This window comes from Geovibrio thiophilus, assembly GCF_004087915.1.
GTDB lineage: Bacteria > Chrysiogenota > Deferribacteres > Deferribacterales > Geovibrionaceae > Geovibrio > Geovibrio thiophilus.
On the sequence record NZ_CP035108.1, the window covers coordinates 288,222 to 403,070 of the forward strand.

The window sequence follows — 114,849 nt, forward strand, 5'->3', positions numbered from 1 at the left end:
ATGGCGGAAAAGCTGATTAACGAGGCATACAGTGCAGATTCCTCCCTGAAAGACGGTTTTTACCTTATTGCCGTTGAGTTTATGCGGGAGAAAGACTATGCCGTTGCCCTCAGATGGTTTGAAAAGGACGATGCCGGCGGCAGAATGTCATCGGAACAAAGGCTGAAATATGCGGAGATTCTCGCCCGCACAGGCAGAATGCCCGATGCTGAGAGAAATGTTGAAGCGGCATATGAGTCTGATGCTTTACTGAAAGACGGATACTCACGGCTGCTCAGATTTTCCTCAGTATTTGATGCACCCCGTTTTGCTCATCTTCTGGCTGAGGAAAAAAGACGCGGACGCTCCACGGGCATTTATGCTGAGGCTGATGCCGAGAGGCTGTCAGAAAACTATGGTTTGCTTGCGGATATTGAACGAGCGGAAAAACGGTTCGGAATATCTGTGGGTTTGCAGTATGTAGCTCTGGAAAAAATGGTTCGGGAAAATGCCGGAGCGGGTTTCGCTGATGTCCTTGGTTTCAGGCTGAAAATTGTCAGTCCTTTTGATGTCCTTGTGCAGTTCAGGGAGATCTTCCTTGAAGAAAACTACTATTTTACCAGCGAGAAGGAAGCACCTTTCATAATAGACGGCGGTGCGAATGCGGGAATGGCACTTGCCTATTTCAAATGGCTTTATCCCTCATCTGCTATAGCCGCTTTTGAACCGAACCCTGAGCTTTATGAAATCTGTAAGGAAAATATAGAAACCAACGGATGGGAGAGTGTTACCCTGCATCCTTACGCATTGAGTGATTCCGAAGGGACGGCGCAGTTTACCGTTTACCCGTCCATGCCTATGGGCTCAGGGCTTGCGGGGAGGTTTTCCGCCCTTGAATCACGCAGGATAGATGTTAAAACCGTTCGTTTAAGCGGGTACATGAGCGAATATACAGATTTTCTTAAGCTGGATATAGAGGGCGCTGAGGAAGCTGTGCTTAGGGAAGCGGCGGACAGCCTGAGTGAAAACTGCGGGTCAGGCTTCATTGAGTATCATTATGATTCTGAAACTGCGGAGAACAGTTTGGGAAGTATTCTACATCTTCTCGAAGATAAAGGGTTTGCGTATGAAATACGCAGCATGCACATCCGGCGTAAGAATGCCGCTCCTGCTGACAAATGGTCTATGAATATCTTTTTTACATCACGGAGAAAATCGGATGACTGAGCCGAATGATATAAAGGTGGTGAATCCAGAATTCAGACATTATGCGGAACCGGACAGCAGGGTGCTTGATATTCTGATGCTGTCTGTTTCAGAATGGAAGGCTATGCCCTTTTATGCCAGAGTTCACGCCAACGAGTTTTACCTTCTTCTGTGTTCGCTTGATATTAAACCCCGCCATATTCTGGAATGGGGCAGCGGGTATTCCACCTATCTTTTCAGCTATTTTGCAGGCATATGGGGTACGGAGTATATTCTGAGCATAGACGATAACAAAAAATATCAGGATGATATTCTGGAGAAATTAAGACCCTCTCAGCCGTATCTGGAGGCTTGCAGCATTTCTCAGACAGGGCAGATATGGCCTTGGGATGCCGAGGAATACAATTATGCGACATTTCCCTTTTCAACAGGTAAAAAATTTGATCTTGTGTTTGTGGACGGAAGAAGGCGGAACGAATGTATGTTTGCGGCCAGCAGGTTCCTTGCCGAAAAGGGGCTCGTAATCCTGCATGATTCATGGCGGAAACGTTATGAACTCGGAATGAGCCTCTTCAGGAAAATCAAAATATTTGATGAGTATACGATAATGGTAAACAGAAATACAACATGAGCAGAACGCCATTAACCTTTTGTATTTTTCAGTCCCGGAGTTTATGTGAGAGAAAAATCTGCGATGCGTAAAGAACCAGTGAGTGCTAAGGGAGAGCTTCTGCCGTTATTCGATCTATATGAAAACTTCCCCGATCTTTCCTATGGCGTAACCCGAAGCGATATATCTCCATTATTTTTCAGTTTTGAAGAGTGAGGAATATTTATGAATAATATCGATATTGAAAGCATTATCTTCTCCTCAGCCAGCCCTTCGTTCAGCGATATTCAGGCATTCAGGGCGATTATTCGGAAGTCCGGCGGAAGTGTGATTCAGGATGCGGAATATATAATCAGAAAAAGGTATGACTCGGATCCCGGTTCTGCCGACTGTTTTTCAAGACTGGGATATTTCCTCATGAACTGCGGAATACATGAACGTGCGCTCGATTTCTTTCAAAGAGATGCGTCTGAAAAGAGACAGAAATGGTGGGGAGCCTTGAGACATGCGGAATGTATGGCTTTCTGTGGACGAGAAATTGACGCGCTGAACATGGTGGAGAGCATTTACGGAGACCATCCCGAAGCTGTTAACGGGTACGGGCATATAGCTTATAATCTCTTTAAGAGAAAAAGAGCTTCAGCTTTATCCGCAGCAGGGCTTGCTGACAGGGATCTCTGTTCCGGCAGAATGAGCAAGGGGTTTAAGGTCATCGCAGCGCAGATATATGCTTACACTGAGCCGGAAAAAGCAGCACAAATATCTTTGGAAGCTTTTGCTGGTGACAAAAGTCTCAGTGGTGGACTTTATAATGTCGCTGATGCCCTGCGGACTGCGGGTTCGGCAGATGAGGCTGACAAAATGCTCCGAACCGCCGGACTTGAAACCGCGAATTTTCTAAAGGATTCCACAGGCAAGACTGAAGTGCCTGTACAGGAAGACAAACCTGTTTTCAGACATCCTGAACCGAAGGAGTTCCCTTCGGAAGTCTCCTTTTCCAGAGACAGAGTGTTTGATGTGCTGGAGGATCTGAAAGAGTTTACCGGACTACAGGAAGTGGCTTTGCTGGAGTTATTATACCGCAGGGAGAATCTGTCTTTTATGGATGAGTGGTCATCCACTCCGAAAATTCTGCGTGAAGACCACTGGTTTTATCTTTCATCAAAGTTTTATCTCTTCGCCAACTCCATCCACAGGCATGCGCCGGGTTGCGGCGTTTTGGAGCCGTCAATTTTCAGAAGCATTGTTCCTGTTGGCGGAAGAGTTCTTGATTATGCGGGGGGGACGGGAAATGCGGCGCTCAGCATGGCAGCAATGGGGTATATAACCCATTACAGGGAGCTTTCAGCACTTCAATCTGCTTTCGTCCGTTTCAGGAGAGATAAATACGGTATCGGGCTGACAGTTCATGACTGGTGGGCGGAACTGCCTGAAAGTTATTTCGATTTTGTGAGCTTTGATTCAATAGGTCATGTGATAGATCAGGATAAAGAGCTTCGCAGGATAGCGAGAACACTCAAAAAGGGCGGGGCGCTCTTCCTTGAGCTGGTAGATTTCTCTGTTCCGGCTTTATTTCCGTCCGATGACCCGCGCAGGTGGGAGTATGCGGAGAATGAGCAGAATATGCACGTGCCCAATCAGCTTGGGGAGATAGGAAAGTATATGTCGCGCTCCGGTTTTGAATGGAACGGTATTGTATGGATAAAGACAGTATAGATCTATGAAAATATACTTTGCGGGGAATCAGGTCTGCATGAAGCGCGGGCTTGATACGGAACGCTTTAAGAGATACTTCGCCGCCAACGGATGGACAGAGGCGGAAACAGCGGAGAGTGCTGACGCGGTTATAGCCGTTACATGCGCCTTTGTCTCGTCATACACCGCAACTGCTGTGGGTATGCTTGAGGAACTCAAAAAACAGGGCAAAAGGCTGATAGTTTACGGCTGTCTGCCGGATATGGCACATGATGAGTTTGAGAAGGTTTTCAGAGGCGAATTTTTCAGCACAAAAAATCCGGAAAGGATAGAAGAGTTTTTCCCTGAATTTACCGTGAAACTCTGTGATGTTCCGGATTCGTTCGAGCCGGATATTAGTGTTATGAGGTCTTTTGATCCTTATGCGCTGAACCCGGTTGAAGTGCGGAACAATGTAAAATCGAGAAAGCCCGCGCCGATTCTCAGGATAAGCGAAGGGTGCAATAACTCTTGCAGCTACTGCTCCCACCCTATGGCTCTTGGGCGCCTGAAAAGCAAGCCCCTTGAGGAATGCGTGAGCGATTATCTGCGCATACTTGACTGCGGGCATAAACGGGTAACAATTCATGCAAATGATCCTGCCTCCTACGGAGAGGACATAGGGCTGAGCTATCCTGAACTGCTGAACGCACTGGATAAAGCTTCCGATGATGAAAGTGTAAAGTGGAGCCTCAATGACGTGCACCCTCGTTATCTGCTGAAATACGGTGCTGAAATCATCCGGTTTATTCAAAAAGGGCGGGTGGTTCAGATAGGTATTCCATTGCAGTCAGGCAGTCCGGAAGTGTTGAGGCGGATGAACAGAGTTTATGATATAGAGAAAGTGACGGAGATGCTTTGCAGATTGCGAACTGAAAAACCTGAGCTTGTGATTTCAACCCATCTTATCGCTGGTTTTCCCTGTGAAACTGAAGAGGATATTGAACTTACAGCGGATATTTTCAGGAAAGTAAAAATAGATTCTGCCTTCATTTTCAGATATTCTGCAAATAAAGGTACAAGGGCGGCTGGGCTGACAGGACAGCTCAGTCCGGCGGATATAGCTGAAAGACAAATGCTTCTGGCTGAAAAAATATCAGCACACGGATGCAGAACAGAGATCTTTTTATAAGGGAATTCATATGGACAACTGTGCAGGAATAAAAAAAGATGTTTACGGCAGAATAGTTCATTGTTCCATAGAATATACTATATACTCGTTTCTTAAGGCATACATGCCTGATTGCACCAAGTCAGCACAATTTTGAGCGGGAGAGAAAAATGTTTAAACGTAACGGTCTTTTATCAGTGCTTACCCATATAAAAAATAAGGGTGTAAATCCTCAGACGGTTATAGATGTGGGAGTGGCATACGGAACAAACGGACTGTACGGAGTCTTTGACTCTGTACGTTATCTTATGGTAGAGCCGCTGGAGGAGTACAAAGGGGTTCTGGATAAAATTGTATCTGAATATCCGGCAGTTTACACATTGTCTGCTGCCGGGAGCAGAGAAGGAAGCGTTACAATGAATGTGCATCCTGATATGAGTGGCTCATCTGTTTTGAAGGAGTCTGAGGGAGCTCATGTAGATGGGGTGGAAAGAACCGTTCCGGTGGTGACCTTGGACGGTGAAACTGAAAAATACGGTCTTAAGGGACCGTTTGTAATAAAGATCGATGTTCAGGGTTTTGAGCTTGAAGTGCTTAAAGGTGCAGAGAAAATTCTTAAAGAGACTGAAATCGTGATTATGGAGGTCTCTTTATTTCAGTTTTATAAAGAATCGCCAACATTTTTTGATGTGGTCGCATTTATGAATGAAAGAAATTTTTCTGTTTACGATATTTTCGGAGCCACATACAGGCCTCTGGATGATGCTCTGGGACAGGTTGATCTTGTTTTTGTCGCAAATGGAAGCGTATTGAGAGAAACACACCACTATGCATCCTTTGAACAACGCAAGACATTGACTGCCGAAAGAGTAAGAAAACTTAATCCAAATATATAAAAAGGTTTGATATATGGACAGAGCAACAGCATTGATCAGAGAAAAAATTAAGAAATGTGACGGCATAGATGAAAAGCTCTCCGTTCTCAAGGGAGCATACACCGGAAAAACGGCGTACATTCTGACCTGCGGGCCCTCTTTCGGGAACTACACTGCTGATTACCTTCGCAAGAGGCTAAAAGACGAACTCGTTGTCTCTGTGAAACAAACTTATGATACTGTTGGGAATATTGCTGATTTTCATTTGCTAAACTCATGGAATTATAAAAAATATGACTATGCAGAACCGCGCCCAATTTTGCTGGCGGAAAAGCATCCTGTAGACCCGGAGACCCCTTTTTTATTACCTGATCTTCTTTTCCCCCTGATTAATGCTGGTAGCGATTTGCCTCTTGAAGAAAAACTCCAGAAGAGACTGTGCGTTGCACAGAATTTTGAAGACTACCTGTTTGAAAAAACAATAAACCGCCCTCTTGGTCCCGGAATTGTCTATGAATTGGGTTTTTATCTGGCTGTCCATTTGGGAGTCAGTAAAATCATCATTGCCGGCTGGGACATAGGTATACCTGATTCGCAGATAATGCCCCATTTCTACAAAGAGGGTGAACACCTGATGCTCAATAAACTGCCATCAAATTTACTGAGAAAAGGTAAGCTCGTGACTTTGCAGCCCGGCGGAAAGAGCATTGTCAGAGATCTGGAAGATTCGGATCTTAAACTGATAAATACTCCCGGTTTTTATGATGATGAAGTGGAGAAAATTGCGGCCTCAACATCAGCGATGTATAAATGGCTTCTTTCAAAGGGTATTGAGCTTGAAATAGTTTCAGACCGCTCCCTTGCTTCTGATGAAATTCCGAGAAGTTTGCTTTAATTATTCGGAGAGTGTTTTCTGATGACTGACAGCCCCTTTATTTCCGTTCTTATCAACAACTACAACTACGGTCGCTTCATCACTCAGTGCGTGGAGAGCGTACTGAACCAGACTTACGGTAATTTTGAGCTTATAATTGTGGATGACGGTTCAAAAGATGATTCAGTAAGCGTGATAGATTCCTTCTCTGATCCGCGCATAATAAAGATATTCAAGAAAAACGGCGGACAGGCCTCTGCCTTTAACGCAGGCTTTGAGGCATCAAGGGGCGATATAATCGCCTTCTTAGACAGTGATGACTGGTGGATGCCCCACAAGCTTGAGACAATTGTTAAATGGGACAGGCTGTTGGATGGAAATTACGCTTTCCTTCAGCATATGGTGGATGTATGGGAAGATGGAAAAGTTTCTCCGCTGTACCCGACACTCTATTCGGGAAATATTCTTAATCATTATATAGAGAAAAGAGAACCTGTGCATTTTGTAGGTACATCAGGACTCTGTTTCAGAAGGGAGATTCTGAATAAGGTTATGCCTGTGCCTCCGCAGTTCAGAATCAGCGCAGACGGATTTCTCACCCGTGCCAGTATTTTTTTCGGAAATGTCGTCTCTATACCGGAATCTCTGGGCTATTACCGCAAGCATTCCAATGCCGTGTTCGGAAATACAGACCATAACAGAAATAATTTCAGAGAGAATATTCTTTTTCCGTTACTAAATGAATTCTATAAAAAAGAATGTATTGATTATCGATTCGGAGAACAGATGCTCCCGAAAAACACTGAGGCTGTATTTTACCCGGCTTTTCTGCGGCTTATGCTGAAGCTCAGACTGGATAAAATAACCGAAACTTATCCGAGAATTGCAATATTCGGTGCAGGGCGTCATACCGAGTGGCTCAGCGAATTCATTCCCGATTATAAAAAAGAGCATATAGCTGCGGTTTTGGACGATTATCCTGATGAAACGAAGATTTTCTGGGGGCTTACTCCGGTGAAGGCTTCTGAGTGGAACGCCGCACAGGCGGATGCCATAATCCTTTCGTCCGACTGCAAGCAGGATTTTTTTGCAAAAAGGTGTAAAGAACTGTATGGGGATTCTCTGCCGCTGCTAGATTTATACGATGGTCTGTCCCAAGGACCATACCCGAAATAAACTATGCCGGAGACTTTATGGCAGATAAATCGATTTTTAACATAAAAAAACTGAGACAACCCTTCAGCAGCAGTGATCTTCGTGCGCCTGCCGCTATAGTTTCCTTAATGGAGAAGCACTTCGGGAATAAAAAGGTCAGGATACTTGAGATAGGCGTTTTTAAGGCAGGCCTGACCAAGGTATTTGCTGAATCATCCCTTAATATTGAAGCTTACGATGGTGTTGACCCGTATCTTGGCTCTAAGGATGATCCTTATACCGGCTTGTACTGGGGAAATTCTTTAGAGGCCGGGTCGGTATATAAAAAAGCAAAAGAATACTACGATAACCAAGGATTCAGCCTTCATAGAATGACTTCTTCCGAGTATTTTGACAATTTTTTTGGCAAAAAGGAATATGATATTATTTATGTCGATGGGGATCATCGGTTTGAGTATGCGCTTCAGAATTTTGGAGAGTTTGTATATATGCTCTCGGAAGGCGGAATTCTCCTCATGGATGACTATGCAAATGTTGGAACGCCGGAAGTTACAAAAGCAGTAAATGAGTTCATCCACAGTTACAGAGATGTTATCGCAAGTATAGGCTATTATCTAAACGAGTTTCAGAATCCGGGCAAATATGTTCCGGTGTCACAAACGACAGTTTACTTAACTGTAAACAAAAATCTCCTTGAATCACAGAAACCCATAAGCTCCAAGCGCTATTATCTATCATCTTTTTTCAGGGATTTAACAGAGAATAAAGGCATCAGGCGATTGGCGATATTCGGTGCCGGAAGGCACACGGAATGGCTGGATAGACTCATGACATCATCACTGAGACCGGATATCGTCGCGGTTCTGGATGACAATCCTGACGAAACAAAAATGTTTTTCGGGAAAAAAACCATGAAGGCGGAGCTTTTCAACCCTTCAGACGCTGATGCGCTTCTGCTTTCAACAGATGTAAACCAAGCAGTATTCAGGGAAAGATGCATCAGTCTTTACGGTGATGCACTGCCGCTGTTAAATTTATACGACGATTTCCCTCTGCCTCAGAAGAAACCTAAGCACCATTGGGTGGAATACAGCGGTGAGAAAAATACTTCCCCCGCTTTGCCCGCCCTGACAGATTCATGCTCGGAAAGGATCATGTGGGCAGGTTTTTACAACAGATCATCAGATAAGAATATATTTATGGAATCTGTTATAAATCATTCTAAATCATCGCATTACTTATTACTCAACTTAGCATTAAATTTTCCGGATATAGCCTTACCCAATGCTTTTGTATTTAATGCGCCTGAAGCTGTGATAAAGTGTACTGAGCGAAGCTCAACTGTAAATCTTCCTGAAAACAGGAATATCAGGTATACTCTTGAAACCTATGCTGTACATCTTAAATATACACTCGAAGAGAACCACGACATCAGTTATGAACAGGCGCTTTCCGCTGTCGGACAAATGTACAGCTATGCGCTTAATATGCTGGAAAGCTATAAACCTGATATAGCAGTTATATGGAATGAGTTTCATCCTCTCTTCAAAGTAGCGAAACTAGCCTGTGATTTTACCGGTACAAAAACTGTCTATATGGAATTTGGCTGCCTGCCCGGAACTTTTCAATTTGATATTAAGGGGCAGATGGGGGAAAGCTGGATAGCCCTTAACACTGAGGCTTTCAACAGCCTGCATGTAGATGAGGCTGACTGCATAAAAGCAGTTAAGGCTATTGAATGTATAAAGAACACTGAAATGAACCGTGCGAAGCAGCCAAAAAGAGGTAGGCTCGGCAGGATGCTTGAAGGGATAGACAAAAAAATAGTTTTTGTCGCTGGTCATAATGATTACAGTTCCGGAATGTTCCCTTATGACATAGCTGCGTCCACGTTCCATTCCCCTTTTTACAGCAGTTCAGCCCATCTGTTTGAAGATATGGCGCAAAGAGCGGATTTGAACGGATGGTTCATGGTATTTAAGCCTCATCCTTATGCCAAAAGTTACCTGCCTGAGTTACTCAGGACTGAGCATTACATCATAGTTGATGATGTAAATGTGGAAGAATGTATTGATATTGCAGATGTCACGTTGACTGTTCTGTCGCAGATATCATATATGGCGTTGACCAGAGGGAAGCCTGTGGTTATGACAGGTTATAACCAGCTTAGGGATAAGGGCTGCTGTTACGAGGCATTCAGGACTGAAGATATTAACAGTGCCATTAACAGCGCCCTGATATACGGTTTTACAGATTTAATGAAGGAAAACTGGATAAAACATGCGGCGAGACTTCTGAAGTATTGCCTGTACTCTGATAATGAAGCATTATATGCTCTGCCCTCTGAAATATTTGCGAAGAGAATTCAGGCTCTTGCCCGACATAAAATGACCGATATTGAAATCATTAAACAAGAAATATAACATTACTTTGAGGCAATAAAAAAAGGAGCCGATATAATGAATAGCTTCACCTTTGAAAATTCGCCGTTCCTGAAGTTGAATGTATATGTTTGATAAATCAATTTTTAATATAGAAGAACTCTGTTCTCCGTCAAAGCCTTCCGAAGGGGCACGGGCTCCGGCAGGAATAGTCTCAGTGATGGAGAAATACTTCAGAGGAAATGAAGTGCGAATATTGGAAATAGGCGTTTTTAAGGCAGGGTTGACAAAGCTTTTTGCCAGTTCTTCCCTCAATATAATCAGCTATGACGGTGTTGATCCCTATCTTGGTTCAGATGCTGATCCGTACACCGGAGCATACTGGGATTCACCATCGGATGCTGATAAAATCTATTTATCTGCAAAGAAATACTATGACAGCAAAGGCTACAGTCTTCACCGGATGACATCTGCCGAATATTTTGATTTAGCATACAAAAGCAAAGAATACGACATCATATACGTGGACGGTGATCACCGGATGTATTACGCCATGCAGGATATGGAAGAATACATTCATCTGTTGGCAGAAAACGGGATTATGCTTGTGGATGATTATGGTAATGTGGATACTCCCGAAGTTACTCATGCGCTGAACAGGTTTATAGACAACCGCAGAGACGTAATAAAGGAAATAGGTTATTACATCAGCCTTTTTCAGAATGTTGGCAAATATATACCCGTTTCACAGACAACAGTGTACTTCACTGCTGATAAAGGCAGACTTAATAGCGGCTTTGTGTCCAAACGCTATAATGTTTCCGAAGCTTTGAAAAAGTTGGTGAATGAGGACAGGATAAAAAGGATAGCACTGTTCGGTGCCGGCAGACATACCGAATGGATGTGTGAAGTGTTCGGAAGACTGAAAAAACCGCATATAACGGCGGTTTTGGACGATTATCCTGATAAAACGAAGATCTTCTGGGGACATGCTCCGATGAAAGCTTCTGAGTGGGACACCACACAGGCGGATGCCATAATCCTTTCTTCCGACTGCAAGCAGGAAATGATGAGAGAAAGATGCAGGGAACTCTTCGGGGATGCTTTGCCGCTGATAGATTTATATGAAGGTCTGCCAGCAGGACCATTTCCTAAATAGAATGAAAGAGTTTGAGGTGTATAGATGACTGGTGATAAAGCTTGTAAGGAGGGCGGCTTCTGCCCCGTATGCGATTCGTGCGTAAGCGAGTGGTTGCCGCTGAACCGTCTTGTAGGCGATGGAGTTTACCGAAAAGAGCCGGAAGGAAGACTTTGTCCTGTGTGCGCCTCTTTTGAGCGAACACGCCACTTCTGGATGTATATAGAGAAGGCAGAGATACTCAAAGAAAATACACGTATGCTCCATGTCGCTCCTGAAAAGGGACTTGAGGCGAAGCTGCGCCCCATGCTGGGGAAAAACTATATAACAGCTGACCTGCTTAAGAAGAATGTGGATTATAACGTTGACTTGACGGATCTTCCCTTTGCGGACAATTCTTTCGATTTTATCTACTGCAGCAATGTCTTGGAGCATATTCACAATGATGCCAAGGCTATGAGTGAGCTTTACAGGGTTCTGGAGGAAGGCGGAATGGCGTATATTCATGTTCCTATAGATGGGGTGGTCACGCAGTACGACCCCTCTATCACATCGCCGGAGGAACGGATGAGGCTTTACGGTCAGGCTCAACATGTGCGCATGTACGGAAGGGATATTTCTGTTTCTCTCACAAGAGCCGGCTTCAAGGTGGAGGAGCTTATAATGCCCGATTTTCTGGACATAGATGCGGATTTGCAGAGATACTACAACTGCGCCAAGCGTGAAATGGTTCATTTCTGCTATAAATAACATGCCGAAAAGGAGCTGAAATGAACAGAAACTACGCAGAAAGCTATATAAAAAAACTGACCGCCCTTCTGGAAAATACTGATACGGAAGCGGTTAACAGAATAATTGAACTCCTTGAAGAGCTCGACCCCTTTGAAAACACCGTCTATTTCATGGGCAACGGCGGGAGCGCCGCCACAGCTTCTCATTTTGCAACGGATCTAGGCGTGGGGCTGAAGCTCAGGGGCATAAAAAATTTCAGCGTCATCTGCCTTTCCGATAATATTCCGGCGGTTACGGCTATTTCAAATGATGTGGGCTACGACAACATATTCTACGCCCAGCTAAAAAACCGCCTTAAAAAAGGAGATGTGCTGGTAGCCATCTCCGCCAGCGGCAATTCCCCGAACATAGTAAAGGCAGCCGAATACGCCAAAAAGACCGGGACAAGAATAATAGGCTGCACAGGGTTTGACGGCGGAAAGCTCAGAGAACTCTCCGACATAAATTTTCACGTACAGACTGAAAAAGGCGAATACGGGCTTGTGGAAGACATGCACATGATACTCGATCATATAATTTATTCCTACTTTGTGGCAACAAAGGAAGGGGCATCCACAAAGTATACTCTGGAGTAGTGATGATAAAAGCGGGCATGGCAGGATTCGGCAAAATGGGCAGAATAAGGGCGGCTGAGATAGCGAAAAGTCCGGTGATAAACCTCACCGCCGTTTATGATATAGATAAAAATATTCTCCCGGCGGACGTGCACATCTGTGATAATTTCGATCGCCTGCTGGAGCAGGATATAGACTCGGTTTTCATCTGCACCTACAATAACGTGACAGCGGAATACACCAAAAAGGCGCTGCTTGCCGGAAAGCATGTTTTCTGCGAAAAACCTCCGGCGACAACCTATTCTGAACTGAAAGAGGTGGAGGAGGTTGCGAAAAGCTCCGGTCTCGTGCTGAAATACGGATTTAACCACCGTTTTCACTATTCTGTCATAAAAGCGAAGGAGATCATAGATTCCGGCAGCTACGGGCGGATTCTCTGGATGCGCGGTGTTTACGGCAAGGCGGGCAGCATAGACTATGACAAAAACTGGCGCAACTACCGCAAATACAGCGGCGGCGGAATCCTCATAGATCAGGGCATACACATGCTTGACTTGATGCTTCACTTCGCCGGCGAGCCGTTCACGAGGATAAACAGCTTTGTCACCAGCCTTTACTGGAAGGTGGAGGCGGAGGACAACGCATTTGCCATAATGCAGACCGATAAAAACGTAACAGCCATGCTCCACTCCTCTGCCACTCAGTGGCGGCATAAGTTCCTGCTTGAGATATGTCTTGAGGACGGTTTTGTGAATCTGGACGGTATTCTCTCCGCAACACGCAGCTATGCGCCCGAAAAGCTTGTCACCGGACGCAGGGAGTTTGAGGATGTCACCTTCGCCATGGGCAAGCCCAAAGAGGAGACCACATGGTTTGAGTATGACGATTCGTGGAAGCTTGAACTTGAGGACTTTATAAGCGCAGTCACGGAGAGTGCTCCCCTTAAGCACGGCAGCATAGACGAGGCGCTGGGCGTTATGGAACTTGTGGACAGGATATACAGAAACTCAGGTGTATGTGATGCCCACTGAGATAGGCGTTACAACTGTAGCTTTCAGCAAAAATGATTTCCTCCGCAGAAAAGCGGAGGAGATGTCCGGCGGGGTTATATTCAACCCATTCGGACGCAGACTGACATTTGATGAACTGACAGAGATTTACAGAGACTGTACGGCGCTGATCGTCGGTCTGGATAAAATAAACGAAAAAACTCTTGCCGCCCTGCCGAAGCTTAAGGCAGTCGCCAAGTACGGCGTGGGGCTTGATAATATAGACCTTGCCGCATGCGCGGAACACGGCGTACGGGTTTTCGGAGCGGAGGGCGTAAACAGGCGTTCCGTGGCGGAGCTTGTGCTGGGGTTCATGCTGGGGCATATGCGCAATATTTTTGCCTCATCCTTGAGAATGCGCGGCGGAGATTGGGTAAAAAACGGCGGGTGTGAGCTCTCCGGCAAAACAGTGGGGATGATAGGCACGGGGAACATCGGGCGTGAAGTCGTGATGCTGCTTAAGCCTTTCGGGTGCAGGATTCTCTGCAATGACATACTCCCGATTGATGACTTCTGCGCGGCAAACGGCGCGCAGCCAGCCTCAAAGAAGGAGATTTTCCGCAATGCTGACATAATAACCCTCCATGTGCCGCTGACGGCGGAAACAGAGCATATGATAAACGAGCAGGCATTGCGGCTTATGAAGCCGTATGCCCTTTTGATAAACACTTCCCGCGGCGGCGTGGTTGACACGGATGCGGTGAAGACAGCGTTAAAGGAAAAACGCCTCGGCGGAGCCTGTTTTGATGTTTACGATACAGAGCCGTTTTATGATGAGGAGCTCTGCGGGATGGAAAACGTGGTCTGCACGCCGCACATAGGCGGCAACTCCGAAGAGGCTGTGAGGGCAATGGGCGAAGCGGCGCTGAGAGCTCTCCTGAACTGGTGCAGAGGTGTTTGACGAAAGGCGCGCCGGAAGCTTCATACGGAGCGCAGGCAGGGAAGCTCTGGCGGCGGGCAGCGAATGTCTGTCAGATTCGGGCAGGGATATAAAGCTTAAGGCGGATATGGAGCTACATGAAAAGCTGAGCCTGTTCCTTACGGACTTTACAGGGCTTTCTGTTCTCTCAGAAGAGGGGGAACAGCCGGATTATACATCGGTGCAGGGCTCATTCTGGATACTCGATCCGCTGGACGGATCATATAATTTTCACAGAGGGCTGCCCCATGCGGCTGTTTCCGTTTCCCTGTGGAAAGGCGGTGCGCCGCAGGTATCGTATGTGTATGACATTTTCAGGGACACACTGTATTATGCCGGAACAGGCGGCGGATGCTTCGCAGACGGCGGGAAGATACATTGCAGTGATGCTGATTCTGCCTGTCAAGCCGCTGTCGCTTCAGGATTCTCTGTGTATAGAGATTATTCCGATGAAGAAATGCTGAAAGACATAGCGTTCTTGAGGCGGTTTAAAAAGATAAGGTTCATAGGCAGTGCGGCGCTTTCTCTAGCTTATGTGGCGGAAGGTAGGCTGGACGCTTATTTTGAAACAGATATAGGCATATGGGACGTGGCGGCGGGGCTCGGTCTGGTGAAAGCTGCCGGAGGAACCTACAGGCTTGAGAAAGGCAGCGCCCCGAACAAAGTCACGGTTTTAGCCCACAACGGAAGGCTTGGTTTATGAAAGTAATCTGCATGATACCCGCCAGACTCGGGAGCCAGAGGCTGAGACAGAAAAACCTCCGCACAATAAACGGTGTGCCGCTGTTTGCCCTTGCGGTACGCAAGGCTCTTGCCGCAGGAGTATTTGATGAGGTGTGGGCAAATACGGAGAGTGATGAACTCGGCAGACTTGCCTTAAGCGAAGGAGCACTGTTCCACAAAAGACCGGAGAAGCTGGCGGACAACGCCGCCACCAGCGAGGACTTTGTTTACGAATTTCTCACTCACCATCAGTGTGATTACGTTGTGCAGCTTCATTCCATAGCGCCGCTTCTCTCCGCTGGGGAAATAAACGGATTCACACAGTTTCTCGCTGAAAGCGGCTGCGATACACTGCTGAGTGTTGAGGAAATAATTCTGGAATGCCTGTTTGACGGCAGTCCGGTTAATTTTACATTTGATAGAAAGGAAAACTCGCAGGATCTCAAGCCTGTTTCAAAGATAGCGTGGAGCATAACGGGCTGGAAACGTGAAACATATATAAAAGCATACGAAAGCGGAGGCTGCGGAACCTATTCCGGCGTCGTGAAAAGCTTTCCGCTGCAAAAATACTCCGCTCACGTGATAAAAACGGAAGAAGATTTAATGATTGCCGAAACACTGTACTCTCTTCACAGAGGGCAGACATGACCGAGTACGCAGTTTTCGGAACAGGAAGAGCCGCGGAAAACGCACTCCGCTGGGCAGATGAGGCGGGGTATCCCATCGCCTGCATAGTTGACGATTTTGCGGAAGGGGAGTTCAGGGGATTCAAAATCATAGGCTGGGCGGAGTTCCTTAAAACTCAGAACCGTTTCGCCGCACTGATCACCGGACGCGGGCAGAAGGGTAATATCCATAACCGCTCGGGAGTGTTTATTCCAGTGATCACCGCGTCACAGCTTATGCCCGAAGGCTTTGACCCCGCAAGGAATACTGCCGGACTCCTCTCGCTAAAAGATAAACACAAAGGGGAAAGATGCTTCATAATAGGTAACGGACCAAGCCTTACTGCTGAGGCTCTTGGTATGCTCAAAGATGAAGTATGCTTTGCTTCCAATAAAATATATCTCATATATGAGCAGACAAAGTGGCGCCCCGCTTACTACTTTGTTGAGGATTATCTCGTGGCGGAGAACTGCCGTGATGTGATAAACTCATTAAAATGCAGTAAGTTTTTTGAATACGGAGTGCTGGAAAAGCTCAGGACGGACGAGGATACCTTTGCTTACGGCTATGCGGACATGCTTTTTTCCTGTGATGTGGTTCACGGCGTTGCCGGCGGATACAGCGTTACGGCTTCCCAGCTTCAATTCGCCAAATACATGGGATTTAAGAAAGTTTACTTTATAGGCATGGATTTCTGCTTCACTGTGCCGGAGGGGAGCACAGGAGCAGTGATAGAGAGCGCGGGTGAACGCAACCACTTTCATCCGGACTACCGCAAAAAAGGGGAGAAATGGACTTTCCCCGAGCTGGAAAAGCAGAAAGCATTTTTTGACTATGTGAGAGAGAACATAACAGGCGGCGATTTCAGGGTTTACAACGCTTCGGAGAGGACAATGCTTGACTCCTTCCCGAAGGTTTCCCTCAGGGCGCTGCTGAAGGATATAAAATGAGCGGCAGACCGTTTATTTCGGTGATTCTGAATAATTATAATTACGGCAGGTATCTTGAGGATGCGGTGCGCTCCGTTCTTAGCCAATCGTTCAGCGATTTCGAGCTTATCATAGTAGATGACGGCTCTGCGGATGATTCACGCATAATTGCGGAAAAACTTGCTGCTGAGGATTCACGCATATCTCCGGTGTTCAAAGCGAACGGCGGACAGGCAAGCGCCTTCAACGCAGGAGTGAAAGCGTCCTCCGGCGAGGTGTTGTGCTTTCTGGACAGTGACGATATGTACGCCCCGACCAAGCTTGAGGAGACTGCAAAGGCGCACATGGAAGGCGCTGAATACATCTATACCGACCATCAGGCTGTGGATGGGAACGGCAGAGAGTGCGGGGACGGTCTCAAGCGCTATCCTTACTGCGGGTGGAATATATTCCCTGTCTATTATCTCTCAAAATACCCGGGCAACGTGACCTCAACACTTTCTGTCTCAAGAAAGCTTGCGGAGAAAATCTTCCCTGTGAATGAAGAGGACTGGCGCATTCAGGCTGACGACACCATAGTTTTTCAGGCGGCATTTCTCGCCAAGTCGCTGTACATTGATAAAAAACTTACGCTGTACCGTCTGCACGGCGGCAACGGCTACTACGGTAAAGAGCATTCCGAGGACTTCAAATACACGCTTCTGCGCAGGCGGAACAGCCTCAAGGACGAAGCACTGAAAAAAGCGGGGATAAGCGGAACATTCCTCAAGAACGGCTGGAACCTTTCGTCTGAATTCCGCACCCGTGAATACATGGATAAGGAGCTTCTGAAGCTCTACCGCCGGATACTCTGGTACTGCATGGATATGCCGCTTCTCGGGAAAATCAAAACCGACAGGGAGTTAAAACGCATATTCAGGGAGAGGAAAATTGACTGATAAAGCTATAGCCGCTGTTCAGGCTCACACGGATGAAAATCTCTCCATCGGCAGCGCTGAAATGCCGCTGGTCTCAGTCATTGTCACCAGCTTTAACTATGAAAAATATCTTCGTGAGTGTGTGGATTCCTGCCTTAATCAGGATTATCCGCTCATTCAGCTTATTATAACCGATGACTGCTCCTCCGACGGCAGCAGGCGGATCATAGAGGAATATTCGGACAGGGCGGAGATAGTTCTTCACCACGAAAACAAGGGTCAGCTTGCCGCTTTCTTCTCAGGGCTTGAGAGAGCAAAGGGTGAGTTTACCGTCTTCGTGGACGCTGATGATTTTCTGGATTTGGATGCGGTTTCGGCGCATATATACCTCCACCTGTTCCGCAGCCCTCCCGCGGGCTTCACCTGCCTTCGCAACAGGCAGGTTTCGGAAAGCTCCGCGATTCTCAGCAGCTTCCATCCGGACTTCATAGCGCCGGAGGAGATAACCTATCTTCCACCGAGAGTGATCCATACGCCCACATGGAGCTGGAGCACCACAAGCGCCATGATGTTCAGGACGGATCTGCTCAGGCTGATAAAAACGGAAAATACCGATGCCTTCCGTGTCTGCGCTGATTATTATATCGCCCATTTCGCAAACCTTTTAGGCGGCAGCTTGCTCTTTGACAGGGCAAAGGTTAACTACAGGCGCCACGGGAAAAACCTTTTCGCGAAAAACTTCATAATCGGCGGAAACAGACCCACAGGAAGCCTCCTGCACCACGGGCATCCGGCGCATGAGACTTTGCAGAAAGAGATAGTGACTAAGATGATAGAAAAGCGGGCGGAGTTTGAGCCTTATTTTTCTGATGAAATAAGATATGCGGCGGCGATTCTTTTTGCCGCCCCGTTTGAGCTCATAGAGAATTTTTTACCATTCCCGCCGGAGCTTGCGGAGCTGCTGAAAAGCGCCGAGCCCGAAGTTATGAGGATCAGGGACGAGCAGATACGCCTTAAGAAAGCGGCACGTGCAATGCTTGATGAAGAGATCAATGCCCGCTCTCTGGAAAAAATGAAGGACGGGCTGAAAAAACGCCTCGGTATATAGATGAATTACAGAATAGAAGATATATCGTACACTCTGACGGAATACTGCCCCGGTCCCTGCCGCTACTGCTCCATATGGCGGCTTGAGGACAAAAGGGACAGGGAACTCAACCGAAACGAGCTTGATTCGGTTTTTTCGTCAAAGTATCTTGATCTTAAGAAAGTGCACATCACCGGAGGCGAACCGCATCTCAGCGACACGTATTTCACTGCGGTTGATTCCCTTTACGCTCACCATAAGGATGTGGTAATTGATTCTCCCATAACCGGCTGGTTTCCTGACAGGCATGAGGAAGTCTCTGAATATGTGCTGAAACGTATCCCTATATACCGTCTGGATATTTCTCTGGACGGTGACGAGGAGACCAACAAAAAGATGCGTCTCCACAAGGACGCATTCGCCAAGTCAGTGGAGACAGTGCAGCGCCTCAGTAAAATCAAGGGTGTGGTGCTGAGGCTTCAGTTCACTATCTATAAAGAAAACTATCATCTCATTGAGTGGGTATACGGCTTCGCGAAAAAACTTGGTGTGGGGCTTTATATCGGTTACGGGCGCTACAATCCCGAACGCTACCGCAACGCCACGGATAACCTCACCAAGGAGGATCTCAGCCGTGAAAGCTTCATCTGGACTGATGAAGAGCTGGCTGAGATCGACCGCCAGCTTGTGGCAATAGGCTACGACACTGGGCGTTACGCCAGCAAATATTTCCTCCAGAAGGCATTTTTTGAGGGCAAAAAGGTGGAGTTCAACTGCTATATGGGTTCCAGAAATATCGACATAGATCCTTACGGAAACATTTACCCCTGTCTGCTCTGGCTGAAGAAACTTCATATGGGCAATCTCCGGGAGGCGGGCTCGATGGATGCGCTGCTTGAATCTTCAAAAGCTTTGGAGGTTCTGCATCTTATCAGAAACAAGGCCTGCCATTCAGACTGTTTATACACCTGCGCCAATAAAATGGAAGTGACCAAACCGCATATTCCCGCTGTGGGTATGATCAAATACTCGGGCAAATTCGGCTACATATTCAGCGAAAAGGATGTTCTCCCAATACGTCCGTGGTGGTACAGCGAATATGAGGAAAAGGGGATAATATGATCTGGTTTGACCTCATAACTCCGAAAAGCGTTCTCTTCTTCAAGCCTATCATCGACAGCATAAAGGCAAAGGGCAGGAATGTGCTGATTACCACCCGTCAGGGAGAGGGCTATTCCGAGATTGTGGATCTCCTTAAGCTTTATAAAATGGACTATGTTGACAGAGGCGTTTTCGGCGGCGAAAGGCTGGCGGACAAGCTTTCCGCATCCATAGAACGCCAAAAGGCGCTCATGGAGTATGTTTCCATCTACGGTGCGAGCAAACTTGTCTGTCTTTGCAGCGTGGATGCCAACAGGGTAGCATTCGGACTCGGCATACCGATCATAAATTTTTATGATATTCCCCTTTCCGATCATTCGGCGAACTTCAAAAAGGCGCTGCCGCAGGCAAGGCTCACACTTCCGCTCTCCGAGAAGGTGTTTAAGCCCTTCGTGGTGCCGGATGATATATTTGTGCGCTTCTCGCTGGAGCCGGAGCAGATATACGAATATAACTTCATTGACCCGCTTATCTGGCTGAAGGATTTTAAGGCAGACTTCGGTTATGTGCGCACGATCTTCTCCAAGTACGGCATAGACCCTGAAAAACCTTATATAGTAGTGCGTGAGGAAGAGTATAAGTCAAGCTACGTGAGCAGGAAATACCCCTTTCTCTACGAAGGTATTATGGAAGTTAAGAAGATCACGGGCGCAAACGTGATCTTTATCCCAAGATACGAGAGCGACCACCTTAAGAATGAATTTCCTGATGCGTACGTTATAGAAGAAAAAATAATAATCCAGCACCTTCTCGCATTTGCGGGGCTGTTCATCGGCGGTGGCGGCACGCTGAATACCGAAGCTTGCTACTTCGGCACACCGACAATATCCACCAGAAGCTTCATCAGTCATTATGATAAATATCAGATAGATCAGGGTTTAATGGTCTGGGCGAACAACAGGGAGGAGCTTATAAGGCTTTCCGGCGAGCTGTTCGGAAAAAGACAGGATGAGAAGGCGGCGGCGGTGTTCACGGAAATGAGTGTTAATCTTGATTATATGACGGATATTATCATCCACGGCAAGCACGCGCCGAACCATCCGATAAATATGTTTGAAAGCCCGGACTGATATATAGTTCAGGAACGGTATGTCTATCTTCCTGATAGTTCGCTGAAACCTGCATCCATGCAGTTCCCGCTCACACGCTCGCGGACGGGTAAACCGTCCTTCGCTTCGCACGGCGCGGTTCCGTCCATGGAACCGTACTGGTCACACTGATATATAGTTCAGGAACGGTATGTCTATCTTCCTGATAGTTCGCTGAAACCTGCATCCATGCAGTTCCCGCTCACACGCTCGCGGACGGGTAAACCGTCCTTCGCTTCGCGCGGCGCGGTTCCGTCCATGGAACCGTACTGGTCACACTGATATATAGTTCAGGAACGGTATGTCTATCTTCCTGATAGTTCGCTGAAACCTGCATCCATGCAGTTCCCGCTCACACGCTCGCGGACGGGTAAACCGTCCTTCGCTTCGCACGGCGCGGTTCCGTCCATGGAACCGTACTGGTCACACTGATATATAGTTCAGGAACGGTATGTCTATCTTCCTGATAGTTCGCTGAAACCTGCATCCATGCAGTTCCCGCTCACACGCTCGCGGACGGGTAAACCGTCCTTCGCTTCGCACGGCGCGGTTCCGTCCATGGAGTTGTATACCTTTCCGCTTTTGAAGTTTTTTGTCATTGCGAACGAAGTGAAGCAATCTCATTCGCCTGCAATGCCTTGTCCTGCAAAAAATCTAATCCCCGGTTACCGGTGATTCGTGGAGTATTATTTCCTTATTTTTTTCCATGAAATAGCGCATCGTCCAGCCGTTGGGGAAGAGGATGACAAGCCTGTCCTTATCGTCCTTGCCGTGTGCGCAGTCGTACGGCACAACCTTTTTCAACTCATCAACGGAAACGGCGGGATCAACCCAGCGCAGAACAGTCCATGGTTTTGAAACCAGTACTGCGTCCACGCCGTATTCATCCTTCATCCTGTACTGAAGAACCTCAAACTGAAGAGGACCGACAGCGCCAAGAAGCGGTGTAGCGCTTGTGGAGCCGGCGAGCTCGAAAGACTGCACAAGGTCTTCCGCCAGCAGGTGGTCTACACCCTTCCTGAAAGCCTTATAGTTGGATACAGTGTTGCTTTCCATATAGGCGAATACTTCGGGAGCGAAGCGGGGGATTTCATTGTAAACAATTTTAGGATCAGTGGTGAGGGTATCACCTATACGAAGGTCTGCGTTGGTGATGAAGCCGATGATGTCTCCCGCGTAGCCCTCCTCCCTGATCTCCCTCTCCTGCCCGAAGACACTTTGCGAGTTGGAGAGACGCACCTCACGTCCGGTGCGGGTGTTGTAGGCGGTCATGTCTCTCGTAAATTTACCGGAGCAGGCACGGATGAAAACTACCCGATCTCTGTGCTTAGGGTTCATGTTGGTCTGTATCTTGAAAACGAAGCCTGTGAAGCCCGGTTTATCCAGAGGAACAGGAGTTCCGTTCGCGTTTCTGGACACGGGTTCGCCGGAATACTCAAGGAAGCCTTTCAAAAGAAGCTCCACGCCGAAGTTATTGGCGGCGCTGCCGAAGAAAACGGGTGTGGTTTTTCCTGAGAGCACTTCATCTATATCAAGCCCATTGTGGGCAAATTCCAGCATCTCAAGTTCTTCCGCTATCTCTTCGTATGCCTTTTCGCTGAGTTTCTCCTTCACGCTGTCGTCAGAGAAATCGTGCACGGAGACCGGAGCCTTGTAAGCGCCGCCCGGAACCTTCTCAAACATGTGAACCTGCTTCTTAACACGATCGTAAACCCCTTTGAAAAACGGACCGCTTTCCAGAGGCCAGTTCACGGGGAAGGTCTGTATATTCAGCTCTTTTTCGACCTGATCAATCAGCTCAAGCGGTGATTTGGCGGGTCTGTCCAGCTTGTTCATGAAGGTGAATATAGGCACGCCCCGTTTCCTGCACACTTCAAAAAGCTTAAGTGTCTGGTTTTCGATACCCTTACCGGCGTCTATTACCATTATGGCAGCGTCAACCGCCAGAAGAACTCGGTAAGTGTCCTCGGAGAAATCCTTGTGACCGGGGGTGTCCAGCAGGTTGAACTGGTAGCCGCTGTACTCAAACTGAAGAACAGTTGAGGATATGGAGATTCCGCGTTTTTTCTCAAGCTCCATCCAGTCGGAGGAGGTTTCACGCTGCTTCTTCTTTGCAGTGACCGAACCAGCAAGCTCCAGAGCACCGCCGTAAAGGAGCAGTTTCTCTGTCAGAGTGGTTTTACCCGCATCAGGGTGGGAGATGATGGCGAATGTGCGTCTTTTCGATATTTCGTTATTTATGTTTGTACTCACAGCAGGCGTTCCCCGAAGTTATTTTAAGGCGGAAATAATAACCCGAATGCTTGTTTATGTAAATATATTCCGTTGCCGGAAACACTGCATCCGTATGTTCATGATGATTAAGACTAAGTTTAGCAGAGCTTAAATCTTAGTATTGAGTATTTATTTCATGCTAATATAAATTATTGTTAATAGGGTAATTGTTTATAGTTATGTTACCCGTTTAATACCCGCTTTTTTACAGGTTATTCACTGTTACTTCATTTCTCAAAAAGTCTATTCTGTTTAGAACATCGTTTACGGTGTTAATTTATTCAATTTCTGGAGGAAGTATGCGCTATCTGATTATGTGCATTTCCTTCTGTTTTTTATTGTCAGTTACGGCAATGAAGGCGGAAGCATTTGAGAACGGCGCTTCAAACACGCCGGACAGCCGGACGCAGCAGGTCTCTCCCGGACAGTTCAAGGAGAGCTACGAGGGTATAGGTCTTACAGAGGACACCAAGATCTACCTTACGCTGACGTCCCGCTACAGACTGCGTACGAACGACTACGCAGACGATCAGGATTTCTACCAGTATCTCCGTGTCCACACGGACGCAGTGAAGCTCGGTGACGGAACGGTGAGATTCGCCGCGTTCGCCAGATTCGCGGATGATATTGACGGAGACCACAAGAAGAGCTGCGGATGATATTGACGGAGACCACAAGAAGAGCTGGGGAGATAACTACTACTATTATCACCGTGACGCTCTTGACACCCAGCTCGGCTACGATGACTGGGCTCCGAGACTGTACAACGGCTACGCTCAGTTTGACGGCGTAATCAAGAACACAGTCCTGAATGTGGGACGCTTCTATCTTTCCCATCAGAACACCTTCCAGCTTGACGGAGCGGACGCTTCAGTGAAGCTCGGCGAGATGGTAGAGGTATACGCTTTCGGGGGCAAACCCGTGAGCTACTACTATGATGTTGATGACGACACGCTGTTCGGCGGCGGAATCAATGTTAAGGTGATGGAGCAGACCAAGGTAGGAGCAGAGTATGTCCGTCTCGATGTAACGGACATAGATGACGACTACACCAAGTTCAGGCTCGATCAGGCTATCCCTAACGGTAACCTTGTTCTCGCCTACACTCTTCTGAATGACGCGGCTACAGTTAACGCCGAAGGCACCTATGAGATAGTCTCCACGGGAACTATCCTCACGCTGAAATATGAAGGTCTTACTGATGAGGTCGACTATGAGAACTCATACGTGGTGAACCCCCTGACGAATACCCTTCTCGCGGAGAGCAAGTACAGCAAGTACGAAGCGGGCGTATATCAGGCATTCCTTAAGAACTTCGCCGCTGGACTCACCTATGAGACCAAGGCAGTGAGCGGCACGGAGAACTTCGACAACCGTGATTATTCCAGAATCAAGGGTAAATTCGACATTTACGGACTCCCCTCCGAGAACACATATGTATCGTTCAGCGTAGACTACTGGGATGTAAAGAACACCCCCGACTCAGACGACAACGAGCGTCTTCAGTACGGAGTTCAGGTCAGCCAGAAGGTCGGACGCACTATGGACGTATGGGCAGGCACGTCCTTCAGCCGTTATGAGTATGACTACATAAACGACAGAAGGAAGGACTCTGTAAGAAGCTACTACATAGGCGGTCAGTATCAGCCGACGAAGATCCTCAGCCTTATGGCGGATCTGAGCATGGAGGATACGGAGTTCTATGATGATGTTGATACGAGCCTTGACAAGAACTACACGGCAGAGCTGTGGGCTAACATCATTTTTTAGGGAGGAGATTTATGAAAGCGAAGATAACTGTACTCTCTATGGTAATGGCTATGCTGCTTGTTGCTGTGTATGCCTTTGCCGTGGAATCGAATAAACCCTCCAGTCACGATATTTCATGGATGGACAGACACGGCTCGGCAAGCAGAGTGAACAAGCAGGAATGCCTTGAGTGCCATACCGATCAGGTGAGCTGTATCCAGTGCCATCAGGAAGTATCGCCGAGAAGCCATACCCCTTCATGGACGAAGAGGGGTCACGGACTTGAGGCGAGATGGGACAGAAGCTCCTGTACGACCTGCCATAAGGAAGACAGCTGCATAGAGTGTCACAGCGTGACTCCCCCTTCCAGCCACAGACCGGGCTGGGGCGGCTCCGGAGCCAGCCTGAACAGACACTGCAACAACTGCCACTACCCTGTGCAGGACAATTCATGCTTTGTATGCCACAAAACGGCGCACGCGCCTAATGCGTACTAGATGTTAGGAGGATATTATGAGTCTTAAAGATAAACTTAATCAGGTAACCCGCCGAGACTTCCTTAAGGGAGTGAGCGCAGTGGGCGCCACCGCTGCTGTATACGGCTGCGGCGGTTCCGGTGACGGCGGCAAAACATACATGGAAGAGGACGAGGAAAACCGTCTCACGCCTCCTGCAATCACGGAAACCACAATTATGGGCGGAACTCCTCACAACTGCGGCGGACGCTGCGTGAGCAAATACTACGTCAAAGACGGTGTGGTAAAAAGAATCACCACTGACGAACGTGAGGACAAAAGCATTTCCGAGGGCGACAATCCGCAGTATCGTTCATGCGTTCGCTGCCACTCAAGAAAACAGTGGTTCTACCGCAACGACCGTATCCTTTACCCTCTGAAACAAACAGGTGAAAGAGGCGATGTCAACGGTTTCGTGAGAATCTCATGGGAACAGGCATTCACTGAAATCTCCGCAAAAATGCAGAATGTAATTGGCAGATACGGAGCAAAAGGCATACATTCGATCTATTCTTCCGGAGACCAGACTGGCTGGGCGAGAAACTCCCTGCACAGGCTTCTGAATATTCTCGGCGGTTATACTTACTACTATACCGATTACAGTTTCCCTGCCCTTGAACATGTGGCGCCTTTTGTGGAAGGTAAATCAAATTATCTGCCCAGCGGTAACTCTTATCAGGATGCCTTGAGATCGGACAGGGTTGTTATGTGGGGATTTAACCCCAGCGAAATGATACAGGCATGCAACGCAAGCTATTATCTTACCCAGATTAAGGAGCGCGGTGTACCCTTCACCTTCGTAGACACCCGTGTTTCCAAAACATCGGCTCTGCTTGCAGACGAATATATCAGTATAATGCCCTGCACGGATGCTGCGCTTATTATGGCAATGCTTTATCATCTGCTGAAGAATCACCTTACTTCTCTTGACGTGCCTTTCATCACAACTTACATGTACGGATTCTTCGACACAGGCAACACATTTGTGACCGGTCGTGCTGCAAACGCCGCTTACACTGTTCCTGACGGAGGCTCACTCTCCGCCTTTATCATGGGTGATGACACATATCTCGTGGATCAGGGTTTCAATTCAGGACTTTCGATTTATCCGGATTCCATCGGCTACAACGTAAATACTGATGATGATCTTTACGGCAAGGCTGTCCGCATTTGGGGACAGGATGCCAAAACTCCCGAATGGGCTGAGAAAATTACGGGTGTTCCCGCTGCGAAAATCCGTGAATTTGCAGAAATGTATCTGAATGAAAGAGTAAACACTTTCATCGGCGGCGGATACCAGAGGCATACGGAATCTGAACAGGCGATTTGGCTGCACAGAGTTCTTTCTGTTGTGACCAAAAATTTCGGTGCGGAAGGAAGAGGTTCAGGCTACCCCGTGAGCAATACTTCGGTTTCTGCTCCGAGCCAGCTTCTCTCTAATTCAAACAGTGTGGTTCTCACTGATCTTTACGATCCGTCCAAGGTTACATCTCTTGACTATGTACCCACTGCACAGAGGTATAACATGCCTGTATTTGTGATTCCAGATGCGGTGGATAACGCGGGAACAGGCAAATCAAGATGGAACGACGGGCAGGTTAAAGCAATCCATGAAGGCTTCGGTAAGATTATATTTGCTCCCGGCGGCAACATCATGGTTAACCAGTCGGGCGATGTTAACTACAACTGGGAAATTTTCTCAGACAGAACCAAATGTGAGATGATTGTGACGCTTGATCATTTCATGACTGCTTCAGCTTCTATTTCTGACTATATACTTCCCGCGACAATGCAGGGAGAAAAGCCCGGCGCACTGACTTCCACCGAAGGTGTTCTGCGAGTGAACAAAGTTCATGATATTCCCGGAGAAGTTATGGATGAATATTCCATAATGGCAGGTATAGCTGAAAAACTCGGCGTTCAGGCGCAGTTCCTTGACGGTTACCCCGCAGGGCAGGAAGGCATGGAAGCCAGACTTCAAGCCGGTTGGGAAGCTGCGAACCTCACTACAAAATACGGAATGACTTACGATGAGTGGGTTGAACAGGGAATCGCGACCCTTCACGGCACTTATGATGCTTCAAGCTATAAAATAACACACCTCGCCTTCCGTAACGATCCCGTTGCCAGCCCTCTCAACAGCGCATCAGGCAAATTTGAGGCTTTCTGCGGCAATATGGTTGAGGATTATGAAGCAAGGCATCACGACAATATAGATACTTCAACCACTGACTCCGGCGGAGCGGCGACTCTCTATAATCTCGGAGAGATTTACACCGCAGGAACAGGAAGCAGCACAGGGAGAAGATACCTTTATCCGATCCCCATGTATATTCCTGCTGTTGAAGGTAAACATGCGGTGGATATAACTAATGCCACAGATGAAATGTGCCATGACGACCCGCTCGGTCTTAAAGCTAAAGGGTATACCTATACTCTTCACACATGGCACATGATGTACAGATCACACTCTACCCTGAACAACATTGCGTATCTGAACGAGTGCTACAAACAGGACGCAGACGGCAACGCCGCTTTCCTTGATCCTGAACGTGACTGGACAGAGGGAGTATGGGACGACGGTGTTTATGAATCCATATGGATGAGCCCGTCGGATGCTGTCAGCATCGGTGTCCAGACCGGCGACAGAGTTCTTATCAGTAACGACAGAGGCAAAATGTATGCTTCCGTTATTGTTACTAACCGAGTTCGCCCTACCATTATTCATATTGGTCAGGGTGCATGGTTTAAGAAAAACTCATCCGGAATTGATGTGGGCGGCTGCGCCAACACTGTTGTTACCGCAAGACCGTCCAGAATCTGCAAAGGCATGACTTCTGCAAACGACACTCGTGTCAAAATCGAAAAGGCGTAGGGAGGATTGAATCATGGCTAAACAGATGGCATTTTACTTTGACCAGAATAGATGTATGGGCTGCCACGCCTGCGTTGTTGCCTGCAAAGACTGGAACGACGTTAAACCCGGCAAGGCAAGCTGGAGAAACTTAAGTGTTACGGAAAGCGGCGCTTTCCCTGATGTAAAGGTTTTTAATCTAGTGCTTGCCTGCAACCATTGCGCAAACCCCGCATGTACTGCGGCCTGCCCCGTGGGAGCGATCTATAAAAGAAAAGAGGACGGCATAGTCATAGTAGACCGTGACAAGTGCCAGAACATCCGTTCCTGCGCTGTTGCGTGCCCTTACGGCGCTCCTCAGTTCGGAGACGACAAGTCCGAACCTGTTAAGAAAGCAAGCTGGGCAGTTGCTCACCCCGTGCAGAAATGTACCTTCTGCTGGGACAGGCTTGACGACGGTCTTGCTCCTTCGTGCGTGGCAGCCTGCCCGCAGAGAGCGCTTGACTTCGGCACAGTTGAAGAGATCAGCGCGAAATATCCCACAGCACAGAGAACCGCTGTAGGTATGCCCGATTCAGCTAAAGACTCCAACGGTAACACTCTTACCTCCGGAGACACAGTACCCTCAATTTTCTTTAAACCGAAAAACTAGAGGGGATACAGACTGTCATGTTCCTCTTTGACAGTCCATCCGCAAGATGATTTACCAAGTGTATCTGCCGGAGCGGCTTATTTCCGCTCCGGCAGTATTTCTTTCAGCATTTCAGCCGTTTTCCCGACAGTTTCCGGGCTTATCAGCCCGCTGCCGCATGATTCATAGAAGCTTGTGTCCGTATCCCGTTGATGCTCCAGTGCCGCAGTTATGCGTGAAACAGCCAGTAGAGCGGCGGCAATAAGCCTGTTTTCAGGAGAAGCATCTTCCGGTTTCTGCTGATAGATCAAAACCTCAAGAGTGTCGAAGGGGATGTTGTACAATTCAAGAAAGTAACCCGTTATATGGGTGCTGAGATCTGTTTTGATATTGAGCAGCTCCTCCGCTTCTGCAAAAGAGCACGCATGTTCGGCAGCTGTTTTTAGTGTCTGTTCGTATCTTTCGGGTCTGAAGCAGAGAAGTATTATCTCCCCTATGCAGGAGAGCAGTCCGGCAGTGGATGCTATGCTTTTGTTATATTCCTGCCCGCTCTGGCGGAGGCAGAAGTCAACGCCTTTATTAAGTATCAGTCCTTTTCTGAATACGGCGGCAAGCTTTGCTTCACTCACGCAGCAGTTTATCTGCTCTGCCATTTTATACATAAGGACAATTTCCCGTACTGCGTTGAGACCTATCATAAGCACTGTCTGCTCAATAGTCGTGTAAGCTTTGCCGCCGTAAAACACCGAGTTGCCTATCTGCATGATTTTTGCCGTGAGAGAGACATCCTCTTTGAAAATATTCGTTAAGACATCCACAGACGCGCCGCTTTCTATCGCCTTGTCCAGCCTCAGATAAATATCAGGGAGACTGGGGAGTTTTTCTATCCGGCTGAAAACGGTTATGAGCTCTCTGTCCTTTATGCGCTGCATGGTGGATATTATGTGGACAAGCCTTTCCGGAAGGTTGTAGGCGTTCCAAGGTTTTTTGAAATATGCCATGGCAATGCCTTTCCCTATGGCGTGTGTTATTGCGTCTGTTTCCACATAGCCGCTGAGTATGGCCCTGAAAGTGTACGGATACTGCTCTTTGATCTGCGTAAGAAGCTGGATGCCGTTAACATCGGGCATTTTGTAATCGCTCAGGATCAGATCCACCTTGTGCTCTGACATTATCTTCAGCGCCTCAGCAGCACCGCAGGCAGTCAGCACTTTGACCCTGCTTCCGAAGAACCGTCTTTTAAGGGAATTGAGTATATTCTGCTCGTCGTCTACGATAAGAATTGTTCCTGCTTCATGTTCCATCTGAACCTGCCGTTTCATCAATCATGGGGATACGGAATGAGAACACCGCACCGCCGTTCGGATTATTTTCTGCGCTTATACTGCCCTTGTGTTTATTGACTATTATATCATATGAGACATTAAGACCGAGACCGGTTCCTTCTCCGATCGGTTTTGTGGTAAAAAAGGGTTCAAAAACTCTGTCCGCGCTTTCAGGCTTTATCCCCGGACCGTCGTCTTTGATTGAGCAGCAGGCGAAACCGTCTTCCTCCCACGTTTTTATTACAATCAGCCCCATTGCCGCTTTTTTCTGCTGTTTTATTGCCTGCACAGCGTTAAGGAGAATATTGAGGAGCACCTGACTTATCTCGCCCGTATTGAATATGAATTCAGGCAGATCGCCTGCCTCTGTTATAACCTCTGCCGTAAACTTAAATTCGCTTTTCGCTATTGATACAGTGTTTGCCACTGCGTTATTGAAGCTTCCGCGTTTAAGCCTGTTGGCATCAGAGCGGGCAAATGCAAGAAGATTTGCCACAATTCCTGTGATCCTCCTGAAACCTTCTTCAGATTCTGTGAAAATATCCTCAGTGTCAGAGATGATCTCATCAATTCTGTGGGCAGACTTTGCTTTTTCAAATGCTGCGGAGTCTGATATTCTGCCCGCCTCTGAGATAAAAGCGCGTATTTCCGAGGCGTAGTTTTTAAGAACATCAAAATTACATGAAATAAAGCCTATGGGGTTGTTAAGCTCATGGGCTATACCGGCTGAAAGCTGACCTATAGCTGCCAGTTTTTCCTGACGGAAAAGAGCCGCCTGCGGAATTTTTATCTGGCTGCATGTGCATAATTTGTTGCGGTGAATAAGCTCTTTCAGCTCTGTGATCTCCTGTCTGTATTTTCTTTCCCTTATCTCAAGCTCCATTATCCGTGCAAAAATTTCTGCGTCTTTAAGAGAGAAGTTTTCGGATATTTCGGTAATTTTTAAGAGCCTCTCATCTATACATATGTATATTGCGCCTGAGCCGGTTTTTCCTGCTTCTGCCCTGTCTATAACTTCCGCTTTGCAGCCGGCTGTTTCCATAAAATGGTTCAGCGCGTCCTTGATGTATTCGTCAGTGCGGTTTTCTGCTGTACTGATATTTTGTATCATCCATATATCAGACATGTTCTCCTCCGGTTTTGCTTTCTGCTCCCGTTACAGGCAGCATTAGTGTAAATTTGGCGCCGTTTTCATTTTCGGCGGCGAGAATCCCTTTATGTTTATTGGCAATAATATCGTATGAAATGCTGAGTCCGAGCCCGGTGCCCTTGCCCGGTGCCTTTGTGGTAAAGAACGGATCAAAGATCCTGTTCAGAAGTTTTTCCGGTATGCCCCCGCCGTTATCTTTTATCGTGCAGACAACATAGTCCTCTTCCAGAGCTGTTTTTATCTCAATACGTCCGTCCGCTGTGCTTTTTCCTTCGGAAGCCAGAGACTGAGCGGCGTTTACTATAATATTCAGAAGCACCTGATTTATTTCCCCGCCGTTTACAACAAGAAGAGGAAGATCTTCGGACAGATCGGTTATGACTTCTGCGACATACTTAATTTCGTTTCTGGCTACTTTCAGAGTATTTATAACACCTTCATTAAGATTGTAGCCTGCGCTGGCACTGTCTGTGTCTATTCTTGAGAAATCCCTGAGGCTGTTTATAATTGACGTCACTCTGGAGAAGCCGTGGTCGGACTCTCGGAAGATCTCCTTCGCGTCGTTTATTATGTACTCCATCTGGTACTCCTCCCTGATATGTCCGATCCTTTCCGAAAGCCGTTCTGTGATCTCGCCCGGATACTGCCTTCCCTCAGAGTCTTTAACGGTTCGTATTATTTCGGCTATATAGAGGGTTGTTGCTTCATAGTAACTTTTCAGCACATCAAAATTGCTTGAGATAAAGCCTATGGGATTATTGAGTTCATGTGCAACTCCGGCGGCAAGCTGACCTATGGAGGCGAGTTTTTCCTGCTGGAGCATTCTTGTCTGAGTCATGGTGAGCATCTTGTTGAGCTTTTCGGACTCCTCATAAAGCTTCTGCAATTCAATGTGCGATTCAAAAAGCTCCTTAGTGCGCTCCTGAACAAGGGTTTCCAGATGTTCTCTGTGAAGCTCAAGCTCCTCTTTAAGTTCATATATCCGTGTGATGTCGTACCAGATGTCTATGAACTCCACTACCTCACCGTTTGTATCGCAGATTGGGTTGACAGTGGCGTTTACATAGTATTTTCTGCCGTCTTTGGACACATTTTCTATTACATCATTCCATATGAAACGGTTAAGAAGTGTTTCCCAGTAGTCAATAATATCCTCTGTGTTCATTTTGTAGCTTCGCAGATTGTTGATCGGCTGACCAATGATCTCTTCATGAGAGTAGCCGGACATTTCGTAAAACTTTTTATTGGCGTAAGTCACCCTGCCGCTTATGGAGGAGCGTATAACAATAACGCTTTCGTCTATCGCCTTGAGGTATTCCTCAAGGTTTTTGTTAATGCGCTTCAGTTCATCATTTTTGCGGGAAATTTCAAAGGACATGGTATTCAGCCCTTCGGCAAAGCTGCCCAGTTCGTCATGACGGATGATTTCAATGTTTACTCCGTAGCTGCCGCGGGATATCATGTCTATGGCGTTTTGATATTTTTTCAGCGGTTTAAGTATCATACTGTTTATGAGAAAAAACAGACAGAGAGTGACAAGAACAGACACTATCACGTACTGAGTAATGAAAAACTCCATATACTCTTTGTAGGTCCTGCCAATAAATGCCTTGTCGACCTGAAGGTACAGCACAGCCTGAGTAATGCTTCCTGAATCTTTGTCATAGGATGGACCGGTTACAGGTATGGCAGCCTCAAAAACACCTTCGGAAGAGAACCCTTTTTCTATAAGGCTGTTTTCCTCAAGTATCTTGCCGACTATGCCTGTGCCGCACTCCGCTCCGACTTCCGGCGGGTTGCTGCTGGCTATTACGATGTTTTTGCCGGAGCATATTCTCAGCACGTTTATAAATCGGTTTGAGCCTGTATTCTCGACAAGCCTCTGGAGTGATCTGTAATCCTCATTTCTCAGCAGAGACGCCACTGACCAGTCAAGGCTGGTCAGGCTTAGTACCGCGGTTTCCGCTGTCCGTGTTTCCGCTTTTTTCATTATGCTGCCCTGAAGAAAATACACAGAGGAGGCGCCCACAGCAAATATCATGAGCACAGTGAAAAAAGGAAGTTTTATGAAAAGCGAGTATCTCCGTCTGAACATTTTTGTCATATACTTTCCTCATTCCCTCAGGGGAGAAAATCTGTTACCGCTATGTTTTCATAATCGGTATGTTTGATTCCCAGAAAGTCTGCTATTTCGGTTACCACTTCCACAAAGTTTTCAGACGAGGGAATGCTTCTGTTTTCCTCAGCGGTGAAAAAACGGAAGCTCCGGTAAAATGCGGCAAAATCTTCGGGAGTCATTTTTTCATTGGCTGCCATGAGCCCGAAAGATTCTTCCGGATTGGCAAGGATATATGCCTGTGCTTTATACCATGCCGTTATTATTGTCTTTATTTCTTCCGGTCTGTCGTTAATAAGCTTTTGGGAAGCCATGAGAGTGTCCGTCATATACCCGGGCAGTTCCTTTGCTGTTGAGATTATTTTCCCTCCGCCGTTTGAAGCAGCCTGAGAAAGATAAGGCTCATATGTGTACACTGCGTCAGCCTCATTATTTATGAAATGGTCACGTCCGTCCGCAGCGGAGGAGTTCAGCAGGTTTACATCCGAAAGACTTATCCCTGCCTGTTTGAGTGTTTTATACAGAAGAAAGTGTTCATCCGTGTTGATCTCAACGGCGATTGTTTTGCCGCGCAGCTCACTGACTGAGGATATGCCGTTTTTCACTGTCAGTCCGTCACCGCCGTCTATGGTATCAGAGGAGAGAACTATCTTCGCCTGTTCGCCTTTGTCCAGAAAGTACAGGGCATTAAAATAAGTTGCGTGGGTGATGTCTGTATTGCCGAGATACAGGGACTTCATGTTGTCTGTCCATGCGGAAAACCGCACAATCTGAACCGGCACATCGCCGAAATAGCCCTGCTGCTGTGCAACGTACCAAATCTCGCACGGGGGCCATCCGTTTACACCTATTCTGACAGGAGTATCATCCTTTTTACAGCTTGTTAACAGAATTAAAGTAATAGTGATTATTATTGGATATTTCATATTATCTCCTTGCATTCTGATATGCAAGGACTGTGCCAGTTTATTCTTTTTTCTGCATATTCAGTCTTCTGTTAAATGCCTGCCTGCTGAGCCCTACAATCGCTGCGGCATCTTTCTGGCTGCCTTTTGTTTCTTCCAGAGCTTCGTTAACCAGAGCGTCTGTCACTTGTTTTATAGTGGGCAGAAAACCAAAGACATCGGTTAATTTAAGCCGGGCTTTCTTTTCACCTGAAACCTCTTTTATATTAAGTCTTTCGGTTATGGTATCAAAAAGGGTTCTGCCGATTTTCTGCTGCAATGCGGCGTCTTCCATTATGCTTTTCAGTTCCCTGACATTTCCGGGGAACCGGTAGGCTAAAAGCAGTTCGAGAGCTCTTTCGTCAGGTCTGTCGGGGATCTTAAGCTCTTTTGCCGCGCCGGAGTAAAAAAAGCGTGCCAGAAGGGGTATGTCCTTCTTCCGCTCCCGCAGCGGCGGAACATCTATCCTGTATGTGCTGAGCCTGTAGTAGAGGTCATTCCTGAAACCTTTGTCCAGCAAGGCTTCCGGTGTTCTGTTCATCGCGGTTACTATCCGTGCGCTGCTTTTTTTCGCAGCATCACTGCCCAGCGGGTAGTATTCACCCGTCTGCAAAAGCCGCAGAAGCTTTATCTGGCTGGCTTCCTGAAGGTCGCCTATCTCATCGAGAAATATTGTTCCTCCGGACGCAGTTTCGATCAGCCCGCTTCGTGCCTTATCCGCTCCGGTAAAGGCTCCTTTCGTATGACCGAAAAGCGTGTCGGAGAAGACCGAGTCATCAATGCCTGACACATCAACGGAAACATATTTTCCCTCCCGCCCGCTGCATAAATGAAGCGATTCAGCCATCAGTTCTTTGCCTGTTCCGGTTTCACCGCATATGAGCACCGGTTTTGATGTAGGGGCTATTGCCTCCGTATAGCGGAAGTTCTTCTTCATGGTTTCGTCGAGGGTGAGTATCTTTTCAAAGCAGTACGGTTTTTCAAGCTCGTTTTTGAGCAGGTGCCGAGTTATGGAGTCCAGCTCCTCTTCCAGCGACTTGAGGCGGAAGAGGTTTTCAAGGGTTGCATTCAGCCTGTTGCGATCAATCGGTTTGGTAAGATAGTCATAGGCGCCCATACGGAGATACTCAACGGCGGTTTCTGTGCTGTTTTCCCCTGTTACTATTATTACAGGAACCGACGGGGCGGACGCTTTAACAGCCATAAGGCATTCTCTGCCATCCGGCTTGGGCATGTTGAGATCAAGCATTACAAGATCATATTCCCGTATTTCCTGACTTCTGAAAGCTATGCTTCCGTCGGCTGAAATATCCGCAGAATAGTCCCCCAGCGTGGTGAGCATCCTTTTGAGAGCCTTAAGGAAGAATATATCATCATCTATTATGAGAATTTTACGCATATATCACCCCTGCTTAATTATAAGCTATGTTCAGCAAAAAATTAAGCTGAACCGGGCATAAAAAAAGACGGCTCAGCACCGTCTTTCTTTTAATTCTGTCTGAAAAGATATTTTATACAGCCGCAGTTGCCGCTCTGCTCACGTTTTTCAGTTTTTTTGAAGGCATGTAGAAACCCTGAAAAAAATCCGCGCCCAGTTCTTTCATCAACGCGAAATCGTCTTCATTCTCAACCTTTTCAGCGATTATCACTGAAACGTAATTCCTCAGCTCGCTTATAAGTGATTTCAGATATGCTGCTGAACTGCCGAAGAATGTTTTATCAATTTTGACTCCGTGTGGTTTCAGCTTATACACTGCTTCCATATTTGCGTAGCCTGTGCCGAAATCATCAAGAATAAGCATATGCGAAAAGGGCTTGGCACAATCTATAAAGTCCTCGGAATAACGTCCTTTCTCAGTTATTTCTATGAAAAAATTGGAAGGAAGAAAGGGGAGCTCATTACAGATTTTCTCTATGGCAGCGGGTGAGAGGTTCATAGTCCAGAAAAAATTGTTTGAGTGCACATATGAAGTATGCAGCCTTTGCTTATTCATCATTGTGTGGAACAGGAAGCATTCCAGCTCGGTATTTTCCGAAGCAAAAAGAATCTGATTCGGTATTCCTGTATCTGCCAGAATCTCACATCCGGATACTTTCAGTGACGAACCGCTGAGAGAGTAGATTTTTTCAGATTTAAACATAAAGACCTCCTTAATACGGGTATGGTTTATTGTGTATGTATCTTTACAAACAAGAAGCATGCCAAAATTGAGACAGTTTTTGTATTATTAAAAAAGTTAACAGAGAGGAGCGCGTTGTTCAGTTTAAAATTGTTTTATCCCTAAGATTAAGTATAATGCCTAAAACTTTCGGAATCCCGCCATGAGGCATACCAGAGGATCTTTTGTGAGGCTTCATCCATGTTCAGATATGCTTTCTTGGCGCTGTTTCTGTTTGTTTCTTCCGCCCTTGCGGGGTCTGCTCCGTACAGTTTTGAAACCCTGAAATTCTCATCTGCCGATGGGGAGAGAAACTATCGTGTCATAGTGGGTGTTCCGTCCTCCGTTGCTCCCTCGGAAGGCTATCCTGTCCTGTATGCTCTTGACGGCAATGCCGCGTTTGCGGATTTCAGTGAGGGTATTCAGAAGAGGCTTGCGGAGGAAGGGGCGCCTGTGGTTGTGTTCATAGGCTATGAGACTGAGGAGCGCTTTGATGTGGATTCGAGAGCATATGACTACACCCCGCCCGCAGATGACGGCAGACCGTTTCCCGATGCTCTCAAAAAAAGCCGCATGAACGGCGGTGCCGCACATTATTTTGAACTCATAGAAAAACAGATAAAACCCTCAGTTGAAAAGCTTGCGTCCATAGATAAGACAAAACAGACGCTCTGGGGGCATTCGTACGGCGGGCTGTTTGTGCTTTATGTGCTTACCTCGTCGCCCGCCAGTTTTCAGGCATATGCCTCTGCGGATCCCTCTCTCTGGTGGAACGGCGGAGCGGTGCTGAGGGAATCGGAAGCTTTCGCCGCCGCGCTGTATGAGTTTAAAGATCTTAAGCTGCTTATTATGAAAAGCGGGCTGGAGAGGAAGCGCCCCGAACGCTCGGAAGGGGAGCATGCCAAGGCGTATGATGCCCGTGTGAAGGCGGTGAGTTCTGTCCCGGCGGATGCTGCGAAGACGGCGGCATACCGTTTCGCGTCAGTAAAAGGCATTTCTGTTCAATACAGGGAGTATCCGCAGTTATCCCACGGACCGCTGCTTCCTGTATCGTTTTACGCGGCGCTCAGGCTGGCTCAGGGTTATATGGATTAATCCGAGAGGTAATACTCCACGGTGGAAACCACACGGAGGCTTTTTATGTGCGGGTTGTTGGTGTCACGGGCGCTTATCGTGAACTGCCCCTGAGAGGCGCTTTTTATCTTGCCAAGTCTGCTGCCCGAGTCTCCGGCAAACTTCTGGGCGACTTCCCGCGCCGCCTTGGTTGCTTCCTCTATCATCTGCGGCTTGACTTCGTTCAGGCGGGTGAATATGTATTCTGCGGGAGCTTCATATTCGTTTCCGGTGAGCACAAGCCCCTCCTTGCCCAGTTCGCCTGTCTGCGTCATGAGCGAGCGCACCGACTCAACCTTCGATGAGTAAACCGTTACCGCCTGCCGTGACGTGTAGCGGTATTCAGGTCTGCGGTCTGTGCCGTACTGGTTTGCGTATACATCGGAAATGGCGGGAACAGAGACGCTTATTTCGCTTTCATTCAGTCCGTTGTTCAGAAGGAAGGCTTTTATTTTGGAGACATTCCTCTCCATCTCTATGTAAAGCTTGGTGATGTCGTTTTCCGCCACGCTGAATTTCAGTGTCCAGATTACAACATCAGCGGGGTATTCCCTTTCGGAAAGCCCTTTGACGGCGACTGTTCTTTCAAATGATTTATATTTTAAGGCGGCTGAAGCGAGCTGCCAGCCTAGTATGCCGAGCCCCAGCATTATGAATATGCCGAGGATGAATGCCGCTGAGTCAGTTTTTCCGTTCATGATAAATCTCCATGATGAAGTTTAGCACTCCGGGATGCGCTTTTCACGGTATTTTTCCCAGCGCTTTCAGGGCGGAATCGGCGGCTATTTTGTCTATTACCGCTTTCACCGTGATTTCTATTGATGAACCGGCGGAATAATCAGCAGCGCAGGCGAAATTCACTCTGCCTTCTGCGATAAGCTTGTCCGTTCGTGCTTTTGCGCCCTTTTTCTTCGGCGGGAAGACCGCTATGGAGTGCCCGTTCTGCTCCTTGACGAGACGGAAACATGGAATATCCGTCTCTCCGTCGCCGACGAAGATCATGTTTTCAAACGGCACGGGGCGTTCATCCTGCGGGAGATACTCGTTTACCTTATGATCGTCATAAACGTTCAGCACGCCTTTATTTATGCGGAAGAGAAACTGTGTCTTGGTGGTGTAGTTCACTGCGAGAGCAGGCCATACGGCGATTCCGTTATGATCGTAAACGAAGGATGAGGCGTAAATCGCTTTAAACTCATCCGCTATGGGTGTCCCCTCTATCATCTCCTTAATACCGGAGGAGATTATGTAATGCTCGACAATTATATTCTTTGATTTTCCGTAATCGTTTATCCGCCGGAACCAGTCTGTGACTCCTGCAAAAAGCCGGACAGATCTGCCGTAGTCCACAAAATTCTCTCTGCGGACGGAGACCCGCGCCGCCTGCGCTTTGTCCAGCATCTGCTTCATGTATATGAGGATTCTGTCTGCATTGTGTTTTACTGTCTCTGATGATGTTTCCTTCCAGAAATCAGCCGTGGTCATACCCACTTTCGGAACGAAGTCATATTCCTGCATATTTCCCGGGGCGAGGGTTCCGTCAAAGTCGTAGGCTATAGCCATTGTCACTGTCTTTTTTGCCATGCTGCACCGTAAGTTCCTTGATATTCAGTTTATACGATGAATGAAGGAAATGGAAGAGAGATGGCAGCTTTTGTAGTTAGCGCCTTTTTCCCGTAAGGATTATGGCGGCGGACACGAGAACCAAGCCGTAAAAATGTTTGGGCAGAAACGGCTCACCTAAGAAAACTACTCCCGTTAATGCCGCGCTGACGGGCATTACAGCGGTATATGCCGATGCGGCGGATGCCTGAACATACTTTATTCCCTCCAGCCAGAGCAGGTAGGCTGCGGCGGTTATGAATACTCCGTAGTAGCCGATCACCGCATATTCCCTCACTGTCAGCGCAGTCATTTCCCCCGCGGCGGGAAATGCGAAGAAGAACATTCCCGCAAGCGACAGATAAAGCGACAGGGAGGTTGTGGATATATCAGTCTTGATCACTCGCCGCATTATCAGAAAAAGTGATTCAGAGAGCACCGCGGCGAACACGAAGAGCAGTCCCGCTGTGTCCGCTTCGATTTCCCCTGATTCCGCGCTGGCGATTATCACACCCGCCGCGGCTATGCAGGAGGCAGTGATTTTTACCCTGTCCGGCTTCTCCCTCAGCAGAACAAAGGATAAAACAGTCAGCATAACAGGCGTGAAGCCTGAGATTATGCCGGATGTCACAGCGGAGACGGTTTTAAGCCCTTTGAGCAGAAAAACATTAAACAGAACAGAACCGAGAAGCGCCTGCGAACAGACCAGAAACGCGGCTCCCGCTGACAGACGGGCGGGGCGCTCTTTTCTCATAACCATAAACAGGTACAGAACTGCGCTCCCCACGGCGAAGCGGAGAAACATGGAAAGGCTGACAGGTGTATTTACAGTTATGAATTTACCGGCAGTAACCGAACTGCCGACAATGAGCATCGCCGAAGCGAGATAAAGATGATATTTCACGGGCTAACCCCCTCTTATGAGGGAGTATCCTCTTTATGCTCAGTAAGCTATAGTACGCAGTTGCTGAAAAGTTTTCGGAGTTGTGCCGAAGAAGCGGCGGAACCGTTTTGTCATGTGGCTCTGGTCGGCATATCCCGCTTCACTTGCTGCCTCAGCCGGAGTAAGTCCGTTCTCAAGGAGTTTTCGGGCGTATATCGCCCTGCGCACAGAGGCGTATTCGTGAGGAGTGAGTCCCGTGTCCGCCTTGAAAGAGCGTATGAAGTGAAAAAGACTCAGACCTGCCGTGTCCGCCAGCTCCCGTCCAGTGATGTTTTCGGTTATGCGGTCGTTGATAAAGTCTTTTACGGTGCGGAGCCTGCTTCCGAGGCGGCAGGTTTTCACTCCCTGCGGCTTTTTATCGGTATGGGCGATTACCGAAGCCATAAGCGTACATGCTGCCGAGTCTTTCTCAAGGGCGCTGCTTTCAGGATCTGCTGTAATTTCAGTGTAGCGGAGTATCTCAGAGGCGAGGCTTCCGTCTTCAATCACTCCGTTTGTTATGTACGGTGTTCTGTTCTGTGCGGATATATCATGAAACGCATTGGAAAAAACCGATTCGGCAAAATACAGCATGCGGTATGTCCAGCCGCTGCCTTCTGCGGGGCAGCCGTCATGGGGTTCATCGGGGTTTACCGTGTTGACAAGCCCCTTCCCCGCTATGAGCCTTTCACCTCTGTAATTGAATGAGAGAGTTCCGGAGGTGATTACTCCCACACCGAACCCCTCATGGAAGTGCTTGGCAAAGCGGGTGTTTATCATCTGCGCCCTCATCACTTCGATTCGTCCGTAGGGGCTGTCTGTTCCGGTGAGTACAATATCTGCTGTTTCCATATCCATAAGCTTATCCCTGAGCGGATCTCTTTTCTTGTACGGAATTGCTGTTATTTTAAACCAGCCTTGTTACCTCATACAGCGCGCTGAGGCGTTCCATGATCTGCTCTATGTGCTCAAAGCCTCTGGTTTCAAGGGATATGTTGACCCTGCTGCGGCTGAGGGGAATGTTGTGGTCATTGCGGATGTGGACTATTTCGTGAATATTCGCGTTCAGGCTGCTTATTTCTCCCGAGAGCGCAGTCAGAGCGCCCGGAACATCGGGGAGGATGATTGCGACTGTCATAAAGCGTCCGGTTGCCGTCATCCCGCGGCTGATTATGCGGTTAATGGTGGTTACGTCTATATTGCCGCCGGAGACCACGAGCACGGTCTTTTTCCCCGCAATGTCAAGCTTGCCGGCAAGAAGCGCCGCCAAAGGAGCCGCCCCCGCACCCTCCACAACCAGTTTGGCTCTTTCGATATATTCAAGTACGGCAAGGGCTATTTCGTTTTCGGAGACGGTTATCATCTCGTCAACACAGTTCTGGCAGCAGCGGAAGGTGAGATCGCCGACCTTCTTAACGGCAATACCCTCTGCGAATGTGAAAGATGACGCGAGGCTTACCACACGTCCTTCGGAAAGGCTGCTGACCATTCCCGCCGCCTCTTCCGCCTGAACGCCGATTATCTTTATCTCCGGACGGGTGTTTTTAACATATTCCGCGATTCCCGAAATCAGCCCGCCGCCGCCCACAGGGACGACAATCTGGTCTATATCGCTTTTTTCGCTGAGTATCTCATAGGCTATAGTGCCCTGACCGGCTATAACATCCGGATCATCAAAGGGGTGTATGAACTGCAAACCTCTTTCTTTGGCTAGGGTCACCGCATGCTTGTAGGCGTCTTCAAACGAGCGCCCGAAAAGAATCACTTCTGCGCCGTAACCGCGGGTATTGTTCACCTTTACCATGGGCGTGAACTCGGGCATTACAATAACAGCCTTGAGTCCGAGGCTTTTGGCGCTGAACGCCACGCCCTGAGCATGGTTTCCGGCGGAGGCGGCTATCACGCCGTCTTTACATCGGTCTATGTTTTTCAGGATGCAGTTGAGCGCGCCGCGTATCTTGAATGAGCCTGTGCGCTGAAGGTTTTCCAGCTTGAAGTAGATGTCCGCTCCTGTCATTTCGGAGAAATTGTTGGAGTAATACAGCGGCAGGTGCTTGATATAGTTTTTGATTCGTCCGTAGGACTCGGTTATTTCATACAGCATCCGAATATATTAGATTATCCCGCTTCTTTGACAAGAGAAAAATAAGCAAAGCCGTTTTCGTTTTAATTGACAGAAATGAAAATCAGTTGCTGTTTATTGATGAAACCGATGATTAACAGTGTTAAGATAATTTATTACGAGTTCTGGAGCGTAAGGTGTCAGGAATCTTCCGACTTTTGGCACTTGTCCTCGTGATGGGCTTATACGGATGCGGCGGCGACAGCAGCAAGGAAACCGCTAATCCGTACAAAGGCTACTACGCCGGAGTTTATTCAAACTCTTCAGTATCAGGCGCGTGGAGCTTTACTGTTAATTCGGGCGGAAATATAACAGGTATAGCCGAGGACAATGTGTATTCTTATGCACTTACGGGCAGTGCGGAACCGGACGGAAAGGTATCAGTAACAGGAGCAGCGGGCGAGGCGGCAAATGCTGCCGTTCGGCGCTCATTTGTTTCAGATCTTGGGGATGTGGTTATCTCCTTTGATTTTGAAATAGACTCCGGCAGCATCACAGGAGTATGGGAAAGGAGCGATAATCAGTCGGGCTCTTCAAACGGACTGAAAATCGGCGGTGAAGGGACAGCACCGGCGAACAGCGCTCCGCAGATAAGCGGAACACCCATGACCGGAATTACGACAGGGGGCAGCTATTTCTTTGTTCCTAACAAATTTGACGCTGATAACGATACCCTCATTTTCAACATCTTAAACAAGCCTGACTGGGCGGAGTTTGACGACTCCACAGGCGCTCTCTCGGGCACGCCGGAATCTGCCGGCATCAGCAGCGGAATAACAATCACAGTGTCAGACGGTAACGGAGGCTTTGATTCTCTGCCCCCGTTCAGCATTACCGTTGAGGCTGCGAACACTCCGCCTGTAATTTTCGGGACACCCCAGACATCAATAACTGCGGGCAGTGCCTACTCTTTCACTCCCGCGGCATCCGATGCCGATATGGACTCTCTTGTCTTCGACATTGCAGGCAAACCTTCGTGGCTGGATTTCAGCACGGCCACGGGCAATCTTTCCGGCACACCCACAAACGCAGACACAGGGACAACAGGCAGCATCGTGATAAGCGTGACTGACGGCAGGAGTGATCCTGTCTCGCTTGCGCCGTTTACGGTCACGGTGAATTTTCTGAATTCGCCGCCGTCAATAAGCGGAACTCCGTCGGCTTCGGTTTCCGCTGTTGAGGCAGTCTACAGCTTTTTACCCGCGGCAAGCGATCCCGATGCGCATAACCTGACTTTCAGCATTCAGAATATGCCTGACTGGGCAAGCTTCAGCACCACCACAGGCGCGCTGACAGGTTCGCCGAAGAAAAACGATGCGGGAGTGTACGAGGGAGTAGTGATCAGTGTCAGTGACGGTCACGGCGGAACGGATTCACTGGACGGATTCAGCATAACCGTCACTGCCAAAGTGATTAAGACGGGGCAGACTGCCGATTATGTCGATTATGATGATTCTTATTACTCAAAAGGCTTAGAAATGGGCTACAGCAGAACAGGGAATATCGTGACAGACAACATCACCGGTCTGATGTGGCAGGATGACGCTGAAGCAGTGTCGATAACCGAAGACTGGTTTACCGCACCTGCTTATTGTGAGGCTCTTGAGCTGGACAACCACACTGATTGGCGTCTGCCGAATATTCTTGAGCTTGAAAGTCTCGTCGACTTCGGAAGATACTCGCTCGCGCTGAATCCCGTGTTTCAGAATGCGGCTTCGGAGCCCTACTGGACAACCGGAGACAATGCAGTCGAAAATAGCTTCGGCTGGAGCGTGAGGTTTCAGGATGGCGGAAGCAACTATAGTGTCAATGCTTCCGACAAATCAGCTCTGAAAAATATCCGTTGTGTCCGTGGGAAAGAGATGGGCAAAGGGGTTTTTACAAGGGATGCAGACAATGAAACTGTCACAGATTCCGTAACTCTGCTTATGTGGCAGGATGATGCTGAAGCGGGTTCGCTGACTTACGGCTGGAGCGCGGCTCTGATCTACTGCGAAGCTCTTGAGCTTGGCGGATACGCAGACTGGCGTATGCCGAACATAAAGGAGCTCAAGTCTATCGTTGACTATGAAAGAGGTGATCAGTCCATTGATCCAGCGTTTGAGCATACTGCAAATACCTATTACTGGTCATCGACAACCTTTGCCCTTGATTCACAGGGCGCATGGTTCATAAACTTTTATGACGGCAACGACAGGAACTACGTTAAAACCCATATTTACAACATCCGCTGCGTAAGAGATGCGGATTAGTTATCTGATAAGCACACTAAAAGCATCGAAGACCTGCTCATTCGGGCAGGTCTTTTTTTGTACGCACAGACAAAAAGGTTTATATAATCAGCATCTTATCTTACGGAGTTAAGTCAATACCCTTATTCCGCTGCCTGAGACTGTGAGGCGGCTTCCAGCCGCAGAAGGCGTCCGTTTTTGTTATCGGTAAGCAGATAAATCCGCCCGTCCGGTCCCTGACGAACATCCCTGATGCGTTCTCCCAGTTCCTTGAGCAGGCGTTCTTCTCCTGCAATTTTTCCCTCTGCCAAGGTCAGTCGTATCAGGGATTTTCCCGCGAGTGCTCCAGTGAACAGATTTCCTTTCCACGCCGGAAACATGTCCCCTGAGTAAAACATCAGTCCGCTGGGAGCTATTGAGGGATTCCAGTAATAGAGCGGTTCACGGAAGCCGCGCGAGGCATGCGCATCCGGAATGGGTAAGCCCGTATAATGGGAACCGTAACTGGCTTCCGGCCAGCCGTAGTTGACTCCCGCTTCTGTGATGTTAACTTCATCGCCGCCTTTCGGACCGTGTTCGATTGTCCATAGCTTACCTGTGGCGGGATCCAGTGTTGCGCCCTGAACATTGCGGTGTCCGTATGACCAGATCTCAGGTAAGGCGCCTGCACTGAGGATAAAGGGATTTCCTTGAGCGGGAGAGCCGTCCGTCTGGATACGTACAACCTTGCCTAAATGACTGTTAAGCTCCTGTGCCTGTCTGCTGTGATCAAACCGTTCCCCCAGAGTGATAAAGAGTGTGCCGTCACGAGCCATTACCAGACGGGAACCCCAGTGATTGTTACCGGTAACCTTAGGCTGCTGACGGAAGATCACCCGAACATTTTCCAGTGACTCGCCCTTTAGTTCTGCTTCGGCAACCGCCGTGCCGATCAGACCGTTTCTTTCCTCTGAGAATGAGAAATAGATCAAAGGACGCCGGGCAAACTGCGGATCTGCAAGAACATCCAGCAATCCTCCCTGCCCCTGAACATAGATCGGCGGCAGACCGCGCAGAGGTGCGGAAAGAACCCCCTCACGGGAAACCAGCCGCAGCCTGCCGGATCGTTCAGTAATCAGAATTCTGCCGTCCGGCAGAAAAGCCAAGCCCCAAGGATGCTCCAATCCGGATACGACAGTCGAAACCCGCAGGGAACCGGCGCTGGATGGGAAGTTCTGAGCCTCTGTCCAAGATACGCTCCACAACAGGCAGGTGATTATTAAAAGAAAGTACCGCATAAAAACCTCCTTCCGTCAGTGCCGGTTTATACATGCCGACTCTTATATAAAATCTAAGTACTGAAGCCCGGTATGTACACCTTAATTTTGGCGGCAGCAAATCGGAGGAGGTAAAGTGCGGCAAGCCGCTGCATCATTTCAGTCAAAAAACTGCGCGGAAAAAGGGAGCCGCTTCTCTATGGACTTGATAAGGAAGAAATCAACACTATTATTGCCATAACTGCCCATCTTTAGGGGCTGCCTGTTGTTTTTTATCTTGTGCCGATTTTTTTGACAGAGATTAATATAATGAAATGTGCCAAAAAGAAAGCCAACCACATATGTGGTTGGCTTTCTTAGGTTTTAAAAGCGGGGACGAAGGGGCTCGAACCCTCGACCTCTGGCGTGACAGGCCAGCGTTCTAACCAACTGAACTACGCCCCCATTGGTTTGTGGAGTGGGCGGTGCAGGGATCGAACCTGCGACCCTCGGCTTGTAAGGCCGATGCTCTCCCAGCTGAGCTAACCGCCCGGGAATTTTAATTTATCTAAGCGTCCCTTAGGGGATTCGAACCCCTGTCGCCGCCGTGAAAGGGCGGTGTCCTAGGCCGGGCTAGACGAAAGGGACAAAATGAGCCATGTTGGACTTGAACCAACGACCCACTGCTTAAAAGGCAGTTGCTCTACCGACTGAGCTAATGGCTCTCTCTGCTCGCAAGTGCATTTTTCACAAGCGGGAATTGGGTTATAACAAAATCCGCTAATCTTTGTCAACGACTTTTTTTAAAAAATTTCAATTATTTTCGGGGGACTTTCTTCAGCTTTTGAAACCACCGAAAACACTGAACTTGAAGGACTAATCTACATTAAACTTCGGCTTCTGTCACGAAAAAAATGTGAAGAAAAAAAGTTATATTCAGAGGGAAAAAACCGTCTCCGGTTAGAGAGACGGCAGAGGTTGTTGACAAAGGCGCAAAAAGCTGAGACTGCCACGCCGCTTTGCTTCCAGCAGTAACATAACTTACTGTTATTACATGCGAAGTGAAGCAATCTCATCTGTCTGAGCCGTCTCCGGTTCAGGAAACGGCGTCCATTTTATTTTATCAGGTTAAAAGGTTAAAATACATCCTCAATCAGCATGGTTTCTTTTCTGTCCGTACCGACTGATACGAGGCAATAGCTTATGCCTAGGAATTTTTTTATAAAGTCCAGATAAGCTTTTGCGTTTTTGGGCAGTTCGTCATAATTCTGGATTTTCGATATGTCTTCGTTCCAGCCGTCAAAAACTTCATAAACAGGTTCGCATGTCTCCAGATTTTTGATTTCAGGAGGGAAAACCGCTGTCACTTCGCCGTTTATTTTGTAGCCGACGCATACTTTCAGCTTGGGCATTCCGGTGAGAACGTCAAGCTTGGTGAGGGCTATATGCGTGATGCCGTTCACTATTACGCCGTATTTAACAGCCACGAGATCCTGCCAGCCGCATCTGCGGGGTCTGCCCGTGGTGGCGCCGTATTCGTTGCCGACTTTGCGGAGTCTTTCACCGTCTTCGTCAAAAAGCTCTGTGGGGAAGGGTCCTCCGCCCACTCTTGTGGTGTAGGCTTTGAGAACGCCGACAATTTTATTTATTTTAACGGGTGAAAGCCCCGTTCCTGTGCATGCGCCGCCCGCTGTTGAGCTGCTGGATGTGACAAAAGGGTATGTACCGAAGTCAACGTCAAGGAGTGAGCCCTGAGCGCCTTCCATCATCACTTTTTTGCCGGAATCATAAAGCTCGTTAAGGAGGTATTCCGTTTCAGCTATGAAAGGGCGAATCTGCTCCGCGTAACCGAGGTATTCCTCATATATGGCGTCCACATCAAGCTTGTCGGAGCTGTATTTCTGCTCAAGGAGGAAGTTCGCCTCCTTAACGTTCTGCTCCAGCTTCTCACGGAAGACTTCCTTATCGAAAAGGTCGCATATGCGGATACCGTTTCTTGCTGCTTTTTCGGCATAAGTGGGACCAATTCCCCTGCCTGTGGTGCCGATTTTTTTACTGCCCTTAATCTCCTCTCTCAGACGGTCTATTATGCCGTGAAAGGGGAAGATAACATGGGCTCTTTTGCTTATGTAAAAGCCTTTGCCGAAGGTAACGCCTTTTGTTTTGAGATCGTTCATCTCGTCAAGGAGCGCTTTCGGATCTATTACAACACCGTTGCCGATGATGTTGATTTTTTCTCCGTGCATAATGCCTGAGGGGATAAGGTGAAGGACGTATTTCACGCCGCCGATGACCACTGTGTGACCGGCGTTGTGTCCGCCGGAATAGCGGGCAACCACATCCGCCTTCTCCGTGAGAATATCGACAATTTTACCTTTCCCTTCATCACCCCACTGGGCGCCGAGAACTACAGTACAGCTCATTTCAACCTCGCAAATTAAAGGATTTGTCCTATTTCGTAAAATTCGAGAAATTTATCTCTGTTTTCATTATTTTCCACATAGAGAACCGTTTTACCTTCGGTTCTCAGCTTCTCCGCCTGAGCCTGATCACCCGTCATATAATCGAAGGAGACCTTAACTTCGGAGGGTTTATCCACATTTATAATCTCTTCCACGTAAAATGCCATTCCGCAGGCAGGCACATTAAAGTCAAACTTTCCGGCGAGGTTGTCATACCTGCCGCCTGTGCCTATTTTGGAGCCTATGCCTCCGTGAAGGATTTCAAATGTGAGTCCCGTATAGTAATCGTACCCTTTACACTCCGATGCGTCAAACACCAAAGCCTTTTCATCTATACCCATTTCAACGAGTCTGTCAAAAAATTTTTCAATATATGAAACTCTTGCCCCGATCTCGTCATTCGGTGAGGATTCATAAAGTTCTTTTAAGACCTCTCTCCCGCCGTATGCGAAGGGGATCGACTTAAGGAATTTTTTTGTTTTGTCATCCATGGCGGACGAATCGATTACCTGCTTCATGCGGTCAAGATTTTTGGCAGAAAGCGCCCTGAGAAACTCTTCCCGCAGATCACCTGCCAGCTTAAGAAGCTCCGAGTTGAACTTCATGTCACCTATGACATATCTGTGTCCGCTGAGGTTGAGAGCCTTTATGCCTCTTTCGGCTATGAGGAGCAGCTCAATATCACCCGTCATTTCCTCCAGACCGAAAAGCTCGCACCCTACCTGTGTCTTTTCGGATTTTATTCCCTTGTCCATGTTTACATTTCTGAACACTCTGCCCCTGTAGCCGAGGCGGATAGGCAGAGGATAGTTATTCATGTAATTGGCGGCATATCTGCACACCTGCGGGGTGAAGTCCGGACGCAGAACAAGGGATTTGCCCGTGTTGCGGTCTATGAAGCGGATGATGTGCTCATCGCTGAACCCCTGCGTGGTTCCGGAGAGCATGTCATAATAGTCGTATATCGGCAGGAAGATCTCAATGCAGCCATAGGCACTGAGAACATCCCTGAGTGCCGATTCTATCTCGTTCAGCTTTTTGGAACGCAGGGGAGCCATATTTGTAACGGCGGAAGCGAGCATATTTTTTTTCATCATCATTTCCCGATGTAGTCTTCAAGGATCGTTTCGGCGGCTCTCACTCCGCTGCCGAGCTCAACTTCCACGCCGAATTTGCGCAGACCCATCTCAAGGGCGCTTATGCCTATTATGGTGTCGAATGCGTCATGGTAGCCGAGGGTCGAGATGCGCATTATTTTGCCTTTCAGGTGATCCTGTCCGCCTGCGTAGGTTACGCCGACTTTCTCACGCATGAACTTGATGAACTTGCCTCCTTCAAACCCTTCGGGCAGATAGAAGCCGGTGGCGGAGTTGGCGGGCATGTCCTTGGCGAGAAGCCTGAAACCAAGCGCCTGAACTGCCGCTCTTGTCGCCTGTCCGTTTATTTCGTGCCTTGCGTACACATTTTCCAGCCCCTCCTCAAACATCATATCCAGAACTTTGTCCAGACCGATAATAAGAGAAATGGCGGGGGTGTATGCTGTGGTGGAGTCCTTATGCGCTTTAAGTTCTTTAGCGAGATTAAGGTAGTATCTGGGGTTTTTTACTTTCTGGGTTCTTGCCCACGCCTTCCGGCTGAGCGCTATAAGCGCAAGCCCGGGAGGGAGCATGAACGCTTTCTGCGAGCCTGTGACAAGAACATCTATTCCCCATTCATCCATGCGGGTGTCGTAAACGCCCACCGACGTGATGCCGTCTACTATGAAGAGGGTGTCGTCATATTTTCTTATAACTTCCGCCAGCTCCTTAATAGGGTGGCAGGCTGTAGTGGATGTTTCGCTCCCCTGTACAAAAACGCCTTTGGTATCAGGGTTTGCACGGAGGAATTCTTCCACAGCTTCGGGCTTGACGGAGGAACCCCACTCAAGCTCTATCTTGTGGACATCCATGCCGAAAGCCCTGCATATATCGCCCCAGCGCTGACCGAACTTGCCCGCGTCTATTATCAGAACCTTTTCGCCGATGTTTACAGTATTGATTATAGCCGCTTCCATCGCTGCCGTACCGCTGCCCGCCAGCATGAGGACTTCCTCTTTTGTTCCGAATACTTCGGGAAGGCGTCTGCGGACATTATCAAAAATTGCCGAGAATTCCGATGTCCTGTGGTGGATAATAGGACGTGCCATCTCAAGCAGAACAGTTTCAGGAACAGGTGTGGGACCCGGCGCAAGAAGATATTTTTTAAGCATGAAAACCTCGTATTTCATTTCATCAATCCGCGCGTCCTGCCGGATTGATGTATACACTCGCGGCAGGGTAAACCTGCCTTCGTTTCGCACGGCGCAGCCCCATCCATGGGGCTGTATTTATGTTATCCGGTATTAACGCCGGAAGATTCCTGATAGTTTTCTTATTTTCATCAATCCGCGCGTCCTGCCGGATTGATGTATACACTCGCGGCAGGGTAAACCTGCCTTCGTTTCACACGGCGCAAATACTTTTTAAATCTCCCCCCGCCCCTCTTTCATAAAGAGGGGTGTTCTGCCTTTGTCCGCAGCAGCTTCCCCCTTAGCAAAGGGGGACAGGAGGGGGATTTTAAAATCAGATAACTGATAGTTTTCTGATTCCCCGCCAGTCCGGCAGTGTCAATCTGCGCTGTAAGCCGGAGAATCCCCGAGCAAGCGCAGAAATATTGCCTGACTTTCCAACACCCAACCATACTACAGCATAACATAATAGTCAATCAGACGTGTCCGCAGACAGATTCACTTGGCAAACTGTATGAAGGGGATATATATTTATCATATGCCCGTTATAATGGGGTTTGGTTTAAAGCTCAGGGAGGATGCTATGCTTATCGAAATATTCTATGACGGCGAAACCGATAAAAAGACGCCTGAACTCGCGGAAGATATAAGATACCGTTACGGCGCAAAGGTTGAGGTGCGTCTCATTGACACCTCCGAAGAGCCTGTACCGCCGAAATACGGAATAATAAATCCTCCCGTTGTGGTTCTCGGCGGAGACAGAATTATAAAAATAGAAGGACCGAATTCTCTGGAAAATATCGTCACGAAGGCGATTTTTTAGGAACAGTTGAAATAGGGGTCTCAAGAATTATGAGTTTCGGACGATTGTCCATTAGAGAGGTTTGCTGATGGACAGTCTGCGCATTGATATGTCAAACATAAATCTAACCGGTTCAAAGTCTGCCGGAGCACCTGAAATTCGTATTACCGGAACTGAGCGGAAAGAGCAGAGCACAGCAGACAGAATTGATTTATCCGGTGTTGCAAAAAAACTTTCCTCAGAAATCAATGCAGTGCGTAAAAGTGACCCTGCGCAGACTGTGCAGGATTCTTCCTCAGTTATTGACGCTGATTATATCAACAGCCTTATCGAACTCGGCAAATCCGTCGACAAAAAGGATGAAAATATTGATGACCTTTCGTGGGGACTGACTGTGAAGCTCGGCATGGAGATGGGCATCAATGATGCTGACGTGCTGCGTGAGCTGAAAGTTTCCGATGTTGACGCTTATTTTTATGAAGCATCATACAAAAAAGCCGGACTTGAAGCCGGAATGAAGACCTACGGCGAAGACGGCGGGGTGAAGATTTACGATACCCCTTCTGATATTTGGAAAGATATGTTCCTTACCGATGAAAACGGCGGCTTTATCAAGGACGATGAAGGCAATGCCGTGAGGAATGAAAGCTTCACTCAGGCACGCCTGAAGGTGCAGGGATTGAACATCACCAGCCAGATCATTCAGGGAGACACATGGGAACTAGGCGATTACAAAGGCAGGCTGGCGGACGCTCCCGCCGGACTGACCCAGAACCTGCTTCTTGCAGTTAAGAATAATGACCCGTTTATGTATCGTTATGCCCGTGAACATGCCACAGACAGAATGCCTGTATGGTCTGCCGAGACGACTGCCGGGATGAGTGACAGCGAAAAAACAGACTTTTATACCAAACAATTATCGCACTCGTACAGTCTTTTGAAGTCCTCTATGGTTAATGCCCCGTCAGTGGACAAGCAGATGGCGGAAATAGGCGAGCTGCTTAAGGACGCTGTATGGGAAAATGTAAAACCTGAAAACGGGTATATAAACCATTTTGTAGGCAGCAGAGGGTGAGATTCTTTGCCGAAGTTTTATAATTCGATGTAATAGATTGTAGATTAAAGTTTATCTTCTGTTGAAGTATAAAGTTCTCTGACTTTGCGTTTCAGTTCGGGGATGAATTTCTTGATTACGCTTTCAACAATTTTAAGATCCACTCCCAGCTAATCGTGTGCGATAAAATTTCTTCAACCGGAAGAGCCCTTGGTTTCTGTTGAAAGATCGAATCTGTCAATAAGCTCAGGGTTGATTTTGCTTAATGTTTCTCCAATCTGATGGAGAGACATAAGGATTGCGGGTCTGCCTTCAACTTCGTCATCAAGTGCTGATTCTGTGCTTCCGTGCCTGATTATAATCTCTTCATATTAGAGATCATTTTTAGTATAAACTCAGCCCTCGCCGCATCTCCCTTAGTCGACATATTTCATATCCTTCAGAATATATTTTCTGCCGATCTCGTTGAGTGAATTTCTTGCGATCAGATCTACTTTATTGTTGAGAGCATTTTCAAGCTCAGAGCGTATTTCCGCAATGCGGCTGAAAGCGCCGAAGCCTCCGTTGCGGGCGGTAAATTCTTTCGGGTTATCAATTTCATAAACAAGGTCAATATCACTCGCATAAGTATCGTCACCTCTTGCTGTGCTGCCGGTGCAGCCTATTATCATGAAGCCTTCTTCCCTGTATTTTTACTAAGTGTTTTCAGCCTGTTTAATGTTGCGGAATTCATCTCTCTATTCCCCCAGTATGTCCTTAGCGGCGATAAGCCCTGATACGGATGCCTGAATTATTCCTCTGGTCAGTCCCGCGCCGTCGCCCACGCAGTAGAGGTTTTCAAGGTTGGCAGATCTCATTTTTCCGTCCACCTTGAGCCTTACGGAATAAAACTTAACCTCCACGCCGTAAAGGAGTGTGTTGGGATCGCTCATGCCGGGCATTACGGTATTCAGGCGTTCGATGGTCTCCGTCAGGTCGCTTATGTAACGGTAGGGGAGAACAAACGAAAGGTCGCCGGGCATAGCGTCCGGAAGCGTGGGGTGAACAAAGTTTTTCTCAATGCGCTTCTTCGTTGAGCGTCTGCCTCTGGTGAGGTCGCCGTAGCGTTGGATAATGATATTGTCGCCGCCCGCAAGCATATTTGCCAGACGTGCTATGTATTCGCCGTATTTCAACGGCTCATCAAAGGGTTCGGTGAACTTGGTGGAGACCAGCAGGGCGAAGTTGGTATTGTCGCTCTTGCGGTTTTTGTAGCTGTGCCCGTTGACGGTGAGCAGGTTGTCTTTGTTGCGCTCGATCGCCACAAAGCCGCCGGGGTTTACGCAGAATGTGCGCACTTCGTCCTCAAAACCGTTGGTGTAGTATTTTATCTTAAATTCGTAAAGCTGGTTGGTGAAGTGATCCGTAACCGAACGGGGAACTTCAACCCTTACTCCTATGTCAACAGGGTTAAGATCGTAGCCGAGAGAGTATTTGCGGACTATCCCCTGCATCCAGCTGTTGCCGCTCCTGCCCACTGCGGCGATTATTTTGTCATATTCACGTTCAACGGTTTCGCCGTTTTCAGTTGTGCGCAGCCCTGTGACCCTGTCACCGTCCACAATGAGGTCAACCACTTCACTGTTGCAGTGTATTTTTATATGAGGCGACTGCCCGAACATTTCATACATTTTGCGGATGAAGAGCAGGCAGTTTTCCGTTCCGAGATGGCGTATTTTGGCGGGGTAGAGCTTAAGATTCTGTCTGCTGCATGAATACTCAAGATCCTTCACGGCTTCGTAGTTGCTTTTGGAATCCAGCTCAAGAACGCCGCTGACGTTTTTCCATATGTCGTCGGCCTCTTCTATGAGAACTTCCAGTTCTCTTTCGCTCATGTAGTCGGTCAGCCAGCCGCCGTACTCAGTTGTGAGTGTCAGTTTGCCGTCGGAGTATGTACCTGCTCCGCCGAAGCCGGACATTACTTCGTTGCGCTGTCTGCTGTGTATATCGTTTCCTTTTTCGTAAAGGTCAACCTGAATGCCCGTTTCCTTAAGAAAATGATAGGCGGCGGTTATGCCCGCGCTGCCTGCGCCTATGATGGCTATGCGCATTGTGTCTGCTCCTAGATCTGTTTTATCTCCGCCCTGAATCTGCCGTGTTCTATGAACAGGAGGGCGTATGTTCCCTGCGGCTGGTATCTGTTTGCCGTGGGGCTGCCGGGGTTGAGGAAATAGACATCGCCGATTTTACCCCAAAAAGGCTTATGGGTATGCCCGTATACTATTATATCAGCGCCGTCAAATTCGTAAAGGAGTCTGTTCTCAAGCCCGAAGGGGCTTCCCTCCCCGTGGATGAGCCCGATTGCCACCCCGTCGAACTGAAGCATCCTTTTAGAGGGCAGAAGCTCCTCCGTTACCATGGAGTCCATGTTTCCGCGTACTGCGTATGTGGATGGATTTATGCCTCTCAGCTCTGATATGAGGGTAAGTCCGATTATGTCCCCTGCGTGCAGAACAGCATCTGCCGCCTTTGCTTCTGCCAGAACTGAGGCGGGGAGTTTTTCTATTGAATCGGAGTGGGTATCGGATATAATTAAAACTCTCATACGGGTATAAGTTTATTTTAATTATACCCCTTTCGTCAATAAATAACGGCTCCGTGCCGTTTGGGAAGGTATTTTGCTTTTAAAGCCCGATCTCAAAAAGATTCCGTTCATTGATAAAATTGCTCAGACCGCTTCCGAACAGGGGACAGAGATATTCTTCGTCGGCGGCTGCGTGCGTGACATGCTCCTTGAGAGGCATATTAAAGACATAGATATGGTTCCCTTCGGCACAGACTATGAGAAGTTCGCTTTTCGTCTGGCTAAGAGGCTGCGGGCGGCTGCGGTATCCTTCAAGGATAATGTGCGTCTCGCCCGGGGAGGACTGGAGTTCGACGTTTCCGCACCCAGAGGAGCGGATATTTATGAAGATCTCTCAAAGAGAGACTTCACAGTAAATAATCTTGCTCTGTCAACAGGCGGAGAGGTGATAGGCGATGACGCGGACATACGTGCTGGATTGATCCGTATCGTGCATGAGAGTGCGTTTGATGATGATCCGCTTCGTGTTCTGCGTATGTACAGGTTCGCCTCACAGCTCGGGTTTGAGATAGACGGACACACGGCGGAGCTGGCGGCTGCTAAAGCACATATGCTGAATACTGTTGCCGCCGAACGCATATTCGCAGAGATGCAGAAGCTTGCCGAAGGAGCGCACGCAGCGTCTGTTCTCACTAAGCTTGTGAAGGACGGCGTTCTCCGCTTGTTCTCTGATACCTCAGCCGTTGAGGAAGCCCGCCTGCTTAAGGCTCTGGAAGGTATGGCGGCGGATGATCTGTTCGTAAAGACAAGCGCCTTCATATACGGCTTCCGGAATGAGGCTCTTAAGGTGATGGACAGACAGTGTTATCCGGTGAAGCTTGCCAAGCGTGCGGCAAATACGGCAAGCGCTTATTCAATGCTTGAATCTATGCAGGATTACAGCGTGGATAACCTTATGAAATACATCTATACTTATAAAGAGGACTGGATTTTAGGCGCTGATATGTTTACCGCAGTTAACGGCGGCAGCGGACTTAAGCCGAAGCTGAACACCGCCTTCGCCCTCATGCGGTTTGATAATGAGAGCCTCATAGACGGCAAAGCACTGTCGGAAATGGGTGTGCCCGCCGGAAAGCTGATGGGAGAGATAATAAGGGACGCTTCCTTCCGCCTCGTGAGCGGCAGGCTGAAAGACAAAGAAGATGCTGAGAATTATATAAAAAATACTTACGGAGAGCGGATAGATGAAGCTGCTGAGATTCAGAACAGGAAAGGTTGAGAAAAAAGGAGCGCTTATCGACGGCAGAATCAGGCGCATTCAGGGTTCTATGTTTGAGGATTTCGTTGTGACCACTGAAACATATGAGCTTGGTGAGGTTGAGATCCTGCCTCCCGTGCTTCCCTCCAAGATTGTCTGCGTTGCGAGAAATTATGCCGCACACGCAAAAGAGCTGGGGAACGATGTCCCTACGACTCCGCTGATATTCATAAAACCTTCCACCTGTCTCTCTGCGCATGAGGGGGACGTCATTTATCCTCCCTCTTCAAGGCAGGTGGATTATGAGGGTGAGCTTGCCGTGGTTATCGGCAGGCATTGTAAGAATGTAAAACCCGAAAAGGCGGAGGAGTATATCCTCGGTTATACAATAATGAACGATTTCACCGCCAGAGATATTCAGAAGGAAGAAAACAAATTCACCCGTGCGAAATGCTTCGATACCTTCGCGCCCTTAGGTCCGGTTATTGAGACCGATTTCAAATGGCGGGGAATCTCCGTGAAAACAAGGGTAAACGGCGAAACGAAGCAGGACGGGACAACGGACATGATGATATTTGATATTCCGACACTCATATCATTTATTTCGGGAGTGATGACCCTTCTCCCCGGCGATGTGATCGCCACGGGTACACCCCCGGGCGTGGGAGCTGTCAGGATCGGCGACATTGTCGAGGTTGAGGTGGAAAACATAGGCATACTGCGTAATTATGTGCGGGAAGCCTGATAACAAAATAGAGTGCGTAATGTGCGGCGCATGCTGCATCGCCTTTGACATAAGCGTGCTGGGCAAAAAAGCGGGTGAGCCCTGTGCGCATCTCACGGCAGGCAGACAATGCGGCATATACGAAAACAGACCGTGGGGATGCAGGGGCTATAGGCCGGACGAACTCTGCGTTCTGTTCTCCTCCCTTTCGGAGGAGGACAAGGTGCGCCTTCTGCGGAAAATATACGGAGTTTAATTATGTATCTTGGACTTACAGGAAACATAGCCGGCGGGAAAACCACAGTCGCCAAGATGTTCGAGCGTCTGGGCTGTTACACTGTTGATACGGATATACTCAGCCGCAGGGTGATGGCGCCGGGCGGGCTGGCTTATCCTATGGTGGTGGACGCTTTCGGTGTGGACGTTGTGGATAACGAAGGGAACATCGACAGAACGGCGCTGCGGAAGATTGTTTTTAATGATGATGCCGCCCGTAAAAGGTTGGAAGGAATAGTTCATCCGGCTATTCTGAAAACGGAAGCCAAGCTTGTGGGCGAAATAAAAGGGAAGGATGACAGGGCGATCATCCTCACACAGGCGGCTCTCTGTGTGGAAACCGGGGCATACACCCGCTTTGACGGGCTGATTGTTGTTTACTGCGAGCCTGAGGAACAGCTCAGAAGGCTGATGAACCGTGATAATATCACAAGGGAAGAAGCGGAGAAAATTATCCGCACCCAGATGCCCATAGATGAAAAGCTGAAATACGCTGATTTTGTTGTGAATAATTCCGGTACTCAGGAAGAGACTGAAAAAGACGTTAAGCGGGTCTTTGATCTGATTATTTTAATGAAACAGGCAATGCGCCAGAAAAGCTGAACAGCCCCAAGGAAGGGGCTGCGCCGTGCAACCTAATCACATTCAACCGTAATTGCGTTGACTGGACAAACTGCAACACATTTTTCACAGCATAAACAGTCATTCTCTGGAAAAGCAAAAGGAGAACCGCTACTGTTCATCTTAATGATCTCTTGAGGACACACAGGAACACATTTGCCGCATCGCGTACATTTTACATAGTTAAAATTTACTCTTGGCATATCAGAACTTTAAATCAAGATTAGAGTTATCATCGGTTTCACTCACTACTGATGAGTAATCAACTTTTGTTCTGTCGTATCTTAATTTTCCTTCAAACATTTCCACATATTTTTCACTGCCCGGACCGAACGGCTCTTTCACAGAGACGCTGAATCTATAATGCAGATAATCACCGTAAATGTAGGAGCCGATGAAAAACCATGTTTTGTATTTTCCGTCAGCATCTTTCTGATGGTCATCGCCTATTTGTCCGCTGATGATTATTCGGGCATCCTCAGGATATTTCTTGGCAATTTCCATTATTATGTCGGCAAAAAGCATGTCCTGAATGAGCCTTTTGCTTGTGTTATTATCGATATTTTCAAGCATGTTAGTGCTGTTCGGCTTCATGCCCATTTTTTTTACGAAGCTCAAATCCTCGGCAGTAGCAGGGAGGGCGATGTATACAAATAAAAGTAAAGTAAAAAAGAATCTCATTTTAACCTCCGCTCAATATGCAATTGTAAATGATTATCTTTTCGGTGTCAATGGATGGAAGAGATATTGTTTTATGGTTCTAATAGAGTTTGTTTTTAATCCGTGATTATCAGCACCTTGCCCGGAAGGATCTGAGAGCCTGAGAGCTTGTTGGTTCTTTTGATGGCGTTTACGGTTGTCCCGTATTTCTGTGCTATCGCCCAGAGAGACTCGCCGCTTTTAACCACATGACGTTTTTTCTTGGCTGCTGCTGTGTTGTATTTCTTGTATGTGGTTTTCTGAGCCACATATCTTTTGTCGCTTCTTTTGTAGTCCACTGAAACTATGATGTTCTGCCCGGGGCGTATTTTGCTGGGCTTAATTCCTTTGTTCATAGCCACGACTTCGTTTAGTCCGAGACCGTACTTGCGGGCGATGGTTGAAAGGTTTTCACCCTTTCTGACCACATGCACCTTAGGGTTGTAAGGCTTGAGAACCTTCGCAAATTCCCTGTCAAGGGCAGGGTCGTGGTATTTTTTTACCGGTATGAATATAGGTGTGTCTGTGTAAAGCTTAGTGTGGAGCAGACCGTTGGATGATTTTATATCGTTTACGCTGACGCTGTATTTCTTGGCGATACTGTCGAGTTTTTCGCCTCTTTTGGCGTTGTAGATTTTATACATCAGAAGCTCATCCTGAGACATGGAAGCTATCTGTGTGCCTGCACTTTCCGCAGTTCCGTAGGGGATTCTGATGGTGTATGAACCCACAGGAGGAGTAACGGGAGTTTTGAGCTCGGGATTAAGTTCTTTCAGGGCGCTGTAGCTTGTGCCTGTGAGTTTGGCGATTACGTAGAGGTTCACCTGCCTGTCAACCGTGAGGCGGTCGAATATGAGAGGTGTCTCCACGGGGGTTTCAAAGCCGAACTCCTGATAGTTGCAGAATATATGACGCAGTGCCAGATATTTGGGAACATAGTCCTTGGTTTCCTGCTTGAGGTAGCTGTATTTCGCGAGAGTGTAGAAGTCTCTGGATTCGTACATCCTGATAGCGCGTATGATTTTACCCATTCCGGCGTTGTAGGCGGCAAGAGCCAGATGCCAGTCGCCGAGGTCTTCATAGAGATCACGAAGGTGTCTGGCGGCGGCGGTTGTCGCTTTCTCAAAGTCTCTGCGTTCGTCGACCCAGAAGTTGTCATTAAGATCGTAGCTTTTGCCTGTGCCCCTCATGAACTGCCACATGCCGCTTGCTCCCGCACGGGAGATAGCAGTGGCGTTGAAGCCGCTTTCAGTGAAGGGAAGATAAGCCAGTTCGTCCGGCACTCCTTCCCTGCGGAGGATGTCTTTAACTATGTAGAGATATTTATTTGAGCGGTTAAGCCAGTTCTGAAAAACGTTGGGGATGTCCTGCGTGAAGCGTTTGACGTAGTACTCGTACCTGTCCTCTTCCACCAGAGGGATAACATCGTAAACGTAGCGGGTTTCGCCTATGTCGTCAAAGTGGAACTGAGGCTTGGAGGGGAGCAGCCCGTAGTTAAGCTCTCTCTTCGATATTTCGTCCGTGAGGAATATCGGAGAGAAGGCTTCAAGCTGCACTGTGCCCTCAGTGTCCAGCTCTTCGGGCTCTTCCACAGCGGCAGGCTCCTGCACGAGGGAAGAGTACTTGGGACCTGCGGGCTTGCTGCCTGCGCATGATACAACAAAAAAAATTGCGGGTATAATTGCTAAATATTTTTTCATAAGATTTCAGTTTATATTTTGATGATAAAGTTATCGTCTTCTTTAGCTTTTTATACAGATTTAATTTAAAATAGCAAGAAATTACTTCAATGCCCGCTTATCTCTTTATTAAGCCTGATTTAACAATCTGTTCCTTTCTGTTTATCTCCGCCAGTGCGGCGCTCAGGTATTCTTTGGGTAAGTTATTGAAAGTACAGATGAAATTGCGGAGCGAATCCAGCCGTACCGATTCTATATGGCTTATTGCCGCGCTTAACTGATCGTTTGTCACCGATCTTTTTATGATACATTTTTTTTCGCTGTAGCTCACTTCATACAGCGCCGCGACGCGCAGAAACAGGTCATAGTCCTCACATACGCGCATGCCTTCGTCAAACATTCCGGTGCGCGCGAATACTTCCTTCGCTATGATAACTGAGGAGTCGCTTATTCTGCATATGTCCAGAATCTGCGGAAAGATGTATCCGCCGCAGCGGGCGTGTTTTTTACTCTGGTTTATGAATTTTCCCTGCCTGTACCAGAATTCGTTGGTGTGGCAGATCTTTGTCTGTTCCTGTTCCAGCATTTCCATCTGATGGCTTATCTTAAACGGGAGCCATACATCATCCGAATCCAGAAACGATATAAAATCACCCCGAGCGGCTTTTATCCCCTCGTTGCGGGCGCGGCTCACGCCGGAGTTTTTTTCCAGCCGGATGAAACGGATCATATTCATGTAAGGCTTGAGGGGAACGGTAAGATCGGTTTCGGAGCCGTCATCAACAACTATGATTTCAATGTCGGAATAATCCTGAAACAGAACGGATTCCACAGCGTCTTTAAGGGTTTCCGTTCTGTTGTAAACAGGTATTACGGCGCTGACTTTTATCAAAGCATCCTTGAGCGGTCGAGTATGGTGGAGAAAACAAGTATGGTATTCGTCTTCGTTACTCCCGGGGTATTGCGGAGCTTTTTGATCAGCGTGCTGAGCGCTTCTGTATTTTTTACTATGACCTTGATAAGCATGGTGTATTCGCCTGTCACATGGTGGCAGCCTATTATCTCTTTGCCAAGCTTTTTCAGGTGGTGCTCAAAGTCCGCTATGTTGTCGGCGTTATCAATGAAAATACCGATGAAGGCGAGAATGTCATAGCCGAGTTTTTTATAGTTTATCTGCGTTGAGTAGCCAGTGATGATCCCTTCCGTCTCAAGCCATTTTATGCGCTCTATGACGGAGGGCGATTTCATCCCCACTGCTTTCGCTATGTCAGCATAGGAAATTCGCGAGTTTTCAACGAGAAGATTAAGTATCTGTACATCTGTTTCATCAATACGGTGCGCCACGGCTTACCTCCTTGTGGTGACGCCGACTTTATCACAGCATTCAAAAAGCCTGCAAGCGGAACAAAAGGGGGAAACCGGGCGGCAGATATATTTGCCGTAGGTCACCATCATTTCGTTCAGCTTGATCCAGTATTTCTGCGGGAGCCTCTTGCGGAGCTCTGTCTCTGTTTTGTCGGGGTCTTTGGTGCTCAGGTATCCCAGCCTGTTGAAAATGCGGTGAACATGTATGTCCACACAGACTGCGGGTATCTGAAAACCTTCTACCAATACTAGGTTTGCTGTCTTTCTTCCCACTCCTTTGAGTTTGACGAGTTCATCAATATCGGCGGGAACTTTTCCTGCGTACTTTTCTATGAGTATAGCACTTATGTCCTTAATTGTTTTGGTTTTGTTGCGGTAGAAGCCTGCGGGGAATATGAGTTTCTCCATGATTTCCGTATCAAGTTCAAGGGTTTTCTGCGGCGTGTCCGCAACTGCGAAAAGGCGTTCGGAGGCGGCGACTGTTACCTCATCCTTCGTGCGCAGGGATATAATTGTGCTGACCAGCACCCTGAAGGGATCTCGCTTCTTCTCCGCCAGAGCGGTTACGGAGGGTTTTTCCAGCCTTTCGTACTCGGCTTCCAGAACATCGTAGACAAAATCTATGTTGAGCTTTTTATTTCCCATTCTCTTCCTAGTCGGCGCTTTCTATTGCTTCCCGTGCCTTTGGGCTTATGTAAACATCCGCAAGGTCAAACTTTTTGACCGCCTCGGCTATGACGGCGGTTTTGTAATGGGGATCGGCGGATTTATCAATGATGATGAGAAACTGTTCCCCCTTTTTGCAGAGCCCGCCCCGAGCCTTGGTGCGTTCATAGCGCACCTTGATGTTCAGCTTGGCGGCTACTTCCTCAAGTTCCTTCAGCAGGGTGTTGGTTTTGCTCATCGCTTTTAAGTTCTCCTTAAAATCTCAGGACATTATATCCTATTCGGGATTTACTGCAACTCATCTGTCGGTTTTCATGATCAGAAGGGGGAGCATTGAGAATGCGCACAGCGCTGCGGTTACTGCGAAAACCCCGGTGCTGCCGCTGAGGTCGTAGGCAATGCCCGAAATGAACGAACCGCCCACGGAGCCCAGCCCGAAGCCAAGCCCTGAATAGATGCTCTGCGCTTTAAGCTGCCTGTCCGCCCCGAAAACACGTCGGAAGTAAGTGAGCGCCGCCACGTGAAACGAGCCGTATGTGAAGCCGTGGAGCATGTTGGCAAGGAAAAGCACTGCCAGAGAGCCGGTAAGCGCTGTCAGAGTGTAGCGGATCACCGCCATAAACACTGAGAAAAACATCACCTGCCTTGCGCTGAACCTCTTCAGCAGGCTGTCTGTGAAGTAAAGAAGCAGGATTTCGCAGAGCACTCCAGCCGCCCACATGTATCCCGCCAGTGTCTGAGAACCGCCCGCCTCGCTGACCTTTATGTTGAAAAAGTTGCCGTGAAACGCGTTTGAGGAGAGGTAAACAATGAGCATCACGGTCATAACCACCGTGTTTCGGTCAAAGAGTATACTCTCCGCCCTTCGGTGAAGCCTTGTCCAGTGCTCAAGGCGGATCAGTCCCACGGGGATGGTGCAGAGAAGACCCATCCCCGTAAACTGTATGATGAACGCGGAGGCGCCGAACATGTCTATGACGATGCCGGAAACAACCGCTGATACAGTGAAGCCCAGCGAACCGTACAGGCGCATTCTGCCGTAGGCTGTACCGTGTTCTTCGGCGAAGCCCATGGCTGCGTTGTCCATAACGGGGATTATCCCTACTCTGAAAAGCGAGAACAGGGTGAGGCAGACAAGAGCAGCGGTAAAGCTGTTCATGAAAAAGAGCGGCAGCATTGAGACGGAGGACATAACCGCCGCAGCCCGCACGAAGAGGGTCTTGCTGTGCGCTCTGCTGTATATTTCAGTCCAGAGAGAGGTGGCAAGAAACTTCATAACAGGAAATACCGCAAGGAGAATGCCTATTTCCGTTCCTGAGAACTCCCGTGATTTGAAGAAATAGCCCGCATAGGGAAAGATTGCCCCAAGGGTGGAGAAGTGGAGAAAGTAGAAGGTTATTAAGCCGGCGCGGATTCCGAACCGGCTTTCAGCCTTTTTATTCACATTGTCAGCCCAAAGGCGACATAGCTCTGAGTTTGTTTGCGCTGGTGCAGATCATCTCAACGGCTGCTTTCACTTCCTCTTCGGTGGTGAACCTGCCGAAGCTGAAGCGGAGTGAGCCGTGCATATCCACGGGGTCGGCATTCATGGCGTAAAGCACGTGAGATGCGTCCACGCTGTCGGATGTGCATGCGCTGCCTGTTGAGCAGCATACTTCGCTGGCGTAAACCATCAGGGCTTCGCCCTCTATGTATCTGAAGGCTATGTTCGATACGCTGCACACTCTGTCAGCGCCTGCGCCGTTTATGTATGTATCAGGCACACGGGCAAGGATTTCCTGCTCGAACATATCACGGAACCTGCGTACTCTTTTTACTTCCTCTTCCCCTTCCGCCGCAAGTATCTCAAGGGCTTTTGCCACGGCGGCTATGTTCGCCACGTTTTCAGTGCCCGCGCGAAGCCCGTATTCCTGACTTCCGCCACATACTATGGGGATTATGAGGTCTTTTAAGTTTTCATCTATGTAGAGGATGCCTATTCCCTTGGGAGCGTTGAACTTATGTCCGGAGAAGCTCATGAGCTGAACTCCGAGCTCGCTTACGTCGGTGGAAAGTTTGCCCACAGCCTGCACAGCGTCTGTGTGGACAATTATCCCTCTTTCTCTGGCGATGGAGGCTATCTCCTTAACTGGCTGGACAGTACCGACTTCGTTGTTTACGAGCATAACGGAAACAAGTATTGTGTCCGGTCTGAGGGCTTTTCTGAAATCATCCACAGAGATAACGCCGCTTTTGCTCACAGGCAGATATGTCACTTCAAACCCAGCCTTCTGGAGGGATTTGCAGGTTTCAAGAACCGCCTTGTGTTCTATAGAGGTGGTGATGATGTGCTTGCCTTTATGTTTCAGCGCCTCAGCCATGCCTTTGATGGCAAGGTTGTCGGATGATGTTCCGCTGGCGGTGAACACTATTTCGTGCGGTTCGCATTTGATATAGGAGGCAACAACGGCTCTGGCGTTTTCAACGTCTTCCCGCACTTCTCTGCCGAGAATGTGGATGCTGGAGGGGTTGGCGTATTTTTCCGTCAGAAACGGAATCATAGCCTCATAAACCCGCCTGTCCACAGGGGTCGTTGCGCTATAATCCAGATAAATTGGCATTTTTTCCTCCGAGAGCGTGCTTCTTCAAGTCTTCTATAGTAATATTTTCAAGGTAATTATCAACATTTTTTTTCAATCCCAGCCACAGCCAGTTGATGGCGCAGGTGCTGAATTTGGAGCAGTCTTCTCCGTCAGTGCAGTCTACGGGGCTGATGGGTCCGTCCATTGCGATCACAACATCCTTCACCGTGATCACTGATGCGTCCTTGGAGAGCATGTAGCCGCCGCCGGCTCCCCTTGAGCCGATGACTATATTATATTTTTTGAGCTGAATGAAGATCTGCTCAAGATATTTTCTGGAAATGGTCTCCATCTGGGCTATCTGGGTAAGCGCAACAGGGTCTCTGTCACCGCCGAGAACTACAAGAGCGTAAATCGCTCTTATGGCATATCTGCTTTTAGTTGTAATTTTCATGTTCTTTCAGCCTTTTTTCGTAGCTCCTGAATCTCTTTCTCAAGCTCCACAACCCTTGCGACCACGCAGCTAATCGCTTTTGCGACAGGGTCAGGCAGCTTATCATGATCCAGAGCGCTGATGTTATCATCTTTCTGCTGACCTACGGCTCTGCCCGGGACTCCCACCACAGTGGCGTTGGGGGGGACTTCCTTCACAACTACGGAATTTGAGCCTATTTTGGCGTTTTCACCCACCGTAAAAGGACCCAGAACCTTTGAACCTGAACCAACTATAACATTATTTTTTAAAGTAGGGTGCCTTTTTTCTTTCTTAAGACTAACTCCGCCTAAAGTCACGCCCTGATATATGGTTACATCATCCCCTATTTCGGCTGTCTCCCCTATTACCACACCCATTCCGTGGTCAATGAAGAAGCGCTTGCCTATTGTGGCGCCGGGGTGAATTTCTATCCCTGTGAAAAATCTGCCGATGTGAGAGGTGAACCTGCCTAAGAAGTAGAGCTTATTGCGCCAGAACCAGTTTGCCACACGGTAAAAAAGCATTGCGTGGAAACCCGGATAACAAAAAATAATTTCCGCCACGCTGCGGACAGCGGGGTCACGCTGGTAAATTGTATTTATTTCTTCTTTTAGATATTTGAATACGTTCATATCCTACTCCGGGTGTAGTATTCTATGTTAAAATAAAAGCCCCGGAATGCGGGGCAATTATCAGCAATGGTTAATTATGCTTCGATTGCGTCAACAGGGCAAACTTCTACACAAGCTCCGCAGTCTGTACAGGCGTCGGCATCGATCACTCTAGCGTCTTCACCTTCAGAGATAGCGTTTACAGGGCATTCGTCTTCGCAAACACCACAGTTGGTACAGGCGTCAGTAATTGTATGAGCCATGTCACACCTCCATTAATATTTTCCGAACATATGATCTTGCCCTGAGGCTGTCAATACAAAAATGCGTGTTAGAAATGCCTTACTTTCAGGCGTTTCAGGGGAAGTTGGAAAACACATTGAATTATTGCGCAAAAGACTATAGAAAATATGCAGGACAGACATGGAAAATAAGTCGAAAGGTATGGTGCTGAAATGGAAAATATTAAATTTGTCAAATTAGTGAGCGGCGATACATGTATAGGAGTAAAAGACGATGAACAGAACGTGCTTAAGGATGTTGCGGTTGTTCAGGCTGTTCCCATGGGCGGTTCAGGCATTCAGATAGCGATTCTCCCCTTCGGCTTTCCTTACGAGGACGAAATCGGCGGTGAAATCGGCTGGGACAAGGTTATGTACGTTTACGCCGAGTTCCCCGAGGACATAAAAAACAAATACATCGAAGCCAAAAGCGGAATCCGCATGGCGGGCGGCGGAATGGGCGGTCTCGGCGGGGCTGCTCCCAAGGGCAGAAGCGACAGCGGGATTATCCTTTAGATGAAAAGCCGCTGGCGGTTTTTAAGAACAGAGAAAAAATTCGCCGACCGTGTTCTCTCTGTGGAGCACAGGCATTATCATTTTGACGGTGCGGGGGCTTCCATGCCCTTCACTGTCGTGAATATCAAAAACTGGGTGATAACGGTTCCCGTTACGGCTGAGGGGAAGCTTGTGCTTGTCCGCCAGTTCCGCATCGGTACTGACAGCGTAACCTATGAATTTCCCGGCGGTGCTGTGGATGACGGCGAAATTACGGCGGATGCCGCACTGCGCGAGCTTGCGGAGGAGACGGGCTACAAGTCCGAATCCGCCCGCAGTCTGGGGCTTATGCACCCCAACCCTGCCTTCATGACCAACTCCTGCCACTGCTTTCTCGTGGAAAACTGCACAAACGGCGGGGTGATGCACCACGATCTCTTTGAAGAGACCGAGCCTGTGGAATTTACGAGGGAAGAGCTTCTCGCAATGGTGAAACGGGGAGAGATAACCCACAGCATAACCATTGCCGCCGTGGGGCTCTGGCTGGTGGATCAGGAGTAGAGAGAAGTATTTAGTTTTTGTAAAATATTTTCTAGTTTATCTTGTATCATTTTGGTATGGCTTTTGTGCGGTGAGAAAATCCAAATGATTGGCGTAGCTTCTTTTGTCTCAGATGTATCAAATCCTAAAAATTTAGCAATCGAGGTGTCGTTTTCTATGACTTTAATCTCGTTTTGTACATCATTAGAAAGTACTGGTGGAATGGTCTGGACATAAACAATAAAGTTAAAGTTGCAGTTTTGCTTTTCTAATTCTTTTTGAATTTTTTTCACTTCTAAAATTATTGTAGGGATACTTTTTTTATTACATAGGTTTTCATAGGTAATTAAATCAATTGAGAAGTCTCTTTTATATAGACTTCTTTGTTTGAAATTCTCAATTTTTCCTTGTATTCCAGGACTTCCTAAGTCATAGAGTATTTTTATAAAATTGTCGTCAGTCCAAAAAGTGAATTTTGTCAAAAGATTTTCATTAGAAACATCACCGTTACTGCTCACAGGTATTAAGTCTTGGTATGTTCTTTTTTCTATTACATCAGAAATTATTTCAATCAATAGAGCATCTGTTATATTTCTGATATGATGTTTATAAACATTTTGGTGCATTTTATATCTACATAGCAGTAAAGACCATGCCTCAATTGCACTTTTGTGATTTGGTGCTAATTCATAATTGTCATTTAGTGCGATGTGTCTCCATAATCGTTCTATATCGTATACCCCATATGGTGTACCGCAATGATATGAGTCTCTGATAACATAGTCACCTTTATCAACATCAATTTTTCCATCAATAAGCTTACGTAAGATTTGTTCAACAGGGGATATGTCTCCCGATGAATATTCTAATTTTTTATTGAGCACTTTAATGGTTTTTTTAACAAATATTTCGTTTTTAAGTGAGTCGGAGTGTTGAATTATTTTCTGAGCAACAAATAGAGAAGTAGTTTCGTGGTCATAAAAAAAACTACTGCTACCAGCTACATACTTACAAGCTTCTTCAAGCGTATGGCTGAAAGGTGCGTGACCAATGTCATGTAGCAGACCGCATGCTCCTGCTGACAATATAAAGTTAAGATTAGCATTTTGTGATGACAAGCCTTTAAAATCGCTATCTTCTCGCATAGCAAGTTCTAGTTTTTCTTTTGAAAATTGAATTAAGCTTGTCGCAGCCATCATTGCAAGATACATTGAGCCTAGACTATGTTCAAATCTTGAGTGTACAGCAGATGGGTAGACTAATTGCTCAAGAGGGAGCTGATTTATCCATCTTAATCTTTGAAAAAGCTTATGATCAATTATTGGTAAGAATTTTTTTGGTAACTCTATTGTTTGGTATATAGGATCTCGTATAAACTTTGTATCTAAACAATATCCGTTAAATAAATGCACTTATCGCCCTATTGTAAAACAGCATCCAATTCTTTTGCCATTGTGATATAACGTTTCAGTTCAGATTCTGTTTTTTGTGACACTTCCGGCCACATGAATTTTGATAATGTTTTAATCATTGCGACCAACTCTGTATCGTTTTTTGCGCTATTCTTTTTATAGAAGAAGAATACTTTTGCGAGTAAAGCAATTTTATTAACTGAGTCTTTGAGCCCCTTACTCTCTAAAAACGAAATAGTTGCTTTAATGTTTGTGTTATAAGTACTTTCTTTGTGTTGGTTCGTCTGATACCCCTTGTCTCCGTAATCTATTATTTCTTTATACTGAAGGCTGTGAATAGTTGTTTGAATATCTTCACTGTATGGACCGTAGTGGTAAGGTACAAAATATTCATCCCTAGTCTTAGTAAAAGAAAAAAAAGCTATTTTCTGAATATTTGTTCTGCCAGTATTAAATCCTTTTTGGCCTAGTTCATGGACAATATTTAATACAATTTCAGCTAAATTTTCCATTATAAACCCCGAGATAATTTATACAAAAGTTAAACATAATGTATGGATCCTGTCAACGAGCATCTCTAGACCACTTATCGACCAAATACTGCACATTATTGAGTGAAAGTGATGAATCCGATAAAAATATCTACCTGTTCAGGATATTCGCCGAGACCTTATGGCACTCGGAACATTTATCAAGGGGGGCGTGCCAGCCGTCCGCAGGCCACTGGTTGTGGCAGTCAAAGCAGCGGGTTCCGCATCCGTCCGCAGAGGCTGCGGGGAGGAAGGTCTTCTTCTCGGAGGGTTCGTGGCACTGGATGCAGGTTTTGAGAGGCTGATGCTCTTTGCTGTTTGCAAGGTTCTGGTGGCATGTCATGCAGTCACCGGCGCAGCCTGCGTCGGCTTGGTTAAAGGGGGTCAGCGCTGTGAGGGCTACCATAAAAACTCCGATACAGAATCCCCAAGCAATTCCCCTTTTTCCGTTAACGCGATTTTCCCTTTTTTCCATTCCAAAAGACCCTCGCCGCACAGGCGGCTTATTTTTTCTTCAAGCTCAAAATCCCTGAGGTTATAAAATGCTGAAAGAGCGGTTATGTCAACCCCTTCCGTCATTCTCAATCCGAAAACCACGGCTTCCTTGACCAGATCAGCCTGCTCCGTGACTGATATTTCATCATAGGATGACGGCTCGGCAAGGTAAATGTTCACATCTTTCGTTTTACCTCTGTGGATTCGCTTGTCCGGATGGTTTTGAAGGGACCACGCCGAAGCTCCTATGCCTGTGAAATCCCCAAGCTCCCAATAGTTTATGTTGTGCCCGCTCTCATGCCCTTTCTGCGAGAAGTTGGATATTTCGTATTTGGCGTAGCCCCTTGAACCGAGGAAATACTTTACTTCAAGGAACATGCTGTCTGTCACCTCACCTTTTTCGCTCAGATAACCCGTGTCGAAGGAGTATGAGTAGGCGGATATATGCTCGGGCTTGAGGGCACATATCTCTTCCATGCTTCTGCGTGCCGCTTCCGGCGGTGCTTGGGGTATATCGAATATCAGGTCAAGATTGATGTCCGCATCGGGTAGATGCTTTCTTGTGAGATCGTATGCGGAAAAAACTGCCCTGCGGTCATGCAGCCTGCCAAGAAGCCTCAGCACATCATCGTCCGTGCTCTGGCAGCCCATGCTCAGCCTGTTTGTGCCGTGGGTTTTTATTGCTTTCAGAAAATCGGCGGACAGTGATTCGGGGTTAGCCTCAACAGTGAACTCCCCCGCTATGCTGACGGATCTGAAGAGGCTTTCCAGAAATTTGTCCAGAAGTCCGGCGGGAACGGCGCTAGGTGTGCCGCCGCCGATGTACATCGTGTCAAAGGCGGTTTTGCCTGTATGCGCCAGATCCGCAAGGAGCGCGTCAAAGTACCTGCCGATCAGAGCTTCATCATATACGTCAAGAGACATGAATCCGCAGTAGAGGCACTTTCTGCGGCAGAAGGGCAGATGTATGTAAAGTCCGCTCATTTCAGGAGGTTTTTGTACAGGTCTATATATGAGAGAACCATTTTTTCGGCTGAAAAGTCATAAGCCCGTCCGAATGCGTTTTCTGCCATGGTGCTCCGCAGGCTTTCATTATCCAGAAGTCTGCCGTATGCCGCTGCCAGCGCCGCATCATCCCCTATGCCGCAGAGATAGCCCGTTTCGCCGTCACTCACAAGCTCCGGTATTCCTCCTGCTCTTGTCGCCACAGTGGGCAGAGAGGCGTTCATGGCATCAATTATAGAGGTGCAGAGTCCTTCAGTCTTTGAGGTCATGGTGAATATATCCATGATGGAGAGCATCTCCGGTACGTCTGGACAGAAACCCGTGAAGACTATGTTTTCTCTGCATTTCAGTGTATCCGCAAGCGCTTTTATCTCCCCGAACATCGGACCGTCACCAACGGGGAGGAGGAGCACATCCTGTCGCTGCCCGCAGAGCCTGTCGAAAGCCCTGAGAAGTGTCGGATAATCCTTGTGATCGGAGAAGTTCGCCACGGTTCCGATCACCGTTTTTCCCTGCGGATTCAGCCTTGACCGAATCTCCGCCGCAAGCGCCGTGTTAAAAGCTTTGGGCTTGTCTGAGCCGCTGTAGATCAGGCTTATGCGCTCCTGCGGGATGCCGCTGTCTGCCATTATATTTTTTATGGCTTTGCTTATGGCGACAAGGTTTACACGGCTGCTTCTGTATTTATTGAAGAGTTTTTTCTTAAGCGTAAAGTCAACCCTGCGGGTGTGGACAAGCTTAAAGGAGTCGTTCAGCCATGACGCGGCAATGCAGGGAGTGAGTGAATGGCTGTCGTGTGAATGGACAATATCGGGTTTAAACCGCCTGATTATTTTCAGCAGACGGAAAATGTAGGTTGGATCAGCCTCACTGCGGAAGCATAGAGACTCCGTATTTTCCGCACGCTTTATCAGCTCCCCTTCGGGGCTGCAAACCATAAGACTTTCATGCCCGTGCTCTATCAACCCGTGGTGGAGGAAGAGAGCCTGTCGTTGCCCGCCTCTCCATTCCTTTCCTGTGTCTACATGAAGTATTCTCAAGCTTCTTCTTCCGGTTTATGAATGTATATGTCCATCTGCGGATAGGGGATGCTGATGCCGCCTTTTGTGAGGTTTATCTTAATATCTTCAAGCAGATCAGCCTTAACATTCCACCAGTCTCCTGTCTCCACCCATGAACGGGCAAACAGATTCACGGAGCTGTCCGCCAGTTCAAGAACCCCTGCTGAGGGCGCCGGATCTTTGAGAACTTTTTCATGGGCGCTCATTGTTTCAAGCATTATGTCCTTGGCTTTTTTGATGTCGTTGCCGTAGCTTATGCCTATAACAAGGGGTATCATTCTTGTGCCCTGAAGCGAGAAGTTTATTATTTCGCCGTTCATGACATTTGAGTTTGGGATCATTATCGTAAGGTTGTCGAAGGTTTTGAGTATGGTCTGAAAGACCTGAATCGTCAGCACAGAGCCTGTCTGTCCGGCTGTGGTCACTATATCGCCGACTTTGAAGGGGCGGAGCATCACGATGAGCACCCCCGCGCCGAAGTTAGCCACCTGATCTTTTAATGAGAGACCCACAGCGAGTCCGGCGGCGCCCATAACTGCGACGAGAGATGTCGTCTGCACTCCGAGGGAGTTGAGGGAGGCTATGATAACCACGGCGAAAAGCATGGCGTATATGACGTTTTTGAGGAAGCCGGCAAGGGTTTCGTCCATGTGGGTTTTCTTCATGCCTCTGTGAGCGACCCTTGAGAGAAACTTCGCTATGTATTTCCCGAAGTAGAATATAAGGATTGCGGCAACAATTCTCAGAGCGTAATCCGCGGCATGAGCGGTAATCTGCTCCAGTATTTTTTCGTAATTAGTCACAGTTTTTCCTCCATTGCTCTGCACATGGTTTCCAGTATCTTAAGGCGGGCGTATTTTTTATCGTTTCCCGCGATAAGATTCCACGGCGCATGCCCTGTGCTTGTGCGGGTTATCGTCTCATTCGCCGCCTGCTCATACATATCCCATTTTTCTCTGTTGCGCCAGTCCTCATCGGTGATTTTATACTGTTTCCACGGAAGATTCTCCCGTTCCTTGAAGCGCTTAAGCTGCTCTTCCATATCTATGTGCACCCAGAACTTGACGAGAATTATCCCGCTTTCCGTGAGATGCTCCTCAAAGTCGTTTATCTCCTCAAATGAGCGTGACCATTCGTTCTCGGCGGCGAATTTCTCAACACGCTCCACAAGCACCCGCCCGTACCATGAGCGGTCGTATACCGTGATGAAGCCTGCGGAGGGGATGTGCCGCCAGAACCGCCAGAGGTAATGATGCGCCTTTTCCTCATCCGTTGGCGCGGCAATGGAGATTACGCTGGCGAGGCGTATATCCGTGCCCTGCACAATCCTGCGGATGGCGCTCCCCTTCCCTGCCGCGTCCCAGCCTTCAAACACCGCTATGGTCGAACGCTTTTTTTCGTATGCCTTCCACGCCAGCGAGTTCAGCCGCTCCTGCATTTCAGGCAGACGTTTTTTATATTCCTCATACTCGGCTGTCAAAGATAAATCCACCTTGGAGAGAACAGGGGGCGCAAGGCTCACTGTTTTCTTGTCCGTCTTCTGCTTTGCGCCAATGGAGGCTACAGCGGCTTCGAGAGTTTCCACGATTATCCGGAGTGCCTTAAGCGTTCTGTGGCGTTTGTCGTCCGCTTCTATCAGGTGCCAGCGTGCCTTGGAATGGTCTGTGAGGCGTATTCCCCGTTCGGCTGCCTTCACTATGGCGTCATATTTTTCTCTGTGCCACATGGCACGTTCGAGTATTTCGCCCTTGCCGAATTTCTTTTTCAGATCGTCCGTCTTCTTCTTGGATGTTTTCCTGCTCAGGTGAAACCAGAATTTGACAAACACCGCGCCGTCGTCCGCCAGCATGGACTCAAAGGTCGCCGCCCGCTTCATACGCCTTTCATATTCTGCTGTCGATGTGTTCCCCTTGGCTGCCTCCAGCATCTCCCCCGCGTACCACGCGCCGAAGAAAAAGCCTATGTGTCCTCTGTAGGGGAGGCTCATCCAGTAGCGCCAGTAGAAAGGCTTGTTTTTTTCAGCCTCGTTCTCCTGCCAGAAGGTTTTTATGATAATGTTCCGCAGATCCATCAGCCCGCCCAGATAGTTCATCAGCTCGCCCTTGCCTGCGCCGTCCATTCCGTTGAGTATTATGATCAGAGGACCCGGATACTTAGCGAATGCTGTCTGCGCCTGTATCAGTCTTGTGCGCAGATCGGTCAGCGCTTCGTCAAATTCCTCTTTGCTCACTTTTTGTCCCAGCTCCACAGCTTCAAACATCTTCCGCCCCCTTTTTGATAGTATAATCCAAAAAGCTTCTGCTATTATTGAAAAATGAATATTTTGTCAAAAGTCAGGTGATGTATGAAAACTGCGGGTCTCATAGGCGGCATGAGCTGGGAATCTACGGCTCTTTACTACAAGTATATTAATGAGGGTGTCAAGAACACTCTCGGCGGTCTGCATTCGGCGAAGATGCTCATAAACAGCGTGGACTTCGGTGAGGTGGCGCTGCTTCAGTCAAAGGGTGAATGGGAAAAGGGCGCGGAGATGATGATTGATGAGGCTCAAAAGCTCCGGAGAGCGGGAGCGGACTTCATAATGATCTGCACAAACACCATGCACATTTCGGCGGATGAGGTGGAAGAATCGCTGGATATTCCTCTTCTGCGCATCACCGATGCGGCGGCGGAGGCTGCTCTCAGTGCTGGAGTGAAAAGGGCGGGGCTTCTGGGCACTGCCTTCACCATGGAGCGTGATTTCTACAGGGGACGGATGGAAAAACTCGGACTTGATGTAATCGTTCCGGATGCCGCAGACAGAAAATTCGTCCACGATGTGATATATAATGAGCTCTGCCTCGGTGATTTCAGGGATTCCTCAAGAAATAGGTTCACAGAGATAATAGAAAAACTCGGCGCAGACGGCGCTCAGGGCGTGATACTCGGCTGTACGGAGATTCCGCTCCTTGTGGAGCAGAAGGACAGCCCGCTGAGGCTCTTCGACACAACAAGGCTCCACGCCGAAGCGGCAGTGAGGATGATGCTGGGGTGAAAAAAGGCTCCCCGAAGGGAGCCTTTTGTGTTTGGTTTAGAATACGAACTTGTCTTCGCCTAAGCGTCTGTCGATTTCGTTTATTATTCTTGTTTCCTCTTCCGGCGTGTCGGCTATGAAGGTGACAGTGAAGCGGAGGAAGTTGCCTGCGTCATCCCACGGAACGGAGCTGATGTATTTTTCTCTGATCATATAGTCGCAGAACTGCTCGCCGCTTTCAAATTTTTTGCCGGAGGCTGTTCCCTTGGGGATTTCAAAATACAGGTAGAAGGTTCCTTTGGGCTCGTTCACGAAGAAGCCGTGCCTGCGCAGAACAGCCGCCAGAGCCTTAAGCCTGCGTGAGTATTTCTCTGTGATTCTCTCTATGAGCGCAGTGTTTTCCAGAGCGTAGGCGGCTGCCTTCTGGATCGGGATAAACTGACCTGAGTCGTTGTTGTCCTTAACTGTGGCGAATGCTTTTACAAGGTGTTCGTTGCCGCATACGAAAGCCATTCTCCAGCCTGTCATGTTGTATGATTTGCTGAGTGAGTGGATTTCGATGCCTACTTCTTTCGCTCCGGGAACGCTGAGGAAGGAGGGCTGTTTTTCACCGTATGTAAGCTCTATGTATGCGGCGTCGGAGATAACGGCTATATCGTTCTTCTTTGCGAACTCAACAACCTTCTCATAGAATGATAAGGGCGCGAGGGCTCCCGTGGGGTTGTTGGGGTAGTTCATATAAAGGAATTTCGCCCTTTTCAGGATGTCCGCGGGTATGGAGTCCAGATCGGGGAGGAAGTTATTCTCTTTCGTAAGTTTGAGGTTGTAAACCTCACCGCCGAGGTACTTTGTGATTGTGCCTGAAACAGGGTAGCCGGGAACAGTCATAAGTGCCACGTCGCCGGGGTTGATAAGGCAGAGAGGAACGAAGGCAAGGGCAGGTTTGGAACCTATGCTGTGGTTTACTTCCGTACCCGGGTCTATGTCAACGCCGAAGCGGTTCTTCATATATTTAGCCGCAGCGTCCTTAAATTCCTGAATGCCGTTGTCGGAGTAGAATCTGTTCTCTCTCTTTTTCGCTTCGGTGCAAAGGGTTTCAACAACAGAGGCATCTGCCATTTCATCCGGCTCGCCCACGCCCATGTCGATAAGCTCGATGTTGGGGTTGGCTTCGATTGCCGCCCTTTTAGCTCTTTTGATCTTCTCGAATTTGTAGATTGTAGTGTCCTTGCCGAACATCTTTCCGCCGAGGCGTTCAGCGATCATGTTTTCCATGAAAATACTCATTAATACCCCCTGATTATTTGCTTTTAAGCCTGTTTATTTCATTCCTGATTTCTGTGTCGCAGAGTGCGCAAGCCTTGTGCGCGCATTTGTCTTCGCATGGCTCAATGTGTATCTGAACATCGGCGCCGCCCAAAGTTTCTGAAATTTCGTTTTCAATCATATCCGCAATCATATGGGCGTCTTCCACGCTGAGGTGCCTGTTGACCTGAACATGCAGATCGGCGAATTTTTCCGCTCCCGCTTTGCGGGTGCGCAGCTTATGCCAACCGACTATAACACAATTGTACCGCTTTAGTACACCTCGGATTTTTGACAGATCCTCAACGTCCAGCGCCTTATCCACAAGGTCTTCCGACACTTCCTTGCCGAGAACAAGTGCGGAATAGACAGTCTTTAAGGCTATCAGAACGGATATGAACGGGTCAACGGCATTTATGCCGGTGTATTTGACAACAACAAGCCCCAGCAGCACCCCCGCGCCGGTGAGAAGATCTATTTCGTAATGCAGCGACTCGGTTTTAAGTATAGAGGAGTTCTCACTCTTTGCGACCTTCCGCAGAAAGATAACAAGCGCGAAGGTAACAACCAGAGAGAACAGCATCACCCATATGCCGCCTTCCACGCTTTTGACGATTCTGCCGCTTTCAAAGCGCCTGTAGGCTTCGTATAGAATGTAGAGACCGGAGAGGGTGATCACCCCAGCCTGAATAAGTGAGGCAAGGGATTCAAACTTGGCGTGTCCGTAGCGGTGGTCGTTGTCCGGCGGCTGTTCGGACTGCCTGATGGCGAAGTAGTTTACCGTGGAGGAACCCACGTCCAGTATGGAGTCCACAGCGGAGGCGAGAACAGAGACCGAGCCGGTAGCCGCGCCGCCTATAAGCTTTACAACGGCGAGCATAACAGCGGTGTTTACAGAAATAAGCGTGGCGTATTTCTTCCCGGGGAGCATATCAGGATCCCGTTTCATCCTGTTTCGGTTTGCCGAAGAAGTTGAACCATATGCTGAACAGTCCCACTAGGGCAAGCGCCAGCATAAGGGGCGGCTCAGAGAATATGATGATGTAGATTACAGCCTTGAATATGCCAGCCAGCCTGAACCTGTGTACCCAGCGACGCAGAACCTCAAATCCCTGAATGAAGTACAGTCCGCCGAACACAAGCAGCGTATTGAACGCCACGGAGCGCATGTATACATCACCCATGAAGAAGAATGCAAGCCCCGCGAGCATAACCCACACAAGGTTGTCAGGCAGGCGGAAGACCTCATGCTCCTGCTTTTTTATCTTGTAAAAGAAGGTCTTGGTGAAATAAGCCACAAGCACGGAGGTGAGGAAGATTATCCCCGGGAAGATCAAAACGAGAGAAAGTGCCGCCAAGTCCATATTCTTCTCGACGACTGCGGCATAAGACGCCGCTCCGGTTTCGGGCGCTTTTTTAGCCGCCTCCACAAGGACTTTCAGAATCTCTGTCACATTCTCCGTGAGCGAGCTGCGCATGCTGTCCGTAAAGAAAACAAATACTGCGGAAAGAATGAACGCCGGAATGGGAGATGCGGCAACTGGCAGCCAGTTTGACTCCGGCTTGTTCTGCCAGCGGTAAATCATGAATGCGGTGAAGATAACGGTCATTGCGTAATAGGCGCTTATGAAAGGCTCAAAAGCGGCGCAAAGACCCACCAGCACCAGAAAAAGTATATCTGAAATTTTCTCTCTCGCCGGCTCCGCAAGATAAAGCAGCAGAAGCAGCGGCGAAAAAGGAATGAACAGCCCGCCGACTCTCGGGAAGAACAGAACTGCTGCGAAAAGGGCTATGCTGGCGACAGGAAGATAAAAAACTCTCATATATTTAATACTCTTTATGTTTATTATTGTCCGCCTAATGTTAGCCGTAAAAATGTTTAATGTCCATTAAATGATCCTTTTTATTACCCTGCCTTTGTATTTCGATGTGCTACGAATTATTAGTATCGTGCTACTTGCTGTTGACTTTAATTTTGATTTGGTGTTATGAATTTTATTAATCGTGCTATTGATGGATTTACAGTTACTTTTTAGGGAGGTAGTTTTGAAAAAATTTCTTTTAAGCATGTGCGCTGTGTTGTTAACACTCTGTCCTGTTATGGCGGATGAAAACCTTATGCGTACAACAATTTATCTGGATGAAGTCTCGGTCACGGCGGATTCTGCGGCAGATTCCAACCTGAATATTTCAGAACAGAAGGTCGCAGAGAAGAACAGAAGCGGCAACATAGCCGATTTTCTTGTGAAGGATCCCGAGATCTCCTTCAAGCGCAAGACCGCCTTCGGAGACAGCGGTGACATTATCTCCATAAGAGGCATGGAGAGCAAAAGAATCATGCTTAACCTTGATGGCAGAAGCATAAGCTCCACAGGAAATGTCGGAGGCAATTATATAGATTTTGGCACTATACCACTCGATAATATAGAAAGAATAGAGATTATTAAGGGCGGCAGCTCGGCGGAATACGGCAATAACGCCTTGGGCGGAGTGATCAACGCCTACACCAAGCGCCCGTCAAAGGATGCGTCAGCGTCCGTTTATGCAACTATGGGCGGCTGGGATGATGCCAGCGACTATCATAACGTACGGGGCAGCTTTGCCAAAAGGTTCGGCAGTCTGGGTGTGAGTCTGGGCGTGAGCCATCAGGAGGCGGAAGCTTATCTCAGAAACAACGATTATGAGTCCCTGCATATAAACCCTAAGTTTTATCTGAGCCTCCCTTGGCGGGGAGAAGTCATTCTCGGTTACAAATACAGCAAGACGACAAGAGGGCTTATACGCTCCAACAGGGACGACGGCGCACCAGCATCTGACTCGGATTCTTCCCTGCCCGGCTTCAATACCCCTATCGACAGCAACTACCCGACAGCCAGCGGCGAATATTTCGCAGGCGGCTCACCCACACCCTCAATGAGCGTTATAGGTGACGGCGCCTACTGGGATAAGATAAGGCATATGCTGGACATCACATATATTCAGCCCTTAAGCGACAACGTCTACATTGAGGCTATGGCGTATAAAAACTACGAAGACCGCTATGAGAAAAACTACGCAGATGTTGCTTCAAGGCTTCAGATACTGACCGCAAACCCCAATGATTTTGACCCCTCTCTCACCTCAGAGGGTGAGCTTGTTCTGGACAGAAAGATTGAGGTGGACAGAAGTTACGGCTACAAGCTGAAAACCGTCGGGGAACTTGAAAAGCACACTCTCACAGCCGGAGCCGAGGCAAAGGCGCTGAGATCCGGCGGCATAGATGTCCGCTATGTTGACACCAACTACAACAAAGCGGGAGCAAACCAGTGGACGGGAACCATGGCGGGAAGCAGCGGTTCGGAGGCGGATGTTTACGGCTTCTTCATATCTGACAGCTACAGGGTTACAGACAGGCTTACGGCGGATTTCGGCATGCGCTACGATAGATATGATGCCAAAAGCGGTGACGTAAACTATGAGGACGGAAAAGCCACGCCTAAGGTCGGGCTTACATATGTCCTGACGCCAAATGACAAAGTGTCAGTGTTCGTTTACCAGAACTACAGAACCCCTACCCTGCCTGAGCTCTGGTGGAACTCTCAGGCGAGTTCTGACGACAGCACAGTGAACGTGCCTTATCTCATCGGCAGAGAACTGAAGCCGGAAACAGCCACAGGTATCGATGCCGCTTACAGTCATACCTTTTCCGGAAAAGGCAGAGTTCAGTTTTCCGCCTTCTATTATGATATTGAGGACTATATACTGCACAAGGCTGTGTATGTTAACCGCTCTCAGAGTTATCAGGCTTGGGCGGCGTATAATACGGACGCTGAATTTTACGGAACGACTGCGGACGGTTCGTACGATATAACCCGCTCACTCAGCGGGCGGCTGAGCGGAACTTACCAGCAGACCAAGAAAAAGAACGATCCCTCTGATCCGGACGGAGTGCTTGAGGAAGTGGACTATATTCCTGATGTAAAGGCTTCAGCGGGAATCAGTTGGGATATTACGGAGAAAATTACTCTGGACATGGGGCTTAACTATACTGGCAAGAGGCTCTATACTGTAAATACGGCGACTCTCTCAAAAGGCGAACTCGGGGGCTACACCACGGTTGACGCCAGCTTCCGTTACAGGCTGGATGAACATACGGTGTTTGAAATATACGGTGAAAACCTCACTGACAAGGAATATGAGGAGACATGGGGTTATCCCGCCATGGGCTTCAATATGGGGGCAAGCATAAAATGGACTTTGTAAAAACACGGGAGCAGCAGGAAAAGTTCTGGAATAATAAAGCGAAAACCTTCCCCAGATATGAGGAGAAGGAGGATAACTATGAAGCGGGTATGCTGAACAGAGCCCGTGAGCACGGAGTTGTGTTCAAGGATGCGGATATTCTCGATGTCGGCTGCGGAAGCGGCATGTACACCATCCGTCTGGGGAAGGATGCAAAGCATGTAACCGCAACGGACATATCAAGCGAGATGCTGCGCATCCTTAAAGAGGACGCGTCAGCGCAGGGTATCAATAATATAGATACATTCCTTGGCGACTGGCTGGAGTTCAAGCCGGATAAAAAATATGACGTTGTCTTCTGCTCAATGACTCCCGCTGTGCAGTCTGAGGAAGGCAGGGCTAAGGTTATGGAGCATGCCGGAGGCTGGGTTGTATACATGGGTTTTGCGGATCGCACAGAGATGAACATGACGGCAGGGCTGTACAGGCATTACGGCATAACCCCGAAGAAGTTTCATGACGCGCCCGGAATGCGTGCCTACCTTGAGGAAAGAGGAATAAAATACACCACCAGCCTTGTCAGCGGGGAATGGGCTGTTCCCCGAACCTATGAAGAGGCTGCCGCAAGCTGCCGTGACATGCTCTCTCTCTATAATATAGAACCGGATGAGGAGATACTTGCGGAGAACATCAAGCCTGCGATGGATGAGACGGGTAAATATATCGAGCGCACCGCTTACAGCATAGAGATGATCGTATGGCACGTCTGATAATCTGTCTTGTTGCCCTGCTGCTAGCTTCTCAGTCATGGGCTAAGACGGTGACAGACATATTCGGGCGTACCGTCACTGTGCCGGACAATGTAGAAAGGATTATAGCCCTTGGCAGCAGCATGTCGTTTGTAACCTATCTTCATGCGCAGAAGCTTGCCGTGGGCGTTGAGGATGTGGAGAAAACGGCGGATTCCACCAAACCGTATGTTCAGGCTAATTTCGAGATGGTGAAGGATCTCCCTGTGATCGGTAAGGCGGGCGCAGTCCGCATTCCGAACTACGAAAGGATAATCAGCCTTAAGCCCGATGTTGTGTTTATTGTTTCAACAGACAGGGGCGAACCCGACCTTATTCAGCGTAAGCTGAGTATCCCTGTTGTTGCCGTAAGTTACGGAATGCCGAACTTCGATCAGGATGTGTTCTTCCGCTCAATCGGGCTTACAGCCGAAGTTCTCGGCAGGCAGGAACGGGCTGAGGAGCTTATCTCCTATATAAAAAGCCTGCCCGCCAAGCTGAGCTATGCGCCCGGGAAAGACGCAGAAGCCTATCTCGGCGGCATATCCTTCAAAGGGAATCAGGGGCTTAACAGCACTGCGGCGGATTTTCTGCCCATGAAGCTGGCGCGGATAAAGAATATTACTGATGCGGAGAAAAAAAGAGGGCAGTTTTTCGTTAACAGGGAATATGTTTTGGCGAAGAACCCCGAAATTATTTTCATAGACGGCAACGGGCTCTCTCTTATTGCTGATGACGTAAGGAAAAATCCTGAGTTTTACGCAAGGCTGAGGGCTTTCCGAAACGGGCAGGTCTTCCTGCTTCTGCCGCATACAAGCTATTTCAGCAATCCTGAGATGCTGTATGTCAATGCCTTTCTCATGGCGAAGTCGGCATACCCTGAAAAATACGGAAATATCGATCCTGAGGAAATCACTGACGAGATTCTCACTGCCTTCAACGGAAAAGGGATGTACGGCTTTCTCAGGAAAACAACAGGCGGCTACGGCGTTCTGGAATTAACTCCTGACGGTATAAAAATCAAATAAAAAAGGGAGCCTTTTTGAGGGGCTCCCTTAAATCTGAAAATCTGAGACTGCCGCGGCTTAGTTTTTCATAGTTTTAACCAGAGAGGCGGCAGCAGCAAAAAGCATTACCGCCTGAAACAGAAGCACAACGCTGATCAGATCCGCAGATCTGATCATACCTATTACAAACGGTACTGTAAAATACCCTATGCCCCAGAACATGAAGTAAACTCCGGACGAGGCTCCGGCGTGAGCCGAATCCGCTTTAATCTGGAGATAGAGCATGGAAGCTATACTGAATATTCCCAGCCCTGCAGTATAAGCAAGCAGCCCTATAAAAAGCAGAACACCGCTGTTGTAAATGATTACCAGCAAACCCGCACCAATGCAGGACATTCCGATCGGAAGGATTTGTTTAAGGTTGTGTGTTTTTACAATCTTCCCTGAAAAAATCTGAATTATTCCCAGAGTAAAAAAGCTGAGAGAGAAGGCTGTGTTCGTGAGGCTGTGATTCATATTTTTTACAGACAGCATGAATGCCGGAATAACGCTGACAATCAGCCCGTATGCCGCGCCGTACATAACTATACCTGCCAGAACGGATTTATTGAGCGGTCTGACTATGCTCATTATACCGACCTTAGTTTCACTTTTTTTATGTGTCTGATGTTTTGGTGAAACCAGCGTCAATATGATGAATCCCCCTATTACTGATGCTGCGGAAAAACCGAGAAATGTTGTCTCTGCTCCGAAGAAATCTGCGATATATGTTCCGGCGAGCGGACCCGCCGTGAGCCCGAAATGGAAAGAAGCCGTGTACCAGCCCATTACCTGCGCCTTATTTTCCGGATAAAGCAGCGCCAGCAGTATAGGCGAAAGAGACCACAGCGGTGCTTCCCCCACTCCCTGAACAATGCGCCCGAGGATCAGTTCCCGCGCCGAATCTGCTGAATAATAGATGAGTCCGGACAGACTGCACAGAAGGAAACCGGCGATAATAACCGATCTGAAACCGAAGCGGTCAGCAATTTTTCCGAGCGGGTATTGGGAAAGGATATAAGTCAGACCGAAGGCTGATGCTAAAAATCCGCTCATAGTGACAGAACCGGATAAACGGGTCATTTTATCAGGCAGGTAAGTAAAGCAGATTCCCAGCCCGAACATAATGACGAATATACTGCTGTTCACCGCAGCCATATAGCGTATGGATGACATGATAAGAACTCCTTTGATAAATGGACACAATCTCAGGAGCACGTTTTGTGTTGTGATGTTGAATTAAAACGGACTCCGAATGCCGGTTAATGAATCAGGCAGCCGGAGGGGGAGGTGTAAGACCGAAGCGGTCATGGAAATCTGAAGCAATCATTTCGTTTCCTCTACTTTTTCTAAGTATTGCAGGGAGCTTGGCGTATTGTCAATAAATATATTGCGTTTGCTGTCAGGTGAGGATGCAGGGTGAGAACGCTCCCTGAGTTACACAAAAAAAGGGAGCCTTTTTGAGGGGCTCCCGTTTATATTCCGTCGCTGTCTGTTTCAGCTTATCTGTCGAGGCTGAAGGGAAGAAGGATTATGGTACGTGCGGTTTTAACAGCAGAAGCGAGTGATCTCTGGTGTTTTGCGCATGTTCCCGTAAGCCTTCTGGGCATTATTTTACCTCTTTCGGTTACGAAACCTCTGAGGAGTTTAGCGTCTTTGTAGTCTATATCGATTTTTTCCGCGCAGAATCTGCATACTTTCTTTTTCTGAAATTTTCTTCTTAAAACAGCCATTTTATATTGTCCTCCGTTTGTTCAGCGCCTAAAACGGTATATCGTCTTCGCTGAAATCGTCGCTGCTGCCGCTGCCGCCTGAAGAGAAGCCGCCGTCACTGCCTGATGAATAGTCCCCGCCTTTGTCTCTTCTTGAAGACACAAGCTGGATATTTTCGGCGATCACTTCATGCTTGCTGCGTTTTTGTCCTTCCTGCTCCCACACGTTTTGAGAGAGGCGTCCTTCCACCAGCACAGGGCTTCCTTTCGTGAGGTATTCCCCGCAGATTTCGCCGAGTTTTCCGAAGGCGACAATGTCAATGAACATTGTTTCTTCTTTGTCTTTCTGTTTTCGGTTAACGGCAAGACCAAACTTTGCCACTGCGAGATCCCTTCCGGGAACATATCTTACTTCGGGGTTGCGGGTACAGTTGCCAAGCAATACTACCTTATTGAAAAAGCCCATGGTAAATTCCTTATCCGGTGGATATTTATGTTGTTATTCGGAAATCTCTTCCGCGTCAGTCTCAGGTGCCGCCTCGTCCCCTTCTTCAAAGGGAGTCCTGCTGTCCTCTCTGGGTCTTCTGGGGTTAACCTTCTTGCCCTTTCTGTCGGGTCTGGGAGCGGGATCTTTTCTGGGTTTCAGTTTGAATTTCTTCTCGTCGATTTTAACGATGCAGAATCTGAGAACGTCTTCGCTGTAGCGGTAGCGTTTTTCAAGCTCTTCGTTGTAGTTGCCGCCGGCTTTGTACTGAATGAGGAAGTAGTAGCCGTCACGGTAGTCCTCAACTTCGTAGGCGAAAGAAAGTTTGCCCCAAGGCTCGACTTTAAGAATTTCGCCGCCGTTCTGCTCGATGTTCCCCTTGAAAAATTCAAGGTTTGTGTCAATCTCTTCCTGCGTGAGGTCGGGACGGACGATAAAAATAGTTTCGTAAGTAACCAATTTGTCCTCCTTTTGGTTAAAGCCGCAGATTCATTCGCTCTACAGCAAGGCAGAAGATCTTTTTATCAATACATATGCGTTAAGTCAACCGAAAAGATCCTTTTTTATGGTGGATTCTCCGCATCCGCCCAATATTGATTGTTAACCCCGTGCACCGATGTGTATTATGGGGTTGGGCAGGATTAACAGGAGGTTTCTCATGAAGTACTTACTGGCAGTGATTATGTTTCTGATGACCGCTTCGGCTTATGCGGGGGATTATGTCGTGTATAAGTCAGGAAGCGTCGAATATGAAGGGTTTTACTCGCCCGTTTCCGGCAAGGCTCCTCTGGTGCTTATCGTTCATGACTGGGACGGGTTGGGAGACTATGAGGTTGAAAGAGTCGAAATGCTTAACAAATTAGGTTATTCTGCATTTGCCGTGGATATGTTCGGCAAGGGTGTCCGCCCCGCTGAGACTGCCGAGAAACAGCGCCTGACCGGTGAGCTCTACGCGGACAGAGACAGGATGAGAAGAATCCTTCAGGCGGGTGTAGACAAGGCTAAAGCTCTGGGCGCCGACACGGGCAATGCTGTGATCATCGGCTACTGCTTCGGGGGAGCCGTGGTTCTTGAATACGCGAGAAGCGGAGCTCCGCTGAAATCGTTCATCTCTTTCCACGGCGGACTTGACACTCCGCAGGGGCAGGACTACTCAGGGGCAAAGGGTGAGGTGGCGGTCTTCCACGGAACAGCGGACGCGGCAGTCAGTATGGCAAGCTTCGCGAAGCTTGCCGCGGATCTCGAAAAAGCCGGAGTGAAGCACGAGATGCACACCTACAGCGGCGCTCCCCATGCCTTCACTGTTTTCGGCTCGCAGAGCTATCGCAGGGACGCGGATGAAAAATCGTGGAAACGCTTTACGGAATATCTGAAAGAAATTTTTTAAGAAGGATCAATGAGATTTACAGACGAAACAGCAGAAGTGATTGAATTTACCGCTGAGGAGGCGGGGGGAAGGCTTGATGTTCTCCTCGCCTCAAAATCCGGCAGGAGCAGGAGCTTCGCCGCAGAGGTCATAGAAGAAGGGCTGGTTGAGGTCAACGGACGCATCCCCGCCAAATCCCTTAAGGTGAAGAAGGGGGACATCATCCGCATGGAGATTCCCGTGGAAGAGGTTCCGAGCCTTGAACCGCAGCCAGTTGACTTCGATGTGATATTTGAGGACGAAAACATGATAGTGGTGAACAAGCCCGCCGGAGTTACTGTGCACCCCGCCCCGGGCTCGCCGGACGGAACACTGGTCAACGGGCTTCTTTACCGCTACCGCATAGAGGATCACAACGACTTCCGCCCGGGCATCGTCCACAGGCTGGACAGGGACACCTCGGGGCTTATTCTTGTGGCGAAAAACAGGGACGCACGGGAGAAGCTCTCGTCCCTGTTTCTGAACCGCATCGTGGACAAACGCTATCTCGCTTTCTGCTGGGGCGCTCCCAAATTCGACAGCTTAATTGTAGATGAACCCATAGGCAGGCATCCCGCAGACCGTAAAAGAATGGCTGTCAGAGAGGACGGAAGAGCGGCGAAGAGTCTTTTTACCGTAAAAGAACGTTATAAAAACGCCTTTCTCGCTGAGGTGAAGATATACACCGGACGCACTCACCAGATACGTGTGCATGCTTCTCATATTGGACATCCGATACTTGACGATTCACTCTACGGCGGAAAACATAACAGGGGTTACAAAATTGAAAGGCAGGCTTTACACTCGTGGAAACTTACTTTCAAAAGCCCTTTTGTTCAAAAAGAAATGGATTTTTGCGCCCCTTTGCCTCATGAAATGGAGCTTCTGAGGGAGAGGCTCCTGTCAGCGAAATAGTATAGAGAAAACCTATACTTTCTATTGGTTTATACTACCCCTGAAACGGCAAATCCTCTGATCTGTAAAACGATGTTTCTTGTTGACAGTGAAGATGCGGTATGATAGACATTGCATACTGTATACAAAATACAGAGGTGTAGTATGAATGAGTATTTGCCAGTCGCAATCCTTATGCTGATTGCGGGCGCGGTAGGCGCCATCATGATGTTTATGGGCGGTCTTATACGTCCGAAAAAGTACGATAAGGTCAAAAACTCCGTTTATGAATGCGGTATGCCGGAGTTCTCCGATGCCAGAAAAAGGTACAACGTCAGGTTCTACATAGTCGCCCTGCTTTTTGTTCTCTTCGATGTAGAAATAGTGTTTCTTTATCCGTGGGCTGTGGCTTTCGGGGATATAGGGCTTTACGGGCTTGTCGCTATGTTCATGTTCCTGATAATTCTTGTCGTCGGTTTTCTGTATGAATGGAAAAAAGGAGCACTGGAATGGGTGTAATGACGAATAAGCTGCCGGACAATGTTATCACCACAACGGTGGACAATGTCATCAACTGGGGAAGAAAATCCTCCCTCTGGCCGGTTACTTTCGGTCTGGCCTGTTGCGCCATTGAGATGATGGCTACAGGCGCCGCCAAGCACGACCTTGACAGGCTCGGAATAATCTTCCGCGCCACACCCCGTCAGGCAGACGTGATGATAGTCGCCGGTACCGTTACCCGTAAAATGGCTCCCATCGTCCGCAAAGTATGGGATCAGATGCCTGAGCCCAAATGGTGTATAGCAATGGGAAGCTGCGCTACAAGCGGCGGTATTTATGATACATACTCCACGGTTCAGGGTGTCGATGAGATTCTCCCCGTGGATTTTTACGTTCCCGGATGCCCTCCCAGACCTGAAGCTCTTCTTGACGCTATTGTCGCGCTTCAGAAAAAAATCATGACCGAAAAAGTGGTAAGGAAATAGGGGGCGGCAATGAATTTTACCGAATTAACCACACAGCTTGAGCAGCTTTTTCCCGGCAGGCTGAACTGTTATACGCAGTTCGGCTGTAATTTTGTCAGGGTTAAGGATCATGCGGTTTATAAAGACGTTCTCCGCGCGCTGAAAGAGAAGTTCTCCTTCAAATACATGGTGGATGTCGTGGCTACACACTGGCCTAAAAAAACCGACAAGTTTGAAATCACGAACAACCTTTTCTCAATCGAAAACAAGCTCAGGGTGTTTGTGAAGCTTTCAAGACCCGACCACGTCTTCCCCACTATTACCGATATATGGAAAGGCGCCAACTTCATGGAGAGGGAAGAGTACGACCTTATGGGAATCGTTTTTGAAGGTCACCCCGATCTGAGAAGAGTGCTTCTCCCCGACTTCTTTGAAGGTCACCCGCTCAGGAAGGACTTCCCGCTTAAAGAGAGGAAGTGGTTCAACAAGACGGACGAGCAGCGTCTCGGTATCAAGTTCACCAAATAAGGGGTTGGAGACGGTTATGCAGAACATCAACAATAACGTAGCCGAAGTAGTTACGGTCAACATGGGACCCCAGCACCCCAGCACACACGGGGTTCTGAGACTTGTTGTCGATCTTGACGGCGAAACAATAGTAAACGTGACCCCCGATGTGGGTTACCTTCACAGGGGAACTGAAAAGCTTGCGGAAAACAGGACTTATCATCAGTTTATCCCCCTCACGGACAGGCTGGATTATCTCTCGCCTCTGTCAAACAACCTTGCCTACTGCCTCGCCGTAGAGAAGTTCTTCGGAGTGAAAATCCCCGAAAGAGCAGACTACATGAGGGTTATATACGCCGAGCTTTCCCGTGTAGCCAGCCACCTTGTCTGGATCGCGACACACGCTCTGGATATAGGCGCCATGACTGTTTTCCTCTATGCCTTCCGTGAAAGGGAGCGTGTGCTTGACATGTTCGAGTGCGCCACAGGTCAGAGGATGACAAGCTCATGGATCAGAATAGGCGGCGTGCGTGATGACGCGCCGGAGGAGTTCTTCAGACTTGCCAAATCCTTCGTCGATGAGTTTGACGGATTCGTTGATCTTTACGAAAACCTTCTCACCAACAACAGGATATGGAAAATGAGAACTATCGGCATCGGTGTCCTCAACGCAGATGACGCTCAGGATTACGGTACAAGCGGTCCTCTTATGAGAGGCGCAGGCATCGATTTTGACCTGAGACGTGATGAACCGTACTGCTGTTATGACAAATTCAAATTCGAGGTTCCCACTCAGCCGGAGGGGGACACCTATGCACGTTATAAAGTGAGAATGAAGGAGCTTCGCGAGGCTAATAAAATAGTCGCTCAGGCTCTTGAAAATCTTCCCGAAGGTCCCGTTATGACTGACGACCCCAGAGTGGCTATGCCCTCTCATGAGGACGTTTACGAAAGAATGGAGTCCCTCATCAGAAGATTCTACCTTATCTCCAAAGGCTTCCGTCCTCCCAAGGGCGAAACCTATCAGGGGATTGAGGCTCCCAAGGGCGAACTCGGCTTCTACATAGTGAGTGAAGGCGAGGAAAGACCCTACAGGCTTAAAATCCGTGCTCCTTCCTATGTGAATCTCGGCGTTCTTAATCACATGGCTCAGGGACACATGCTTGCGGATCTTGTCGCGATCATCGGTACTAACGATGTTGTTCTCGGCGAGATAGACAGGTAAGGGGGCGCGATATGGCGGAAGTTAAAGCGGTTGTCGAAGAGGTTCAGGAAAGAACCCCCGAGGAGCTTGACTGGACGAAGTGCGATGCTATCTGCGCTCAGTACGCAGGTTTCAAAGGCGCTACCATCCCTGTGCTCCAGAAGGTTCAGGATGCCTACGGCTACCTTTATAAGGAACTGGTGGAGAGAGTCAGTGAAAATCTCAACCTCTCCTCCCACACCCTGTACGGCGTAATCACTTTTTACGCCCAGTTCTACACCAAGCCCAGAGGCAAGCATGTCATAAGGGTTTGCAGGGGTACGGCGTGCCACGTTAAGGGTTCAGGAAGGATCTCCGAAGTTGTTTTCGAGGAATTCGGAATCAGAAACGGAGAAACCGATGAAAACAAGCTCTTCACGCTTGAAGAGGTTTCCTGCATCGGAGCCTGCGGAATGGCGCCAGTTATTATGGTGGATGATAAAACTCACGGTAACCTCACACCCGAGGAATCCAGAAAGATATTCAGGGATTACGCCTCCGGTAAGATGGATGAGTAGGGACAGGCTATGAGCGAGTATAAAGTCGAACAGATAGAAGTGCACGTATGTATGGGAACCGCGGGAGTCGCCTCCGGCGGTGATGCCGTTATGGCAGCCCTTACCGGCGAGTTTGAGAAACGCGGCCTGACAAATACCGGCGTTAAAGAGCGCAACTGCAAAACCAAACAGACAGGCTGCAGGGGTCTCTGTGCCAGAGATGTTCTTATTGATGTGTATATCCCCGGTCAGGGACCCATCACTTATGAACATGTAACAGCGGAAATGGTTCCGACAATAGTTGAGGAGCACATAGTAGGCGGCGAAATCGTTGCTAAATGGGCTGCTAAAAAGGACTATTTTGAATTTTACGATAAACAGAAGCGTTATGTTCTCAATGACTGCGGAAAAGTCGACCCCGACAGCCTTGAGGACTACATAGCCCACGGCGGCTATGACGCTCTCAAAAAGTCTCTGAAAATGACCTCCGAAGAGGTCATTGACGAAGTCAAAAAATCCGGTCTCAGAGGCAGAGGGGGCGGCGGTTTCCCCACGGGACTTAAATGGACATTCTGCCGCAACTCCCCGGGAGATCTCAAATATCTTATCTGCAACGCGGATGAGGGTGACCCCGGCGCATTCATGGACAGATCAATAATTGAAGGGAACCCCCACGCGGTTATAGAAGGCATGCTTATAGCAGCTTACGCAATAGGCTGCAAAGAAGGCTACATATACTGCCGCGCTGAGTATCCCCTTGCGATCAAAAGGGTTAAAAAAGCCCTTGTAGACGCTGAAAAAGCCGGTTATCTCGGCGACAACGTTCTCGGAAGCGGTTTTGAGTTCCACCTCAAGCTGAAAGAGGGAGCGGGCGCCTTTGTCTGCGGCGAGGAAACGGCTCTCATAGCCTCCATCGAAGGCGAAAGAGGAATGCCCAGATCCAGACCTCCGTTCCCCGCTGTGAAGGGGCTCTGGCAGAAGCCTTCAAACGTTAACAACGTTGAGACTTTCGCCAACCTTCCCGTAATCATCCTCAACGGGGCGGAATGGTACGCTAACATAGGAACAGAGAAGTCCAAGGGAACAAAAATCTTCGCCCTATCCGGCAAGGTTAAGTCCACCGGACTTATAGAGGTTCCTATGGGAATCTCCGTCCGTGAGCTGATCTTTGAGGTCGGCGGGGGCATTCCCAAGAAAAGGAAATTCAAGGCCGTTCAGCTCGGCGGTCCCTCCGGCGGCTGTCTGACAGAAGCGCACCTTGATACAAGGATCGACTACGACTCGCTCATCGCGGCAGGCGCCATGATGGGTTCGGGCGGTGTGGTTGTTCTTGACGAAACCAACTGTATGGTGAACGTGGCTCAGTTCTTCCTTACCTTCACACAGAGGGAATCATGCGGAAAGTGCATACCCTGCCGTGTGGGTACAAAAACCATGCTGGACATCCTTGACAGAATAACATCCGGCAAGGGAAGGGAAGGCGATATAGAAAGGCTGGAATCTCTGGCTACTGACATTAAGATCTCTTCGCTCTGCGGTCTCGGACAGACTGCGCCGAACCCGATTCTGACCACCATCAGGTATTTCAGGGACGAGTATGAGGCGCATATCTTCAAACAGAAGTGTCCCGCGAGGGAATGCCCCGAACTCATAGAGTTTGTGGTTGTGGATGAAAGATGCAAGAAATGCGGCATCTGCAAAAAGGTCTGCCCCGTTGACGCTATCACGTGGGAGAAGGGACAGTTCGCATTCATCGATAAGTCCAAGTGCGTAAAGTGCCGTGAGTGCATAGTGAACTGTCCGTTCAACTCAATAGATTAAGGGATAAGGATATGCAGATGGTAACCTTGAAAATAGACGGAATACAGGTTGAGGTACCGAAGGATTATACAATCCTTCAGGCGGCGGAAAAGGCCGGGGTGCATATTCCCGTTCTCTGCCACGATTCGCGCCTGAACCCCTTCGGTGCATGCAGAGTGTGTCTTATCGAGGCTGTGGGCAACCCCAGAATGATGACGGCGTGCACAACGCCCGTTGCCCCCGATATGGACATACTCACCAATACCGAAAAGCTCCAGAGGATCAGGAAAACGGTGATTGAGCTTCTGCTCGTGAACCACCCCCTTGAGTGCCCCGTGTGCGATAAGGGCGGTGAATGTACGCTTCAGGATCTCACCTACGAAGTCGGACTCACCAAGGTCCGCTTTGACGCCAAACCCGCCGACACACCGGTTGACCACACCAACCCTTTTATTGAGAGGGACGTGGACAGATGTGTGCTCTGCGGACGCTGCGTAAGAATCTGTGACGAAGTGGTAAATATACAGGCGATAAGCTTCATAAACCGCGGCATGGAAACAATGATCGGAACAGCTTTCGATCAGCCGTGGAACTGCGAATTCTGCGGACAGTGCATAAGCGTCTGCCCCGTGGGTTCGCTTAACAACAGAGTTTATCTCTTCAAAAACAGACCGTGGAACCTTGAAAAAACGGATTCCGTATGCGGTCTCTGCGGATGCGGCTGCTACATAGAGCTTGAAACCGAAGGCAGTGAGCTTTACAGAATGGGCGAGCTTCCCGAAAAGGGCGCAAACCACGGCAATCTCTGCGCGAAGGGCAGATTCGGCTTTGAATTTGTAAACAGCGTGAAGCGGGAAACCTCTGCGAAAGTCAGAGCCGCAGGGGAACTTGCCGATGCGGACTTCGATCAGGCTGTGGTGACTGTTGCTGAAAAAGTTAAAAGCATCAGGGCTCAGCACGGAGCGGAAGCTGTCGCGGTTCTCGTTTCGCCGAGGCTCACCAACGAAGAGGCGTTCCTTGCGAATAAGCTTGCCAAGGAAGTGATAGGAACAGGCGGCATGTATGCCCTTGAGCCGCATTCATCACTCCCCGAAGCCACTTACGCCGACATAGAAAAAAGTGACGCTGTAGCGGTGCTCAATATAGATGTAACTGAAGCCAATCCCATTCTCGGTCTTGCGGTCAGAGCCGCTGCCAGAATGAACGAGGCTCCGCTTTATGTCTTCTACCCTTCGGAAACAGCCCTGAAAAGACTCGCTGAAAAGCAGTTCACCGGAACCCCCGATGAGGTGTACGCGAGCATGACAAGGCTGGTTGAAGGACAGGGCGCTGAGGCTGCCGTGCTTGAAGTTCTCAAAAAAGCAGAGAAGCCGGTAGCGGTTTACAACCCATACAATACGGCGGATCTCTGGTTCGTTTCAGAGCTGAAAAAACAGGTTCCGGCACTTAAACTCGCGGCGGCAAGAGCCAAGGCAAACTCTCAGGGTATTGTTGACATGGGTGCTCTGGACGCGGCGAAGCTGAAAGAAGGAATACAGAACAAAACGATAAAAGCTCTTCTTTGCTTCGGTGAAAACCCTGCGGTGAGAACAGGCTGGGCGGATCTTTCACTGGATTCTCTCGAACTGCTCGCTGTTACGGATCCTTTCATGAGCGAAACGGCTAAAAAAGCCTCCGTTTATATCCCTGTGGCAACATACGCAGAGAAGGACGGTAGCTTCACAAGCCTTGAGGGAAGAGTGCAGACGGTAAACAGGGCTCTCTGCAAAGGGCTTAAAACCGATGCCGAAGTCGTGGCTGCTCTTGCGGCAAGGCTCGGCGGCAGTCTGCCTTCCTGCTCATGCGAAGTGAGAGAGCTGATACGCAAAGAGGTTCCCCTTTACAAAGAAGCCGACTTTGACGGCGGAGTAATAAGCTACCCCTATGCGGTGAAAGGCGAATTTGAAAAGCCTGCGAAAGCGGCTGCGGGAGAGGGCGCTTACTTCCTCTACCCCTCATCACTCAGACTTCATTCAGGCTCATACACCAGATGGTCTCCGGATCTCGCCAAGGTTTACGGCGAGCCTAAGCTTGAGATTTCCCCCGCTGACGCGGAGGCTCTCGGACTCGGTGACGGAGACGCTGTGAGCGTGAGCGCTGCGGGGATCACTAAGGTCTTCAAGGTTCATGTGGAAAAACACATGACGAAAGGCTGTGCGGCTCTGCCGGAAGACTACGTCGACACGGCGCAGATCTTCAGCAAAGGCAGATACCACAAAGTGTCTCTGGGTAAAAAAGGTTGAAAGACATTAAAGATATATGAGGTAGAGGAATGTTGCTCCCTATAGTTTTCACAATAATCAAGATACTGATCATTGTAACTGTAATCCTCCTCGCGGTGGCATACATGACGTATGCCGAGCGTAAGGTTATAGGCGCAATGCAGGTACGTCTGGGGCCGATGCATACCGGACCTTACGGTCTTCTTCAGCCCATCGCGGACGCGGTGAAGCTGATCGCAAAGGAAGACCTTACGCCCGATATGGTTGACAGACCGGTTTTCATCTTAGCTCCTTTGCTTACGATGGTTCCGGCGCTGGCAGGGTTTGCCGTGATTCCCTTCGCCGACAATTTCACTGTGTTCGGCATGGAGATAAAGCCCTATATAACTGATCTTAACATTGGTCTTCTTTATGTTCTGGCGATTTCGTCCGTGGGTACTTACGGCGTTATCATGTCAGGCTGGGCTTCAAACTCAAAATACGCCCTTCTGGGCAGCCTGCGTTCTTCGGCTCAGGTGCTGAGCTACGAAACGGCTATGGGGCTTGCCCTTGTCGCGCCTGTTCTGCTGGCGGGTTCACTCTCTCTGAGAGAGATCACCCTCGCTCAGTCGGGGATGTGGTTTGTTGTTCCGCAGATAGTGGCTTTCATGGTTTACCTTATAGCCGCCATCGCAGAAACAAACAGAGCGCCCTTCGACCTTGCGGAAGCTGAGACCGAAATCGTTGCGGGCTTCCATGTGGAATACTCCTCAATGAAATTCGCCCTCTTCTTCCTTGGCGAATACGCAAATATGTACCTTGTTTCCACAATCGCCGTTGTTATGTTCCTCGGCGGATGGAACGGACCCTTTCTGCCTCCCTTGGTATGGTTCGTCCTCAAGGTTCTGTTCATTATGTTTATCTTCCTCTGGCTGAGAGCCACTCTCCCCAGACTCCGCTTCGACCAGCTTATGAGTCTCGGCTGGAAGGTACTTATACCGATCGCACTTGCCAATCTTATGATAACGGCAATCGTGGTCCACATTGTCAGGTAGGGGTGAAGCATGAAAAATATATTCGATACTCTGCTCTTAACTGAAATTTTTCAGGGTCTGGGAATTACTCTGAAACATTTGTTCAAGAAAAAGGTTACGTACAAATACCCCTTTGAGGATACCCCGATTTTCCCGAGGTTCAGAGGGGTGCAGTATATCAAAACCCACGAGAACGGCGCTACGAAATGTGTGGGCTGCTATCTCTGTCAGAAGGTATGCCCTTCCGAGTGCATACACATAGTGACAGACTGCGGTCCTAACGGCGAAAGACTGATCCGCAAATACGAGCTTGATCTTTCCCGCTGCATTTACTGCGGTTTCTGCGAAGAGGCATGCCCTGTCGACGCTGTTCACATGGGACGCAACTATCACACGACAGACTCAACAAGAGACCATTATGTGATAAACATGAAAACTCTTTCTGAAAACTACAAAAAGGAACTGGCTGACGCACAGGCTAAAGGAGAGCAGTTATGATGGCGCAGGTTGCATTTTACATTCTTGCGGGTTTGGCTGTGGTATCAGCTCTCGGTGTTATCACCCGTGAGAACCCCGTTCACTCGGCTCTATGGATGCTCCTCACGTTTTTCAGCGTTGCGGGAATCTTTGTTCAGCTCGGTGCGGAATTCGTCGCGGCGATTCAGGTTCTCGTCTACGCAGGCGCGATTCTGGTTCTGTATCTCTTCGTGGTCATGCTGCTTAACCCCCGTTCGGGCGGTTTCATAAGGATGCCCGCTAAATACATAATCGGATCGGCTGTTTCGATTGTGGTCTTCTTTCAGATAGCTATAACCATCTGGAGCTCCGGCATTCTCAAAACCGGCGCTATCGGACCGCTCCCCTACGCCGAAGGCATGAACAACGTCAGAGCATACGGAAACGTACTGTTCACTAAGTATCTGGTACCCTTTGAAATCGCTTCCATACTTCTTCTTGTTGCGATGATCGGTGCCATCGTAATAGCAAGAAAGGACTAGGAGGGGATTATGGAATTGACGCTGGCTCATTACCTTATACTCAGCGCGGTTATATTCGCCCTTGGAATGACAGGGGTACTGATAAGGAAAAACCTCATCGTTATGTTTATGTCGCTGGAGCTTATGCTCAATGCGGTGAACATCAATCTGGCTGCTTTTTCCAACTATCTGCAGGATATGACCGGACAGATTTTCATAGTCTTCGTCATGGCGGTTGCCGCTGCGGAGGCCGCAGTGGGACTCGCGCTCATTATCAGTCTGTTTCGGAACAAGCAGACTATTAATGCCGAAGAACTTAATATTATGAGAGGATAGGGGTAGGATATGCATTTGGAGGTCTTGATACTTCTCGGGCCGTTGGTTGCTTTTCTTATCAACGGTCTGTTCGGAAGGCTCTACATCAAAAATAACGCGCATTTTGTCGCGATTGCGGGTGTCGGTCTTTCATGGATTGTGTCCATCATCACTTTTTTCAGAGTGATGGGCGGTCACAGTGTGGATGCCACCCTATATAACTGGGTTGCCGCGGGCAAGTTCAGTGTTCCCTTCGGAATACTTGTCGACCCGCTTACAGCAATAATGCTCATAGTGGTTACCACCGTCAGCACTATGGTGCACATCTACTCAATGGGATATATGCACGATGACGAAGGCTACTGGAGATTCTTCACTTATCTCTCTGTGTTCACCTTCTCAATGCTCATACTCGTTATGGGCAACAACTTCCTCATGCTTTTCGTGGGCTGGGAGCTTGTGGGTCTTTCATCCTACCTGCTTATCGGTTTCTGGTTCTATAAAAAGAGTGCTGCGGACGCATGTAAGAAAGCTTTCGTAATGAACAGGGTAGGTGACTTCGGTTTCTACATTGGTCTTCTGCTCGTTATAATCACCTTTAAAGGTCTTAACTACAGCGATGCTTTCCAGTATGAGTCCATTCAGGCGATAAAAGCCAGCACTTACACAGTGTTCGGCATGCAGTTCAGCCTGATCGACCTCATGACGCTCGGTCTCTTCTGCGGCGCCATGGGTAAATCAGCTCAGTTTCCGCTGCATACTTGGCTGCCCGACGCGATGGAAGGTCCCACACCGGTTTCGGCTCTTATCCACGCCGCGACGATGGTTACGGCAGGGGTCTACATGGTTGCGCGCTGCAACGCTCTGTTCGCTGAGGCGCACATCACCAGCATGCTTGTTGTGTATGTCGGTATGTTCACCGCTTTACTCGGCGCTACCATAGGTCTTACACAGTACGACCTTAAGCGCATACTCGCATACTCAACAGTTTCCCAGCTCGGCTACATGATAATGGCTACCGGCGTGGGCGCTTATGTTGCGGGTATATTCCACCTGTTTACACACGCTTTCTTCAAGGGTCTTCTTTTCCTCTGCTCAGGTTCTGTTATGCACGCTATGCACGGCGACCTTGATGTGAGAAAGATGGGCGGACTTAAAAAGAAAATGCCGATTACATACTGGACATACCTCATAGGCTGTATAGCCATTGCCGGTATCCCACCCCTTGCGGGCTTCTGGTCAAAGGACGAAATCCTCGCCATGACCTTCGCGAACGGTCACATGTTCCCTTGGTTCGTGGCGACTGTGGTTGCGGGCATGACGGCTTTCTATATGTTCCGTTCCTTCTTCCTCGTGTTTGAGGGAACTCCCAGAGACCAGCATATGCACGACCATGCCCACGAATCACCCGCTTCAATGACCGCTCCGCTGGTCTTCCTCGCCATTCTTTCTGTTCTGGCGGGCGCAGTGTTCGGTTATCCGCTGGAAAACGGCTTCATACACCACTTCCTCGGACCGGTACTCACCCCTGAAGGAGCGCACCCGCACCATCTTGAGCACTCGACAGCTCTGATGCTGATGGTACTCTCCATAGTGGTTGCCTCTGCGGGCATATTCGTAAGCTGGCTGTATTACATCAAGGTTCCCTCACTGCCGGGAAAAACCGTCAAGGCTTTCAAGCCCGTCCATACCTTCTTTTACAACAAGTGGTTCTTCGACGAGCTTTATGACGCGATTATCGTTTTCCCCATAGTGACTATCTCCAAGTTCCTTTGGAGAGGCTTTGACGTAAACGTGATAGACTTCACCGTAAACGCATTCGGCAAAGTGCCCATGTTCATCGGCGGAGTGGCAAGACACCTTCAGACAGGGCGCATGCAGACATACATCTTTACGATGGTTGTCGGCGTGATCGTGCTGTTCACAATATTTTACACGGTATAAGGGGGAGTTAAGAGATGATGGAAAACATCCTTTCAATACTGATTTTCTTCCCGCTGGTTGCCGCTTTTGTCATTTTCCTGTTCCTCCGGGGCGGAAAAACTACGATGTGGGCGACTTTCATCGCAACCATTATTGAGCTCATCCTCACTATACCGCTGATGACCTCATTTGATAAGACAACAGCAGCAATGCAGTTCGTCGAAAAGGCTGACTGGATCCCCGCTCTGGGAGTTCAGTATTATGTAGGAGTTGATGGAATATCAATTCTCATGATTTTCCTTACGACTCTGCTCACGGCGATTGCGGTTCTCGGTTCCTTCACCTACATCCAGAAGCGCCAGAGAGAGTTCTATCTCGCTCTGCTCGTGCTGGAAACAGGAATGGTCGGCGTATTCCTCGCCCTTGACTTCTTCCTTTTCTACATCTTCTGGGAGGCTATGCTCATACCCATGTACCTTATAATAGGCGTATGGGGCGGCAAAAGAAGGATATACGCAGCGGTTAAGTTCTTCCTTTTCACCCTTGCGGGTTCAGTGCTTATGATGCTTGCAATCATAGCCCTGTTCTTCAAGCACGGCGAAATTACGGGAGTATACACATTCGATATAATGGCTATCACCGCTCAGGCTGTTAAATACACAGCGGGATTCCAGACTATCATATTCCTCGCCTTCTTCCTCGGCTTCGCCATCAAGGTTCCCATGTTTCCGGTTCATACATGGCTTCCTGATGCGCACGTTGAGGCGCCCACGGCAGGTTCGGTTATACTTGCGGGCGTACTGCTTAAAATGGGCACATACGGATTTTTAAGATTCTGCCTTCCCATAACTCCGGCGGCTTCCATAAGCTTCATGCCTTTTGTCGCGATCCTTTCCGTGATAGCGATTGTTTACGGCGCGCTGGTGGCTATGGTGCAGAGTGATGTTAAAAAGCTTGTTGCCTACTCCTCTGTGAGCCATATGGGCTTTGTGACTCTCGGTATCTACGCCATAAATCAGGCAGGGATCGAGGGCGGCATCCTCCAGATGTTCAACCACGGTATAATAACAGGCGCGCTGTTCCTTCTGATCGGCGCAATATATGAAAGAACCCACACAAGGGAGATTTCCGAGTACGGCGGTATAGCGGCAAGCGTGCCGATGTTCGCCACAATCTTCCTTATATTCACCATGGGTTCCATAGGTCTTCCGGGCATGGGCGCATTCATAGGTGAGTTTCTTGTCCTTGTGGGTGCGTTTGAAGCTTTCAGTGACTATGCGATAATAGCCGCCAGCGGCGTTATCTTCGCGGCTGTGTACATGCTCTGGATGTACCAGAGAGTGCTTTACGAAAGCCTCAACAAACGCTGGGAAAACCTGAAAGACATGAACCTCAGAGAGATAATCTACATTATGCCTCTCTTGATCATTGTTTTCTGGGTCGGTATTTACCCTGAAACATTCACATCCTATATGCACGAAAGCGTGAGACACCTTGTTGAGCAAGTGTTTAGCGCCGGCGTGGCGATGAAATAAGGAGGCTGATGATGACACCGCAGTTATTTAATGACATCATCACGGTTTACCCCGAAATTCTGATGACGATATTCGCGCTTACGCTTATCGTTATTGATGTTGTGGCGGGGGATAAAATGAAGGCAAGCGTGGGCTACTTCGGCATAGCATTCGTCGTTCTTGTGGCTCTTCTCTGTCCTGCCGGACCTTTTATCGGCTTCAGCAATATGCTTATATGGGACAACTTCAGCTATGTGTTCTTCCTGATATTCGCAATGGCGTACACACTGACCACACTCGGTTCCATAGAGTATCTGAAAGACAGAAACATACTGAAAGGCGAAATCTACATAGTTATGTTCTTCAGCCTCATCGGCATGATGTTTATGGTCAGTGCAAATGACCTCACTATCTTCTATGTGGGTCTTGAGACCATGGCGATTTCAATGTATGTTCTCGCCGGCTTCAACAAACACTGCCTCAAGTCAAACGAAGCAGGCGTTAAGTATTTCCTTATGGGCGCTTTCTCCTCAGGTCTTTTCCTGTACGGGCTGTCGTTCATATACGGACTTACCGGAAGCCTCACCTACACAGACATAGCCGCCGCTCTTCAGGGGCACGGCAGTGATTCTCTGGGCATTAAGTTCGGTCTTCTGCTTATGCTTGTGGGCTTTGCGTTCAAAATATCCGCAGTCCCCTTCCATATGTGGGCTCCGGATGTTTACACCGGTTCTCCCACACCTATAGCGGGCTTTATGACTGTCGCTCCCAAGGCGGCTGCGTTCGGCGCGCTTATACGCTTTACATGGGTTGCCGTGGCTCCCGCTTCCGAGCAGTGGACACTCTTCTTCACCATCCTTGCCGTTCTTACAATGACATACGGCAACCTTGTGGCTCTCGCTCAGGAAAATGTGAAGAGGATGCTTGCCTACTCAGCAATAGCCCATGCGGGTTATATGCTCATAGGTCTCGTGACCATGACTCCGGAAGGGTTCAGAGCGATCACAATCTATCTGCTGATTTACAGCTTCATGAATATCGGCGCTTTTACAGTCATCGGACTGCTTAAAAACAAGGGCATGATAGATGATGAGAGAATAGAAAGCTTCGCGGGACTCTCCAAAAAGAATCCTCTCGTTGCTCTTGCCATGCTGCTTTTCATGTTCTCTCTGGCGGGCATTCCTCCGCTTGCGGGATTCGTGGGCAAGTTCTATATCTTTGTCGCCGCTATCAAGGCAGAAATGTACTGGCTTGCCGTAGTGGGTGTCCTCAACAGCGCCCTTGCGTGCTACTACTATATGCGAGTTACAATATTCATGTACTTCAGAGAGTCGGAATACGAAACCGAGCTTACGCTTAAAGCTCCCGCCTTTGTGGCAACTTTTATAGCTGCTGTGCTGGTGGTGCTTGTGGGTTTCTTCCCCTCTTTCTTCGTAAACCTTGTAAGCTCGCTTACGGTATAACGGGGTAAAATGATGGAAGCATCTGTAAGGAAAGCACTCGAAGAGGCAAGAGAGAAAAAAGCACTGTCGTATGAGTTTTATAACAAACTGCTTAAGGTCGTGAGTGATCTCAGCACCAAGGAGCTTATTAAGGATCTTATGGAGCAGAAGAAAAAGCATCAAGAGATCATTGAGCAGGCGCTTGAGACAGGTTCTCTTGATAACCTCGGGCTGGATGTGAGCTGCCGCTGGAAAGGGCTCGGGATAGGCAAAGGTGTCAAACCCGAAGTCGTAACCGGTGAGCTCACTGTTCAGGATGTGCTTCTGATAGCCATCAGATACGAAGATAACTCAGTGAAGTACTATGAAGAACTGTCTGAAAAGTTTAAGGGAACTCCCGCAGGGGAAGTTTTCTTCAAGCTGGCAAGCGATGAGGCATGCCATAGGAACGATGTTCAGCGCATGTATGACGACATAGTAAATCTTGAGAATTAAAAAGGCGGCTGTACTGTTGTCTTTATACCTAGGCGGGGGCTGATGCTCCCGCCTTTTTTATTTTACGGTAAAAATTTACCGTCCATGGAAATTTTTATACACGCTCACGCCGTGGTGAACACGGCTTCACTTCGCACGGCGCATTATCTGTCTTGCCGCTCCAAAAACTACATCCTGTGTTTTTTCCGCACACGCTCGCGCCGAAACAGGTTCGGCTTCGCTTCGCACGGCGCAGTTCCATCCATGGAACTGTTTGCGTCCCGAGGAAAGAAGAGGACATTAATAATTACCCTTCAACAAGCCCCTTTTCTGTGAGGAACATTTTGCGGGCGCCGATTTTTTCGATGAAGTTGAGGTCATGGGAGACGATCAGCATTGTTTTGTCTATGTCCCTGAGTATTTCAGCGAGTTTATCTTCGCTTTTTTTGTCCAGAGCGGCGGACGGCTCATCAAGTAAAAGTATCTCAGGCTTCATCACGAGAACGGACGCGAGGGCTACCATCTTCTTTTCCCCGCCTGAGAGGTTCAGGGTGACACGGTCACGGAGATGACGTATATGCAGCTCGCTGAGCATGGCTTCCGCCTTCGCCACAGCCTCAGGCTGCTTCATGCCGTCATTCAGGAGACCGAACGCAACCTCTTCTATCACTGTAGGGGCGATTATCTGATCATCCGGATCCTGAAAAAGGAAGCCGATCTCCCGCCTTGCCTGAGTGAAGTCTTTTTCCGTCACTAATTTTCTGTGATGTATCTCAACATGTCCGCCGCATACAGCGCCGAGACCGACAATTGCCTTAAGCAGAGTGGTTTTGCCTGCCCCATTGGGACCGAGAACGGCGATTTTGTCTTTATGAGTGAGGTTGATGCTTACGTTTTCAAAGAGAATCTTGTCCGCTGTGCGGCATGAGATGCTGTTCAGGGAAAGTGTGCAGCTCATATAAGCTGCCCGATTGTAAGCGCTGTCTGAATAAGGAGCACAAACACCAGAGCCGCATCGGATGCGGTCAGAGAGTGAGTATTGAAGGGATAAAGCTTTCCTTTAAATCCTCTGAGAATCATTGCGTGATGAAGCGATTTTGCCTTTTCCATGCTTTTTACGAACAGCATACCCACCAGATACCCGAATGTTTTGTAAGTGAACAGGTTAGTTTTCGGATTAAAGCACCGTATCCGCAGAGAGTCACGCATTTTTTTGTACTCAGCGCCGAGAATCTCAATGTATTTTATAACAAAGAATAAAAGTACTGTAAACCTGTCGGGAAATTTCAGCCCGCAGAAGCCGTAGTAAATCCCCATTGCTCCGTGGGGAGCGAAAAGGAGCAAATTTGCGCTGAGAATCAGGTTTGCCCTGAGAAAAATCAGAAGAGCGTATGATGTGTCACGATGGAAAATGAGAACTGTGGCACATATGAAAAGTATCACAAGATTAAGCCTAAGCAGGCGGAGGAAGGGACGGAAAGCAGATTTGAAAGACACGGCAGCCAGAAACAGGGCGAATACAGCGTCATACGCTGTTATTTCTGTCCTGAACGCGATCAGCAGAGAGTAAACCACGGCAGCGGCTATGGCGACAGCGGGAGAGAACTTCATTTCTTCCTGAAAAGCATGAAAAGACCGAAGATTCCGAAGAGGTAGCCTATCCCCGCGATAATCTTATCTGTATTTGTGCGTCCCTTGTCTATCGCTGCCTGTATTTCAACAGTCTGCTTGCCCAGCTCCTGACGGATCATAGAACGCAAAGCATCTTCATCAACAGTCGGCAGAGTTTCTGTTTTTTCGGAGGTCTCACTGTTTTCCGTCAGCGGTTCAGCCGTTACCTCCGCCTTGGCGAAGTGCCCCATGCCTGCGTCAACATTAACGAAGAATGAAGAGGGCAGCTCTCCGCTGAGCACAGCTTCTCCGTTTTCACTGAGGGTTCCTTTGAACAGAACATGCCCGTCTGTTCCTGTGACCGTATAAGCGCAGCTTTTGCAGTAGGTTCCGTCGCCGAAGTAGGATGTTATGTTCAGGGTGCCGCCTTCATAGACGGCAAGCACATTGAGTCTGTGAGCATGAGCGGCTGAAAATGCTGAAAAAAGCAGAAAGAGTGTAAGAAGTTTTTTCATTTTATCCTCATTTCTCAAGGAGAGAAGGGTAAACCTTCATGATGAATCTTAATATGAATACTGTGGCTGTGCCCTCAATCAGCATTACCGGAACATGTGCGAGAAATATCGCCTGAGCCGCCTGAAAGAGTTTGCCGCCGCTGAGAAACAGCATTAATGCGACCAGAAGGCTTGAAAGAGCCACGGGCACGAAGCCCGTAAGGAAAAACAAAACCGTTCTGAGGATACCTTCAGCCGATGCAGCTTTTCTGAAAATGAAGAAAGCGCATACAGCGGGAAACGCAGCGTCAAACGTATTTACTCCCAGTGTCGTTATGCCGCCGAACTGAAAGAGAAGCCCCTGAAGCAGAAGCGCCATGAATATTGCGGGAAACGCCGCGAAGCCGAGCACAGCGCCTACCAGCCCGTTCAGAAGCAGATGTACGCTTGACGGACCTAAGGGCACGTGTATGAAGGAACCGACAAAAAACAGGCTGGACATCAGCGCTGTTTTCGTCAGCAGTTCGTCCTTCATTTCGCGAAAGCCGTAAACGAGAAATCCAATCGAGGCGGCAGCCCCCGCGCCGAGCACAGAGGCTGAAAGAACGCCTTCGGAAATGTGCATATTATTCCGCTCCGTATGTTTTCACCCAGAAAACCGCACCGAGCTCAACCGGATAATCCTTTCCTTCGTGTTTGAGCGTTACATCGTCCTCAATGAGGGCGGCGAATGCCCACCAGCCTGCGAAAGGCATTGAATAGCTGAAAACACCGTTGGCGTCAGCCTTAATAACCTGAGTTATGTGAGCGTCTGTGGGGTGTTTAATCTTACTGCCTTTGTTATAAAATTCAACCTCAATCTCAGCGTTGGGAACTGCTTTGCCTTTATAGATGACCTTGCCTGTGAAGGTGTTGCCCTTCCAGAGTCCGTAAGGACGTGTGAGGGGCACTATCTCTGCCTTGAGTCCTGCCGGAGTGTCCCAGCCTTCCTCCATTCCGAATGCGTTGACAACGGTTTTTGTGATGTGCTGAATGAATACGCCCTCAGCTGGCTCGAAATAGTAGTCGGGAGTGACAGTGAAGATATAGTCGCCGGGCTTAGTGAAGGAATATTTGAAATCCCAAGCTGTTTTGCCCTGAACAGAAGTCTTTGTGACGGATTTTGTCAGATCGGTCTTTTTGCCGTCAAAGTATACTGAAACATCCTTGGGCTTAACCATCTCCATAACAGGTCCCTGTTCAAAGGGGTGAGTGAATTCCATGCGGAATGAAGCGGTTTTGGAAGCTGGCGTCACAACGTCAGTGGAGGGGATAATTGTCTGAAAGTGGGCAAACGACGCTGAGGCGCAAAGTAAAAGAAGAGCGGTAAAAAGTTTTTTCATGTCAATCTCCGTGTTACATATTATGTATGATGTGTTATCATCATGACATGAAAAAGTCAATACGTGTTATTGTGATGATTAATGATTTTTGTGTTACGGGAATTATGGAGTTGCGCCGCGCGAAGCGAAGCCGTGTTCACCACGTCGCGAGCGTGTATCCGAAATTTCCAAGGATGGTAAATTTTGGATTATCAAGAGAGAGATTGCTTCACCCTTTCAGGGTTCGCAGTGACGCCTTAGAGCTTAACAACTCCATGGATGGAGTTGCGCCGTGCGAAGCGAAGCCGTGTTCACCACGGCGCGAGCGTGTATCCGAAATTTCCAAGGATGGTAAATTTTGGATTATCAAGATAAGACGTTGCGCCGTGCGAAGCGAAGCCGTGTTCACCACGGCGCGAGCGTGTATCCGAAATTTCCAAGGATGGTAAATTTTGGATTATCAAGAGAGAGATTGCTTCACCTTTTCAGGGTTCGCAGTGACGCCTCAGAGCTTAACAACTCCATGGATGGAGTTGCAGCGAACAGGATGTCCGGATTAACGCTATTACATAAAGAAAAAGGCTTGCTCTTTATAGAAGCAAGCCTTTAAACTATTTGAAATAGCGGGAGCCGGATTTGAACCAACGACCTTCGGGTTATGAGCCCGACGAGCTACCAAGCTGCTCTATCCCGCGTCAAGTTTGCTAACATACACGCCAGCTCTTTTGTTGTCAAGAATAAATAAAAAATTATTTTCAAATCTGCCGATGTTGAAAAATAACGAAGATTATCATAGGATTATTTATACAGTAATTACAGCCGGAGATTCTTATTTTACGCTCGGAAAAGTGCCTCCGGTTCCATGGCAGGAACCGCACAGAGCTCGCTAAAGAGCGGTTAACCAGACCGTGAGCGTGTACCTCAATCCGGCAGGATGTACGGATTGAGGTTATTTAGTGGTCATTTAAAGGAAGGTGAATCATATGAATGCTATTTATATATCCGCAGTTCTGTTTATCTCAACAGCCGCTGCCGCGTACATTTTGCCACAGCTGCCCGGAAGAAACGCACCGTTTATGCTCACTCTCCTTGTGTGCGCTACGGCATGTGCCACCGCATTTGCCTTCTGGAGAGCGAAGAAAAACCGTGAGCGGGAAGAGGAACTAAGCGGAATGATCCTGAAAGAGGAAAAACGCACAGTGGGCAGGTTTCTCATTCATGAATGGCGCGGGCTGATACAGAGCATAGGCATTCAGGCGGAGATGATGGAGCGTGCGGACAATGTGGAAGGCGTGCGGATAAACTGCGGAGTAATCCGCAAAATTCTCAGGGAGGAAGCCGAGAAAACCGACAGGGCTGAATTTTACTTCCGCAAGGACGGGCAGAACATAAGGAAATCCTCAAAAGCTGTTCAGAAAGCCGTTGCCGACGCGGAGATTTTTCACGGCAAAAAGCGCGTTAAAGTAGTGTACAATACAGGGAAGAAGGATATGAAGTCCGATTTCGACAAGCTTCATCCCTGCGTATTCTTCGCCCTGATGAACGCCTTCGCCGCCATAAAGGATAAAAGCGGAGCAGTAACGCTCACTGTTGCAGACAGGGTGCTGGGGTTTACGGAGTTCCTTGAGATCTCTGTTGAGGGCGGAGACATGCTGTTTGACAAGGAGATCGAGGATCTCTTCCATCCTTTCAATGTTTCGCCTGAGAAGTTCAGGGGATATTTCGGGCTTGCGACGGTGCGGAGGATAGCCTCCGATATGGGCGGCTTTGCCGAAGCTGAAAGAGGCATAGACAAAACATGCGTATATATTGTTATTCCGGTGGCTAAATGACGGATATATTTAATAAAAATGTTCAGGAGATTCGGCATCCGGACAGAAATGATCTGGAAAAGGTGTTCAGACACTCCAGATTCATCGCCGACTGGCTTGAGAAGCATCCTGAATATGCTGCAAAAGCTCTGGAATTGGCGAAAAAAGAGCGGAATGTGGACACGATTCTGGATGATATTCTCACGCCTGATTTCCATGAGCTTGATGAAGACGGGCTGCTGAGACATCTGCGTGCAACAAAAATGACCGAGTACACCGCAATTGCGCTGAAAGACCTTGTTTACGGGGCGGATGTGAAAAATATCACAGCGCATATATCCTCCTTCGCCTCTGCTTCCCTTGAGGCGGCATATAAATATGCTTATTTCAGGCTCAGCCGTGAGCTGGGCAGACCGCAGGACGCAGAAGGTTCAAGAGTGGGCATGACTGTGATCGGTCTCGGCAAGCTCGGCGGCTGGGAGCTTAATTTCAGCTCTGATATAGACATAATGTACGTTTACGGAACCGAGGTCGGCAGAACGGACAACAGCGGCGTGAAACCGTCAGTTGAGAACCATGTGTTCTTTACCCGTGTTGCGGAAAAGATAACTCATTACATAGGCACAAGAACCGAGGACGGTATTGTTTTCCGTGTGGATCTCCGTTTACGTCCCGATGGCGACAGGGGAGCAATAGCGCTGCCCATACGAAGCTGCGAGATATATTACGAGTCATACGGTCAGGGCTGGGAGCGGATGATGCTTCTCAAGGCGAGACCTGTAGCGGGAGACAAGCGCACCGGAGCGGAGTTTCTCCGCTCCGTGAGACCTTTTGTTTTCCGGCGGAGTCTGGACTATAAACTGCTGGATGAACTGAAAAATATAAAACAGAAGATAGACCGCAGGGAGGAGATCAGGGGCAACAGAAATGTTAAGCTCGGCTATGGCGGCATAAGAGAGATAGAGTTTGTGGTACAGGCTTTTCAGATACTCTATTACCCCAAGCATCCTGATATTTATCATCCCTCCACCCTTGAAGGGATAGATCTGCTTGCCCGGTTCGGTCAGCTTGAGGCAGAAACGGCGGAAAGACTGAAATCGGAATACCGTTTTCTGCGTAAGCTTGAGCATATGGCGCAGATAGAGAACGAGAAGCAGACTCACGTGATTCCCGAGGACAGCGAAACCTTCCCTCTTTATCTTGAACGCTGCGGATTTGACTGCATCGATAAATTCAATGAAGAATTCTCCGCAGCTACCAGATTTGTGCATAAGGTTTTTTCCGGCATTTTCCGTGATCACGAGGGCTCGGATGTATCTTCCCTGATATTCGATAAGGAACTGAATCAGGAGGAGGTGGCGAGGATTATTCAGGACAAGGGCATAAAAGACGCCGTAAGGTGCGCCTCCATAATAAAAGAGATTCTCCACGGGCGCAAAAACACTATCCGTACACCGGAGGAGATCCGCATAATTGAAATGGTGCTCACCCGTGTCCTTGAACATCTCCCCGAGAGAACAGACCCTGCGGGCACTCTCCTTAACTTCGAGAAGCTTCTCTCCCACCCGACCACGGTTTACCTGCTTCAGGATATAATCACCGGGGCGCCCGCCATTCTGGACAAGCTGGAGAATATTTTCTCGTTCAGCCGCTACATGTCCGACCAGATAATAAGCGACCGCACCCTGCTTGATTATATTTACGATCCGAAGGACCCTGAGTTCAAAAGCGGCTTCATCCGCCTTGACTATCATGAGCGCACAAGAAAATACACCGGTGACACGGAATACATAATGGAGATAGCCCGTCAGCGGCACAAGGCATATATATTCAACGCCGGTTATGCCTTCCTTAACGGCACTCTGAATGTTATCCGCACCATGAAGGCGCTTACGGAGCTGGCTAAAGGTACGATACAGTTCGCCGTGGACACTGTTTACGAACAGGTTACGGAGAGATACGGCAAACCGCTGACTGCGGACGGCAGAATATGCGATTTCCTCGTGGTGGGTATGGGCAAGCTGGGCAGCTATGAGATGAGCTTCGGTTCAGACCTTGACATCATTTTTCTATATGAGGAAAACGGCAGGACAGACGGCAAAAACTCCGTCACAAATATGGAATTTTTTACTAAGGTTCTTCAAAGGACTATCTCCTTCCTCAGCTCATACACCACGAACGGCATACTCTATAAAATAGACACCAGACTCCGCCCCAGCGGTTCCAGCGGAACACTTGTGACAAGTCTGCCAGCCTTCAGGGAGTATCAGCTCAAAGAGGCAATGACGTGGGAAAAGCAGGCGCTGGGACGCTCCAGCGTGGTGAATACCGACTCAACCCTGAATGACAGGTTTAATGAAATTAAGATTCAGTGTCTTTTCAGTTCCCCTTTGGCGAAAGAAGGAATAAAAGAGATAAAAGAGATGCGCGCCCGAATCGAGATGGAGAAAGGCTCTCCCCCCGAGAAAAACGACATCAAGGCTGGCTACGGCGGCATGCTGGACATTGAGTTCACAGTGCAGATGCTCCAGCTTCTGACGGGGCATGAGGATGAAAGCGTCCGCAACCCCAACACTCATGATGTGATGGTTCATCTGAAGGACAAAGGATTTATAAAAGACAGAGACTATTATGCCCTGCATGACAGTTACCATTTCTACAGGACACTGGAAAATGTTCTGAGGATTTATGAAAATACATCCACCTCAAGGCTTCCCGCCAATGAGGAGGTTCTGGGAAAGGCGGGTATGTTTTTCTGTTTTGAGAAGAACCCCGCAGAGTGCTTAAGCGAAAAGTACGCGTGGGTGCGCAAAAGCGTACGTGCCGCATACAACAGGGTTTTTGAGAGGTATATGTAAAGTGCTGAAATTTTTGGCAGTTATAGACTATGAAACCTTCGGGGACGATTATCTGAAAGTCGCCGAACGTGTGGCGGACAGGGCGGAGATGATATGGTTCCGCGCGAAGGCTCTCACCGCCGCGGAGACGTTCCGAAAGGCGGAGAAGATGCGCAGGCTCCTGCCGCACGCTTTTCTTATTCTGTCCGAAAGACCGGATATAGCAGTTGCGGCAGGCTTTGACGGAGTTCAGCTTAATGAGCGCTCCCTCTCGCCGGAAACGGTTGAGGAGGTTTTTCCGGAGCTGGTAACGGGCTATTCTGCCCACTCTCTTGAGGAGATTGAGCAAATTCAGGCGGATTTCTTCACGCTGAGCCCGATATTTATGACAGATAAGCCGTATGAGGTGAACCCCATAGGCGCTTTGGACGTGACGGATACGGGGAAAAAGGTCTATGCTCTGGGGGGCATCACCGTGAGCTCGCTCACCCTGCTGAACGACAAGGGATATTACGGCTATGCGGGGATCGGGATAATCAAGGGGATGATTTAATAACACTAAACAGTACATTCCGTCAGCTTCATGTATATGCTTGCGGTTTGTCAGACAAATCTTCGCTATATTTAAACACTGCTTCACCGCTGCGCTTCCGGCGGTGACATAAATTACTGCCATTGCGAACTTTGAAAGGGTGAAGCAATCTCTCATTTTTTATTATACTAAATCAAGCTTGCAAATCATTTGCAAAAGTCATATGGTTTGATCATGTCAGTATGTGTTGCGTCTGACCTTCTCAGGTCAAAAAAACTTAAAATTACTGAAAGACGGGAGCTTATCCTTTCTCTGATTCTCGCTTCGGAGCGCCCTGTAAGTGCAAAAGATTTGCATGAGCTGGCGACAGAGAAAGGGAATGTTGATCTCGTGACGGTGTACCGTGTGATTTCCCTTCTCCTTGAGAAGGGGCTAATCAGGGAAATTACCGGCGATTCGGGCACATCCTTCTATGAAAAAGCGTGCGAGCACAATCCTGTGCATCCGCATTTTCACTGCTGTGAATGCGGACAGGTCTACTGTCTTGAGCCGCTTACATTTGAAGAGGGGCTGATTCTCGGACGTGTAGGGAAAGGCTTCCGTATCTCTTCCGTTTCGCTGGACATTAAAGGAGTATGTGAAAAATGCGCATCATTGCAGTGATTACCGGACTTTTTATGATTTTGTCGGCATCGGCGTACGCCGCGGACTTAAAGGCGGCAGTGAGCATCATTCCTCAGAAATACCTTGCGGATAAGATAAGCGGCGGGCGTTTTGAAACAATGGCGGTGGTGGGCAAAGGCTCAAACCCGCACAACTACGAACCGAAGCCGCAGCAGATGGTCTTCATTTCAAAGGCTCAGGTATATTTTTCCATTGATCTCTCCTTCGAGGATGTATGGCTTGAGAAGCTTCTATCAGCCAATAAAAATATAAGACATGTGGACTGCGCGGATCCAATCCCAAGATTCCCCGTTCCGGGTGAAATAATTGAGGATGAGGACGGGCACGAAGAAGAGCATGACCACGAGCACGGCGAAGAACACGGGCATGACCACGAGCAAGGTGAGGACGAGCACCACCATGACCACAGCGGGCTTGACCCGCATATATGGCTTTCTCCCATGAACATGAAAATAATGGCAAAGCTTATTGCCGGAACCTTCTCCGAGATAGATCCTGCGGGCAAAAGCGTTTATGATAAAAATCTTGCCGCTCTTCTCAGGGAGATAGACGGCACGGACGCCAAAATACGCGCAAACCTGAAAAATGTTCCGAAGGATGCGCCTTTCATGGTTTTTCATCCGTCATGGGGATATTTCGCCCGTGAATACAGCCTCCGTCAGGTGGCTGTCGAGGTAGAAGGCAAGGAGCCCAAGCCCGCTCAGCTCAAGAGGCTCATAGGCTATGCTAAAGCCCGCGGAATAAAGGTTGTTTTCGTGCAGCCGCAGTTCTCCAAAAAAAGCGCACAATCCATAGCGTCTTCAATCGGCGGGGAAGTGGCTGAGATAGATCCTCTTGCATACGAATGGAGCAGCAACCTTATATATGTTTCCGAAGTTATGGCAAAGGTGCTGAAAAAATAAATGAACGCAATAGAAATAACTGATTTGGGGTTCTCCTACGGTGAGAACCCGATTCTCACCGATGTCAGTCTCACTCTTCCGGAGAGAGAGTTTCTGGCTGTCATAGGTCCCAACGGCGGGGGTAAGTCCACGCTGCTCAAAATCATCCTCGGCATTCTCCGTCAGGACAGAGGCGCAGTGCGGGTATTCGGGAAAACAATCCCCGAAGCCGCAGGGCTCATAGGCTATGTTCCGCAGGATGTCACATCCGCCAGAGGCTTTCCCATAACCGCCTTTCAGGTTGCTATGATGGGAAGAATGAGGCTTAAAGGGCGTTTCGCCAGCGCTGCTCAGGCGGATACGGATAAGGTGCGCTCAGTTATGGAATATCTGGAGGTTGCGCATCTGGCTGATTCCACGGTTGACACCCTCTCCGGCGGACAGAAGCAGAGGGTTTATATAGCCCGTGCCCTTGCCATGGAGCCCAGAATGCTCTTTCTGGACGAACCCACCTCAAGCGTTGACACCAAGGGGCAGAAAGATCTCTTCGACAGGCTCAGGGAGCTTAACAAAACAATGACGATCGTGGTGGTAAGCCATGACTTGAGCATAATCCCCAGATACGCAACCAGTGTTGCGTGTATAAACAATAAGCTTCATTTTCACGGATTGCCCGAAATAACCCCAGAGATGCTCCGCATGGCTTACGGCGGCACAGGTTGCGATGAATGCGATTCTCTCGGCATTCCGCAAGGCTTACACGGAGGACACATTCATGCTTGACGCTCTCTCCTTCGGGTTCATGCAGAACGCTCTCTTGGCGGGGTTATTTGCCTGCGTTGCCTGCGGCGTTATAGGTACGCTGGTTGTGGTGAACCGTATTGTTTTTATATCGGGCGGTATAGCTCACGCCGCTTACGGCGGTATAGGCATAGCCTTTTTTCTTGGCATTTCGCCCCTTTTGGGCGCTTTGGGGTTTTCCGTTGCGGTGGGGCTGCTTGTCGCGTTTATCTCCATGAACAATAAAAAGCGTGCGGATACTGTTATAGGCGTTGTCTGGTCACTGGGCATGGCGATCGGGATCATTCTTACTGATCTTACCCCGGGCTACAATGTCGACCTTATGAGCTACCTTTTCGGAAGCATACTGGCAGTGCCGCAGTCGGATATTATGCTGATGGCTGTTCTGGATCTGGCGGTGGTGGTGTTTATCGTCTTCTTTTTCAGGGATCTTCAGGCTATGAGCTTCGACGAGGATTTCGCAATCTCCATAGGCGTTCCGGTGAAGCCGCTGTATTACCTGCTTATAGTGATGGTTGCGCTCACCGTGGTGCTGGTAATACGTGTTGTCGGGCTTATTCTGGTTATAGCGATGATAAGCATTCCGCCGTACATTGCGGAGCGTTATGTGAAGGACCTCCGGCTGATGATGCTCTCTTCAGTGGGGCTGAACCTAGCGTTCACCGTTACGGGGCTGTGGCTGTCCTATACGTTTAATCTCACCTCCGGCGCGGCGATAATTATGGTTGCTTCGGCGGCGTTTTTCCTTTCGGAGTTTTTTGCGAGGGTTGTGAGAAAGTGAGCATAGTTCCTAAACGCTGCTCTTAGCCCGAAAGCCTTAAAAGGAAGGTGATTCGGGAAAACAGAGCGGACAGTTTTACTTCATTTTCTCCATCACGGCGGCGAAGAAGCCGTCGCAGTTTGACTTGGAAGGGTCAGATACGAAGTAGTCTCCCCTGATGAACTCCTCCGGACAGGCCGGCTTAACCGCTCTGAAGTTTGGGTTTTCCGTCAGGAAGGCGTTAACTATATCAGTGGTTTCCTCCGGCTCGGTGGTGCACACGCTGTATATCAGCCTACCCTTCTTCGCCAGAAGAGCACCTGTTTTTATCAGCATCTTTCTCTGAACCGACGCCTTTTCCCTTATCTGTCTCTCTGTGCGTATCCAGCGGATTTCGGGGTGCTTGCGCATGGTGCCTATGGCTGTGCAGGGGGCGTCAAGGAGTATAAGATCGAACGCCTCATCCCCTTCCAGCTTCATTATATCGTTATTGACAGGCTGAACGTTTTCAAGCCCGAAGCGCTCCACGGTTTTTTCAAGCACTTCAAATCTTTGCGGGCTTATCTCAACGGCGAAAATCATCGCCTCAGGATACCTTTTGCCTAAAATAAGCGTTTTACCGCCCGGAGCAGCGCAGCAGTCCAGAACGGCTGCGGGGTCTGTCTTCCCTGCCAGTGTGGGAACCATTGCGGAAGCCTTGTCCATATAATAAAGGTTTTCCGCTTCCTCGTCATATTCCTCAACCTCGGCAACAGAAAGGTCGTCCGTGTTCAGGGCGTAAAGCGGCGGAGCCTGATTGTACGCCGCCATAATTTTTTCCGCGGCGATATTTCCGTAGCGCCTGCGCCATCTCTCCGCAAGCCAGCCGGGGAAATTGTCCCGCTCAACGGAGGCGGACAGTATCTCGTCTCTGTTTGCTATTATCTTGCGGAGGATTGCGTTTATGAAGCCTCTTTTATTTTTGCCAACAAGGTTCACGGATTCGTTCACCGCAGCATAGTCGGGTACATCGTTCATGTACAGAAGCTGAGCCGTGCCCATCACAAGCGCCGCCATCTGCTCCGGCGCGGGGCGGAACTCAGTGAACCGCCCGATCGCCTTCTCTATAGTCCCCAGATTGCGGAATATCTCGAAATACAGCTTGCGGTAAAATCTGCGCATAACCGCATCCTGAAAATAGTCTTCCCTGTACTTCTTTGAATAATAATCTGTCAGCAGACTGTTAAGCCTGCCCCGCATCTTATCGGACATGTGTTTTCCTTGCTGTTTGATTTCAAATTTTAAGACAGGGTAATAAATTATTTAAACTTGAGAAACCCTTTTTTAACGAAAAAAAAGGGTTTCTCATACTCTTCCCAAAAAACTGCTTTTGTTTTTTTAACTATCCCTGCATTGCTTCTGATTTGATGATGCCGCATTTGTCATCCTGAAAATTCGGCATACACGCTCGCGGTTTGCAGAGCAAACCTTCGCTGCGCACGGCGCAT

General features: G+C 48.5%; 114 protein-coding genes and 5 tRNA genes (1 of these 119 cut by a window edge). 63 read left to right on the plus strand and 56 right to left on the minus strand.

From position 1 onward, the window contains the following. From EP073_RS01325 to EP073_RS01420, 20 genes are all read left to right on the plus strand, one after another. Window positions 1–1,206, plus strand: the 3' portion of a protein-coding gene (locus EP073_RS01325) for an FkbM family methyltransferase (RefSeq protein WP_128465376.1). Its footprint begins 513 nt before the window's first position; only the last 1,206 of its 1,719 coding nucleotides appear in the window; its start codon lies off the left edge, out of view; it ends in the stop codon at window positions 1,204–1,206. Then, window positions 1,199–1,816: a class I SAM-dependent methyltransferase gene (locus EP073_RS01330; protein WP_128465377.1), complete on the plus strand. Its 618-nt coding sequence runs from the start codon at window positions 1,199–1,201 to the stop codon at window positions 1,814–1,816. The genes EP073_RS01325 and EP073_RS01330 overlap by 8 nt, the downstream gene beginning before the upstream one ends. A 204-nt stretch (window positions 1,817–2,020) precedes the next feature. After that, entirely contained in the window at window positions 2,021–3,511 is a 1,491-nt protein-coding gene (locus EP073_RS01335; protein WP_128465378.1) for a class I SAM-dependent methyltransferase, read from the plus strand. Between the two features lie 4 nt (window positions 3,512–3,515). Then, the gene (locus EP073_RS01340) at window positions 3,516–4,661 is read left to right on the plus strand and encodes a radical SAM protein (RefSeq protein WP_128465379.1); all 1,146 of its coding nucleotides are present in this window, start codon (window positions 3,516–3,518) and stop codon (window positions 4,659–4,661) included. A 149-nt stretch (window positions 4,662–4,810) separates the two neighbouring features. After that, window positions 4,811–5,536, plus strand: coding sequence for an FkbM family methyltransferase (locus EP073_RS01345; protein ID WP_128465380.1), 726 nt, complete (start codon window positions 4,811–4,813; stop codon window positions 5,534–5,536). A 13-nt stretch (window positions 5,537–5,549) separates the two neighbouring features. Next, window positions 5,550–6,410, plus strand: a complete 861-nt coding sequence (locus EP073_RS01350) for a hypothetical protein (protein ID WP_128465381.1) — start codon at window positions 5,550–5,552, stop codon at window positions 6,408–6,410. 21 nt (window positions 6,411–6,431) lie between these two features. Continuing rightward, a complete protein-coding gene (locus EP073_RS01355; RefSeq protein ID WP_128465382.1) occupies window positions 6,432–7,565 on the plus strand; it encodes a glycosyltransferase family 2 protein in 1,134 nt (377 codons plus the stop codon). A 17-nt stretch (window positions 7,566–7,582) separates the two neighbouring features. Next, the gene (locus EP073_RS01360) at window positions 7,583–9,967 is read left to right on the plus strand and encodes a class I SAM-dependent methyltransferase (protein WP_128465383.1); all 2,385 of its coding nucleotides are present in this window, start codon (window positions 7,583–7,585) and stop codon (window positions 9,965–9,967) included. An 85-nt stretch (window positions 9,968–10,052) separates the two neighbouring features. Continuing rightward, window positions 10,053–11,084 carry a class I SAM-dependent methyltransferase gene (locus EP073_RS01365; RefSeq protein ID WP_164885236.1) on the plus strand — a complete coding sequence of 344 codons (1,032 nt, stop codon included), beginning with the start codon at window positions 10,053–10,055 and terminating at the stop codon, window positions 11,082–11,084. A 24-nt stretch (window positions 11,085–11,108) separates the two neighbouring features. Further along, on the plus strand, window positions 11,109–11,813 hold the full coding sequence (locus tag EP073_RS01370) for a class I SAM-dependent methyltransferase (RefSeq protein ID WP_128465385.1): 705 nt from the start codon (window positions 11,109–11,111) through the stop codon (window positions 11,811–11,813). Between the two features lie 20 nt (window positions 11,814–11,833). Continuing rightward, on the plus strand, window positions 11,834–12,430 hold the full coding sequence (locus EP073_RS01375; RefSeq protein ID WP_128465386.1) for a D-sedoheptulose-7-phosphate isomerase: 597 nt from the start codon (window positions 11,834–11,836) through the stop codon (window positions 12,428–12,430). Between the two features lie 2 nt (window positions 12,431–12,432). Next, window positions 12,433–13,440, plus strand: coding sequence for a Gfo/Idh/MocA family protein (locus tag EP073_RS01380; protein WP_128465387.1), 1,008 nt, complete (start codon window positions 12,433–12,435; stop codon window positions 13,438–13,440). Further along, window positions 13,430–14,359 (plus strand): phosphoglycerate dehydrogenase, encoded by a 930-nt coding sequence (locus EP073_RS01385; RefSeq protein WP_128465388.1) that lies wholly within the window; start codon window positions 13,430–13,432, stop codon window positions 14,357–14,359. Before EP073_RS01380 ends, EP073_RS01385 begins: the two co-directional genes overlap by 11 nt. After that, window positions 14,352–15,080 (plus strand): inositol monophosphatase family protein, encoded by a 729-nt coding sequence (locus tag EP073_RS01390; RefSeq protein WP_128465389.1) that lies wholly within the window; start codon window positions 14,352–14,354, stop codon window positions 15,078–15,080. Before EP073_RS01385 ends, EP073_RS01390 begins: the two co-directional genes overlap by 8 nt. Next, window positions 15,077–15,748: an acylneuraminate cytidylyltransferase family protein gene (locus tag EP073_RS01395; protein ID WP_128465390.1), complete on the plus strand. Its 672-nt coding sequence runs from the start codon at window positions 15,077–15,079 to the stop codon at window positions 15,746–15,748. Before EP073_RS01390 ends, EP073_RS01395 begins: the two co-directional genes overlap by 4 nt. Further along, on the plus strand, window positions 15,745–16,716 hold the full coding sequence (locus EP073_RS01400) for a 6-hydroxymethylpterin diphosphokinase MptE-like protein (protein ID WP_128465391.1): 972 nt from the start codon (window positions 15,745–15,747) through the stop codon (window positions 16,714–16,716). The genes EP073_RS01395 and EP073_RS01400 overlap by 4 nt, the downstream gene beginning before the upstream one ends. After that, the gene (locus EP073_RS01405) at window positions 16,713–17,633 is read left to right on the plus strand and encodes a glycosyltransferase family 2 protein (RefSeq protein WP_128465392.1); all 921 of its coding nucleotides are present in this window, start codon (window positions 16,713–16,715) and stop codon (window positions 17,631–17,633) included. The genes EP073_RS01400 and EP073_RS01405 overlap by 4 nt, the downstream gene beginning before the upstream one ends. Continuing rightward, a complete protein-coding gene (locus EP073_RS01410; protein ID WP_128465393.1) occupies window positions 17,626–18,720 on the plus strand; it encodes a glycosyltransferase family 2 protein in 1,095 nt (364 codons plus the stop codon). The genes EP073_RS01405 and EP073_RS01410 overlap by 8 nt, the downstream gene beginning before the upstream one ends. Next, entirely contained in the window at window positions 18,721–19,821 is a 1,101-nt protein-coding gene (locus EP073_RS01415; protein WP_128465394.1) for a radical SAM protein, read from the plus strand. Next, the gene (locus EP073_RS01420; protein WP_128465395.1) at window positions 19,818–20,930 is read left to right on the plus strand and encodes a DUF354 domain-containing protein; all 1,113 of its coding nucleotides are present in this window, start codon (window positions 19,818–19,820) and stop codon (window positions 20,928–20,930) included. The genes EP073_RS01415 and EP073_RS01420 overlap by 4 nt, the downstream gene beginning before the upstream one ends. Window positions 20,931–21,602: 672 nt before the next feature. Here the strand turns inward: EP073_RS01420 and EP073_RS01425 are convergent. Beyond that, window positions 21,603–23,201: a peptide chain release factor 3 gene (locus tag EP073_RS01425; RefSeq protein WP_206617484.1), complete on the minus strand. Its 1,599-nt coding sequence runs from the start codon at window positions 23,199–23,201 to the stop codon at window positions 21,603–21,605. A gap of 320 nt (window positions 23,202–23,521) precedes the next feature. Here EP073_RS01425 and EP073_RS13950 point away from each other — a divergent pair, with 320 nt between their 5' ends. The 5 genes from EP073_RS13950 to EP073_RS01445 are packed head-to-tail and all read left to right on the plus strand — an operon-like array spanning window position 23,522 to window position 28,992. Continuing rightward, the gene (locus EP073_RS13950) at window positions 23,522–23,881 is read left to right on the plus strand and encodes a hypothetical protein (RefSeq protein ID WP_241654024.1); all 360 of its coding nucleotides are present in this window, start codon (window positions 23,522–23,524) and stop codon (window positions 23,879–23,881) included. Beyond that, entirely contained in the window at window positions 23,850–24,992 is a 1,143-nt protein-coding gene (locus EP073_RS01430) for a hypothetical protein (protein WP_241654025.1), read from the plus strand. The genes EP073_RS13950 and EP073_RS01430 overlap by 32 nt, the downstream gene beginning before the upstream one ends. An 11-nt stretch (window positions 24,993–25,003) precedes the next feature. Continuing rightward, on the plus strand, window positions 25,004–25,468 hold the full coding sequence (locus tag EP073_RS01435) for a hypothetical protein (RefSeq protein ID WP_128465396.1): 465 nt from the start codon (window positions 25,004–25,006) through the stop codon (window positions 25,466–25,468). A gap of 16 nt (window positions 25,469–25,484) precedes the next feature. After that, the gene (locus tag EP073_RS01440) at window positions 25,485–28,361 is read left to right on the plus strand and encodes a molybdopterin-dependent oxidoreductase (protein ID WP_128465397.1); all 2,877 of its coding nucleotides are present in this window, start codon (window positions 25,485–25,487) and stop codon (window positions 28,359–28,361) included. 13 nt (window positions 28,362–28,374) lie between these two features. Continuing rightward, window positions 28,375–28,992, plus strand: coding sequence for a 4Fe-4S dicluster domain-containing protein (locus EP073_RS01445; protein WP_128465398.1), 618 nt, complete (start codon window positions 28,375–28,377; stop codon window positions 28,990–28,992). A gap of 77 nt (window positions 28,993–29,069) precedes the next feature. On the opposite strand, the gene EP073_RS01450 is transcribed toward EP073_RS01445, so the two are convergent. The 6 genes from EP073_RS01450 to EP073_RS01475 form a co-directional block, all read right to left on the minus strand. Further along, window positions 29,070–30,275 (minus strand): HDOD domain-containing protein, encoded by a 1,206-nt coding sequence (locus EP073_RS01450; RefSeq protein ID WP_164885237.1) that lies wholly within the window; start codon window positions 30,273–30,275, stop codon window positions 29,070–29,072. Further along, window positions 30,265–31,422, minus strand: a complete 1,158-nt coding sequence (locus EP073_RS01455) for a sensor histidine kinase (protein ID WP_128465400.1) — start codon at window positions 31,420–31,422, stop codon at window positions 30,265–30,267. The genes EP073_RS01450 and EP073_RS01455 overlap by 11 nt, the downstream gene beginning before the upstream one ends. Then, window positions 31,415–33,550 (minus strand): ATP-binding protein, encoded by a 2,136-nt coding sequence (locus EP073_RS01460; RefSeq protein ID WP_128465401.1) that lies wholly within the window; start codon window positions 33,548–33,550, stop codon window positions 31,415–31,417. Before EP073_RS01460 ends, EP073_RS01455 begins: the two co-directional genes overlap by 8 nt. Window positions 33,551–33,567: 17 nt before the next feature. Next, a complete protein-coding gene (locus tag EP073_RS01465; protein ID WP_164885238.1) occupies window positions 33,568–34,488 on the minus strand; it encodes an ABC transporter substrate-binding protein in 921 nt (306 codons plus the stop codon). 40 nt (window positions 34,489–34,528) lie between these two features. Further along, a complete protein-coding gene (locus EP073_RS01470) occupies window positions 34,529–35,905 on the minus strand; it encodes a sigma-54-dependent transcriptional regulator (RefSeq protein WP_128465403.1) in 1,377 nt (458 codons plus the stop codon). A gap of 112 nt (window positions 35,906–36,017) precedes the next feature. Next, on the minus strand, window positions 36,018–36,647 hold the full coding sequence (locus tag EP073_RS01475) for an EAL domain-containing protein (RefSeq protein ID WP_164885239.1): 630 nt from the start codon (window positions 36,645–36,647) through the stop codon (window positions 36,018–36,020). A 219-nt stretch (window positions 36,648–36,866) separates the two neighbouring features. Here EP073_RS01475 and EP073_RS01480 point away from each other — a divergent pair, with 219 nt between their 5' ends. Continuing rightward, complete coding sequence (locus EP073_RS01480; RefSeq protein ID WP_128465405.1) at window positions 36,867–37,760, plus strand: alpha/beta hydrolase; 894 nt, start codon at window positions 36,867–36,869, stop codon at window positions 37,758–37,760. Here the strand turns inward: EP073_RS01480 and EP073_RS01485 are convergent. The 5 genes from EP073_RS01485 to ilvA all read right to left on the minus strand — a co-directional run bounded on the left by EP073_RS01485 (window position 37,757) and on the right by ilvA (window position 42,406). Next, entirely contained in the window at window positions 37,757–38,476 is a 720-nt protein-coding gene (locus tag EP073_RS01485; protein ID WP_128465406.1) for an SIMPL domain-containing protein, read from the minus strand. The two genes, EP073_RS01480 and EP073_RS01485, sit on opposite strands and share 4 nt — an antisense overlap. Window positions 38,477–38,519: 43 nt before the next feature. Further along, window positions 38,520–39,362, minus strand: a complete 843-nt coding sequence (locus tag EP073_RS01490; RefSeq protein WP_128465407.1) for an HAD family hydrolase — start codon at window positions 39,360–39,362, stop codon at window positions 38,520–38,522. A 76-nt stretch (window positions 39,363–39,438) separates the two neighbouring features. Beyond that, a complete protein-coding gene (locus EP073_RS01495) occupies window positions 39,439–40,284 on the minus strand; it encodes a DMT family transporter (protein ID WP_128465408.1) in 846 nt (281 codons plus the stop codon). Between the two features lie 39 nt (window positions 40,285–40,323). Continuing rightward, a complete protein-coding gene (locus tag EP073_RS01500) occupies window positions 40,324–41,160 on the minus strand; it encodes an AraC family transcriptional regulator (protein WP_128465409.1) in 837 nt (278 codons plus the stop codon). Between the two features lie 49 nt (window positions 41,161–41,209). Then, window positions 41,210–42,406 (minus strand): threonine ammonia-lyase, encoded by a 1,197-nt coding sequence (gene ilvA / locus EP073_RS01505; protein ID WP_128465410.1) that lies wholly within the window; start codon window positions 42,404–42,406, stop codon window positions 41,210–41,212. A 176-nt stretch (window positions 42,407–42,582) separates the two neighbouring features. Here ilvA and EP073_RS01510 point away from each other — a divergent pair, with 176 nt between their 5' ends. Beyond that, window positions 42,583–44,676 (plus strand): Lcl C-terminal domain-containing protein, encoded by a 2,094-nt coding sequence (locus tag EP073_RS01510; RefSeq protein ID WP_128465411.1) that lies wholly within the window; start codon window positions 42,583–42,585, stop codon window positions 44,674–44,676. A gap of 122 nt (window positions 44,677–44,798) precedes the next feature. Here the strand turns inward: EP073_RS01510 and EP073_RS01515 are convergent, their stop codons facing one another. The 8 genes from EP073_RS01515 to EP073_RS01550 all read right to left on the minus strand — a co-directional run bounded on the left by EP073_RS01515 (window position 44,799) and on the right by EP073_RS01550 (window position 50,618). After that, the gene (locus tag EP073_RS01515; protein WP_128465412.1) at window positions 44,799–45,932 is read right to left on the minus strand and encodes a PQQ-dependent sugar dehydrogenase; all 1,134 of its coding nucleotides are present in this window, start codon (window positions 45,930–45,932) and stop codon (window positions 44,799–44,801) included. Window positions 45,933–46,281: 349 nt separating this feature from the next. Further along, window positions 46,282–46,355: transfer RNA gene (locus EP073_RS01520), tRNA-Asp, on the minus strand. A gap of 14 nt (window positions 46,356–46,369) precedes the next feature. After that, window positions 46,370–46,442, minus strand: a tRNA-Val gene (locus EP073_RS01525). A 21-nt stretch (window positions 46,443–46,463) separates the two neighbouring features. Further along, a tRNA-Glu gene (locus tag EP073_RS01530) sits at window positions 46,464–46,538 on the minus strand. Between the two features lie 4 nt (window positions 46,539–46,542). Beyond that, window positions 46,543–46,615 (minus strand) — tRNA-Lys (locus EP073_RS01535). A 411-nt stretch (window positions 46,616–47,026) separates the two neighbouring features. Continuing rightward, a complete protein-coding gene (locus EP073_RS01540) occupies window positions 47,027–48,313 on the minus strand; it encodes an adenylosuccinate synthase (RefSeq protein ID WP_128465413.1) in 1,287 nt (428 codons plus the stop codon). 14 nt (window positions 48,314–48,327) lie between these two features. Further along, window positions 48,328–49,452, minus strand: coding sequence for an ATP phosphoribosyltransferase regulatory subunit (locus EP073_RS01545; protein ID WP_128465414.1), 1,125 nt, complete (start codon window positions 49,450–49,452; stop codon window positions 48,328–48,330). Further along, window positions 49,449–50,618, minus strand: coding sequence for a pyridoxal-phosphate-dependent aminotransferase family protein (locus EP073_RS01550; RefSeq protein WP_241654026.1), 1,170 nt, complete (start codon window positions 50,616–50,618; stop codon window positions 49,449–49,451). Before EP073_RS01550 ends, EP073_RS01545 begins: the two co-directional genes overlap by 4 nt. 583 nt (window positions 50,619–51,201) lie before the next feature. Here EP073_RS01550 and EP073_RS01555 point away from each other — a divergent pair. Further along, on the plus strand, window positions 51,202–51,441 hold the full coding sequence (locus EP073_RS01555) for a hypothetical protein (protein ID WP_128465415.1): 240 nt from the start codon (window positions 51,202–51,204) through the stop codon (window positions 51,439–51,441). Window positions 51,442–51,508: 67 nt separating this feature from the next. Next, the gene (locus EP073_RS01560; RefSeq protein WP_128465416.1) at window positions 51,509–52,495 is read left to right on the plus strand and encodes a hypothetical protein; all 987 of its coding nucleotides are present in this window, start codon (window positions 51,509–51,511) and stop codon (window positions 52,493–52,495) included. Window positions 52,496–52,890: 395 nt separating this feature from the next. Here the strand turns inward: EP073_RS01560 and EP073_RS01565 are convergent, their stop codons facing one another. The 3 genes from EP073_RS01565 to EP073_RS01575 all read right to left on the minus strand — a co-directional run bounded on the left by EP073_RS01565 (window position 52,891) and on the right by EP073_RS01575 (window position 55,058). Next, window positions 52,891–53,145: a nucleotidyltransferase family protein gene (locus EP073_RS01565; protein ID WP_128465417.1), complete on the minus strand. Its 255-nt coding sequence runs from the start codon at window positions 53,143–53,145 to the stop codon at window positions 52,891–52,893. A gap of 66 nt (window positions 53,146–53,211) precedes the next feature. After that, window positions 53,212–54,564: an NAD(P)/FAD-dependent oxidoreductase gene (locus EP073_RS01570; RefSeq protein ID WP_128465418.1), complete on the minus strand. Its 1,353-nt coding sequence runs from the start codon at window positions 54,562–54,564 to the stop codon at window positions 53,212–53,214. An 11-nt stretch (window positions 54,565–54,575) separates the two neighbouring features. Further along, a complete protein-coding gene (locus EP073_RS01575) occupies window positions 54,576–55,058 on the minus strand; it encodes a metallophosphoesterase family protein (RefSeq protein ID WP_128465419.1) in 483 nt (160 codons plus the stop codon). A gap of 73 nt (window positions 55,059–55,131) precedes the next feature. On the opposite strand from EP073_RS01575, the gene EP073_RS01580 reads away from it, so the two are divergent. Genes EP073_RS01580 through coaE form a run of 4 tightly spaced genes read left to right on the plus strand, consistent with a single transcriptional unit; the run spans window position 55,132 to window position 57,898 of the window. Further along, window positions 55,132–56,316, plus strand: coding sequence for a tRNA nucleotidyltransferase/poly(A) polymerase-related protein (locus EP073_RS01580; protein WP_128465420.1), 1,185 nt, complete (start codon window positions 55,132–55,134; stop codon window positions 56,314–56,316). After that, window positions 56,282–57,040 carry a fumarylacetoacetate hydrolase family protein gene (locus tag EP073_RS01585; RefSeq protein WP_128465421.1) on the plus strand — a complete coding sequence of 253 codons (759 nt, stop codon included), beginning with the start codon at window positions 56,282–56,284 and terminating at the stop codon, window positions 57,038–57,040. Before EP073_RS01580 ends, EP073_RS01585 begins: the two co-directional genes overlap by 35 nt. After that, window positions 57,024–57,275, plus strand: coding sequence for a YkgJ family cysteine cluster protein (locus tag EP073_RS01590; protein ID WP_128465422.1), 252 nt, complete (start codon window positions 57,024–57,026; stop codon window positions 57,273–57,275). Before EP073_RS01585 ends, EP073_RS01590 begins: the two co-directional genes overlap by 17 nt. A gap of 2 nt (window positions 57,276–57,277) precedes the next feature. After that, window positions 57,278–57,898 carry a dephospho-CoA kinase gene (gene coaE / locus EP073_RS01595; RefSeq protein WP_128465423.1) on the plus strand — a complete coding sequence of 207 codons (621 nt, stop codon included), beginning with the start codon at window positions 57,278–57,280 and terminating at the stop codon, window positions 57,896–57,898. A gap of 32 nt (window positions 57,899–57,930) precedes the next feature. Here coaE and EP073_RS14165 read toward each other — a convergent pair whose 3' ends face one another. The 12 genes from EP073_RS14165 to EP073_RS01655 form a co-directional block, all read right to left on the minus strand. Next, the gene (locus EP073_RS14165) at window positions 57,931–58,119 is read right to left on the minus strand and encodes an ATP-binding protein (protein ID WP_128465424.1); all 189 of its coding nucleotides are present in this window, start codon (window positions 58,117–58,119) and stop codon (window positions 57,931–57,933) included. A 1-nt stretch (window position 58,120) separates the two neighbouring features. After that, the gene (locus tag EP073_RS01605) at window positions 58,121–58,597 is read right to left on the minus strand and encodes a hypothetical protein (protein ID WP_128465425.1); all 477 of its coding nucleotides are present in this window, start codon (window positions 58,595–58,597) and stop codon (window positions 58,121–58,123) included. Between the two features lie 95 nt (window positions 58,598–58,692). Then, entirely contained in the window at window positions 58,693–60,315 is a 1,623-nt protein-coding gene (locus tag EP073_RS01610; RefSeq protein ID WP_128465426.1) for a LysM peptidoglycan-binding domain-containing protein, read from the minus strand. Window positions 60,316–60,412: 97 nt separating this feature from the next. Further along, complete coding sequence (locus tag EP073_RS01615) at window positions 60,413–61,186, minus strand: glycosyltransferase family 2 protein (protein WP_241654027.1); 774 nt, start codon at window positions 61,184–61,186, stop codon at window positions 60,413–60,415. Next, entirely contained in the window at window positions 61,183–61,638 is a 456-nt protein-coding gene (locus EP073_RS01620) for an Lrp/AsnC family transcriptional regulator (protein WP_128465427.1), read from the minus strand. The genes EP073_RS01615 and EP073_RS01620 overlap by 4 nt, the downstream gene beginning before the upstream one ends. Before the next feature lie 3 nt (window positions 61,639–61,641). Continuing rightward, complete coding sequence (locus EP073_RS01625; RefSeq protein WP_128465428.1) at window positions 61,642–62,304, minus strand: endonuclease III domain-containing protein; 663 nt, start codon at window positions 62,302–62,304, stop codon at window positions 61,642–61,644. 7 nt (window positions 62,305–62,311) lie between these two features. After that, entirely contained in the window at window positions 62,312–62,563 is a 252-nt protein-coding gene (locus tag EP073_RS01630; protein WP_128465429.1) for a hypothetical protein, read from the minus strand. A gap of 60 nt (window positions 62,564–62,623) precedes the next feature. Then, window positions 62,624–63,769, minus strand: a complete 1,146-nt coding sequence (locus EP073_RS01635; RefSeq protein WP_128465430.1) for an MFS transporter — start codon at window positions 63,767–63,769, stop codon at window positions 62,624–62,626. 4 nt (window positions 63,770–63,773) lie between these two features. Next, window positions 63,774–64,925: a cysteine desulfurase family protein gene (locus EP073_RS01640; RefSeq protein ID WP_128465431.1), complete on the minus strand. Its 1,152-nt coding sequence runs from the start codon at window positions 64,923–64,925 to the stop codon at window positions 63,774–63,776. Next, entirely contained in the window at window positions 64,903–65,340 is a 438-nt protein-coding gene (locus tag EP073_RS01645; protein WP_128465432.1) for an RrF2 family transcriptional regulator, read from the minus strand. The genes EP073_RS01640 and EP073_RS01645 overlap by 23 nt, the downstream gene beginning before the upstream one ends. Next, entirely contained in the window at window positions 65,337–65,993 is a 657-nt protein-coding gene (gene cysE / locus EP073_RS01650) for a serine O-acetyltransferase (protein WP_128465433.1), read from the minus strand. Before cysE ends, EP073_RS01645 begins: the two co-directional genes overlap by 4 nt. A gap of 74 nt (window positions 65,994–66,067) precedes the next feature. Further along, on the minus strand, window positions 66,068–66,235 hold the full coding sequence (locus tag EP073_RS01655) for a 4Fe-4S ferredoxin (protein ID WP_128465434.1): 168 nt from the start codon (window positions 66,233–66,235) through the stop codon (window positions 66,068–66,070). 192 nt (window positions 66,236–66,427) lie between these two features. Here EP073_RS01655 and EP073_RS01660 point away from each other — a divergent pair, with 192 nt between their 5' ends. Then, on the plus strand, window positions 66,428–66,769 hold the full coding sequence (locus tag EP073_RS01660; protein ID WP_128465435.1) for a hypothetical protein: 342 nt from the start codon (window positions 66,428–66,430) through the stop codon (window positions 66,767–66,769). Beyond that, complete coding sequence (locus EP073_RS01665) at window positions 66,770–67,309, plus strand: NUDIX hydrolase (RefSeq protein ID WP_128465436.1); 540 nt, start codon at window positions 66,770–66,772, stop codon at window positions 67,307–67,309. On the opposite strand, the gene EP073_RS01670 is transcribed toward EP073_RS01665, so the two are convergent. From EP073_RS01670 to pap, 7 genes are all read right to left on the minus strand, one after another. After that, window positions 67,300–68,700: an HD domain-containing protein gene (locus EP073_RS01670; protein ID WP_128465437.1), complete on the minus strand. Its 1,401-nt coding sequence runs from the start codon at window positions 68,698–68,700 to the stop codon at window positions 67,300–67,302. The two genes, EP073_RS01665 and EP073_RS01670, sit on opposite strands and share 10 nt — an antisense overlap. 8 nt (window positions 68,701–68,708) lie before the next feature. Beyond that, window positions 68,709–69,212, minus strand: a complete 504-nt coding sequence (locus EP073_RS01675) for a hypothetical protein (protein WP_128465438.1) — start codon at window positions 69,210–69,212, stop codon at window positions 68,709–68,711. A gap of 130 nt (window positions 69,213–69,342) precedes the next feature. Beyond that, window positions 69,343–69,636 carry a hypothetical protein gene (locus EP073_RS01680; RefSeq protein ID WP_128465439.1) on the minus strand — a complete coding sequence of 98 codons (294 nt, stop codon included), beginning with the start codon at window positions 69,634–69,636 and terminating at the stop codon, window positions 69,343–69,345. After that, on the minus strand, window positions 69,630–70,709 hold the full coding sequence (gene hemW, locus EP073_RS01685; RefSeq protein ID WP_128465440.1) for a radical SAM family heme chaperone HemW: 1,080 nt from the start codon (window positions 70,707–70,709) through the stop codon (window positions 69,630–69,632). Before hemW ends, EP073_RS01680 begins: the two co-directional genes overlap by 7 nt. Then, complete coding sequence (locus EP073_RS01690) at window positions 70,706–71,770, minus strand: glycosyltransferase (RefSeq protein WP_128465441.1); 1,065 nt, start codon at window positions 71,768–71,770, stop codon at window positions 70,706–70,708. The genes hemW and EP073_RS01690 overlap by 4 nt, the downstream gene beginning before the upstream one ends. Continuing rightward, on the minus strand, window positions 71,767–72,594 hold the full coding sequence (locus tag EP073_RS01695; protein ID WP_128465442.1) for a mechanosensitive ion channel family protein: 828 nt from the start codon (window positions 72,592–72,594) through the stop codon (window positions 71,767–71,769). Before EP073_RS01695 ends, EP073_RS01690 begins: the two co-directional genes overlap by 4 nt. Further along, entirely contained in the window at window positions 72,591–74,051 is a 1,461-nt protein-coding gene (gene pap / locus EP073_RS01700) for a polyphosphate:AMP phosphotransferase (RefSeq protein ID WP_128465443.1), read from the minus strand. Before pap ends, EP073_RS01695 begins: the two co-directional genes overlap by 4 nt. Before the next feature lie 84 nt (window positions 74,052–74,135). On the opposite strand from pap, the gene EP073_RS01705 reads away from it, so the two are divergent. Further along, window positions 74,136–74,825 (plus strand): aspartate/glutamate racemase family protein, encoded by a 690-nt coding sequence (locus EP073_RS01705; protein WP_128465444.1) that lies wholly within the window; start codon window positions 74,136–74,138, stop codon window positions 74,823–74,825. Between the two features lie 36 nt (window positions 74,826–74,861). On the opposite strand, the gene EP073_RS01710 is transcribed toward EP073_RS01705, so the two are convergent. Genes EP073_RS01710 through EP073_RS01720 form a run of 3 tightly spaced genes read right to left on the minus strand, consistent with a single transcriptional unit; the run spans window position 74,862 to window position 77,932 of the window. Next, on the minus strand, window positions 74,862–76,091 hold the full coding sequence (locus EP073_RS01710; RefSeq protein ID WP_128465445.1) for an LL-diaminopimelate aminotransferase: 1,230 nt from the start codon (window positions 76,089–76,091) through the stop codon (window positions 74,862–74,864). 13 nt (window positions 76,092–76,104) lie between these two features. Beyond that, window positions 76,105–77,040, minus strand: coding sequence for a cation diffusion facilitator family transporter (locus tag EP073_RS01715; RefSeq protein ID WP_128465446.1), 936 nt, complete (start codon window positions 77,038–77,040; stop codon window positions 76,105–76,107). Between the two features lies 1 nt (window position 77,041). After that, complete coding sequence (locus EP073_RS01720; protein WP_128465447.1) at window positions 77,042–77,932, minus strand: DUF2232 domain-containing protein; 891 nt, start codon at window positions 77,930–77,932, stop codon at window positions 77,042–77,044. Window positions 77,933–78,155: 223 nt separating this feature from the next. On the opposite strand from EP073_RS01720, the gene EP073_RS01725 reads away from it, so the two are divergent. Genes EP073_RS01725 through EP073_RS01735 form a run of 3 tightly spaced genes read left to right on the plus strand, consistent with a single transcriptional unit; the run spans window position 78,156 to window position 82,146 of the window. Next, window positions 78,156–80,351, plus strand: a complete 2,196-nt coding sequence (locus tag EP073_RS01725) for a TonB-dependent receptor plug domain-containing protein (RefSeq protein WP_206617485.1) — start codon at window positions 78,156–78,158, stop codon at window positions 80,349–80,351. Then, entirely contained in the window at window positions 80,339–81,100 is a 762-nt protein-coding gene (locus tag EP073_RS01730) for a class I SAM-dependent methyltransferase (protein ID WP_128465448.1), read from the plus strand. The genes EP073_RS01725 and EP073_RS01730 overlap by 13 nt, the downstream gene beginning before the upstream one ends. Further along, entirely contained in the window at window positions 81,088–82,146 is a 1,059-nt protein-coding gene (locus tag EP073_RS01735; RefSeq protein WP_128465449.1) for an ABC transporter substrate-binding protein, read from the plus strand. The genes EP073_RS01730 and EP073_RS01735 overlap by 13 nt, the downstream gene beginning before the upstream one ends. A gap of 57 nt (window positions 82,147–82,203) precedes the next feature. On the opposite strand, the gene EP073_RS01740 is transcribed toward EP073_RS01735, so the two are convergent. From EP073_RS01740 to rpsF, 4 genes are all read right to left on the minus strand, one after another. Then, window positions 82,204–83,340, minus strand: a complete 1,137-nt coding sequence (locus tag EP073_RS01740; protein ID WP_128465450.1) for an MFS transporter — start codon at window positions 83,338–83,340, stop codon at window positions 82,204–82,206. A gap of 326 nt (window positions 83,341–83,666) precedes the next feature. Further along, window positions 83,667–83,897, minus strand: coding sequence for a 30S ribosomal protein S18 (gene rpsR / locus EP073_RS01745; RefSeq protein WP_128465451.1), 231 nt, complete (start codon window positions 83,895–83,897; stop codon window positions 83,667–83,669). Between the two features lie 28 nt (window positions 83,898–83,925). After that, complete coding sequence (locus EP073_RS01750; protein ID WP_128465452.1) at window positions 83,926–84,342, minus strand: single-stranded DNA-binding protein; 417 nt, start codon at window positions 84,340–84,342, stop codon at window positions 83,926–83,928. A 33-nt stretch (window positions 84,343–84,375) separates the two neighbouring features. Next, the gene (gene rpsF, locus EP073_RS01755; protein WP_164885240.1) at window positions 84,376–84,819 is read right to left on the minus strand and encodes a 30S ribosomal protein S6; all 444 of its coding nucleotides are present in this window, start codon (window positions 84,817–84,819) and stop codon (window positions 84,376–84,378) included. Window positions 84,820–85,018: 199 nt separating this feature from the next. Between rpsF and EP073_RS01760 the strand changes: the two genes are divergently transcribed. From EP073_RS01760 to EP073_RS01840, 17 genes are all read left to right on the plus strand, one after another. After that, window positions 85,019–85,747: a dienelactone hydrolase family protein gene (locus EP073_RS01760; protein ID WP_128465454.1), complete on the plus strand. Its 729-nt coding sequence runs from the start codon at window positions 85,019–85,021 to the stop codon at window positions 85,745–85,747. Between the two features lie 9 nt (window positions 85,748–85,756). Then, window positions 85,757–86,680, plus strand: a complete 924-nt coding sequence (locus EP073_RS01765; protein ID WP_128465455.1) for an RluA family pseudouridine synthase — start codon at window positions 85,757–85,759, stop codon at window positions 86,678–86,680. 144 nt (window positions 86,681–86,824) lie between these two features. Beyond that, window positions 86,825–87,178 carry an NADH-quinone oxidoreductase subunit A gene (locus tag EP073_RS01770; RefSeq protein ID WP_128465456.1) on the plus strand — a complete coding sequence of 118 codons (354 nt, stop codon included), beginning with the start codon at window positions 86,825–86,827 and terminating at the stop codon, window positions 87,176–87,178. Beyond that, entirely contained in the window at window positions 87,169–87,645 is a 477-nt protein-coding gene (locus EP073_RS01775; protein WP_128465457.1) for a NuoB/complex I 20 kDa subunit family protein, read from the plus strand. Before EP073_RS01770 ends, EP073_RS01775 begins: the two co-directional genes overlap by 10 nt. 9 nt (window positions 87,646–87,654) lie before the next feature. Continuing rightward, window positions 87,655–88,152, plus strand: coding sequence for an NADH-quinone oxidoreductase subunit C (locus EP073_RS01780; protein WP_128465458.1), 498 nt, complete (start codon window positions 87,655–87,657; stop codon window positions 88,150–88,152). Window positions 88,153–88,168: 16 nt separating this feature from the next. After that, a complete protein-coding gene (gene nuoD / locus EP073_RS01785; protein ID WP_128465459.1) occupies window positions 88,169–89,356 on the plus strand; it encodes an NADH dehydrogenase (quinone) subunit D in 1,188 nt (395 codons plus the stop codon). 11 nt (window positions 89,357–89,367) lie between these two features. Beyond that, window positions 89,368–89,892 carry an NADH-quinone oxidoreductase subunit NuoE gene (gene nuoE / locus EP073_RS01790; protein WP_128465460.1) on the plus strand — a complete coding sequence of 175 codons (525 nt, stop codon included), beginning with the start codon at window positions 89,368–89,370 and terminating at the stop codon, window positions 89,890–89,892. Between the two features lie 9 nt (window positions 89,893–89,901). After that, a complete protein-coding gene (gene nuoF / locus EP073_RS01795) occupies window positions 89,902–91,692 on the plus strand; it encodes an NADH-quinone oxidoreductase subunit NuoF (RefSeq protein ID WP_128465461.1) in 1,791 nt (596 codons plus the stop codon). Window positions 91,693–91,709: 17 nt separating this feature from the next. Further along, window positions 91,710–93,953, plus strand: a complete 2,244-nt coding sequence (locus EP073_RS01800; RefSeq protein ID WP_128465462.1) for a molybdopterin-dependent oxidoreductase — start codon at window positions 91,710–91,712, stop codon at window positions 93,951–93,953. A 29-nt stretch (window positions 93,954–93,982) separates the two neighbouring features. Continuing rightward, entirely contained in the window at window positions 93,983–94,966 is a 984-nt protein-coding gene (nuoH, locus tag EP073_RS01805) for an NADH-quinone oxidoreductase subunit NuoH (protein WP_128465463.1), read from the plus strand. Between the two features lie 9 nt (window positions 94,967–94,975). Next, window positions 94,976–95,443 (plus strand): NADH-quinone oxidoreductase subunit NuoI, encoded by a 468-nt coding sequence (nuoI, locus tag EP073_RS01810; protein WP_128465464.1) that lies wholly within the window; start codon window positions 94,976–94,978, stop codon window positions 95,441–95,443. Further along, window positions 95,443–95,943: an NADH-quinone oxidoreductase subunit J gene (locus tag EP073_RS01815; protein WP_128467751.1), complete on the plus strand. Its 501-nt coding sequence runs from the start codon at window positions 95,443–95,445 to the stop codon at window positions 95,941–95,943. Before nuoI ends, EP073_RS01815 begins: the two co-directional genes overlap by 1 nt. 9 nt (window positions 95,944–95,952) lie before the next feature. Beyond that, complete coding sequence (nuoK, locus tag EP073_RS01820) at window positions 95,953–96,258, plus strand: NADH-quinone oxidoreductase subunit NuoK (protein ID WP_206617486.1); 306 nt, start codon at window positions 95,953–95,955, stop codon at window positions 96,256–96,258. A 9-nt stretch (window positions 96,259–96,267) separates the two neighbouring features. Next, the gene (nuoL, locus tag EP073_RS01825) at window positions 96,268–98,181 is read left to right on the plus strand and encodes an NADH-quinone oxidoreductase subunit L (RefSeq protein ID WP_128465466.1); all 1,914 of its coding nucleotides are present in this window, start codon (window positions 96,268–96,270) and stop codon (window positions 98,179–98,181) included. Window positions 98,182–98,195: 14 nt separating this feature from the next. Further along, window positions 98,196–99,695 carry an NADH-quinone oxidoreductase subunit M gene (locus tag EP073_RS01830; protein WP_128465467.1) on the plus strand — a complete coding sequence of 500 codons (1,500 nt, stop codon included), beginning with the start codon at window positions 98,196–98,198 and terminating at the stop codon, window positions 99,693–99,695. A gap of 8 nt (window positions 99,696–99,703) precedes the next feature. Next, window positions 99,704–101,137, plus strand: a complete 1,434-nt coding sequence (locus EP073_RS01835; RefSeq protein ID WP_241654029.1) for an NADH-quinone oxidoreductase subunit N — start codon at window positions 99,704–99,706, stop codon at window positions 101,135–101,137. Window positions 101,138–101,146: 9 nt separating this feature from the next. Beyond that, the gene (locus tag EP073_RS01840; RefSeq protein WP_128465468.1) at window positions 101,147–101,611 is read left to right on the plus strand and encodes a ferritin family protein; all 465 of its coding nucleotides are present in this window, start codon (window positions 101,147–101,149) and stop codon (window positions 101,609–101,611) included. 286 nt (window positions 101,612–101,897) lie between these two features. Here the strand turns inward: EP073_RS01840 and EP073_RS01845 are convergent, their stop codons facing one another. The 6 genes from EP073_RS01845 to EP073_RS01870 all read right to left on the minus strand — a co-directional run bounded on the left by EP073_RS01845 (window position 101,898) and on the right by EP073_RS01870 (window position 105,751). Further along, window positions 101,898–102,548, minus strand: coding sequence for an energy-coupling factor ABC transporter ATP-binding protein (locus EP073_RS01845; RefSeq protein ID WP_128465469.1), 651 nt, complete (start codon window positions 102,546–102,548; stop codon window positions 101,898–101,900). Continuing rightward, window positions 102,545–103,201 (minus strand): energy-coupling factor transporter transmembrane component T family protein, encoded by a 657-nt coding sequence (locus tag EP073_RS01850; protein ID WP_128465470.1) that lies wholly within the window; start codon window positions 103,199–103,201, stop codon window positions 102,545–102,547. Before EP073_RS01850 ends, EP073_RS01845 begins: the two co-directional genes overlap by 4 nt. Next, window positions 103,198–103,716 carry a hypothetical protein gene (locus EP073_RS01855; RefSeq protein WP_128465471.1) on the minus strand — a complete coding sequence of 173 codons (519 nt, stop codon included), beginning with the start codon at window positions 103,714–103,716 and terminating at the stop codon, window positions 103,198–103,200. Before EP073_RS01855 ends, EP073_RS01850 begins: the two co-directional genes overlap by 4 nt. Before the next feature lie 7 nt (window positions 103,717–103,723). Further along, complete coding sequence (gene cbiM, locus EP073_RS01860) at window positions 103,724–104,320, minus strand: cobalt transporter CbiM (RefSeq protein WP_128465472.1); 597 nt, start codon at window positions 104,318–104,320, stop codon at window positions 103,724–103,726. 1 nt (window position 104,321) lies between these two features. Continuing rightward, window positions 104,322–105,077, minus strand: coding sequence for a DUF4198 domain-containing protein (locus tag EP073_RS01865; protein WP_128465473.1), 756 nt, complete (start codon window positions 105,075–105,077; stop codon window positions 104,322–104,324). Between the two features lie 600 nt (window positions 105,078–105,677). Then, window positions 105,678–105,751 (minus strand) — tRNA-Met (locus tag EP073_RS01870). A gap of 288 nt (window positions 105,752–106,039) precedes the next feature. Here EP073_RS01870 and EP073_RS01875 point away from each other — a divergent pair. From EP073_RS01875 to EP073_RS01905, 7 genes are all read left to right on the plus strand, one after another. Further along, the gene (locus tag EP073_RS01875; protein WP_128465474.1) at window positions 106,040–106,888 is read left to right on the plus strand and encodes an ATP-binding protein; all 849 of its coding nucleotides are present in this window, start codon (window positions 106,040–106,042) and stop codon (window positions 106,886–106,888) included. After that, window positions 106,885–109,725, plus strand: a complete 2,841-nt coding sequence (gene glnE, locus EP073_RS01880; protein ID WP_128465475.1) for a bifunctional [glutamate--ammonia ligase]-adenylyl-L-tyrosine phosphorylase/[glutamate--ammonia-ligase] adenylyltransferase — start codon at window positions 106,885–106,887, stop codon at window positions 109,723–109,725. Before EP073_RS01875 ends, glnE begins: the two co-directional genes overlap by 4 nt. Before the next feature lies 1 nt (window position 109,726). Next, window positions 109,727–110,257 (plus strand): thiamine phosphate synthase, encoded by a 531-nt coding sequence (locus tag EP073_RS01885; RefSeq protein ID WP_164885241.1) that lies wholly within the window; start codon window positions 109,727–109,729, stop codon window positions 110,255–110,257. A gap of 213 nt (window positions 110,258–110,470) precedes the next feature. Further along, a complete protein-coding gene (locus EP073_RS01890; protein ID WP_128465477.1) occupies window positions 110,471–110,899 on the plus strand; it encodes a Fur family transcriptional regulator in 429 nt (142 codons plus the stop codon). Then, a complete protein-coding gene (locus tag EP073_RS01895) occupies window positions 110,881–111,822 on the plus strand; it encodes a metal ABC transporter solute-binding protein, Zn/Mn family (protein ID WP_128465478.1) in 942 nt (313 codons plus the stop codon). Before EP073_RS01890 ends, EP073_RS01895 begins: the two co-directional genes overlap by 19 nt. Further along, window positions 111,823–112,584: a metal ABC transporter ATP-binding protein gene (locus tag EP073_RS01900; RefSeq protein ID WP_128465479.1), complete on the plus strand. Its 762-nt coding sequence runs from the start codon at window positions 111,823–111,825 to the stop codon at window positions 112,582–112,584. It abuts the gene before it with no gap. Beyond that, window positions 112,526–113,383: a metal ABC transporter permease gene (locus tag EP073_RS01905; RefSeq protein WP_241654030.1), complete on the plus strand. Its 858-nt coding sequence runs from the start codon at window positions 112,526–112,528 to the stop codon at window positions 113,381–113,383. Before EP073_RS01900 ends, EP073_RS01905 begins: the two co-directional genes overlap by 59 nt. A 75-nt stretch (window positions 113,384–113,458) precedes the next feature. Here EP073_RS01905 and EP073_RS01910 read toward each other — a convergent pair whose 3' ends face one another. Next, window positions 113,459–114,613 (minus strand): RsmB/NOP family class I SAM-dependent RNA methyltransferase, encoded by a 1,155-nt coding sequence (locus tag EP073_RS01910; protein WP_128465480.1) that lies wholly within the window; start codon window positions 114,611–114,613, stop codon window positions 113,459–113,461. Between the last annotated feature and the right edge of the window lie 236 nt (window positions 114,614–114,849).

What these genes read in the sequence shown, in the direction of transcription:
- EP073_RS01835 (WP_241654029.1), top strand. Translation starts at nt 99,704, where the DNA reads ATGATGACACCGCAGTTATTTAATGACATCATCACGGTTTACCCCGAA.
- EP073_RS01715 (WP_128465446.1), bottom strand. Translation starts at nt 77,040, where the DNA reads ATGCTCCCCGGGAAGAAATACGCCACGCTTATTTCTGTAAACACCGCT.
- EP073_RS01485 (WP_128465406.1), bottom strand. Translation starts at nt 38,476, where the DNA reads ATGAACGGAAAAACTGACTCAGCGGCATTCATCCTCGGCATATTCATA.
- EP073_RS01850 (WP_128465470.1), bottom strand. Translation starts at nt 103,201, where the DNA reads ATGAAGTTCTCTCCCGCTGTCGCCATAGCCGCTGCCGTGGTTTACTCT.
- coaE (WP_128465423.1), top strand. Translation starts at nt 57,278, where the DNA reads ATGTATCTTGGACTTACAGGAAACATAGCCGGCGGGAAAACCACAGTC.
- EP073_RS01445 (WP_128465398.1), top strand. Translation starts at nt 28,375, where the DNA reads ATGGCTAAACAGATGGCATTTTACTTTGACCAGAATAGATGTATGGGC.
- EP073_RS01800 (WP_128465462.1), top strand. Translation starts at nt 91,710, where the DNA reads ATGGTAACCTTGAAAATAGACGGAATACAGGTTGAGGTACCGAAGGAT.
- EP073_RS01875 (WP_128465474.1), top strand. Translation starts at nt 106,040, where the DNA reads ATGAATGCTATTTATATATCCGCAGTTCTGTTTATCTCAACAGCCGCT.
- EP073_RS01775 (WP_128465457.1), top strand. Translation starts at nt 87,169, where the DNA reads ATGGGTGTAATGACGAATAAGCTGCCGGACAATGTTATCACCACAACG.
- EP073_RS01730 (WP_128465448.1), top strand. Translation starts at nt 80,339, where the DNA reads ATGGACTTTGTAAAAACACGGGAGCAGCAGGAAAAGTTCTGGAATAAT.
- nuoD (WP_128465459.1), top strand. Translation starts at nt 88,169, where the DNA reads ATGCAGAACATCAACAATAACGTAGCCGAAGTAGTTACGGTCAACATG.
- EP073_RS01720 (WP_128465447.1), bottom strand. Translation starts at nt 77,932, where the DNA reads ATGAGAGTTTTTTATCTTCCTGTCGCCAGCATAGCCCTTTTCGCAGCA.
- EP073_RS01465 (WP_164885238.1), bottom strand. Translation starts at nt 34,488, where the DNA reads ATGAAATATCCAATAATAATCACTATTACTTTAATTCTGTTAACAAGC.
- nuoI (WP_128465464.1), top strand. Translation starts at nt 94,976, where the DNA reads ATGAAAAATATATTCGATACTCTGCTCTTAACTGAAATTTTTCAGGGT.
- nuoL (WP_128465466.1), top strand. Translation starts at nt 96,268, where the DNA reads ATGCATTTGGAGGTCTTGATACTTCTCGGGCCGTTGGTTGCTTTTCTT.
- EP073_RS01365 (WP_164885236.1), top strand. Translation starts at nt 10,053, where the DNA reads ATGTTTGATAAATCAATTTTTAATATAGAAGAACTCTGTTCTCCGTCA.
- EP073_RS01575 (WP_128465419.1), bottom strand. Translation starts at nt 55,058, where the DNA reads ATGAGAGTTTTAATTATATCCGATACCCACTCCGATTCAATAGAAAAA.
- EP073_RS01560 (WP_128465416.1), top strand. Translation starts at nt 51,509, where the DNA reads ATGGACAGTCTGCGCATTGATATGTCAAACATAAATCTAACCGGTTCA.
- EP073_RS01910 (WP_128465480.1), bottom strand. Translation starts at nt 114,613, where the DNA reads ATGTCCGATAAGATGCGGGGCAGGCTTAACAGTCTGCTGACAGATTAT.
- EP073_RS01890 (WP_128465477.1), top strand. Translation starts at nt 110,471, where the DNA reads ATGTCAGTATGTGTTGCGTCTGACCTTCTCAGGTCAAAAAAACTTAAA.
- EP073_RS01655 (WP_128465434.1), bottom strand. Translation starts at nt 66,235, where the DNA reads ATGGCTCATACAATTACTGACGCCTGTACCAACTGTGGTGTTTGCGAA.
- EP073_RS01450 (WP_164885237.1), bottom strand. Translation starts at nt 30,275, where the DNA reads ATGGAACATGAAGCAGGAACAATTCTTATCGTAGACGACGAGCAGAAT.
- EP073_RS01705 (WP_128465444.1), top strand. Translation starts at nt 74,136, where the DNA reads ATGAAAACTGCGGGTCTCATAGGCGGCATGAGCTGGGAATCTACGGCT.
- EP073_RS01435 (WP_128465396.1), top strand. Translation starts at nt 25,004, where the DNA reads ATGAAAGCGAAGATAACTGTACTCTCTATGGTAATGGCTATGCTGCTT.
- EP073_RS01760 (WP_128465454.1), top strand. Translation starts at nt 85,019, where the DNA reads ATGAAGTACTTACTGGCAGTGATTATGTTTCTGATGACCGCTTCGGCT.
- EP073_RS01675 (WP_128465438.1), bottom strand. Translation starts at nt 69,212, where the DNA reads ATGGAAAATTTAGCTGAAATTGTATTAAATATTGTCCATGAACTAGGC.
- EP073_RS14165 (WP_128465424.1), bottom strand. Translation starts at nt 58,119, where the DNA reads ATGCCAAGAGTAAATTTTAACTATGTAAAATGTACGCGATGCGGCAAA.
- EP073_RS01385 (WP_128465388.1), top strand. Translation starts at nt 13,430, where the DNA reads ATGCCCACTGAGATAGGCGTTACAACTGTAGCTTTCAGCAAAAATGAT.
- EP073_RS01420 (WP_128465395.1), top strand. Translation starts at nt 19,818, where the DNA reads ATGATCTGGTTTGACCTCATAACTCCGAAAAGCGTTCTCTTCTTCAAG.
- EP073_RS01645 (WP_128465432.1), bottom strand. Translation starts at nt 65,340, where the DNA reads ATGAAAATTACAACTAAAAGCAGATATGCCATAAGAGCGATTTACGCT.
- rpsR (WP_128465451.1), bottom strand. Translation starts at nt 83,897, where the DNA reads ATGGCTGTTTTAAGAAGAAAATTTCAGAAAAAGAAAGTATGCAGATTC.
- EP073_RS01355 (WP_128465382.1), top strand. Translation starts at nt 6,432, where the DNA reads ATGACTGACAGCCCCTTTATTTCCGTTCTTATCAACAACTACAACTAC.
- EP073_RS01610 (WP_128465426.1), bottom strand. Translation starts at nt 60,315, where the DNA reads ATGAAAAAATATTTAGCAATTATACCCGCAATTTTTTTTGTTGTATCA.
- EP073_RS01370 (WP_128465385.1), top strand. Translation starts at nt 11,109, where the DNA reads ATGACTGGTGATAAAGCTTGTAAGGAGGGCGGCTTCTGCCCCGTATGC.
- EP073_RS01865 (WP_128465473.1), bottom strand. Translation starts at nt 105,077, where the DNA reads ATGAAAAAACTTTTTACCGCTCTTCTTTTACTTTGCGCCTCAGCGTCG.
- EP073_RS01780 (WP_128465458.1), top strand. Translation starts at nt 87,655, where the DNA reads ATGAATTTTACCGAATTAACCACACAGCTTGAGCAGCTTTTTCCCGGC.
- EP073_RS01590 (WP_128465422.1), top strand. Translation starts at nt 57,024, where the DNA reads ATGTGCGGGAAGCCTGATAACAAAATAGAGTGCGTAATGTGCGGCGCA.
- EP073_RS01765 (WP_128465455.1), top strand. Translation starts at nt 85,757, where the DNA reads ATGAGATTTACAGACGAAACAGCAGAAGTGATTGAATTTACCGCTGAG.
- EP073_RS01500 (WP_128465409.1), bottom strand. Translation starts at nt 41,160, where the DNA reads ATGGATATGGAAACAGCAGATATTGTACTCACCGGAACAGACAGCCCC.
- EP073_RS01665 (WP_128465436.1), top strand. Translation starts at nt 66,770, where the DNA reads ATGAAAAGCCGCTGGCGGTTTTTAAGAACAGAGAAAAAATTCGCCGAC.
- EP073_RS13950 (WP_241654024.1), top strand. Translation starts at nt 23,522, where the DNA reads ATGCGCTATCTGATTATGTGCATTTCCTTCTGTTTTTTATTGTCAGTT.
- EP073_RS01830 (WP_128465467.1), top strand. Translation starts at nt 98,196, where the DNA reads ATGATGGAAAACATCCTTTCAATACTGATTTTCTTCCCGCTGGTTGCC.
- EP073_RS01630 (WP_128465429.1), bottom strand. Translation starts at nt 62,563, where the DNA reads ATGAGCAAAACCAACACCCTGCTGAAGGAACTTGAGGAAGTAGCCGCC.
- nuoE (WP_128465460.1), top strand. Translation starts at nt 89,368, where the DNA reads ATGGCGGAAGTTAAAGCGGTTGTCGAAGAGGTTCAGGAAAGAACCCCC.
- EP073_RS01395 (WP_128465390.1), top strand. Translation starts at nt 15,077, where the DNA reads ATGAAAGTAATCTGCATGATACCCGCCAGACTCGGGAGCCAGAGGCTG.
- EP073_RS01585 (WP_128465421.1), top strand. Translation starts at nt 56,282, where the DNA reads ATGAAGCTGCTGAGATTCAGAACAGGAAAGGTTGAGAAAAAAGGAGCG.
- EP073_RS01415 (WP_128465394.1), top strand. Translation starts at nt 18,721, where the DNA reads ATGAATTACAGAATAGAAGATATATCGTACACTCTGACGGAATACTGC.
- EP073_RS01360 (WP_128465383.1), top strand. Translation starts at nt 7,583, where the DNA reads ATGGCAGATAAATCGATTTTTAACATAAAAAAACTGAGACAACCCTTC.
- EP073_RS01470 (WP_128465403.1), bottom strand. Translation starts at nt 35,905, where the DNA reads ATGCGTAAAATTCTCATAATAGATGATGATATATTCTTCCTTAAGGCT.
- EP073_RS01345 (WP_128465380.1), top strand. Translation starts at nt 4,811, where the DNA reads ATGTTTAAACGTAACGGTCTTTTATCAGTGCTTACCCATATAAAAAAT.
- nuoF (WP_128465461.1), top strand. Translation starts at nt 89,902, where the DNA reads ATGAGCGAGTATAAAGTCGAACAGATAGAAGTGCACGTATGTATGGGA.
- EP073_RS01480 (WP_128465405.1), top strand. Translation starts at nt 36,867, where the DNA reads ATGTTCAGATATGCTTTCTTGGCGCTGTTTCTGTTTGTTTCTTCCGCC.
- EP073_RS01440 (WP_128465397.1), top strand. Translation starts at nt 25,485, where the DNA reads ATGAGTCTTAAAGATAAACTTAATCAGGTAACCCGCCGAGACTTCCTT.
- EP073_RS01570 (WP_128465418.1), bottom strand. Translation starts at nt 54,564, where the DNA reads ATGCGCATAGCCATCATAGGCGCAGGCAGCGCGGGCATAACCGCCGCC.
- EP073_RS01335 (WP_128465378.1), top strand. Translation starts at nt 2,021, where the DNA reads ATGAATAATATCGATATTGAAAGCATTATCTTCTCCTCAGCCAGCCCT.
- EP073_RS01750 (WP_128465452.1), bottom strand. Translation starts at nt 84,342, where the DNA reads ATGGGCTTTTTCAATAAGGTAGTATTGCTTGGCAACTGTACCCGCAAC.
- EP073_RS01405 (WP_128465392.1), top strand. Translation starts at nt 16,713, where the DNA reads ATGAGCGGCAGACCGTTTATTTCGGTGATTCTGAATAATTATAATTAC.
- EP073_RS01545 (WP_128465414.1), bottom strand. Translation starts at nt 49,452, where the DNA reads ATGATGATGAAAAAAAATATGCTCGCTTCCGCCGTTACAAATATGGCT.
- EP073_RS01660 (WP_128465435.1), top strand. Translation starts at nt 66,428, where the DNA reads ATGGAAAATATTAAATTTGTCAAATTAGTGAGCGGCGATACATGTATA.
- EP073_RS01900 (WP_128465479.1), top strand. Translation starts at nt 111,823, where the DNA reads ATGAACGCAATAGAAATAACTGATTTGGGGTTCTCCTACGGTGAGAAC.
- EP073_RS01490 (WP_128465407.1), bottom strand. Translation starts at nt 39,362, where the DNA reads ATGGCAAAAAAGACAGTGACAATGGCTATAGCCTACGACTTTGACGGA.
- glnE (WP_128465475.1), top strand. Translation starts at nt 106,885, where the DNA reads ATGACGGATATATTTAATAAAAATGTTCAGGAGATTCGGCATCCGGAC.
- EP073_RS01460 (WP_128465401.1), bottom strand. Translation starts at nt 33,550, where the DNA reads ATGACAAAAATGTTCAGACGGAGATACTCGCTTTTCATAAAACTTCCT.
- EP073_RS01855 (WP_128465471.1), bottom strand. Translation starts at nt 103,716, where the DNA reads ATGAAAAAACTTCTTACACTCTTTCTGCTTTTTTCAGCATTTTCAGCC.
- EP073_RS01605 (WP_128465425.1), bottom strand. Translation starts at nt 58,597, where the DNA reads ATGAGATTCTTTTTTACTTTACTTTTATTTGTATACATCGCCCTCCCT.
- EP073_RS01565 (WP_128465417.1), bottom strand. Translation starts at nt 53,145, where the DNA reads ATGATAATAGGCTGCACCGGCAGCACAGCAAGAGGTGACGATACTTAT.
- EP073_RS01455 (WP_128465400.1), bottom strand. Translation starts at nt 31,422, where the DNA reads ATGTCTGATATATGGATGATACAAAATATCAGTACAGCAGAAAACCGC.
- EP073_RS01895 (WP_128465478.1), top strand. Translation starts at nt 110,881, where the DNA reads ATGCGCATCATTGCAGTGATTACCGGACTTTTTATGATTTTGTCGGCA.
- EP073_RS01905 (WP_241654030.1), top strand. Translation starts at nt 112,526, where the DNA reads ATGAATGCGATTCTCTCGGCATTCCGCAAGGCTTACACGGAGGACACA.
- EP073_RS01515 (WP_128465412.1), bottom strand. Translation starts at nt 45,932, where the DNA reads ATGCGGTACTTTCTTTTAATAATCACCTGCCTGTTGTGGAGCGTATCT.
- EP073_RS01540 (WP_128465413.1), bottom strand. Translation starts at nt 48,313, where the DNA reads ATGAGCTGTACTGTAGTTCTCGGCGCCCAGTGGGGTGATGAAGGGAAA.
- EP073_RS01625 (WP_128465428.1), bottom strand. Translation starts at nt 62,304, where the DNA reads ATGGGAAATAAAAAGCTCAACATAGATTTTGTCTACGATGTTCTGGAA.
- EP073_RS01330 (WP_128465377.1), top strand. Translation starts at nt 1,199, where the DNA reads ATGACTGAGCCGAATGATATAAAGGTGGTGAATCCAGAATTCAGACAT.
- EP073_RS01475 (WP_164885239.1), bottom strand. Translation starts at nt 36,647, where the DNA reads ATGTTTAAATCTGAAAAAATCTACTCTCTCAGCGGTTCGTCACTGAAA.
- EP073_RS01770 (WP_128465456.1), top strand. Translation starts at nt 86,825, where the DNA reads ATGAATGAGTATTTGCCAGTCGCAATCCTTATGCTGATTGCGGGCGCG.
- hemW (WP_128465440.1), bottom strand. Translation starts at nt 70,709, where the DNA reads ATGAGCGGACTTTACATACATCTGCCCTTCTGCCGCAGAAAGTGCCTC.
- EP073_RS01555 (WP_128465415.1), top strand. Translation starts at nt 51,202, where the DNA reads ATGCTTATCGAAATATTCTATGACGGCGAAACCGATAAAAAGACGCCT.
- EP073_RS01400 (WP_128465391.1), top strand. Translation starts at nt 15,745, where the DNA reads ATGACCGAGTACGCAGTTTTCGGAACAGGAAGAGCCGCGGAAAACGCA.
- EP073_RS01350 (WP_128465381.1), top strand. Translation starts at nt 5,550, where the DNA reads ATGGACAGAGCAACAGCATTGATCAGAGAAAAAATTAAGAAATGTGAC.
- cbiM (WP_128465472.1), bottom strand. Translation starts at nt 104,320, where the DNA reads ATGCACATTTCCGAAGGCGTTCTTTCAGCCTCTGTGCTCGGCGCGGGG.
- EP073_RS01815 (WP_128467751.1), top strand. Translation starts at nt 95,443, where the DNA reads ATGGCGCAGGTTGCATTTTACATTCTTGCGGGTTTGGCTGTGGTATCA.
- EP073_RS01640 (WP_128465431.1), bottom strand. Translation starts at nt 64,925, where the DNA reads ATGCCAATTTATCTGGATTATAGCGCAACGACCCCTGTGGACAGGCGG.
- cysE (WP_128465433.1), bottom strand. Translation starts at nt 65,993, where the DNA reads ATGAACGTATTCAAATATCTAAAAGAAGAAATAAATACAATTTACCAG.
- pap (WP_128465443.1), bottom strand. Translation starts at nt 74,051, where the DNA reads ATGTTTGAAGCTGTGGAGCTGGGACAAAAAGTGAGCAAAGAGGAATTT.
- EP073_RS01840 (WP_128465468.1), top strand. Translation starts at nt 101,147, where the DNA reads ATGATGGAAGCATCTGTAAGGAAAGCACTCGAAGAGGCAAGAGAGAAA.
- EP073_RS01680 (WP_128465439.1), bottom strand. Translation starts at nt 69,636, where the DNA reads ATGGTAGCCCTCACAGCGCTGACCCCCTTTAACCAAGCCGACGCAGGC.
- ilvA (WP_128465410.1), bottom strand. Translation starts at nt 42,406, where the DNA reads ATGCTGTATGAAATAACCGAGTCCTACGGACGAATCAAAAACTATATC.
- EP073_RS01740 (WP_128465450.1), bottom strand. Translation starts at nt 83,340, where the DNA reads ATGTCATCCATACGCTATATGGCTGCGGTGAACAGCAGTATATTCGTC.
- EP073_RS01845 (WP_128465469.1), bottom strand. Translation starts at nt 102,548, where the DNA reads ATGAGCTGCACACTTTCCCTGAACAGCATCTCATGCCGCACAGCGGAC.
- EP073_RS01735 (WP_128465449.1), top strand. Translation starts at nt 81,088, where the DNA reads ATGGCACGTCTGATAATCTGTCTTGTTGCCCTGCTGCTAGCTTCTCAG.
- EP073_RS01340 (WP_128465379.1), top strand. Translation starts at nt 3,516, where the DNA reads ATGAAAATATACTTTGCGGGGAATCAGGTCTGCATGAAGCGCGGGCTT.
- nuoH (WP_128465463.1), top strand. Translation starts at nt 93,983, where the DNA reads ATGTTGCTCCCTATAGTTTTCACAATAATCAAGATACTGATCATTGTA.
- EP073_RS01710 (WP_128465445.1), bottom strand. Translation starts at nt 76,091, where the DNA reads ATGAGTATTTTCATGGAAAACATGATCGCTGAACGCCTCGGCGGAAAG.
- EP073_RS01550 (WP_241654026.1), bottom strand. Translation starts at nt 50,618, where the DNA reads ATGAAATACGAGGTTTTCATGCTTAAAAAATATCTTCTTGCGCCGGGT.
- nuoK (WP_206617486.1), top strand. Translation starts at nt 95,953, where the DNA reads ATGGAATTGACGCTGGCTCATTACCTTATACTCAGCGCGGTTATATTC.
- EP073_RS01380 (WP_128465387.1), top strand. Translation starts at nt 12,433, where the DNA reads ATGATAAAAGCGGGCATGGCAGGATTCGGCAAAATGGGCAGAATAAGG.
- EP073_RS01375 (WP_128465386.1), top strand. Translation starts at nt 11,834, where the DNA reads ATGAACAGAAACTACGCAGAAAGCTATATAAAAAAACTGACCGCCCTT.